105 protein-coding genes and 2 pseudogenes (1 of these 107 cut by a window edge) are annotated in these 113,467 nt (G+C 59.4%); 60 read left to right on the top strand and 47 right to left on the bottom strand.

Annotated features, from left to right (window positions below):
• The 7 genes from nusB to BFP92_RS01515 all read left to right on the top strand — a co-directional run.
• Nucleotides 1–487: the 3' portion of a transcription antitermination factor NusB gene (gene nusB / locus BFP92_RS01545; RefSeq protein WP_056861918.1), read on the top strand. Its footprint begins 14 nt before the window's first position; 487 of the gene's 501 nt are visible here — the last part of the coding sequence; the start codon falls outside the window, past its left edge; its stop codon occupies nucleotides 485–487.
• 16 nt (nucleotides 488–503) lie between these two features.
• On the top strand, nucleotides 504–1,469 hold the full coding sequence (gene thiL / locus BFP92_RS01540) for a thiamine-phosphate kinase (RefSeq protein ID WP_065911296.1): 966 nt from the start codon (nucleotides 504–506) through the stop codon (nucleotides 1,467–1,469).
• A 55-nt stretch (nucleotides 1,470–1,524) separates the two neighbouring features.
• The gene (locus BFP92_RS01535) at nucleotides 1,525–2,250 is read left to right on the top strand and encodes a substrate-binding periplasmic protein (protein ID WP_065911294.1); all 726 of its coding nucleotides are present in this window, start codon (nucleotides 1,525–1,527) and stop codon (nucleotides 2,248–2,250) included.
• Between the two features lie 129 nt (nucleotides 2,251–2,379).
• Nucleotides 2,380–2,997, top strand: coding sequence for a GTP cyclohydrolase II (gene ribA, locus BFP92_RS01530; protein WP_056861921.1), 618 nt, complete (start codon nucleotides 2,380–2,382; stop codon nucleotides 2,995–2,997).
• Nucleotides 2,994–3,413 (top strand): nuclear FMR1 interacting 1 family protein, encoded by a 420-nt coding sequence (locus BFP92_RS01525; RefSeq protein WP_056861922.1) that lies wholly within the window; start codon nucleotides 2,994–2,996, stop codon nucleotides 3,411–3,413. Before ribA ends, BFP92_RS01525 begins: the two co-directional genes overlap by 4 nt.
• Complete coding sequence (locus BFP92_RS01520; protein WP_065911293.1) at nucleotides 3,410–4,210, top strand: cobalamin-binding protein; 801 nt, start codon at nucleotides 3,410–3,412, stop codon at nucleotides 4,208–4,210. The genes BFP92_RS01525 and BFP92_RS01520 overlap by 4 nt, the downstream gene beginning before the upstream one ends.
• Before the next feature lie 120 nt (nucleotides 4,211–4,330).
• A complete protein-coding gene (locus BFP92_RS01515) occupies nucleotides 4,331–4,678 on the top strand; it encodes a transcriptional regulator (protein WP_065911292.1) in 348 nt (115 codons plus the stop codon).
• 19 nt (nucleotides 4,679–4,697) lie between these two features.
• Here BFP92_RS01515 and BFP92_RS01510 read toward each other — a convergent pair whose 3' ends face one another.
• The 7 genes from BFP92_RS01510 to BFP92_RS01480 all read right to left on the bottom strand — a co-directional run bounded on the left by BFP92_RS01510 (nucleotide 4,698) and on the right by BFP92_RS01480 (nucleotide 12,196).
• Nucleotides 4,698–6,593: a TonB-dependent receptor domain-containing protein gene (locus tag BFP92_RS01510; protein ID WP_065911290.1), complete on the bottom strand. Its 1,896-nt coding sequence runs from the start codon at nucleotides 6,591–6,593 to the stop codon at nucleotides 4,698–4,700.
• 157 nt (nucleotides 6,594–6,750) lie between these two features.
• Nucleotides 6,751–8,649, bottom strand: coding sequence for a 1-deoxy-D-xylulose-5-phosphate synthase (gene dxs, locus BFP92_RS01505; protein WP_065911288.1), 1,899 nt, complete (start codon nucleotides 8,647–8,649; stop codon nucleotides 6,751–6,753).
• Between the two features lie 112 nt (nucleotides 8,650–8,761).
• The gene (locus BFP92_RS01500) at nucleotides 8,762–9,649 is read right to left on the bottom strand and encodes a polyprenyl synthetase family protein (RefSeq protein WP_065911286.1); all 888 of its coding nucleotides are present in this window, start codon (nucleotides 9,647–9,649) and stop codon (nucleotides 8,762–8,764) included.
• Nucleotides 9,646–9,888 carry an exodeoxyribonuclease VII small subunit gene (locus BFP92_RS01495; protein WP_003176346.1) on the bottom strand — a complete coding sequence of 81 codons (243 nt, stop codon included), beginning with the start codon at nucleotides 9,886–9,888 and terminating at the stop codon, nucleotides 9,646–9,648. The genes BFP92_RS01500 and BFP92_RS01495 overlap by 4 nt, the downstream gene beginning before the upstream one ends.
• 76 nt (nucleotides 9,889–9,964) lie before the next feature.
• Nucleotides 9,965–11,104 (bottom strand): Fic family protein, encoded by a 1,140-nt coding sequence (locus tag BFP92_RS01490; protein ID WP_065911283.1) that lies wholly within the window; start codon nucleotides 11,102–11,104, stop codon nucleotides 9,965–9,967.
• Between the two features lie 137 nt (nucleotides 11,105–11,241).
• Complete coding sequence (locus BFP92_RS01485) at nucleotides 11,242–11,613, bottom strand: MerR family transcriptional regulator (protein WP_065911281.1); 372 nt, start codon at nucleotides 11,611–11,613, stop codon at nucleotides 11,242–11,244.
• The gene (locus tag BFP92_RS01480) at nucleotides 11,552–12,196 is read right to left on the bottom strand and encodes an NAD(P)H-dependent oxidoreductase (protein WP_065911280.1); all 645 of its coding nucleotides are present in this window, start codon (nucleotides 12,194–12,196) and stop codon (nucleotides 11,552–11,554) included. The genes BFP92_RS01485 and BFP92_RS01480 overlap by 62 nt, the downstream gene beginning before the upstream one ends.
• Before the next feature lie 207 nt (nucleotides 12,197–12,403).
• Here BFP92_RS01480 and BFP92_RS01475 point away from each other — a divergent pair, with 207 nt between their 5' ends.
• The 9 genes from BFP92_RS01475 (at nucleotide 12,404) to BFP92_RS01435 (ending at nucleotide 19,848) form a co-directional block, all read left to right on the top strand.
• Entirely contained in the window at nucleotides 12,404–13,363 is a 960-nt protein-coding gene (locus tag BFP92_RS01475) for a PDDEXK nuclease domain-containing protein (RefSeq protein WP_065911279.1), read from the top strand.
• Between the two features lie 285 nt (nucleotides 13,364–13,648).
• Nucleotides 13,649–14,230: a YjfI family protein gene (locus BFP92_RS01470; RefSeq protein WP_032865490.1), complete on the top strand. Its 582-nt coding sequence runs from the start codon at nucleotides 13,649–13,651 to the stop codon at nucleotides 14,228–14,230.
• Between the two features lie 17 nt (nucleotides 14,231–14,247).
• Nucleotides 14,248–14,946, top strand: coding sequence for a PspA/IM30 family protein (locus BFP92_RS01465; protein WP_056861932.1), 699 nt, complete (start codon nucleotides 14,248–14,250; stop codon nucleotides 14,944–14,946).
• 226 nt (nucleotides 14,947–15,172) lie between these two features.
• Nucleotides 15,173–15,733, top strand: coding sequence for a rhomboid family intramembrane serine protease (locus BFP92_RS01460; RefSeq protein ID WP_065911278.1), 561 nt, complete (start codon nucleotides 15,173–15,175; stop codon nucleotides 15,731–15,733).
• A gap of 72 nt (nucleotides 15,734–15,805) precedes the next feature.
• Complete coding sequence (locus BFP92_RS01455) at nucleotides 15,806–16,840, top strand: ion channel (RefSeq protein WP_065911277.1); 1,035 nt, start codon at nucleotides 15,806–15,808, stop codon at nucleotides 16,838–16,840.
• Nucleotides 16,827–17,501: a DUF2491 family protein gene (locus BFP92_RS01450; RefSeq protein ID WP_065911276.1), complete on the top strand. Its 675-nt coding sequence runs from the start codon at nucleotides 16,827–16,829 to the stop codon at nucleotides 17,499–17,501. The genes BFP92_RS01455 and BFP92_RS01450 overlap by 14 nt, the downstream gene beginning before the upstream one ends.
• A 16-nt stretch (nucleotides 17,502–17,517) precedes the next feature.
• Nucleotides 17,518–17,946 (top strand): DUF350 domain-containing protein, encoded by a 429-nt coding sequence (locus tag BFP92_RS01445; RefSeq protein ID WP_056861936.1) that lies wholly within the window; start codon nucleotides 17,518–17,520, stop codon nucleotides 17,944–17,946.
• 18 nt (nucleotides 17,947–17,964) lie between these two features.
• On the top strand, nucleotides 17,965–18,678 hold the full coding sequence (locus tag BFP92_RS01440) for a DUF1190 domain-containing protein (RefSeq protein ID WP_056861937.1): 714 nt from the start codon (nucleotides 17,965–17,967) through the stop codon (nucleotides 18,676–18,678).
• Nucleotides 18,679–18,690: 12 nt separating this feature from the next.
• Nucleotides 18,691–19,848: a glutathionylspermidine synthase family protein gene (locus BFP92_RS01435; protein ID WP_065911275.1), complete on the top strand. Its 1,158-nt coding sequence runs from the start codon at nucleotides 18,691–18,693 to the stop codon at nucleotides 19,846–19,848.
• 88 nt (nucleotides 19,849–19,936) lie between these two features.
• Here the strand turns inward: BFP92_RS01435 and ycaC are convergent, their stop codons facing one another.
• On the bottom strand, nucleotides 19,937–20,569 hold the full coding sequence (gene ycaC / locus BFP92_RS01430) for an isochorismate family cysteine hydrolase YcaC (protein WP_065911274.1): 633 nt from the start codon (nucleotides 20,567–20,569) through the stop codon (nucleotides 19,937–19,939).
• Nucleotides 20,570–21,018: 449 nt separating this feature from the next.
• On the opposite strand from ycaC, the gene BFP92_RS01425 reads away from it, so the two are divergent.
• The gene (locus tag BFP92_RS01425; RefSeq protein WP_065911273.1) at nucleotides 21,019–21,255 is read left to right on the top strand and encodes a DUF6124 family protein; all 237 of its coding nucleotides are present in this window, start codon (nucleotides 21,019–21,021) and stop codon (nucleotides 21,253–21,255) included.
• Nucleotides 21,256–21,320: 65 nt separating this feature from the next.
• Here the strand turns inward: BFP92_RS01425 and BFP92_RS01420 are convergent, their stop codons facing one another.
• Both BFP92_RS01420 and BFP92_RS01415 read right to left on the bottom strand, forming a co-directional pair.
• Nucleotides 21,321–22,442 carry a protein adenylyltransferase Fic gene (locus BFP92_RS01420; protein WP_065911319.1) on the bottom strand — a complete coding sequence of 374 codons (1,122 nt, stop codon included), beginning with the start codon at nucleotides 22,440–22,442 and terminating at the stop codon, nucleotides 21,321–21,323.
• A gap of 782 nt (nucleotides 22,443–23,224) precedes the next feature.
• Nucleotides 23,225–24,874: a DNA cytosine methyltransferase gene (locus BFP92_RS01415; RefSeq protein WP_239694226.1), complete on the bottom strand. Its 1,650-nt coding sequence runs from the start codon at nucleotides 24,872–24,874 to the stop codon at nucleotides 23,225–23,227.
• 13 nt (nucleotides 24,875–24,887) lie between these two features.
• Here BFP92_RS01415 and BFP92_RS30075 point away from each other — a divergent pair, with 13 nt between their 5' ends.
• From BFP92_RS30075 to BFP92_RS01380, 7 genes are all read left to right on the top strand, one after another.
• A complete protein-coding gene (locus tag BFP92_RS30075) occupies nucleotides 24,888–25,457 on the top strand; it encodes a DNA mismatch endonuclease Vsr (protein WP_083221680.1) in 570 nt (189 codons plus the stop codon).
• 90 nt (nucleotides 25,458–25,547) lie between these two features.
• Nucleotides 25,548–28,181: a Z1 domain-containing protein gene (locus BFP92_RS01405; protein ID WP_065911271.1), complete on the top strand. Its 2,634-nt coding sequence runs from the start codon at nucleotides 25,548–25,550 to the stop codon at nucleotides 28,179–28,181.
• Nucleotides 28,102–29,169, top strand: a complete 1,068-nt coding sequence (locus BFP92_RS01400) for a PD-(D/E)XK motif protein (RefSeq protein WP_083221679.1) — start codon at nucleotides 28,102–28,104, stop codon at nucleotides 29,167–29,169. Before BFP92_RS01405 ends, BFP92_RS01400 begins: the two co-directional genes overlap by 80 nt.
• A complete protein-coding gene (locus tag BFP92_RS01395) occupies nucleotides 29,166–31,016 on the top strand; it encodes a hypothetical protein (RefSeq protein ID WP_065911269.1) in 1,851 nt (616 codons plus the stop codon). The genes BFP92_RS01400 and BFP92_RS01395 overlap by 4 nt, the downstream gene beginning before the upstream one ends.
• Complete coding sequence (locus BFP92_RS01390; protein ID WP_065911268.1) at nucleotides 31,013–31,918, top strand: hypothetical protein; 906 nt, start codon at nucleotides 31,013–31,015, stop codon at nucleotides 31,916–31,918. The genes BFP92_RS01395 and BFP92_RS01390 overlap by 4 nt, the downstream gene beginning before the upstream one ends.
• Nucleotides 31,918–32,703, top strand: a complete 786-nt coding sequence (locus BFP92_RS01385; RefSeq protein ID WP_065911267.1) for a DUF6339 family protein — start codon at nucleotides 31,918–31,920, stop codon at nucleotides 32,701–32,703. The genes BFP92_RS01390 and BFP92_RS01385 overlap by 1 nt, the downstream gene beginning before the upstream one ends.
• Nucleotides 32,703–34,283 carry a GmrSD restriction endonuclease domain-containing protein gene (locus BFP92_RS01380; protein ID WP_065911266.1) on the top strand — a complete coding sequence of 527 codons (1,581 nt, stop codon included), beginning with the start codon at nucleotides 32,703–32,705 and terminating at the stop codon, nucleotides 34,281–34,283. The genes BFP92_RS01385 and BFP92_RS01380 overlap by 1 nt, the downstream gene beginning before the upstream one ends.
• Before the next feature lie 130 nt (nucleotides 34,284–34,413).
• On the opposite strand, the pseudogene BFP92_RS30985 reads toward BFP92_RS01380, so the two are convergent.
• The 14 genes and pseudogenes from BFP92_RS30985 to BFP92_RS01300 form a co-directional block, all read right to left on the bottom strand.
• Nucleotides 34,414–34,581: pseudogene (locus BFP92_RS30985) on the bottom strand (Tn3 family transposase); the annotation flags it as partial.
• 494 nt (nucleotides 34,582–35,075) lie between these two features.
• Complete coding sequence (locus BFP92_RS01370) at nucleotides 35,076–35,876, bottom strand: hypothetical protein (protein WP_065911264.1); 801 nt, start codon at nucleotides 35,874–35,876, stop codon at nucleotides 35,076–35,078.
• Between the two features lie 190 nt (nucleotides 35,877–36,066).
• Nucleotides 36,067–36,375 (bottom strand): hypothetical protein, encoded by a 309-nt coding sequence (locus BFP92_RS01365; protein ID WP_065911263.1) that lies wholly within the window; start codon nucleotides 36,373–36,375, stop codon nucleotides 36,067–36,069.
• Nucleotides 36,372–37,351 (bottom strand): annotated as a pseudogene (locus tag BFP92_RS01360) (integrase domain-containing protein). The gene BFP92_RS01365 and the pseudogene BFP92_RS01360 overlap by 4 nt, the downstream one beginning before the upstream one ends.
• 937 nt (nucleotides 37,352–38,288) lie before the next feature.
• Nucleotides 38,289–39,530 carry a tyrosine-type recombinase/integrase gene (locus tag BFP92_RS01350; protein WP_065911261.1) on the bottom strand — a complete coding sequence of 414 codons (1,242 nt, stop codon included), beginning with the start codon at nucleotides 39,528–39,530 and terminating at the stop codon, nucleotides 38,289–38,291.
• 358 nt (nucleotides 39,531–39,888) lie between these two features.
• A complete protein-coding gene (locus BFP92_RS01340) occupies nucleotides 39,889–40,659 on the bottom strand; it encodes a LexA family transcriptional regulator (protein ID WP_056861941.1) in 771 nt (256 codons plus the stop codon).
• Between the two features lie 215 nt (nucleotides 40,660–40,874).
• Nucleotides 40,875–41,402, bottom strand: a complete 528-nt coding sequence (gene ppa, locus BFP92_RS01335; RefSeq protein ID WP_003176323.1) for an inorganic diphosphatase — start codon at nucleotides 41,400–41,402, stop codon at nucleotides 40,875–40,877.
• A 93-nt stretch (nucleotides 41,403–41,495) separates the two neighbouring features.
• Nucleotides 41,496–42,326, bottom strand: a complete 831-nt coding sequence (locus tag BFP92_RS01330; protein WP_065911259.1) for a M90 family metallopeptidase — start codon at nucleotides 42,324–42,326, stop codon at nucleotides 41,496–41,498.
• Between the two features lie 6 nt (nucleotides 42,327–42,332).
• Nucleotides 42,333–42,986, bottom strand: a complete 654-nt coding sequence (locus BFP92_RS01325; RefSeq protein ID WP_065911258.1) for a DedA family protein — start codon at nucleotides 42,984–42,986, stop codon at nucleotides 42,333–42,335.
• Between the two features lie 323 nt (nucleotides 42,987–43,309).
• Entirely contained in the window at nucleotides 43,310–43,768 is a 459-nt protein-coding gene (locus BFP92_RS01320; RefSeq protein WP_065911257.1) for a GNAT family N-acetyltransferase, read from the bottom strand.
• A gap of 92 nt (nucleotides 43,769–43,860) precedes the next feature.
• Nucleotides 43,861–44,694 carry an ethanolamine ammonia-lyase subunit EutC gene (gene eutC / locus BFP92_RS01315; RefSeq protein ID WP_065911256.1) on the bottom strand — a complete coding sequence of 278 codons (834 nt, stop codon included), beginning with the start codon at nucleotides 44,692–44,694 and terminating at the stop codon, nucleotides 43,861–43,863.
• Nucleotides 44,691–46,085, bottom strand: a complete 1,395-nt coding sequence (locus tag BFP92_RS01310; protein WP_056861946.1) for an ethanolamine ammonia-lyase subunit EutB — start codon at nucleotides 46,083–46,085, stop codon at nucleotides 44,691–44,693. The genes eutC and BFP92_RS01310 overlap by 4 nt, the downstream gene beginning before the upstream one ends.
• Nucleotides 46,086–46,137: 52 nt before the next feature.
• The gene (gene eat, locus BFP92_RS01305; protein WP_065911255.1) at nucleotides 46,138–47,571 is read right to left on the bottom strand and encodes an ethanolamine permease; all 1,434 of its coding nucleotides are present in this window, start codon (nucleotides 47,569–47,571) and stop codon (nucleotides 46,138–46,140) included.
• A 182-nt stretch (nucleotides 47,572–47,753) separates the two neighbouring features.
• The gene (locus BFP92_RS01300) at nucleotides 47,754–49,274 is read right to left on the bottom strand and encodes an acetaldehyde dehydrogenase ExaC (protein WP_056861948.1); all 1,521 of its coding nucleotides are present in this window, start codon (nucleotides 49,272–49,274) and stop codon (nucleotides 47,754–47,756) included.
• Nucleotides 49,275–49,545: 271 nt separating this feature from the next.
• On the opposite strand from BFP92_RS01300, the gene BFP92_RS01295 reads away from it, so the two are divergent.
• The 5 genes from BFP92_RS01295 to BFP92_RS01275 all read left to right on the top strand — a co-directional run bounded on the left by BFP92_RS01295 (nucleotide 49,546) and on the right by BFP92_RS01275 (nucleotide 57,752).
• Entirely contained in the window at nucleotides 49,546–51,456 is a 1,911-nt protein-coding gene (locus BFP92_RS01295) for a sigma-54-dependent Fis family transcriptional regulator (protein WP_065911254.1), read from the top strand.
• Nucleotides 51,457–51,846: 390 nt separating this feature from the next.
• Entirely contained in the window at nucleotides 51,847–55,071 is a 3,225-nt protein-coding gene (locus BFP92_RS01290) for a hypothetical protein (RefSeq protein WP_065911253.1), read from the top strand.
• Nucleotides 55,072–55,499: 428 nt separating this feature from the next.
• The gene (mpl, locus tag BFP92_RS01285) at nucleotides 55,500–56,849 is read left to right on the top strand and encodes a UDP-N-acetylmuramate:L-alanyl-gamma-D-glutamyl-meso-diaminopimelate ligase (protein WP_065911252.1); all 1,350 of its coding nucleotides are present in this window, start codon (nucleotides 55,500–55,502) and stop codon (nucleotides 56,847–56,849) included.
• Nucleotides 56,846–57,475: a flavin prenyltransferase UbiX gene (gene ubiX, locus BFP92_RS01280; RefSeq protein WP_017136038.1), complete on the top strand. Its 630-nt coding sequence runs from the start codon at nucleotides 56,846–56,848 to the stop codon at nucleotides 57,473–57,475. The genes mpl and ubiX overlap by 4 nt, the downstream gene beginning before the upstream one ends.
• Nucleotides 57,468–57,752 (top strand): YceK/YidQ family lipoprotein, encoded by a 285-nt coding sequence (locus BFP92_RS01275; RefSeq protein WP_065911251.1) that lies wholly within the window; start codon nucleotides 57,468–57,470, stop codon nucleotides 57,750–57,752. The genes ubiX and BFP92_RS01275 overlap by 8 nt, the downstream gene beginning before the upstream one ends.
• Before the next feature lie 132 nt (nucleotides 57,753–57,884).
• On the opposite strand, the gene BFP92_RS01270 is transcribed toward BFP92_RS01275, so the two are convergent.
• From BFP92_RS01270 to BFP92_RS01260, 3 genes are all read right to left on the bottom strand, one after another.
• Nucleotides 57,885–58,526 (bottom strand): oxidoreductase, encoded by a 642-nt coding sequence (locus BFP92_RS01270; RefSeq protein ID WP_065911250.1) that lies wholly within the window; start codon nucleotides 58,524–58,526, stop codon nucleotides 57,885–57,887.
• A gap of 29 nt (nucleotides 58,527–58,555) precedes the next feature.
• A complete protein-coding gene (locus tag BFP92_RS01265; RefSeq protein ID WP_065911249.1) occupies nucleotides 58,556–60,274 on the bottom strand; it encodes a C13 family peptidase in 1,719 nt (572 codons plus the stop codon).
• Nucleotides 60,275–60,379: 105 nt separating this feature from the next.
• Entirely contained in the window at nucleotides 60,380–60,835 is a 456-nt protein-coding gene (locus tag BFP92_RS01260; RefSeq protein ID WP_065911248.1) for a MaoC family dehydratase, read from the bottom strand.
• A gap of 163 nt (nucleotides 60,836–60,998) precedes the next feature.
• Here BFP92_RS01260 and BFP92_RS01255 point away from each other — a divergent pair, with 163 nt between their 5' ends.
• The 3 genes from BFP92_RS01255 to BFP92_RS01245 are packed head-to-tail and all read left to right on the top strand — an operon-like array spanning nucleotide 60,999 to nucleotide 62,680.
• Nucleotides 60,999–61,352 (top strand): CidA/LrgA family protein, encoded by a 354-nt coding sequence (locus tag BFP92_RS01255; protein ID WP_065911247.1) that lies wholly within the window; start codon nucleotides 60,999–61,001, stop codon nucleotides 61,350–61,352.
• Nucleotides 61,349–62,065, top strand: coding sequence for an LrgB family protein (locus BFP92_RS01250; RefSeq protein ID WP_065911246.1), 717 nt, complete (start codon nucleotides 61,349–61,351; stop codon nucleotides 62,063–62,065). The genes BFP92_RS01255 and BFP92_RS01250 overlap by 4 nt, the downstream gene beginning before the upstream one ends.
• Before the next feature lie 21 nt (nucleotides 62,066–62,086).
• The gene (locus BFP92_RS01245; RefSeq protein ID WP_065911245.1) at nucleotides 62,087–62,680 is read left to right on the top strand and encodes an LON peptidase substrate-binding domain-containing protein; all 594 of its coding nucleotides are present in this window, start codon (nucleotides 62,087–62,089) and stop codon (nucleotides 62,678–62,680) included.
• On the opposite strand, the gene BFP92_RS01240 is transcribed toward BFP92_RS01245, so the two are convergent.
• A complete protein-coding gene (locus tag BFP92_RS01240) occupies nucleotides 62,674–63,990 on the bottom strand; it encodes a bifunctional DedA family/phosphatase PAP2 family protein (RefSeq protein WP_065911244.1) in 1,317 nt (438 codons plus the stop codon). The two genes, BFP92_RS01245 and BFP92_RS01240, sit on opposite strands and share 7 nt — an antisense overlap.
• A gap of 167 nt (nucleotides 63,991–64,157) precedes the next feature.
• Nucleotides 64,158–64,841, bottom strand: coding sequence for a DNA-3-methyladenine glycosylase (locus BFP92_RS01235; RefSeq protein WP_065911243.1), 684 nt, complete (start codon nucleotides 64,839–64,841; stop codon nucleotides 64,158–64,160).
• A 174-nt stretch (nucleotides 64,842–65,015) separates the two neighbouring features.
• On the opposite strand from BFP92_RS01235, the gene BFP92_RS01230 reads away from it, so the two are divergent.
• The 13 genes from BFP92_RS01230 (at nucleotide 65,016) to BFP92_RS01170 (ending at nucleotide 77,467) form a co-directional block, all read left to right on the top strand.
• The gene (locus BFP92_RS01230) at nucleotides 65,016–66,281 is read left to right on the top strand and encodes a glutamate-5-semialdehyde dehydrogenase (RefSeq protein ID WP_065911242.1); all 1,266 of its coding nucleotides are present in this window, start codon (nucleotides 65,016–65,018) and stop codon (nucleotides 66,279–66,281) included.
• Nucleotides 66,278–66,925, top strand: coding sequence for a nicotinate-nucleotide adenylyltransferase (nadD, locus tag BFP92_RS01225; RefSeq protein ID WP_065911241.1), 648 nt, complete (start codon nucleotides 66,278–66,280; stop codon nucleotides 66,923–66,925). The genes BFP92_RS01230 and nadD overlap by 4 nt, the downstream gene beginning before the upstream one ends.
• 68 nt (nucleotides 66,926–66,993) lie before the next feature.
• Nucleotides 66,994–67,488 carry a ribosome silencing factor gene (gene rsfS, locus BFP92_RS01220; RefSeq protein ID WP_010206793.1) on the top strand — a complete coding sequence of 165 codons (495 nt, stop codon included), beginning with the start codon at nucleotides 66,994–66,996 and terminating at the stop codon, nucleotides 67,486–67,488.
• A 9-nt stretch (nucleotides 67,489–67,497) separates the two neighbouring features.
• Nucleotides 67,498–67,965, top strand: a complete 468-nt coding sequence (rlmH, locus tag BFP92_RS01215) for a 23S rRNA (pseudouridine(1915)-N(3))-methyltransferase RlmH (protein WP_003176297.1) — start codon at nucleotides 67,498–67,500, stop codon at nucleotides 67,963–67,965.
• Between the two features lie 15 nt (nucleotides 67,966–67,980).
• Entirely contained in the window at nucleotides 67,981–69,879 is a 1,899-nt protein-coding gene (mrdA, locus tag BFP92_RS01210) for a penicillin-binding protein 2 (protein WP_065911240.1), read from the top strand.
• A gap of 31 nt (nucleotides 69,880–69,910) precedes the next feature.
• Nucleotides 69,911–71,014, top strand: coding sequence for a rod shape-determining protein RodA (gene rodA / locus BFP92_RS01205; RefSeq protein ID WP_065911239.1), 1,104 nt, complete (start codon nucleotides 69,911–69,913; stop codon nucleotides 71,012–71,014).
• Nucleotides 71,015–71,031: 17 nt separating this feature from the next.
• Entirely contained in the window at nucleotides 71,032–72,042 is a 1,011-nt protein-coding gene (gene mltB / locus BFP92_RS01200; RefSeq protein WP_017136051.1) for a lytic murein transglycosylase B, read from the top strand.
• Nucleotides 72,042–73,043, top strand: coding sequence for a septal ring lytic transglycosylase RlpA family protein (locus BFP92_RS01195; protein WP_065911238.1), 1,002 nt, complete (start codon nucleotides 72,042–72,044; stop codon nucleotides 73,041–73,043). Before mltB ends, BFP92_RS01195 begins: the two co-directional genes overlap by 1 nt.
• A 172-nt stretch (nucleotides 73,044–73,215) precedes the next feature.
• Nucleotides 73,216–74,373, top strand: a complete 1,158-nt coding sequence (locus BFP92_RS01190) for a D-alanyl-D-alanine carboxypeptidase family protein (protein ID WP_065911237.1) — start codon at nucleotides 73,216–73,218, stop codon at nucleotides 74,371–74,373.
• Nucleotides 74,374–74,458: 85 nt separating this feature from the next.
• Nucleotides 74,459–74,740, top strand: coding sequence for a DUF493 domain-containing protein (locus BFP92_RS01185; protein ID WP_017136054.1), 282 nt, complete (start codon nucleotides 74,459–74,461; stop codon nucleotides 74,738–74,740).
• Entirely contained in the window at nucleotides 74,740–75,387 is a 648-nt protein-coding gene (gene lipB, locus BFP92_RS01180) for a lipoyl(octanoyl) transferase LipB (RefSeq protein ID WP_065911236.1), read from the top strand. Before BFP92_RS01185 ends, lipB begins: the two co-directional genes overlap by 1 nt.
• A gap of 26 nt (nucleotides 75,388–75,413) precedes the next feature.
• The gene (gene lipA, locus BFP92_RS01175; RefSeq protein WP_057444888.1) at nucleotides 75,414–76,415 is read left to right on the top strand and encodes a lipoyl synthase; all 1,002 of its coding nucleotides are present in this window, start codon (nucleotides 75,414–75,416) and stop codon (nucleotides 76,413–76,415) included.
• A gap of 119 nt (nucleotides 76,416–76,534) precedes the next feature.
• Nucleotides 76,535–77,467, top strand: coding sequence for a S66 peptidase family protein (locus tag BFP92_RS01170; RefSeq protein WP_065911235.1), 933 nt, complete (start codon nucleotides 76,535–76,537; stop codon nucleotides 77,465–77,467).
• Nucleotides 77,468–77,591: 124 nt separating this feature from the next.
• Here the strand turns inward: BFP92_RS01170 and BFP92_RS01165 are convergent, their stop codons facing one another.
• The 5 genes from BFP92_RS01165 to leuS all read right to left on the bottom strand — a co-directional run bounded on the left by BFP92_RS01165 (nucleotide 77,592) and on the right by leuS (nucleotide 83,744).
• Nucleotides 77,592–78,917: a lytic murein transglycosylase gene (locus BFP92_RS01165; protein WP_065911234.1), complete on the bottom strand. Its 1,326-nt coding sequence runs from the start codon at nucleotides 78,915–78,917 to the stop codon at nucleotides 77,592–77,594.
• A 61-nt stretch (nucleotides 78,918–78,978) separates the two neighbouring features.
• Complete coding sequence (gene arfA, locus BFP92_RS01160) at nucleotides 78,979–79,143, bottom strand: alternative ribosome rescue factor ArfA (protein ID WP_003176285.1); 165 nt, start codon at nucleotides 79,141–79,143, stop codon at nucleotides 78,979–78,981.
• A gap of 223 nt (nucleotides 79,144–79,366) precedes the next feature.
• A complete protein-coding gene (holA, locus tag BFP92_RS01155) occupies nucleotides 79,367–80,404 on the bottom strand; it encodes a DNA polymerase III subunit delta (protein WP_065911233.1) in 1,038 nt (345 codons plus the stop codon).
• A gap of 39 nt (nucleotides 80,405–80,443) precedes the next feature.
• Nucleotides 80,444–81,049 carry an LPS-assembly lipoprotein LptE gene (gene lptE / locus BFP92_RS01150; protein WP_065911232.1) on the bottom strand — a complete coding sequence of 202 codons (606 nt, stop codon included), beginning with the start codon at nucleotides 81,047–81,049 and terminating at the stop codon, nucleotides 80,444–80,446.
• A gap of 88 nt (nucleotides 81,050–81,137) precedes the next feature.
• On the bottom strand, nucleotides 81,138–83,744 hold the full coding sequence (gene leuS / locus BFP92_RS01145; protein ID WP_065911231.1) for a leucine--tRNA ligase: 2,607 nt from the start codon (nucleotides 83,742–83,744) through the stop codon (nucleotides 81,138–81,140).
• Nucleotides 83,745–84,006: 262 nt separating this feature from the next.
• On the opposite strand from leuS, the gene BFP92_RS01140 reads away from it, so the two are divergent.
• Together BFP92_RS01140 and BFP92_RS01135 are read left to right on the top strand one after the other, a co-directional pair.
• On the top strand, nucleotides 84,007–84,318 hold the full coding sequence (locus BFP92_RS01140) for a hypothetical protein (protein ID WP_065911230.1): 312 nt from the start codon (nucleotides 84,007–84,009) through the stop codon (nucleotides 84,316–84,318).
• Between the two features lie 104 nt (nucleotides 84,319–84,422).
• On the top strand, nucleotides 84,423–85,184 hold the full coding sequence (locus BFP92_RS01135) for a YdcF family protein (protein WP_065911229.1): 762 nt from the start codon (nucleotides 84,423–84,425) through the stop codon (nucleotides 85,182–85,184).
• Between the two features lie 155 nt (nucleotides 85,185–85,339).
• Here the strand turns inward: BFP92_RS01135 and lnt are convergent, their stop codons facing one another.
• The 5 genes from lnt to miaB all read right to left on the bottom strand — a co-directional run bounded on the left by lnt (nucleotide 85,340) and on the right by miaB (nucleotide 90,767).
• The gene (lnt, locus tag BFP92_RS01130) at nucleotides 85,340–86,863 is read right to left on the bottom strand and encodes an apolipoprotein N-acyltransferase (protein ID WP_065911228.1); all 1,524 of its coding nucleotides are present in this window, start codon (nucleotides 86,861–86,863) and stop codon (nucleotides 85,340–85,342) included.
• Between the two features lie 8 nt (nucleotides 86,864–86,871).
• Complete coding sequence (locus BFP92_RS01125; RefSeq protein WP_010206772.1) at nucleotides 86,872–87,711, bottom strand: HlyC/CorC family transporter; 840 nt, start codon at nucleotides 87,709–87,711, stop codon at nucleotides 86,872–86,874.
• Between the two features lie 43 nt (nucleotides 87,712–87,754).
• On the bottom strand, nucleotides 87,755–88,213 hold the full coding sequence (ybeY, locus tag BFP92_RS01120; RefSeq protein ID WP_056861975.1) for an rRNA maturation RNase YbeY: 459 nt from the start codon (nucleotides 88,211–88,213) through the stop codon (nucleotides 87,755–87,757).
• The gene (locus tag BFP92_RS01115; RefSeq protein WP_058420190.1) at nucleotides 88,206–89,210 is read right to left on the bottom strand and encodes a PhoH family protein; all 1,005 of its coding nucleotides are present in this window, start codon (nucleotides 89,208–89,210) and stop codon (nucleotides 88,206–88,208) included. The genes ybeY and BFP92_RS01115 overlap by 8 nt, the downstream gene beginning before the upstream one ends.
• A gap of 228 nt (nucleotides 89,211–89,438) precedes the next feature.
• Nucleotides 89,439–90,767 carry a tRNA (N6-isopentenyl adenosine(37)-C2)-methylthiotransferase MiaB gene (gene miaB / locus BFP92_RS01110; RefSeq protein WP_065911227.1) on the bottom strand — a complete coding sequence of 443 codons (1,329 nt, stop codon included), beginning with the start codon at nucleotides 90,765–90,767 and terminating at the stop codon, nucleotides 89,439–89,441.
• A gap of 131 nt (nucleotides 90,768–90,898) precedes the next feature.
• Here miaB and BFP92_RS01105 point away from each other — a divergent pair, with 131 nt between their 5' ends.
• From BFP92_RS01105 to BFP92_RS01075, 7 genes are all read left to right on the top strand, one after another.
• On the top strand, nucleotides 90,899–91,225 hold the full coding sequence (locus BFP92_RS01105; RefSeq protein WP_003194436.1) for a DUF1820 family protein: 327 nt from the start codon (nucleotides 90,899–90,901) through the stop codon (nucleotides 91,223–91,225).
• A 105-nt stretch (nucleotides 91,226–91,330) separates the two neighbouring features.
• Nucleotides 91,331–92,185 (top strand): MurR/RpiR family transcriptional regulator, encoded by an 855-nt coding sequence (locus BFP92_RS01100; RefSeq protein ID WP_065911226.1) that lies wholly within the window; start codon nucleotides 91,331–91,333, stop codon nucleotides 92,183–92,185.
• Between the two features lie 74 nt (nucleotides 92,186–92,259).
• Nucleotides 92,260–94,317 (top strand): oxidoreductase, encoded by a 2,058-nt coding sequence (locus BFP92_RS01095; RefSeq protein WP_065911225.1) that lies wholly within the window; start codon nucleotides 92,260–92,262, stop codon nucleotides 94,315–94,317.
• A gap of 36 nt (nucleotides 94,318–94,353) precedes the next feature.
• Nucleotides 94,354–95,124, top strand: coding sequence for a transporter substrate-binding domain-containing protein (locus BFP92_RS01090; RefSeq protein WP_065911224.1), 771 nt, complete (start codon nucleotides 94,354–94,356; stop codon nucleotides 95,122–95,124).
• Between the two features lie 31 nt (nucleotides 95,125–95,155).
• Entirely contained in the window at nucleotides 95,156–95,872 is a 717-nt protein-coding gene (locus tag BFP92_RS01085) for an ABC transporter permease (RefSeq protein WP_065911223.1), read from the top strand.
• A complete protein-coding gene (locus tag BFP92_RS01080; RefSeq protein WP_065911222.1) occupies nucleotides 95,869–96,579 on the top strand; it encodes an ABC transporter permease in 711 nt (236 codons plus the stop codon). Before BFP92_RS01085 ends, BFP92_RS01080 begins: the two co-directional genes overlap by 4 nt.
• A 9-nt stretch (nucleotides 96,580–96,588) precedes the next feature.
• Nucleotides 96,589–97,701, top strand: coding sequence for a succinylglutamate desuccinylase/aspartoacylase family protein (locus BFP92_RS01075; protein ID WP_065911221.1), 1,113 nt, complete (start codon nucleotides 96,589–96,591; stop codon nucleotides 97,699–97,701).
• Here BFP92_RS01075 and BFP92_RS01070 read toward each other — a convergent pair.
• The 4 genes from BFP92_RS01070 to BFP92_RS01055 all read right to left on the bottom strand — a co-directional run bounded on the left by BFP92_RS01070 (nucleotide 97,683) and on the right by BFP92_RS01055 (nucleotide 101,248).
• A complete protein-coding gene (locus tag BFP92_RS01070) occupies nucleotides 97,683–98,267 on the bottom strand; it encodes a tetratricopeptide repeat protein (protein WP_056861983.1) in 585 nt (194 codons plus the stop codon). The genes BFP92_RS01075 and BFP92_RS01070 overlap by 19 nt on opposite strands.
• 238 nt (nucleotides 98,268–98,505) lie before the next feature.
• Nucleotides 98,506–99,789 carry a glutamate-1-semialdehyde 2,1-aminomutase gene (gene hemL, locus BFP92_RS01065; protein ID WP_065911220.1) on the bottom strand — a complete coding sequence of 428 codons (1,284 nt, stop codon included), beginning with the start codon at nucleotides 99,787–99,789 and terminating at the stop codon, nucleotides 98,506–98,508.
• 17 nt (nucleotides 99,790–99,806) lie between these two features.
• Entirely contained in the window at nucleotides 99,807–100,430 is a 624-nt protein-coding gene (thiE, locus tag BFP92_RS01060; protein WP_065911219.1) for a thiamine phosphate synthase, read from the bottom strand.
• A 20-nt stretch (nucleotides 100,431–100,450) separates the two neighbouring features.
• Nucleotides 100,451–101,248 carry a hydroxymethylpyrimidine/phosphomethylpyrimidine kinase gene (locus tag BFP92_RS01055; RefSeq protein WP_065911218.1) on the bottom strand — a complete coding sequence of 266 codons (798 nt, stop codon included), beginning with the start codon at nucleotides 101,246–101,248 and terminating at the stop codon, nucleotides 100,451–100,453.
• Between the two features lie 275 nt (nucleotides 101,249–101,523).
• Here BFP92_RS01055 and BFP92_RS01050 point away from each other — a divergent pair, with 275 nt between their 5' ends.
• From BFP92_RS01050 to BFP92_RS01035, 4 genes are all read left to right on the top strand, one after another.
• Nucleotides 101,524–103,923: a hybrid sensor histidine kinase/response regulator gene (locus BFP92_RS01050; protein WP_065911217.1), complete on the top strand. Its 2,400-nt coding sequence runs from the start codon at nucleotides 101,524–101,526 to the stop codon at nucleotides 103,921–103,923.
• Between the two features lie 69 nt (nucleotides 103,924–103,992).
• A complete protein-coding gene (locus BFP92_RS01045) occupies nucleotides 103,993–105,645 on the top strand; it encodes an acyl-CoA dehydrogenase family protein (RefSeq protein ID WP_065911216.1) in 1,653 nt (550 codons plus the stop codon).
• 186 nt (nucleotides 105,646–105,831) lie between these two features.
• Entirely contained in the window at nucleotides 105,832–107,304 is a 1,473-nt protein-coding gene (gene amn, locus BFP92_RS01040) for an AMP nucleosidase (protein ID WP_162232034.1), read from the top strand.
• Nucleotides 107,305–107,375: 71 nt separating this feature from the next.
• Nucleotides 107,376–108,011 carry a pseudouridine synthase gene (locus BFP92_RS01035; RefSeq protein WP_065911215.1) on the top strand — a complete coding sequence of 212 codons (636 nt, stop codon included), beginning with the start codon at nucleotides 107,376–107,378 and terminating at the stop codon, nucleotides 108,009–108,011.
• Here the strand turns inward: BFP92_RS01035 and BFP92_RS01030 are convergent.
• Together BFP92_RS01030 and BFP92_RS01025 are read right to left on the bottom strand one after the other, a co-directional pair.
• Nucleotides 108,006–108,215, bottom strand: a complete 210-nt coding sequence (locus BFP92_RS01030) for a DUF2788 domain-containing protein (RefSeq protein ID WP_025999909.1) — start codon at nucleotides 108,213–108,215, stop codon at nucleotides 108,006–108,008. The genes BFP92_RS01035 and BFP92_RS01030 overlap by 6 nt on opposite strands.
• A gap of 204 nt (nucleotides 108,216–108,419) precedes the next feature.
• Nucleotides 108,420–108,899, bottom strand: coding sequence for an Lrp/AsnC family transcriptional regulator (locus BFP92_RS01025; protein WP_003194418.1), 480 nt, complete (start codon nucleotides 108,897–108,899; stop codon nucleotides 108,420–108,422).
• Nucleotides 108,900–109,342: 443 nt separating this feature from the next.
• On the opposite strand from BFP92_RS01025, the gene BFP92_RS01020 reads away from it, so the two are divergent.
• Nucleotides 109,343–110,401 carry a DUF6515 family protein gene (locus BFP92_RS01020; protein WP_065911214.1) on the top strand — a complete coding sequence of 353 codons (1,059 nt, stop codon included), beginning with the start codon at nucleotides 109,343–109,345 and terminating at the stop codon, nucleotides 110,399–110,401.
• Here BFP92_RS01020 and BFP92_RS01015 read toward each other — a convergent pair.
• On the bottom strand, nucleotides 110,398–111,291 hold the full coding sequence (locus tag BFP92_RS01015) for a cation diffusion facilitator family transporter (RefSeq protein ID WP_065911213.1): 894 nt from the start codon (nucleotides 111,289–111,291) through the stop codon (nucleotides 110,398–110,400). The two genes, BFP92_RS01020 and BFP92_RS01015, sit on opposite strands and share 4 nt — an antisense overlap.
• Nucleotides 111,292–111,299: 8 nt before the next feature.
• Complete coding sequence (locus BFP92_RS01010; protein ID WP_065911212.1) at nucleotides 111,300–111,719, bottom strand: polyribonucleotide nucleotidyltransferase; 420 nt, start codon at nucleotides 111,717–111,719, stop codon at nucleotides 111,300–111,302.
• 254 nt (nucleotides 111,720–111,973) lie between these two features.
• On the opposite strand from BFP92_RS01010, the gene hrpB reads away from it, so the two are divergent.
• A partial coding sequence (hrpB, locus tag BFP92_RS01005) for an ATP-dependent helicase HrpB (protein ID WP_065911211.1) occupies nucleotides 111,974–113,467 on the top strand: 1,494 nt, incomplete at its 3' end.

Here is a 113,467-nt window from a genome sequence, read left to right as displayed (position 1 = left end):
GAGCGATCGTTTCAACCCTCGCGACGAACGTCCAGCCGACGCCGGCAAGCCTTCGAAAAGCGAAAAACGCCGTGCTGCCCGTCAGCTCGCCACCCAGGCGCTGTACCAGCGCCACATGGCGGGTACTTCGCTGAACGAAATCGAAGCGCAATTTCGCGTTGATAACGACTTTACCTTCGCCGATCAGAGCTATTTCCACGACATCCTGCACGGTGTTCCGGCCAACCTGACCGAGATCGACACCGCGCTGGCCCCGTGCCTTGACCTGACCATCGAAGAGCTCGACCCGGTTGAACTGGCTGTATTGCGCCTGTCCACCTGGGAACTGCTCAAGCGCGTCGACGTACCGTACCGCGTGGTGATCAACGAAGGTATCGAACTGGCGAAAGTCTACGGTTCGACCGACGGCCACAAGTTCGTCAACGGCGTGCTCGACAAGCTGGCCCCGCGCCTGCGTGAAGCCGAAGTGAAGGAACACAAGCGCTAAGTCGCTTGAGTCCCGAATGGGTGAGTTCGAGCTGATCCGCAACTACTTCGCCGCCGCGCCCTGTGCGCAGGGCGGTGAAGGTATTGCCCTGGGGATCGGCGACGACTGCGCCCTGCTGGCGCTCCCCGCCGGGGAGCAACTGGCAATCTCCACCGATACGCTGGTGGCCGGCGTGCACTTTGCCGACCCCTGCGACCCGTTCCTGCTCGGCCAGCGCTCGTTGGCCGTGGCAGTCAGCGACTTGGCCGCCATGGGCGCCCGCCCTCTGGCCTTCACCCTTGCACTCACCACGCCAACCGTCGATGCCGATTGGCTGCAACGCTATGCCCAGGGTTTGAACACCATGGCGCAAAGCTGCGGCGTGGGCCTGGTGGGCGGCGATACCACGCGCGGGCCGCTGAGCCTGACCCTGACCGTGTTTGGCCGTGTACCGGCCGGGCAGGCGTTGGTTCGCAGCGGTGCGCAGCCGGGTGACTTACTCTGTGTGGGCGGGGAGTTGGGTAACGCTGCCGGTGCTTTGCCGCTGGTATTGGGGCAACGCACGGCGGACGCGGCCATCGCTGATCCGCTGCTCGCCCATTACTGGTCACCGCAACCGCAGTTGGCGCTGGGCCTCGCGCTTCGGGGTAAGGCCACGTCTGCGATGGACATCTCCGACGGCCTGCTGGCCGATTGTGGGCATATCGCCAAGGCATCGGCTGTCAGCCTGGTCATTGAGCGTGAGACGCTGCCGTTATCCCAGGCGTTGCTGGCGTTTGTCGGCGATGACGAGGCTCGCGTGGCGGCATTGAGCGGGGGCGACGACTATGTGTTGGCATTCACCCTGCCACCGGCCGAGCTGGCGCCGTTGTTGGCGGGCGGCTGGCCCGTCCACGTAATCGGCCGGGTCGAGGCCGGGCACGGCGTGACGCTGCTCGACGCCGCCGGGCAAGACATCACGCCAGCGGTGCGCGGCTATCAGCATTTTCGCGACACGCCGTAAGCGGCAGACCTGCGCTACCCTCTATACGGTTCCCCCCGTGCAGGAGGTTGTCACCATGGGTGTGCGCCGTTGGCTGCTGATCGTGTTGTGCGCTCTTGCACCGCAGGTTCTGGCGGATGAAGCCCCTGTACCTGGCAAGATCATGCTGGCCAGTGAGCAATGGAACGACTTCACCAACAAAGATGGCAGCGGCCTGGCTTGGGATGTGTTGCGGCAGGTCTTCGAGCCGGTGGGCATTACCGTGCAAACCCGCAGCGTGCCCTATACCCGTTCGGTCGGCCTGGCCCAGCGTGGCGAGGTGGATGGCTGGGTCGGTTCCTATCGCGATGAGGCCGGCGGCGTGCTCTACCCGCACTGGAATTTCGATTCCGACCACATCTACGCCCTCGGGCTGGCCGCCACACCGGCACCGAGCATCGCGACGCTGGGCAATTATCGCTTGGCCTGGGTGCGCGGCTACAAGTACGAGGAATACCTGCCGAATGTGCGCCGCTTCAACCCGATAGAACGTCGCAGTGGCATCCTGCCGATGCTGCAACACCGCCGCGCCGACTTCTATATTGATGCCCTCACTGAAGCCAAATACGTGCTCAGCCAGTCGGATGACCCGGCGCAATTCAAGCTCACTCATATAGCCGAACTGCCGCTCTACATCGGCTTTGCCGACACCGACCGGGGCCGGGCGCTGATGGGCGTGTATGACCATCGCATGGCTGTACTGGTAAAGAGCGGCGAGCTGAAACCGATTTTCGCGCACTGGAAGCAGCCGTACCCGTTCTGACCTGCATAGAACCAGGACGAAGGCCAATCGAACCTATTGATCTTTATCAGCGATAATTCAGCTTAAGCGTCTGTAGGAACCTGCTGTTACAATGACGCCCTCTGTGAAATCTGAAATCAGGAGCACACGGTGCCCGTCGTTTTCGTCGCCGCTTCCAAGCTGCCTACCCCCTTTGCCACGTTCACCATGAACGGCTTTCTCGAAGAAGCCACCGGCCGCGAGCACGTTGTGCTCAGCCTGGGGGCTATCGACGACGGCGCGCCGGTGCTGGGCCGCGTACATTCCGAGTGCCTGACCGGCGATGCCCTGTTCAGCCAGCGTTGCGACTGTGGTTCACAACTGGAAGCGGCCATGCGCGCCATCGCCCGTGAAGGCCGCGGTGTGCTGCTGTACTTGCGTCAGGAAGGCCGCGGCATTGGCCTGATGAACAAGATCCGCGCCTACGAGCTGCAAGACGGAGGCGCCGACACCGTCGAAGCCAACGAACGCCTGGGCTTTGCCGCCGACCAGCGTGACTACGCAATCTGCCTGCCGATGCTCGAGCATTTGGGCGTCAAATCCCTGCGTTTGATGACCAATAACCCGCGCAAGGTCAAAGCCTTGACCGAGATGGGCATCACCGTGGCCGAGCGCGTGCCGCTGCACACCGGGCAAAACCCGCACAACAAACTCTACCTGGCCACCAAAGCCAGCAAGCTCGACCACATGATGGGCAACGAGCATCAGGGCGAGGTCGACCGCGCGTGACCCGCGGCCAGGTAAAACGGCGACTGTCCTTCAACTGGTGGCAGTACCTGGCCCTGGCATTGCTCCCGCTGTTCGTGCTCAACCTGGTGTTTGGCCAGGCCCAGTCCCTGCTTCCCGTGTTGGCCATGCCGTTCTTTATTGCCGGCGTGGCCTCGATGTTTCTGAGCCTGCGTTATTTTCATGGCTATAAACACGCACTGATCGCCACTTCCAAAGCGCTCGATACACCCGAAGAACCGGCTGCCTGGATTACCCTCGCGGCTCGTCGGCGTGCGGCTTTGTTGGTAGCCGCGCTGCCGGCCTGGATCGGCGCATTGGCCGTATTTGTCGGCCTGGAAGCAGTGCCACTGTGCCTCCTGGCGTTATCGACGCTGGTGCTGTTCTATCTCTACCGCATTCCGCGTCAGTTGGGATGATGCGTTTTTGGCTGTCGCTTCTGGTGCTGGCATTCAGTACCCAGGCGATTGCGGTCGAGCGGGTCGTCAGCCTGGCGCCATCCCTGTCTGAAATCGTGGTCGAACTGGGCGCCGCCGACTTGCTGGTGGGCGTGCTCGACGGTGGCGAACGCCCGGAGGCATTGGCGCAAGTGCCATCGGTTGGGCAATACGGCCAACTCAATATGGAGCGCCTGCTCAGCCTCAAGCCCGACCTTATTCTGCTCTGGCCCGGCAGTGTCGGCCCGGCCCAGCGCGAACAGTTGCAACGCCTGGGCATCCCGGTCTATGTGGCCGAACCCCATAGCCTGGAACAGCTGACGGCCCAGGTACAAGCCATCGCGCAACAATTGGGCCGCGAAGCGGCGGGGCGCACGCTGGCCGCGCAGTTACGCCAACGCCTGGCCGAACTGCGCCAGCGCTATCAGCGTGCCGAGCCGTTGCGCGTGTTTTACCAGGTGTGGAACCAACCGCTGTACACCGTGGGCGGTGGGCAGATCATCAGTGATGCCTTGCAGGTTTGCGGCGCACGCAACGTGTTTGCCGACCTCAAGCTGCCCGCGCCGCAGGTCAGCGTTGAGTCAGTGCTGCAACGCAACCCCCAACTGATCCTGGCGGGTGATCAGGCTCAGGCGGACGCCTGGAAAGCGTGGCCGCAAATAGCCGCCGTGGCGCAGGGGCGTTTGTTGGTGGTTCCCGACAAAGGCTTGGAGCGCCCAAGCGGGCAGATGGTCGAGGCGGTGGCGAAACTGTGCGAGTTGATTGCGCCGCAACGTTAACGGTACGGGTTCTCCTACTGGTTATTCGGATTTGTCGGTCGGGTGATTTCGGCGCCATGGCGGTACGCTACGGCTCGCGATGCTTGCTGCATGGCGATTGCTCACATACAGGAGGCGACCGTGCGACGTTTGATCATTGGTATCTCAACCGCCATTCTGTTGGCGGGTTGCAACACATTCGAAGGTATCTCGACGTTGATGAATTTCAGCGATCACCCCATTGCTGCCAAGGCACACGAAGGTGGGGCCACGAAGCAGGATATGCTTGCGATCCAGGCGCCCAAGCGTGTCATTCCCGCACGTGATGGCCGCACAGAGTGCCTTGACTATGAGCTGGAAAACAAAGGTAAGAAAAAGGAATTTTACGTGGGTGTTACCGATACAGGCCGTGTTGGCGCGTTTGGGTTCATAACCTGTGACGAGGCGATCAAGGCCGGTTACTTGGACGCCAAAACGGCTCTGCGTTAGCGTTTATGGAGTGACTTAGCTACAGCTGCGGCGTCCAGGTCACGCCGAACAACAGCGCCCGGCCTTCTTCCCGATAGCCATATTGCTGGCCTTGATACTGATACAACGCCCGGCTGTAGTCTTTGTTCAGCAGGTTATCGACCTTCATATTCAGCGTCACTTCACGGTTCACGGCCCAGCTGGCGCGAAGCCCCAGCAGCCCGTAACCGCCGAGTCGCTGCTGGTTGTTCGGGTCATCGTAGCTGCTGCTCACCGCTTGCCAACTGGCGCCGACGCCAAACTGATCGAACTGGCGATCCAGGTCCAGGCTCACCGTGCGTCTGGCGCGGCGCGCCAATGTGCGGCCGGAGTCGCGGTCGCGTGGGTCAATCATCGCCAGCCCAAGGCTGCCCTGCCAACCGAACAGCTCTTGCTTGAGCGCGGCTTCAAAACCATTGATACGTGCGGAGCTGACGTTCTGCGGGCCGTCGCTGCCGAACACAATGGCGTCCTGAATATCGGTGCGGTACAGCGAGGCTTCCAGGCGGCTGGTGTCGCTGAGCTGGCTGCGCCACTGCAGTTCATAGCTTTTGGAAGTTTCGGGTTTCAGATTCGGGTTGGCGTTTTTAAAGCCGTATTCGTCCGGGTAGTAAAGATCGTTGAAGGTCGGTGCGCGGAAGCCTTCGCTGTAGCTGAACAACAGGTCGTTATCCGGGTTCACCGGCAGGGTCAGAGTGCCGCTCCAGCTGGTGTGACCGCCGAACTGTTGGTTCTGGTCGCGGCGCAGGCCCAGCTCGGTGGAAAAATACTGCGCTTCAAAGCGGTGCTGGATAAACGCGGCGCGGTTCCAGCGGCTGTCTTCGGCGAGCACCGTGCTGCTGTTGACCCGGTCTTCGTACCAGTCGCCGCCCAGGATCAGGCTGTTCTGGTCATTGAGGGTCAAGTCGTTCTGCCAGGTCAGCGAGTCGCGGTAGGTGTTGAACACACTGCGGTCGTCGCTGAGTTTATCCAGGGTCTTTTCGCGGTTTTCGCTGTGACCCAGCTCCAGGCGAGACTTCCACGCATCGTTGAGGCGCGCGTCGACATAGCTGCTGACGCTGCTGACGGTGAAGTCCGTATAGGGTTGTTGCTGGAAGCTCTGGTAGGTGAGCGAGTCATAGCGACCAAAAGGGTTATCGAATTCGCTTTTGCCACGGTTATCCAGCACGTTCACGCCTGCGTCGATGTCATCGGTAAAGGCATGGCTCAGGCTGAAGCTGATGGCCTGGTTGCGATAGGTATCGTGGTCGCCATCGCTCGGGTAGGACGTGTGTGTGCGGTTGATCCCGGCGGTGTCATCCAGGCTGGCGCCGAGGCTGAAGCGGGTTTGCTGGTCGCCACCGGACAGTCCCAGGCTGCGCTCCCACGTCTGGTTACTGCCAAAGCCCACATGCAGTCGCGGTTGCAGGCCCGACTCGGTGTTGCGCCGGGTGAAGATCTGAATCACCCCACCAATCGCATCGCTGCCGTAGATCGCCGAGCGCGAACCGCGCAGCACTTCTACGCGCTCGATCTGGTCGATGTTGAGGTATTGCAGGTTGCTGGTGCCGGTGGTGGAGCTGCTGATGCGCTGGCCATCCACCAGAACCAGGCTCTGGGCGGTAGAGGTGCCACGCACATACACGTTGGTCACGCTGCCACGGCCGCCACTTTGCGCCACCTGCACGCCAGGTACACGGCTGAGCAAGTCGCTCACGCTGGTGGGCTGCAAGCGGTCGATGTCGTCGCGGGTAAACACGCTGTTGGCGGCGCTGCTGTCGTTACGCGCCTGCACCTGGCGGTTGGCGCTGATCACCACCTCGGAGAGTTTGAGCGCGTCGTCGCGCTCGAAGCTGTCGGCCAGCACGTCAGTGGCGGGGAGCAGCAGCAGGGGCAGGGCAAAGCGAAGGCGATTCATGGGCTGTCCATAGCGTTTGAAAATGGCATAAAGCCAATGTGGGAGCGGGCTTGCTCGCGAAAGCGGTGGCACATTCAACATTTTGGTTGACTGACACTCTGCATTCGCGAGCAAGCCCGCTCCCACATTTAGTCCAGGTTTCTACCGGGAGACGGGGTTACAGGCCCAGCAGCGCCATGCGCGTGCGCACCGAAGCCTCGATCCCGGCCTCGTCCAAGCCACACTCGGCCAGCATCTGCGCCGGTTTGGCGTGTTCCACATACACATCCGGCAGGCCCAGGTGCAGCACCGACTTGAGGATGTTCTCCCGCGCCAGGAACTCACTGACTGCCGCGCCAGCACCGCCCATGATGGCGTTTTCTTCGATGGTCACCAGCAGTTCATGGCTGGCGGCGATTTCACGCACCAGGGCCTCATCCAGCGGTTTGACGAAGCGCATGTCGACCACGGTGGCGTCGATTTTCTCGGCGACCTTCAGGGCTTCGGCCAATTGCACGCCAAACACCAGAAACGCGGTCTTGCTGCCTTGGCGGCGCACGATACCTTTGCCAATCTCGATCGGCTCCAGGTCTTTTTCGATCACCGCATTCGGGCCATTGCCGCGCGGGTAGCGCACGGCAGCCGGGCCGTTATACAGGTGGCCGGTGCTGAGCATCTTGCGCAGTTCGTTTTCATCGCTCGGGGTCATCACCAGCATGCCGGGGATGCAACGCAGGTAAGACAAGTCGAAGCTGCCTGCGTGAGTCGGGCCGTCTTCACCTACCAAGCCTGCGCGGTCGATGGCGAACAGCACGTCGAGGTTCTGCACTGCCACATCGTGAACAAGCTGGTCATAGCCGCGTTGCAGGAAGGTGGAGTAGATCGCCACCACCGGCTTGGCGCCTTCACAAGCCATGCCGGCGGCGAAGGTCACCGCGTGTTGTTCGGCAATGGCCACGTCGAAGTAGCGCAGCGGGAAACGCTCGCTGAATGCCACCAGGTCCGAACCTTCCTTCATCGCCGGGGTAATACCCACCAGGCGCGGGTCGGCGGCAGCCATGTCGCACAGCCATTCGCCAAACACACCGGAATACTTCGGCCCGCTGGCTTTTTTCGGCGCAGCGGCGGGCGCATCCACAGGTTCGAGCTTGGTGATGGCGTGGTAACCAATCGGGTCGACTTCTGCAGGAGCGAAACCTTTGCCTTTTTTGGTGACGATATGCAGGAACTGCGGGCCCTTGAGGTCACGCATGTTGCGCAGCGTGGCGATCAGGGTCGGCAGGTCATGGCCGTCGATTGGGCCGATGTAGTTCCAGCCCAGCTCTTCAAACAGGGTGCCGGGTACCAGCATGCCCTTGGCATATTCTTCGGTACGCCGGGCAATTTCCCACGCGCCGGGCAGACGCGAGAGCACCTTCTTGCTGCCTTCGCGCATGCTGGCGTAGGTGCGACTCGAAAGAATTTTTGCCAGGTAATTGGACAGGCCACCCACATTGCGCGAAATCGACATGTCGTTGTCGTTGAGGATCACCAACATGTTGGCGTCCACTTCCGGCGCGTGGTTGAGTGCTTCAAAGGCCATGCCGGCGGTCAGCGCACCATCACCGATCACCGCGATCGCCTTGCGGTCGCTGCCTTGCAGGCGGGCGGCAATTGCCATGCCCAGCGCAGCGCTGATGGAGGTGCTGGAGTGGCCGACGCCAAAAGTGTCGTACTCGCTTTCGGAGCGGCGCGGGAAGGCGGCCAGGCCGTCCTTCTGGCGCAGGCTGCCCATGCGCTCGCGGCGGCCCGTGAGGATTTTATGCGGATACGCCTGATGGCCCACGTCCCACACCAGCCGGTCGTCCGGGGTGTCGAACACGTAGTGCAAGGCGATGGTCAGCTCGATGACGCCCAGCCCGGCACCGAAATGCCCACCGGTCTGGCCGACCGTGTAGAGCAATTCCAGGCGCAACTCATCGGCCAGGGTTTCCAGCTCGGCTTCACCCAGTCGACGCAGGCCGACCGGCGTGACGGCACGGTCGAGTAGGGGCGTGGACGGGCGCTTGCGGGGAATCTCTTGAAACGTCGTGGGCATCAGGCGAATCGTTATAGGTATAAGAAGAGGCGGCAGTTTACCTCAAGCGGTGCAAACTGCCCACGCAGGGCGCCGAACTTGGCCGATATGCGGCGCGAAAAGGCCGCGCTTATCAGTGGCGGCGTTCGACGATATACCGCGCCAGGTCGCGCAGTGGCTCGGCCGCCGCGTCGAAAGGTCGCAGGGCGGCCAGGGCCTGATCGCGCAGTTCCAGGGCGTAAGCCTTGGCGGCTTCAAGACCCAGCAACGCCGGATACGTCGGTTTGTCCCGGGCGATATCCGCGCCTTGGCGTTTGCCCAGGGTCGCGGTGTCACTTTCCACGTCGAGGATGTCGTCCTGCACCTGAAACGCCAGGCCGATGGCCCGGGAATAGGTCTGCAGGGCTGCCAACTGCGCAGCTTCGGCGCGGCCACTGGCCAGGGCGCCCAAGTGCACGGCGGCTTCTATCAGCGCACCGGTCTTGTGGCGGTGCATATGTTCGAGGGCTTTTTGGTCGAGCTTGAGGCTGACCGAACCCATGTCGATGGCCTGCCCGCCGACCATGCCGGCCGGGCCTGCGGCCAGGGCCAGGGCCGTGACCATGCGCAGGCTGATCTCGGCATTCACGCTGTTCAGGCGCGGGTCCAGCAGGGCGCTGAACGCCAGGCTCTGCAGGCCGTCACCGGCGAGAATCGCGTAGGCTTCGTCAAAGGCTTTATGGGTGGTGGGTTGGCCGCGACGCAGATCGTCGTCGTCCATGGCCGGCAAATCGTCATGCACCAGGGAATAGGCGTGAATCAGCTCAACCGCACACGCCGCACCATTGGCCTGCTCGGCCGGCGCGCCCAGGGCTTCACAGGCCGCATACGCCAGCAACGGGCGCACACGCTTGCCGCCATTCATCACGCTGTAGCGCATGGCTTCATACAAACGCTGCATTTGCGGGCCTGGTGCCACGAACAAGGGTTCGAGCGCCGCGTTGACCCGGGCCTGGCTGCTGGCCTGATACGCGTCGATCATTCGGGCTGTTCCGCATCGAAAGGTTCTTCGGCCAACTCCCCGTCACGCTCCAGCAACACTTGCACCTTCTGCTCTGCCTGCGCCAACGCGCTCTGGCAGTCACGCGTCAGGCCGATGCCTTGCTCAAACGCCGTCAACGAGTCTTCCAGCGACAACTCGCCGTTCTCCAGACGCTCAACCAGGGTTTGCAGGTCGGCGAGGGATTGTTCGAAATCGAGTGCAACTTTTTTGCGGGCCATGGCGGCTAATCCGGTAGACGGTAAACCGGCGCGACACTAGCAGACATGGGGATTCTGGGCAAATGAGCGGGGTGGTTCAGTTGCCCGTTTCAGGGATTTGATAGCGCGTACTGCGGCCTGCGCCGGGCAAACGTGCCAGGCAGCCTTTTTCCAGCAGATAAGCCAGATGCCGTGTCGCCGTTGCCTTGGACACCTTCGCTACGGCCTGGTATTGCGCGGCACTGATGCCCTGCTCAAAACCGTTCTCACCACCATCGAGCAAGCGGTTGAGTACTTTGATCTGTTCAACGGAAAAAGAAAGGTCATGGTGCTGTTGCCAGAACCGGGTCTTGTCCAGCACCCGATCAATCCGCGCCATGGCTTGCTGCAGGCTGCGCAGCAGGGTCTTGAGGAACCATTGCAACCAGTCGGTAATGTCCAGCGTGGCCTTTTGGCTGGTCTCTAACGCGTGGTAGTACCCAGCGCGGTCCTCAAGAATGCTGGCTGACAGGGCATAAAAGCGAATGGCCTGATGCTCACCCTGGGCCAGCGCCAAGTCAGTAATTGCGCGGGTCAGGCGGCCATTACCGTCATCAAACGGGTGCAGCGTCACAAACCAGAAGTGCGCAACGCCTGCGCGTACCAGCGGGTCCAGTTCAGGCTGATCGCGGCTGGATTCAAACCATTCGAGGAAGTCATCCACTGCCTGATCCAGGCCCAGGCGTGGTGGGGCTTCGAAGTGCACGGTCGGCCGATCAAGTCGCCCTGACACCACCTGCATAGGCTCATCGCCCCGCAAACCCCCGATATTGAGCATGCGTGCAGTGATGCCGGCATCCGGCTCAGGGAAAAGCCATTGATGCCAATTCAATAAACGAGCGAGGGTGAACGGCTGCGCGAATTGCGCGGTGGCATCCATCATCAATTCGGCAAGCCCTTCGCTGCGGCGGCTGACTTGGCCACCTTCCTGCGCCTCCATGCCCAGGCGGCGCGCCAATGAAGAGCGCACAGAGCCAACATTCAGGTGCTCGCCCTCAATGGCCGAGGACGTCAGGATGTTTTGCAGCAGTGCATCCAGTTCATTCTGCGCGCTCGTCGCCTGGCTGACGGAGCCGAGCATGCCCAGCAACTTGCCTTGGGCCTGCCCGCACTCACGCAGCAGGGCCGCAAGGTGCCCAGGCTGCCAGTGGAAGTGCGGCCAGTCGGTGTGTTGCCAGATCCAGTTCGGTTGGTCCATGGAAGTGTGCCTGGGTATGTGAGCCGAATAAGGAGATTATTCGGCTCATGGAATGAGCCGATTGTGCATTCTATTCGGCTCGTCGTCCACTTGCGCTGACTACCTATGTCCGGTTGGCGACGAGCTTGGTTGGCTGTTCATCGCAATGCTTTGCCTAGCAGGGATTCGGTGCATTGAGTCATTGCCTCCAGTTCAAACAACCCTGCTTGCATCTTTTGCAGCTCCGCGATTTGCGCAGCGAGTTCCTGCTGTTTGATGGCGATGGCCTGGGCTGCCCGCTCCCAAAGCCGAGCATCGCCTTGGCTGCCGTGCAAAATCCCCTGCAACTCCTTGAGCTTGAACCCCAACTGCTGGGCGCATTTGATCAGCGTCAGCAGCTCGACACTCTGCGCCGAGTACACCCGATAACGCCCTACACGCTGCGGCGCTGGTAACAGGCCAATCGCTTCATAGTGGCGAATCGCCTTGATGGTCGTGCCCGACAACTGCGCGGCTTTGCCGATGTACATGAAAACTCCCTTTTTCAAAGAGTGCGCCGACCTGTTTCAGCCACGTGTCGCGCTGCGTCGCTGTGGATCCCAGTACCGGTCCGAACATCAAGGTCTTGGTCGGCTTGATGCCGCAAAAGGCCAGAGTCGTGTTGCGCATCTGATGAATGCCCGGCATGTGATAGAACCAGCGGTAATACCACGCTGGCGTGTCCAGGGTCACCAACAAATGGGCGGTGCGGCCCTGCAGCAGCTTATCCGGGAATGCCTTGCCCTTGCGGTACTTAAAGGCAAAGCCGGGTAGGAAAATGCGGTCGATGAAGCCTTTCATCAACGCCGGGATACCGCCCCACCAGATCGGGAAAACCCACGCCAGGTGAGTCGCCCAGAGGATATCGGCTTGGGCGCTGAGCAAATCGGGTTCCAAGGCTTGGGGCAGGGCGAAGCCGTTACGCAGGACCGGGTCGAAATCCAGTTCGCCCAGGCGCAGGGCGCGGACTTCGTGGCCGGCGAGTGTAGCCGCGTGAATGTAGGTGTCAGCGACGGCTGAGCAGAAACTGGTATTGGAAGGGTGGCCGAGAATGAGCAGGATGCGCTGAGTCATGGTGCCGAAGCCTGAAAAGTGGGTCTTTCAGGGTAGGGTGTGCTGTATAGGGGAGAGTCAAGGCGTGGCGCTGCAATGTGCCGATTTGCAAAGGCCAGCAGGACGTTTCTGTAATCTGTGCAAGGCCCTTCTTTAACCGTTCGCGGCCCCTTGTGACGGTAAAACCACTGACTAGCCTGAGCCCTTCCAGTCAAGAGTGAAACGGGCATGAGCGAAACCTCTATCGGCTTGATCACGCCTCCTGTGGGCTACAGCGACTGGCTGAGCGACCTTAAACTGCGCATCCACACGGCCCAGCAGCGAGCGACGCTGGCGGTGAACCGCGAACTGGTGCTGCTTTACTGGCAGATCGGCCACGATATTCTGACCCGCCAGGCTGCGCAGGGTTGGGGCAGCAAGGTGGTTGATCGCCTTGCCCAAGACTTGCGCGCGGCCTTTCCGAAAATGAAGGGTTTTTCGCCGCGCAACCTCAAATATATGCGCGCCTTTGCCGAGGCGTGGCCGAATGCCGAATTTGTGCAACAGGCTGCTGCACAATTGCCGTGGGGCCACAATGTGGTGCTTCTGGACAAACTCCCCGGCCCCGAAACGCGCCGGTGGTACATCGCCCAGGCAATCGAACACAACTGGTCACGTAACACCCTCGTGATGCACATCGAGCATCGCCTGCTGGAGCGCAGTGGCAAGGCCGTCAGCAATTTTGAACACCATTTGCCCAAACCCCAATCCGACCTGGCGCGCGAATCGCTCAAGGATCCATATCGTTTCGACTTCCTCAGCCTGGCTTTGGATGCACAGGAGCGCGATATAGAAAACGCGTTAATCAAGCACGTCACCGACTTCCTGCTTGAACTGGGCGCCGGTTTCGCCTTTGTCGGGCAGCAGGTGTTGCTGGATGTATTCAAGCCTGAACACCTCGGCAAGCTGAGTTTTTACCTGTCGGCAGTGGATGCCCAGCTTAAACACCCGCAGGACGGGGCCACCATCGGCCTGTTGTTGTGCAAGAGCAAAAATGAAGTGGTGGCTGAATACGCATTGCGCGACAACAACCGACCGATCGGCGTGGCGGAATATCAGTTGGTGGAATCTTTACCGGCAGAGCTACGAACAAGTTTGCCAAGCATTGAGCAGATTGAGCGGGCGCTGGCGGGGTGCATTCAACCGTGACAGCTTGCCGTTCAGGACAGGCTGCAATGGTTGGCTGGATAAAGCAGGCGCTTTTCTTCTTTCCCGTATCCATGTCCGAACCAGTGAGACAAAAAACTCACGCGTGAGCTATTGAGCATTGCAAAAATTGCCTGTAGATTTTCTCACGCGTGAGATTTTCACAACGAGGCCAGTACCATGAAAAGCAGCTCTCCATCGAGCCCGCCAGCAGAGCCCGATACCGATTCAGCAAGCCGCAAGGGAGAGCGCTTGAAACCGCCGGTTAAAAAGCCGTCGAGCTTTTACATGAAGCAGATGCGCGCGGGGCTGGCGGCCGCCGGTTATGTGAAACACGAGACTTGGGTGCTTCCCGAAAACCGAAGCCTGCTCAAGCAAATGGAGAAACAGCTTCGCCAACCGATTCTGGCTGGCTCATTCATGTCGGAGAATTTCATGAGCGCAGGTACCAACTGGAACATCGACCGCCTCTTCAGCGCGCTGCAAGCCCTGGACGAAGTGGTCGCCAAAGACATTACGCTTTCTCTGGTTCAAGGCTCCGAGTCCAGCATCAAGCTGGAAATGAACGACTTCGGGGGCTTGCCGATTTACATCGCGGTGGTGGGCGAGCAGATCATCGTCGACACCGTGCTGGTCGACGTCGAGTCGATCAACGACGTAACGGCCTTCAATGACGCCGTGCTGCGCAGCCGGGAAATGTTCCCGTTGTCGTCGATCGGCATCGAGTCCATGCCGAACGGCCAGGTTGTTTACAACATGTTTGGTGCGCTGAGTTCCGACTCCAGCCTGACCAACATCGTGACCGAGGTGAAAACCCTGGTCGATAACGTGCAGCGCGCCAGCGAAGCCTTCGAACGTTTCTTCAATTAAGTATTCGGGAGTATCCAATGACTCAGTCCATCTGGAGCAAATTGTTCACCGCGCTGCGTGGCGGTGCCAGCGAAGTCGGCGAATCGATCGTCGACCAACAGGCCCTGCGCATCCTTGATCAAGAAATTCGCGACGCCGACACCGCCTTGGCCAACGCCAAGCGTGAGTTGGTGAGCATCATGGCCAAGCACAAGCTGGCAGCGGATCGCGTAGGCGAGTACGACGCCAAGATCAAAGACCTGGAATCCAAGGCGATGGCCGCTATTCAGGCCAACCGTGAAGACCTGGCCCTGGAAGTGGCCGAAGCCATTTCGACCCTGACCAACGAACGTGACGCCGAGCAAAAGCAGACCGCCGAGTTCGGTGGTTACGCCGACAGCATGCGCAAGGACATCACCAAGGCCGAAAGCCGGATCAAAAGCCTGCGCCAGCAAGTGGACATGGCCAAGGCCCGCGAAAGCGTGCAAAAGGCCCAGGTCAGCGCTTCCATCGCCAGCGGCGGCGCCAACGGCAAGCTGGAAACTGCGGTGGGTACGCTTAACCGCCTGCAAGCCAAACAGCAGCAACGTGCCGCTGAACTGCAAGCCCAGGATGAATTGGCCGAGGCATCGACCGGTACTGACCTGGAACGCAAACTGCGCGACGCCGGCATCACGCCGGACACTGGCAGCGCCAATGCGATTCTGGAGCGTCTGAAGCAAAAGTCGGCCGAGTAAACGACGCCGAAGCAGGTCTGCCCTAAAGCCGGACAGTTAAGTGAGCGAAATGCTCAAGGCAGCGAAGATCAAATGTGGGAGCGGGCTTGCTCGCGAAGGCGCCGGCTCGGCAAACATAGGCGTTGGCTGACCCACCGCTTTCGCGAGCAACCCCCGCTCCCACAGGGGGCTTGCGCTTAACCGACCGGCATTAAGGTCTGCCCATCTTTTTTACGTCGAGGTCTGGATGGACGCCCTGAAGGGTTTCAAGACAATCGCAAGCCTGGCCGTGTTCATGGTCGCGCTGCAACTGCTCAATGTCGCCACCGGTTACAGCCTCATGGCGTTCGGGCTGGTCCCGAGGACCGTGTCGGGCCTGTTCGGCATCCTCACCTCGCCATTTCTGCACGCCTCCTTTGCCCACCTGAGCGCAAACCTGATTGCCTTTGTAGTGCTGGGCACCCTGGTCATGGTCGAAGGGCTCAACCGGTTCATAACCGTCAGCGCGATTATTATCCTGCTGGGCGGTTCGTTGGTCTGGCTGTTCGGGTTCAGCGGCGTACACGTCGGTGCCAGCGGCTGGGTCTTTGGGCTATGGGCCTACCTCTTGTCGCGCGCCTGGTTCCACAGGAGCTGGATCAACCTGATAGTCGCCGCTGTCGTGGCGGTGTTTTATGGCGGATTGATCATGGGGTTTGTGCCGCGCCAGGGTATTTCCTTCGAAGGGCATCTGTTTGGTGCGCTCGCCGGATTTATTGCTGCCAAGGTACTTCTCTCAACACCGCGCAGCAGGTTTAATGCCGGGTGAACGCACTTGAGCATCCAGACGCCGAGGCGATGACGTCATCAGGATTCAAGCACCCAGGGAGCCAGGGGCGAAATGTCGATTTTCCTTTTGTTGCGCATGTACGCTTCCTCCCTCTTTCACCGCTTCGGCTGGGCAGGCTTGATCATTGCCCTGGGCGTACACCTGAGCACGGCTTACCTGGGCCTGGTGCTTCTGGGCGAACAACACCTCACCGCCCTCGCCACGTTTATCTACTTCTATCTCACCACCACGCTCACCGTCGGCTACGGCGACCTCGCCCCGCAGACCTCGGCAGGGCGCATTTTCGTGGCGACCTGGGTGATGCTCGGGGGTATTGCGCTGCTAACGGCGGCCATCGGCAAAACCACCAGCAGTGTTATCGATGCATGGAGAAAAGGCATGAAGGGCAAAGGTGATTTCACCGGCAAGGTCGGCCATACGGTACTCATCGGCTGGGAAGGTGCGTCCAGTGAGCGGGTCATCGAGTTGTTGCTGCAAGATGAAACCTCGAACGACAACCTGATCGTGATTTGCGATTGCACCCTCGAAGAAAACCCGATGCCGGGCAAAGCCGCGTTTATCCGTGGTGAAAGCCTGTCCTCCACCGCGTTGTTGCTGCGCGCCGGTGTGCCCGGTGCCGAGCGTGTGCTGGTGCGAACCCCGTCTGACGACCTGACGCTGGCCACGGTGCTGGCGGTGAATCAACTGAGCCCCGTCGGGCATGTGGTCGCCCACTTCAATGAAAGTGAAATTGCCGCACTGGCCAGCTCCTATGCCCCGCGCCTGGAATGCACGTCCAGCATGGCCATCGAAATGCTGGTGCGTGCCTCCCAGGATCCGGGCTCGTCAGTGGTCATCAATGAGCTGCTGTGCGTGGGGCAGGGCGCCACTCAATACCTGATGCGATTGCCCGAGGCCTTTGAAGCCACCTTCGGCGATCTGTACACGCGGATGAAAGAACACCACAACGCCACCCTTATCGGCTATCGCGCCAAAGGTGCGCAGCAACCGTCGATCAACCCGCCCAGTGCCACGCGCGTTGAAGGCGGCGAGCTCTTCTACATTGCCTCCACCCGCCTCAAGGAAATCTCCAATGGGATGGTTTAAACAGTTGATGGGGCTCGAGGCCCCGAACGCCAATCCACAATCGAACCGGCCTGCCGCCGAACCCGTGCCGACCACCGGGCCGCTGGGCCTGGCGCCTGGCAAAGGCGTGATGTTCGACACTACCCTTAAATTGTTGCTCGATGGGAAAACCTCGGTGGTGATCCCAGGCTCCCAGGAAATCTGGAGTAACGGCACCGTCGACCTCGGGCAGTCGACCTGGCTGTCACGCTATTACATGAACGACGAAGATTACTGGCTGCAGGTGCACACCACCGGCGACATCGCCGGGCAGGTCGAGTCGGTGATCCTGTTCAACTACTTGAGCTACGTCACCATCAGCAGCGAAGCGGAACTGCGCAGGCTGGCAGGCCCACAGAGTTTGATCGGGCTGCCGACTTACACCCACAACGGCGTCGAGTACACCCGTGTATGGGGCAGCGAAGCCGGGCAGACCGAATTGGTGGCGATGAGCGAGCGCGTGATAAACCCGGAAGACGCCTACAACGTCGAGCACCGTTCGATGCTGTACGCCCGCGACACCGGCCTGACCGATCGCCGCGAGTTCCTGCTGTTTTCCGTCGAAGAAGATGCCGAGGGTGGCATCAGCCTGAGCACGTCGCTGGGCATTTCGCTGTACACAACCGACCTGACCGCGCTCTAAAAAAAGGAAGCCGTCCATGCTAGAAGCTCTCTCCATCTCCCTGAACAAAGCCGCTGTGCTCGGCTTTGTCATCTACATCCTGGGGGCTGCGGTGTTGTTCGCGCTGTTCCAGTTCATCTACACCCGCATCACCCCGCACAAGGAGTTCGAATTGATCCGCGCCGGCAACGTTTCGGCGGCGGTGGCCCTGGGTGGCGCGATCATTGGCTTCGCCATTCCGGCCAGCAACGTGATCGCCTACTCCATCAGCCTGCTGGATTTTGTTGTCTGGTCGGTGATCGCGGCCGTCGTTCAGTTGCTGGCGTTTCTGCTGACCAGCCTGGTGCTCAAAGGCACGTCCGAGCGCATCAAGAACGGCGAAGTCGCGGCCGGCATCTACGTGGCCGCCGTCGCCATCAGCGTCGGCATGCTGAACGCCGCGTGCATGACGCCCACCCAGTACTGATTGCGCACGGAGCTCTCGATGAAACGAAGCAAGTACGTCCAGCTTTCGCTGGCAGCGTCGGTCGCCATGGCGATATCCGGCTGCGGGCCGACAGAAAAAACCTACGATTTGCAGAAGAAGTACAACTTCCAGTCGGTCCAGCAATGCGCCGATGAAAAGTTGCCGGTAGACGTCTGCTCGGACGCCTACATGACCGCCATGGCCGAGCACCGCCGCATCGCGCCGGTGTACGACAGTCAGACCGATTGCGATGCCGACTTTGTCGCCGACTGGTGCCAGCAAGACTCCACCGGCAAGTTCATCCCAAGGCTGGGCGGTTTCGAACTGACCGCCGAAGGCCAGGTGACCCAATCCCAGGTCGACGCGGCCAATGCCCAGGTGGCCGGCTCGCAAGCCAACAGCGGTGGCTCAGGTTTCTCCACCAGCAGCCTGCTCACCGGCCTGTTGATCGGCAACATGCTCAGCAACAATCGCAACAGCTACCGCTCCGAGCCGGTGTACCGCTACCGCGATGATCGCGGCAATTACGGCAACTCGACGCTCAACCAGCGTGTCTCCAACGGGGCGACCTTTGGCCGTTCCAACCAGGCCCGATATGGCAGCAGCAATTACTCCAACACGCTGCGCTCCTCCAGCAAGCCGGTGAACGTTGCGTCGTCCACCTCCCGTGGCGGCTTCGGCAGCAAAGCCAGCGCCCGTAGCGGCTGGGGCGGCGGCGGGTCGAGCAGTTAAGGAAGCCAGTTCATGAAGAAGATCCACTGCGCAGAACGTCATGACTGGAAGCAGACCGCCGACAGCCTCGGCTTCCTGTTCCATACCATCGACGGTGAACCTTACTGGGACGAAAGCGCGTACTACCAGTTCACGCTCGAGCAAATCGAGCGCGACCTCGAAGACCCGACCACCGAGATCCATGACATGTGCATGGACCTCGTGGCCCACGTGGTGCAAAACGAGGAGCTGCTGGAACGCCTGAGCATTCCTGCGCCGTTCTTCGACATGATCCGCACCTCATGGCTCGAAGGCCACCCGCACCTGTACGGGCGCATGGACTTCTCCTACAACGGCAACGGGCCAGCCAAACTGCTTGAGCTCAACTACGACACACCCACCAGCCTCTATGAAGCGGCCGCGTTTCAATGGGGCTGGCTGGAGCAATGCATCGAACGCGGCCTGTTGCCCAAGCACGCCGACCAGTTCAACAGTATCGACACCAAGCTGCATCAAGCCTTCGCGCAATTGCAGCTCAACCAGCCGTTCTACTTCGCCTCGATGAAAGACTCGATCGAAGACAAAGGCACCACCGACTACCTGCGCCTGGTCGCCGAAAAAGTCGGTATCGAATCCCGCCACATCGACATCGAAGACATCGGCCTCACCAGCGAAGGCCGCTTTGTCGACCTTGAGGATCGCTGGATTCCCCACCTGTTCAAATTGCACGCCTGGGAATTCATCTTCCACGAACCCTTCGGCGCCGCGATTGCCCAGAGCGACACGCAGTTTTTCGAGCCCGCGTGGAAAGCCATCCTCTCCAACAAAGGCATCCTGCCGCTGCTGTGGGAATTCAATAAGGGCCACCCGAACCTGCTCGCCTCCCACCTGGATACCGACCCCGACAAAGCCGTGCCCAAAGGCTGGGTGCGCAAGCCCTTCTTCTCCCGCGAAGGCGCCAACATCGAACTGCAAACGGCCGACGGCCTGATCGTAAAAGAAGACGGCCCCTACACGGACGCGCCGTTTATCCTTCAGGAATTCGCGCCGCTGCCACGCTTTGGCGACAGCTACACACTGATCGGCTCCTGGGTCATCGCTGACCAAGCCGCAGGCATCGGCGTGCGCGAAGACAACAGCCTGATCACCAAGGACTCAAGCCGGTTTCTACCGCACCTGATCCTTGACTGAACCACCCTCAATCGCAACGCAGCAAAGACCAAATGTGGGAGCGGGCAAGCCCGCTCCCACAATTTTTAGGGGGGAGAAACGCTCAATCTCAACCCTGACGCGCCGCCAGCACCGAATAGCTGTTCATCAAATTGCGATAGTTAGGAATCCGCTGCGACAACAAATTCCCCAGCCCCTCGATATCGTTGCGCCAGTCACCCTGCAACTCACACGCCACCGAAAACCAATTCATCATCTGCGCCCCCGCCTGCACCATCCGGCTCCATGCCGCCTGCTGCACCGTCGTATTAAACGTGCCCGACGCATCCGTCACCACAAACACCTCAAACCCCTCCGCCAGCGCCGACAGCGTCGGGAACGTCACACACACATCCGTCACCACACCCGCAATGACAATCTGCTTACGCCCGGTCGCCTTGACCGCCTTGACGAAATCCTCGTTGTCCCACGCATTGATCTGACCAGGGCGAGCAATATACGGCGCATCCGGGAACATCTCCTTCAACTCCGGCACCAATGGGCCGTTAGGGCCTTGCTCGAAACTGGTGGTGAGTATGGTCGGCAAGTTGAAGAACTTGGCCACGTCCGCCAGGGCCAGCACGTTGTTCTTGAACTCGTTGGGGGAGAAGTCCTGCACCAGCGAGATCAGGCCGGTTTGGTGGTCGATCAGCAGAACAATGGCGTCGTCTTTGTTCAAGCGGCTAAGGGTTGGAGTGCTCATGGTTGAAATCCTTTTTTGTTTAGGTTGGTTTGGCGTTGCGTTCAACATGGGCACAGATTAATGGGTGGGTGGTGGGGGATAAATCGGGCGGGGTAGGTAATACTGTCAACTAAAAGGTGACAATGGTTGGATGGCCAGCAGTACGGATCCCTTTCATTTGCAGGACGTTTCCTAGAGAATCCCGGCCGCTTGCGTCAGCAAAATCTCGCGACTAGGCTGCGTTCCGTCACTGCTTTTTCAGTGATCGGGTTTAGTCGCCCGGATTCGATTGGCGCATAAGCAATTCATGAGTCAGGCACCCCTTCGCCTGCATCTTATGGTGGCTGTGCGCAGGGCACCTCCGGGTGCGCCGGGTTCCCAATCGACCGGTCGACTAACCTGCGTACAGCTGCCGCCTTTCGTTTAGTCGCGGATCTTGGCAGCTCCAAATTATCGATTGGAGTTTTGCTATGAATAACGTTGTCTCGGATTCGCCAGCGTCGGCTGCGACTAAACCATTTACTGTTAATGAAGAATTGAGCTTCGAAGATGCCTGGGTGCGAGTGGCCGAGTTGCTGCAGTGTGCGGTGGCTACATCGCAGGCACTGGGTGAACCGCTGGGCGCGCCGCATCGGGCGGTGATGCATTTGGTGGAGATGGCGAAGATGGTGGCGGATCGGGCTGTGGAGTGTATGCAGCCGAAGTGAGAAAACGTCGCCTGTTCAGTCTTCACCGTTCAGGCGACTCAATACTCAATGTCCTTCAGTACGGCTCAGGCGTACGTCTTGAAGTCGTTGCTGTCGCGAATCAGTAGCTGCATCAGCTTGGGATGAATGAAGAGCTTTTCCTTGCCAACCTGAACCTCCTGTAGAACGCCAATGGACACTAACTCTTTGAGGTAGCGAGAGGCGGCCTGGCGTTGAGCGATCTGCTTATCGACGACGTTGCTAATGCGGCAGTAGGGTTGCTCGAAAATCACATCCACTAATTCGCGGGTATAGGTTTTTGGCAGACGTTCGCGAACAAACTGGCTTGTGTGCTCGGATAAGCTGCGAATGGCGGCAATTTTGGCACTGGTCCAGCGGGCGGTTTCTTCTACGGCGGTGAGCATATAAAGCAGCCAGGGCTCCCAGGCTTGCTCGCGGGTCACGTCAAGCAGCAGTCGGTAGTAATCGGCTCTATGCGCAATGATGAAATGGCTAAGGTAGAGAATCGGTAGATTCAGCAGACCTTCCTGAATCAGATACAGAGTATTGAGTACCCGGCCGGTACGGCCATTGCCGTCGGTGAACGGGTGGATGGCCTCGAATTGATAGTGCCCAACGGCCATTCGTACCAAAGGATCGAGGTCTGTCTCGTTGTGTAAAAAACGTTCCCAATTGGCTAGCAAGTCGCGTAATCGATCTTCGCCCTCTGGTGGCGTGTAGATGATCTCGCCGGTGCGGTCATTGGCTAGCTGGACGCCTGGTACACGGCGAATGTCCATGTTCACGCCCTTGAGCGTGCGACAGATTTCTACTGCCGTGCCTGTGGAGAGTGGGCGCTCAGCCAACGATTGGTAACCGTTATGAAGAGCCTTGCGGTACCGCAGGGCTTCTTTGGTCGCGGGATCTGCATGGTTGGCCCCATCCTGGGCATGCTGGAAGAGCAGGTCCGTGGTGGTGACGATACTTTCAATCTCGGAGCTGTCCTTGGCTTCCAGCAAGGGGATGGTATTGATCAGCATCGTTTGATTAGGGATCAGCTCGGCAGCTTGTTTCAATTCGGCCAAGGCTGCGCGGGCTTCAATGCAGCGTTTGAGTACTGCCCGGGTTTCCAGCTGTGCTGACGGCGGTAGTGGCGGAAGCTGGTTGTAAGGCTTATCGGCTTGCCATGGGAAATGAGGTGTTGTCATGGATGAGAGTGTGTCCACGAGGTCCATTTATAGGCGAGGTCGCTGTCATAAACGTCCTCTCATGGCATCAGTGTAATCATGTGGGCGTCATGTGTCGCTATTTTGTGATTTTTGCGACATGTCTTGTTCTTGTGTCGCTGGCGACGACACTTTAGCTAAGAGCCAACCGGCCAGGCGACTATTCATTTAGGCGTGCGCTTTAGAACAGAGTTTTTGCGGAGTAGAGGTGATAGTACGCAGCGGACCTACTCGCCCAGCAGGTACCAACGCGTTTTTGAGGTTTAAATGGCATTAAAAAGCCGGCTTGTGGTTAGCTTTTTATTAATGCAGGTATTTGAAAGCAAACAGCTTATCGCTTTCTAGAAGTCAATGGTTCCCCCATTCAGTCCCCCACTTTCTGCGATTTTTGTTGTTTTTTTTTCCGGTAAAAAACCGGCTTTTTCGTGGGTTTTGCTCAGTATATTCTTCCTGCTCTGGTATTGAGCTGCCATCGGGAAAGCACCGCATAGTCAGTTGTGATGGGAGTGGAGGGGCGAATGTGCCACAAATGCTGGTATTGGTATGTTAGAAACGGAGGGCACTTGGGGCGAGGTATTCAAATGCAATAGTTCTGACTAATCACTTTCAGGCACTTAAAACAGGGATTGATATCTCGTTCGCAAAAGGCCAGTTACTCGCCATCTTGGTTCCTTAACCTCTGATTAAGTCTTTGTAAACTCAATCTTATCCAAGAGCCACGATGGTCCCTCTTTTTTTGAAAGGAGTCTCTGGCCTTTTTCCAGTTATACCGCCTCTTGGGGCAGGATCTTTTTGCTCAAGGTCTTCTTGCAAATGACGTCGAAGACCACAGAAGCGATTTTACGTGCCAGTAGGGGAGGAACGGCATTCCCTACTTGGTGAAATTGCTGGGTTCTGTTCCCTTGGAAGAAGTAGTTGTCCGGGAATGTCTGAAGTCGAGCAGCTTCACGTACGGTCAGGCTACGGCACTGTTTGGGATCGTAGTGAATGAAATAATGCCCGTCCTTGGAGATATGGCTAGTGATAGTTCTGGAAGGATGGTTTTCCATTTGGACTCTAAACCGATCACTGAACTTCCCGCTCTCCCAGTTCTTATGTGCTGGTGCCAGTCCAGAAAGAGAGAATTGCTGATGTCCTTTGGGGGATATTCCATGGGCGCGGGCAAACACGCTTGCAAACATATATCTGCGTAGGTCGGAAGGCATGTGACCGCGCGCATCATGGTTCAGCCAGTAATCCAATCGGCTATCGAGGTACCATTCATCCAGTGGGGGGATGCCCGTTTTTCCGTCGCCCTTGGTTCGAGCGATCCGAAGTGCGCCGACATCGACAGGCGCGTTCAACAGGCCACTCCTGACAATGTCCATTTCGGCCGCTAATTTTGGATCAGCTCTGTTGTCGAGCTCTGCTCGCATCTCGTCCAGCTGATTCGCTACTTCTTGGTACCAGGCTTCGTTTCCGTCACGCTGCTTGGTCAACCGGCTGCGCAGCGTGGGTAGATTCCCCAAAACCTGCTTGACGGTTATCTGCGCATCTATTTCCGGCAACCCAGAATGAGAGGGGATATTCCCCTCTTCATCCAGCGCTATGCCCAGGAGAATGACGCGGTGCCTCGCCTGAGGAATACCATGGTCCTCGGCCCTGATGATGAAACCACGGGGATCCAGTTTTTCAATATCCTCGTCAGGCCCATAGGACTGTCCCGTCACCAACGAGCAGATGCGGTATCGGGTGCCGGACTTCGATTCTCCGAGCGCCTTGTGGGGGTCCGACAGATCCTTGAGGATCTGAGAGAAGATTTTCTCGCCACCAACCTTGGAGGAAAGGATGCCCTTGACGTTTTCCATTACAAAGACAGTCGGTTGCCGCTCCTTGATGATCCGCAGATACTCTTTGTAGAGGAAATGACGGTGATCATTCTCGGCACTGTAGTTTGCCTTCGCCTGGTTACGAGCGCGGCCCACAATGGAGTAGGCCTGACAGGGCGGTCCGCCGATCAGCACCCAAGGCCTGCTTCTATCGAGGCGTGCATCTAGGATCTTGTCCAGTTCTTCGTCGCCGGCTTCGCTGCCCAAGGTGATGCGTCGAGCTTCGCCATCAGCCTCTTTCCACTGGACCTCGCTTTCATCCGAGAAAGGCTTGTCTGTGATGCCGTTGCAGAAGTTGTAATAGTCATCTAGTCGCGCCGGATTCTTCAGCTTGAGCAGTCTGTAGAAAGCTCTCAGTTTCAGTGTCTCGCGTGCAATGGGATCCATCTCGGCGGAAACCACGGTCTCAAACCGGTTCCCCCCCCCCGACGAGGCAAAGCCTTCTCCCAGCCCTCCCGGGCCAGCAAAGAGATCGACGATCTGGATAGGCTCAGGGAGCATCGCATTGGTTTCGAAGGCTGTATCTTGCTTCAGTGGCAAGGTCATTTGGGTTTCAGTCATGGACATAGTTAGCAAAGAAGTCAGGTCTCGCATGATGGCTGGCATCCGCGGCAGCAATACGTCCCCGGAAATGAAGATTCGGAGTCTGCTGCATCGGCATGGCTTCAGGTATCGCTTGCACCGAAAAGATCTTCCAGGGAAACCCGATGTGGTGCTGCCTCGCCATCGGGTCTGCATTTTCGTTCATGGCTGCTTTTGGCACAGGCATCCCCGCTGCAGATACGCCACTATCCCCAAGACGCGTGAGGAGTTCTGGCGCCTGAAATTCGACCAGAACGTGAAACGAGATATCAGAAACCGCGATGAACTGCTGCAGCAAGGGTGGCGCGTCTTCGAACTGTGGGAGTGCGGAATACGCGGACCGGAAGCGGACATGAACTGGCTGCTGGAAGCGATTCAGGATTGTAATCAAAAATATATCTCCTGGCCCGACTTTCCTTATCTGAACACATTCTCCCCCGAGTCGTCGCTGCCTTCGACCAAGGTGCCGGCAGGTTTCTACCCAGATGGCGATGCACAAACTAGTGCAGCACAGACTAGGCCGTCAAAACAAAAAATGTCAAAGTGACACTATGGAAAGAGGTGGTCAGAGAGTTCATGTGTAAACCCTCTGATCAGGCTAGGTGAAATTCTGGATGCAAGTAAGGATGGCTTCGACATGAACCCGCAGATTGAGACCTTCGCAAGGTTGATCCAAGACAAACTCCCAAGCCATGACGGCCCGGAGCAGGCCGCACAGGCGGTGCAGCGCGATTTTTCGGCTATCGGCATGCCTTTCTCTGACGAGATGGTGCGAAATTTTGGACTCGCACTCGAGCACGTCATAGCCTCGCGGGAGGACGTCGAGATCCTGCGGCGGAACTCACTGATCAAGCCTATGGCGGAGTGGTACAAGGGGCCTGGCTCGAAGGACGCTCACTGGCCAGCGTTGAAGGGATATCTCGCCAACTCGAAAGGGTGGGATAAAGATGCAATCATATCGATCGATGAAAGCTCGTCCGAGGTTGTCTCATTGCTGGCAAACCCCTCAAACGATAGCTTCCGTCATCGTGGGCTGGTGGTCGGTTATGTTCAATCCGGCAAAACGGCGAACATGACTGCGGTGATCGCTAAGGCAGTGGATGCTGGATACAACTTGATCGTCCTGCTCGCAGGTGTCACCAACAAGTTACGCGCGCAGACCCAGCGCCGCATCGAGAACGATATTGTCAATCGTCACCGTCATCTCTGGCAGCTTTACACGACAGAGCACGATGATGGAGATTACACCTATCCGAAAAATGGACAGTTCACTTTGCCAGCTCCGGGGGGCGCGCAGCTGGTAGTGATGAAAAAAATCACCTCACGGTTAGAGACATTCCGCAAAACGATCCTAGATGCAAAAGGAAAGCCGAAGACACCTTTGGCTACACTCCGACGTCTGAAAGTTCTCTTGATTGATGACGAATGTGATCAGGCATCTGTCAATTCCTCCAACAACGACTACGATATGACTCGGATTAACGCTGAGATTCGTAAGATCATCCGAGCGTTGCCTGCCGTTTCCTATGTGGGTTACACGGCGACGCCATTCGCTAACGTGTTCATCGACCCCTACCCCCACAACCAGAATGAACTGGACGATCTATATCCAGAAGATTTCATTACCGCACTGCCTCGAACGGAAGGCTATTTTGGTGCGCGGGAGGTATTTGGCTTCGATCCTGCTGATGCAGATGACGAGACACCTGCAGAAGCAGGTAGGGATATGATCCGAACGATTCCAGATGAAAAGCTTAATCTTCTACGTCCCGCACGCCTTAGTGACAAGGACACCTTCCATCCTCATATGACCGAGGAACTCGAGAGCGCCATATTATGGTTTCTGATTTCCTGTGGTATTCGAAGAGCTCGGGGGCATGCGGACAAGCATATGACAATGCTTATCCATACATCGCCCAATATAATCCAACACACAAGGATGGCGGAACTCATCGGTAGGTGGATCGAGAAGTACCGAGATGATCTGATCGACGGCTCCGGAGATATCTTCGAGCGAATGGAGCAGCTCTTTAGGGATGAGACGGAAAAGGTCCCTCTCGAGGGCCAAGGCGCGAGTTCCTTGGCTGAATTGTTGCCCTATTTTGGTAGCGTCCTAGAAGCCCTAGAGATTGCTATTGAAAACGGCGAAAGTTTCGAGAGGCTTGATTACACCTTGGAGCCCAAGACTTACATCGTTGTTGGTGGCACGGTTTTGGCTAGGGGCCTTACGCTCGAAGGACTTTCGGTATCCTTTTTCCTGCGTACCTCCATGCAATATGACACGCTGCTGCAGATGGGTCGCTGGTTCGGCTACAGACACGGATATGAGGATCTACCCCGCCTCTGGACCACCGCCAATCTCGCAGCGAACTTCCGCGCCTTGGCGCGCATCGAGGAAGAAATCCGCGAAGACATCCAAAATTATCGCAAGCACAAAGTAACACCTAAGGAGTTTGCGGTAAGAGTGCGCGCTATTCCAGGCATGGCGATCACTGCTGCGTCCAAGATGCGGCACGCCTATCGCAGCAACATCAGCTTCGAAGGTCGTCATGTACAGACCATTCGCTTCGACCACCAAAGTCAAAGCATTGTGTCCGGTAACTGGACAGCAGCCGCCCAGTTCGTGAACGAGGCTGTGGGAAGGCGTCAGGTGGAAAAGCAGGGAGGGGGCAAACGGCACCTCGTACGAGGGGTCTCACTTCAGGAAGTACGGAAGTTCTTAGTAGCTTACGAGATCTGCGATCAGCACATGGACCTGAAGAAGGATCTACTGCTTGGCTACATAGACGAAGCGGCTGATCGTCTTCAAGAGTGGAATGTGGGCATCATCACTCCTACTTCCCCTAGGTCATCTGTCAAACCCCTAGGCTCACTCGGATATGTCTCTACCGCTCGACGTTCTCAGTTGGCTGCCAACGAGAAGGGCTATGCCGATATCAAGGCATTGATGTCCAAGAATGACATCCTGATCGACGTAACGACCCCAGGCTCGAAAACCAGCGACAGCTGGTCCGAACTCAAAAGCAGTCGACCTCAAGCCCCCTTGCTCCTGATTTACGTCATCGATGGGAAGTCTGAAGCTCAGTCCAAATCGCGTATCGATCTCGATGCTGTAGGTGATCTGATTGGCGTCGGTATCGTGTTCCCGGGTACACCCGATCAATCAGGTGACTATTTTTCGGTGGAGCTGGATGCCCCTGTTCCCGAACAGATCGAGGAAGAGGAGGAGCTGTTCGGCCAGGCAGATGAAGAGGCCGTTGATGAGAAATAGGCCTGTCGAGCGGTGGAAACGGTTGAGAGCAACTGGTACAGGGGACGGGGTTATTGAGGTCCCCAGTATCGACTCGGGTGTTGCAACAGGTTTCGGGACTGCCCGGTATGCAATCGGTGGGCAGGGTCAGCCGCGTCTCCTTGTCCCTATCAGTAGCATGAGTTCGACAAAGGGCCTGACCTCTACGACAAAGCTTTCTGTGACAACATCCAGCTTCAAGGTCTCGGGGAAAGGTACCTTGTTCATCGACATCATGAGCTTGGATCGGGCGCTGGACCCTGTCTTCGCAGAACTGGCAGAGGATATTCTTCGCCGTATTGAAGACGGGAATGTGCCGATCGTTTCTGTGACCACGGCCATCGAGGACTTCAGGGAACTGCTCAAAGAACCCTCTCGCGCCGAAGTCTCCGATAGCAAGATTCTCGGGCTTGTTGGAGAGCTTTACATCTTGCGAATGCTGACAGGCTACAGCCTTACAGCGGTTGAGGCCTGGACTGGGCCTTATGAGTTGCGTCATGACTTTCGGCGTCATGCTCATGCGCTGGAGGTGAAAACTTCCGGCCGATCCGATGCAAAAATAGTGTCGATCCATGGAATCGACCAGCTCGGGGCTCCAACTGGCGGTACCCTGTTGCTTACCCATGTCCGTATGGAGCGGGCAGACCATGGAATACTTTCCGTGGGCGAGCTTTTCGACAGTCTGGTGAAGTTGGGTGTCGACAGAGGGTCGCTATGCCACGGTTTGGCTGCCCTGGATTGCTGGGATCCACATGCCGAGGAGTGGAATCGCCTTTCATTTACCTATGAAGGGCTACAGGTGTATTCCGTTGACGACGGTTTTCCGAGGATCATCGGGTCCAGTTTCACTGGGGGATCCCTCCCGCAAGGTGTCTCCGCAATAGGGTATGAAGTTGATCTCGGTCATGCACTACCCTTTGAACTGTCCGCCACAGATTACGACTTTGCCTTTAGGAGGATTGCAGGATGATGCGACTGGACCGTTTCAGCGAGCCTTTTTCCAAAACGGGAAACATAGCGGCTGATGGATTCAGAAGACTATTGGGCTGTCCAGTTCAGGGGCTACTTCAAACCGTTTTGCGCGAGTCGATCCAGAACAGTATCGATGCAGCACGACTCGGGTACGGTCCTAGCCTACTTATTCGATATCGCACGCTCACCTCTTCTCAGTGCGAATTACTTCGAGAGAACGTTCTTGTAGATCTTCCCCTGGGAGACCAGACACGCAACGAGATGGCAGTATCGCTTGGCAAGGGCGGTCTGAAAGTTCTGGAGATATGTGACTTTAATTCGACAGGACTCGGTGGGCCCACGTCGGGTGATGTGGCGTCAACCGGTGAACATACACTCGATTTCGTCAATTTTATGCGAAACGTAGGCGTTGCGCGTGACACGTATCATGGTGGCGGCACTTATGGCTACGGTAAGGCGTCGCTGTATGCGATGAGCGCCTGCTCGACAATTCTTGTGGATACTCAGACAACCCATGAAGGGATGCCCATACGCAGGTTCATGGGTTGCCATCTCGGTACGGCTTTTGATGCTGATGTCGCCGGTCAGAAGCGCAAGAGATTCACTGGACGGCATTGGTGGGGGAGGAGCGACGGAGACGATGGCATTGATCCGTTGAATGGCGATAACGCGTCGGCGACTGCGATATCACTGGGGCTGCCTGATCGTGATCCGGAAACGACAGGTACATCGATCCTAATTCTCGACCCTCAGATCGATGATGAAAATGAAGACAGGCCGGTTGCACACGATATTTTGGAAACGATCCTATGGAATTTCTGGCCAAGGCTGACGGCATCGACTCCTGAGCAAAAGAAGCTCAGTATCAGAGTTGAAATCGAAGGTATAGACTTTCCCGTCCCTCCACCGGAAGCTTTTCCTCCTCTCGACCTGTTCGCCTCCGCCATGGACGCGTATCGCGAAGGACGTATAACCGAGACCATACGATGCGAGCGCCCCAAGCAGAATTTGGGCGCTCTCGTCATCACCAAGGGAGTGTGCGCAAGTCGGGTGGGTCCTGCGTTGGACGAAAGCTCAATCATTCCTACTCAAGCATGCCATATCGCACTTATGCGACCGGTAGAGCTAGTGGTGAAGTACATACAGGGGGAACCCTTCCACGACGCAAGATTTGAGTGGGGTGGGGTCTTCGTCTGTTCAAGTGAAAATGAGGTGGAAGAAGCTTTCGCGATGGCTGAGCCTCCTGCACATGATGACTGGATTCCGAGCATGCTCCCCGGTCGAAATTCCAAGACGTTCGTTCGGGTTGCCCTGAGGCGTCTTGAGGCTTTGGCCAACAACTATGCGATCCCGGTGACAGCACCTACGGCCGGGGGGGGCGAGCGCGGTCCCTCGCTCGCCAGTACTGCAGCGCGACTGGGGCGACTGCTTGATTCAGCATCAGGGAAAGGTCCGGGAAGGCCTAAAGCCTTGTCCCGAACTCCATCAAGGAAGAAGAGCCTCTCTATCTCCCCCGCGCGATTCGTTCGTCTTGAGCTCGATAGTGAGAGTCGCCGTTGCGCAATTTTTGAAGCGGATCTTCATAACGACGAAGCGGACAGCTCGCTCGAACTATATGCCGAATCTCACTTGGTCGCCGATGGTGCAGCTGCCGATGGAAATGACCTCCCTGCCAGCTTCGAGACGAAAGTGATCGGAATGTCCCTAGACTCCACGGGGGACTCTGCACAAGGTGCAACACTTCAGGTCGGCATCGGAAGCGGAACCCTCAAAATAAAGGTTCTGAGCCCTCCCGACGCGGCCATTGGGCTTCGCCTCCATTTTCTGAGCAGAGGTAGAGAATGAGCCGCATAGCTCTTCCGTTCCTAGTGCTCCCAAGTGAAGTCGTCAGCTTCACGGGGTGGATGATCGGCCCTCCGGGCGAGCCTCTCTATCTTGCGTCAGACATATTGGAAGATTGGGACTACGAACAGGATATTCAGGTCAATGTTCAAGTTGAGGTTGATTTTGCCGAGGCAGCAGCACACCTCGGGATCGATGCATCAGATCTGAAGCTGGCTGTAACTCTAGTAGCAGGGACAGGAGTCGGCAGCTTGCCACGTCGTCTGGACAGGCTATCAACTGAAGTCATTGATGAGAACAACCCTGTCATCACGCTTGAAGGATTGATACTTGGGAGGAAACTTTCAGGGCAACTGCAGCTCAGCCTCAGAATCCTTCTCGACTCTCCTCTCGGCTCTGGTAATGCATTGTCCCCTAAACAGCGAGGGGCGCGCTTGTGGCAAAGCCAGAAAAACATTCTCATCGAGGATGGGGGGGACTCAAGGTTCCCCATTGAACTGGCAAGCTTTTCCGAAAGTTTTCAGGGCAATTCAGAACGTTATACCCCTTGGCTTGTGGATTGGAATCCCGACGCTTTCGAGGCTGATTTCGGGGGTAATGTAAGGCTTTATGTCAACGCGGATATCGAGAATGTTGTGGGCAGATTTGTTGAAGGAGATGCTTTGACCCTTCAAGCAATGGTCGCAGACGTCATGACGCAGATGATCGATGTGGCACTTGACCTTGGTGGCGAAGGGGATCTCACTCACTTTGAAGAGGGATCGATTGGTCATCAGACAAGAGTTTGGATGGATATTGCTTTCCCTGGACAAAGTCTCGACAGCATCAGGCAGCTACGTGCCTATAAACCCGGCAGGTTCAGGGCCTCGATTCTTGCGTCGGCCGATTTGGGGGAGTACGAGTAATGCGTGTTTCACTTTTACCTCGTTTGAGGGCTCACGGCGTCACGACCATTCTTGAAAAATTCAATAGCACTGCGTCTTCCACCAAGGGCAGCCTTGATGCGCTTAGGGATTATTCGGCCCTCAAGTCCAACGCCCCTAGCGGAGGATCAAGAGCGGATGGCGTCGCAGTTGCTGTAGCCGCGGAGCTGAGACGAATTGCACAAAAGCAAGGCTTTCCCACTGTAAACACGCAGTCTGCCCGAGCGCAGTTCGACCAAGATGCAGCAATCTACCTTGGTCAGAAAGAAGAGCTGAAAACAGGGGAGGCACTTCGCGATGATGTCTGGGCGTTCATGAGTGCTGTGCTGGCGCCAGATGTTGTGGTCTGGCGTTTTACAGATCAATCACGTGAGCGCTTTGCTGGTGGCGTTCGTAACTCGTTTCAGAGGCTCTGGGTACGCGGAACGGTTCTTGACCGAGGTGAAAGTCATCCAGAGCGATGGGCGCTTATACACGAGTTGTCCGAAGATGCCATGGTTCAGATTTTTGAGCGGCCATCTATCGGCGGTAATCCTGTTCTGGCTCTCGCGATAGCGGAAGGGTGGCTGAAAACAGCAAAAAAAATGGGTCGAGGCACCATGGAATATACAATGCGTGGTGCAACAAAATTACTTCGCCTAAAAAATCAAATTATTGATCTAGCCTTCTTGGAAGTTGAGGAGCTGGAACTCATAGTTTCCAGTGCTTTTGCATTGGCTGCATCTGTAAAAGATACAATAAGCTCTGTCGAGAGCCAGGAGGCCTAATGGCTCAGCGTGTAAATCTAGATGCGATGATTCCGCGAGAAGACTTCGCGATTATTAATGAGGATATAATTGAGCTCGAGCTAATTAGAGATTTTCCAATCGCGCATCTTGAGTCCGACTCTGCAGTTCTCAAGCTACTGAGGAAGCCAGATTTTCAGCGAGAAACGAATCACTGGAGTCCAGAGCAGATAGCAACATTCATTACAAGCTTTCTTGATAATGAAGTCATACCTTCGCTTATACTTTGGAAGTCTCCGAACTCTATTTTTGTAATCGATGGCGGGCACCGGCTGAGCGCCTTGCGCGCTTGGATGGTAGACGACTATGGGGATGGTTCGATTACTCGTGAATTCTACAGTGGAGATATATCAAATGAACAAAAAAAGATAGCCGCCCGCACTAGGCGCTTGGTAGAGGAAAATGTTGGAAGATATTCTACTCTAAGAAGTCATGTAGGGAAGAAAGTTAATGGCGATGTGGCTATAGCAAACAGAGCATCCAGACTTTTTACGCGGCCTCTAAACCTCCAGTGGATTCAAGGGAATGCAAGTGTAGCAGAGACTTCATTTTTCAAAATCAACTCACAGGGTACTCCTCTGGATGACATAGAGGAAATGCTTATAAAAAACAGGAGGAAGCCCTTTGCCGTTGCAGCTAGAGCGATATTGCGCTCTGGCAATGGGCATGAGTACTGGTCGCAGTTTAGTAACACCAACAAGTCAAAAATGCGATCGTTGGCAAATGAGCTGCACGGCTTGTTATTTAATCCAGAATCCCAGATGCCTCTCAAGACTCTTGATGTTCCATTAGGAGGTTCGGTATCGCCCGTTGAGGCTCTAGCTTTGCTTATCGATTTTTTGACCATTGCCTCCTCTAGGTCGCAAGAGCCGATATCGATTGAAAAATATGAAGACGATAATACAGGCCTGCAAACAATAAATAGTATGAAACGCTCTTTAGAGGTTTTAAAGCGGATAACTGGAAATTCTCCGGGAAGCCTTGGGTTGCACCCCGCAGTATACTTTTACAATGAGCGAGGAAAATACAATAGGTTCTTGTTTTTAGGGATGATTTTGCTGGTAGCCAAAAAAATCACGTGTAATGATGATGATTTTTTTAAAAAATTTATTGTTGCGCGAGTGCATGTTGAAAACTTTTTGATAGCCAACAAATCCATTGTTACTCTGCTTCTTCAAAATATGAGCAAAAAGCAAAGAATTCCTAGAATGGCTGATATGTTCGAATATTTAACTCAGGTTGCTTCCTCTCTTTTAAGTGCTTCTGAGCTTGGAAGGAAGCTGGCTTTTTCGAACGTGGCGTCTAAAATTGGACTGTCGGGACGCGTCTTGGATATCGGCGAGTCACAAGCCTCTGCAAATTTCAATGACGACACAAAGTCAACAATATTTATTAACACCTTTCTGCCAAATTTACCCAAGTGCTCGGTGTGTCAAGGGTACTTGGATCCGTCGAAGTCTGTCTCCTACGACCATAAAGTTCGTAGGCGCGAAGGTGGTCTAGGAACAGTCAGCAATGGTCAAATTGTGCACCCTTATTGTAATACAGGAGTCAAGTCCTAGATTCTATACGAAATCCCTACCGGTAGATCGCGTCATCAAAGGCCGTAGCTGTTGCCGCTGACCGAAACCTGACCTAGTAAAGGCTGGTCTCACAAGATCCGCGAACTGGATTCCCCGAAATAATGATCGGCTACTGATCAGCGCGAAGTGCCGACATGATTTCATGATATTGTTCATTTAGTTCGTTATGTACACGGCGGTGTAGCGCGACGCTTTGGAGCCAGCCCAAGATGAACGGTGTACGCTCGATTCGGCCAAGCACGCGCATAGCCAAGGTCAGGCCGTTCTGGCATGGGTATTCGGCCTCCGGGTGACTCACCCAGGAATCAGGCGCGTTTAACGCTTCGCTTTTTCGCAGCATATGCAGCCAGCTGCTCAAGCGCGTACTGGATTGCATAGGGCGCTGGTCGGTAGGTGGTCGACTCTTGGCTGCTCAAGTAATAGCGCATAACTCGGTCCGTGATGCCGAGTGCGGTCGCTGCTGCTTCTTGGGTAATGCCTGCCGTCTCCAGAAGTCCACGCAGGTAAGCCGGGGACGGTTCGTACAGTGAGGCGTCTGGCTTTCGAGGGTGCATGTCGTCAGTTCCGTATCCCGTATCCCGTATCCCGTATAATCGGACGTTTGTGCCGCTTGATGTTATGCGCCTACGGATTCATACGCAGCAGCCGTGTAATGCTCTAGCGCAACACCCTCTTTAGGGCATGTTTTCAAGGTTGTCGATGAGCTCCCCCATGCAATACCCCCCCAAATTCGTCACTGGCCCTTCTCTCTTCGAGCACGTTAACCGGTGATTATTCCACCGCTTCTGTGTTGGTTGGGTTAGCAGGGGTAATAGCAAAGTAATACTCATCATCGGCATGCGGATCGAACTTAGGGCGAGCGATACGACCTTGATCCAAAGCGTATTGAAGCACGTCGCGCACTTCTAGCCAGCCGTCTGGCTTGATCACGTTCAGCGCTTCAATGGCTTTGCTAATTTCTCTCCAGCCAGTGTTTTCTGACTTGATGGTGTTCAGCAACGTTGTCAGGATCAGTTGCTGGCGCTCGACTTGATTCATTTTGGTCACTGGCCTCACTTCCTCTTCGGTTGGTGTCACTATTTTTATGACGACATCGGTGCCGTAGTTGCGAATGAATTCGTAAGCTTCTTCGCGGCTCAGGTCGCCTTTGATGATCTCAACGCGGTCACGCATTGGCTTGTCAAAGTGAACGATGGTGACGTCGTATTTACCGCCGCCGACTTGGACAGAAAGCGGTACCCCTGTGCGCTCGTGGGTTTCCCGCACAATGCGAGTCTCTGCAAGCTGTTGCAGTTCTGCCTCGGTCACGACGTCCCACTCAGGGCGTTCAAATAGATCCGGATACACGCGGTGTTTGGTTGAGAAGTAGCGCTTGGAAAGCTCGATGCAGCTCTCACGGTTGCAGTCAGGCGTTTTGATCACATACAGGAACGGTGTCTCTAGGTTCTTTTGGCGCCAGTTATTGCACTTGCGGAGACTGGAAAACTCGACGGTTTGAAACAGCTCGCCATTATAAAACACCTCAAAGGTCAGAAGTGTTTCGGTAGGCTTGGCTTGTTTGTTGATGGTCATGTCGTCCTGCTCCGTCACTGTAGGGTGCCGCTTCGTTTGGCCAGGCGTCATACTGGGAACATTGTTCCTGTCTGGCAAGAGCTTTTTTCACGTCATAATTCGGATTGAATCAGAGTTTTAAGTAAGAGACGGAAGCCGATCTTATCTTGGTGAAGCAATCGCCCATATCCTATTTTGGCCATTCTAGACCTTACCCGATGTCCGCTGGATATCGACCTGCGTCGAGCGCTTTGAACTGCCAAGCCTTACCTAAGCGAATAGTGAGCAAATGCAGGGTCAGCAGATTGTAGTAGCGCGTCGACTCAGCGCGCTGGTGCAGGTACTGATGCATAAACCAGTCGAGGCGTTTTCGTTGCCACGTCCATGGATTATCTTTGTGCCAGCGATTAGAGATCGCCACTTGAATGGCCTTTGCTTGGCGAAGGTGACGCTGGCGCGTGATGTTTGAACCGGTCAACACGCCTATTAAGAACATCTCGATATCGAATGGGTTGCTCATGCTCCACCACCGATGTAAGCCGATACCACGTCGATTCGACCGTGTCCCAGCTCATAGCTAATTTGTAAACGTGCCTCTCGATCAAGACCTGGATCGAGGCGCCTGCACCTGCCACCATTGATGGGCGCTAGGTGATGGGTTATCTGCCATAGCGTTCGCACGCGTAAGTCGCACGCAGTTCGTGGAAGCCTTTGAGGTTGTGGGTATGGAGGATGTCCCGGGCTGTGCGGACAATTTCCCGTTGAAAATCGAGGTAACTCTCGTTCGGTGCCAGCAGGTTGCGACTACCGTCGGGCGAGACCTGTTCGGCGTACCTGATCGCTTCGCGAATATGGTCACCCACCGTGATCCAACGAGGCGCGGTTGCGCCGCCGCGGCCACCTTTGGTGCCATCCTAGATGTTGATCTTGTCGTAGTGTTTGGCTTCTCTTTGCGGGCGCGGAAGGTCGGCCAAGATGGCCTCACGCAAGCGCATGCCGGTGGCTCGCGCCAACTGGGCGATGGCGGCAGCACGTGGCTGCTGATGTCCGTAAAGGGCGTCGACGATCCGCTTCACGTGTTCGCGGTCTTGGCCTTGTGGCACCGAGCAACGAACACTGGTACGCCGCATTCCCAACGCCTTGCTCGGACTCACGACTTTCACATACTGATCACCGCGAAGCGCAGCCATGGTCCGGTTCACGCTGGACAATCGGTTTTGCGCGGTGGCGATGCCAATAGCGCCTTGTTCAACCTGGTGGCGCAGATGTCCGGCATAGTTCCGCAACGTCTGCCGATCAATCTGCCGCGCATCGTTAAACCTCGGCCCATCCTCCGAGCGGCACCAACGTACAAATGCCTGCCATCGGTCACTGTGCGCTTTGACCGTGCCGTAATGACCTCCGCCAAACAGGTCTTTCAATGCCTGCGGTCCGGCATAACTCAGTTGCCGGCCATAGCCGAAATTGCTCCCGTCACGTTTACCTACCAGTGCCATGATAGAACTACTCTCGAAGCCAAACCTTTGAAACTTTCCCCACGTCATCCCGCCACGAATGTTGAGTGTTATCAGGGATCAAGGCCCCTGCGACCTGTGAGGGTGTCCACTAACGCGGGACTGGCGGCTCCTTACGACCGGGAGCTTGGGCATCTCATGATCTGACCTCCTGAACACTTCCAAAGAAGTGGGCGGGTGGAGGCTGCGTTGGCTGACGAGACCGGCGCCGCGAGATCCTGAGTCAGGTGAAGGCAGTGATGCGATGACCGGGGCGTGCCTGACTGTCAGTCAGGTGCAGTCCATTCCGTGGGCTGCGGCACCATCATCTGCATCGCTGTTGCTGGTGACTTCGGTGTTTGTCACGTCGATTGTCACGAGGGGGAATGCCGCAAAGCCTTGTACGAGTTGGGCTGCAGCAGCGGTAGGAGCGCCCGTCTCTTTCCGGGAGAAAGAGACGGGCGCAGGTTGGCGCACGGGAATGGCCAAGCGGATAAGTTGCTGCAGGGCAGCTATGAAAGGAGATGGGTTGCCGCAGTGGGCACACTGGTAAAAGTAGGCATCCATCACATCGCTGTGACCGTGCGAGCCGCCGGACGCTAATCGCACTTTGGGAGAACCACCACGGTGTGGCGTAGCCTTAAAGGTTCTGGCTACCTGGGTTGCTGTCAACGACAGCGCTTTGCCCGATCTTTTCTACGCCTGTGGATAATTCGGGTCAAGGCTCGAATTTTCGAGAGTTCTGCGGCTGTGGATGAAATTATCCACTGGTGGAAATCTGTGGTTTTCCACAGATAGTTGCATGGGCTTTAGATTTTTTAAATGAGGTCCATCCAAACAGGGCGGCTTTGCAGCCCTGTTTGGATGGACCCGGCTTGAAAGTCGATAACCAGAGACGTTGTGGCCTTACACCGATGTTGATTGCGTGGTTGCGGCCTCATCAATCTTCCGAGGTTTCGCGTTGAGCCCCACCAACGCATTCAGGTGTGGATGTAGCATAGATGGCCCATGCGTTCATCAGCTCCCGTCGCTTATCAAAAAAATCTGATCGAGAGTATGCGCTTTCCGTTTCTCCGCGCTCGTCATGGGCCAGTGCGAGCTCGCAAATATCTCTTGGGAAAGGCGTCATTTCACCTGCCCAGTCCCGGAAGGTTGAGCGGAAGCCGTGGCGAGTAATGTGCTCATAACCCAGTGCATGTAGCAGACTGCGAATGCCATTAGCGTGCATCACGCCGCTTCGGCCGTGACCGGGGAAAACGTAAGGGCTCTTGGTGTCGATTTTCGGAAGGCCTTTCAAAAGGGAGACCACTTCCGGCGCTAGGGGTATCGCGAAGGCTTGTCGCGTCTTCATGCGTTCGTCGGGCAAGGACCAGCGGCCTGAGTCCAGATCAAACTCATCCCAGCGCGCAAACCTCACCATTTGCGTTCTTGCTCCGGTCAGAATCAGCAACTGAGCCGCCACTGAGACGTGACTCGGATCCTTGCTCAAGGCCTGCATCAGCTTGGGAAGATCCTGCCATTGTAGTGCCGGATGGTGGATGCGTTTTCGTGCTTTCTTCTTCTCATGCCGGCTTAGCAGGTTTTCCAAGTGGCCGCGCCAGCGTGCTGGATTCTCTCCCGTCCTGAGGCCGTGGGCTTTGGCGGCATCGAGTATCTGCTCGATTTGCCCACGTACTTCGTCAGCCGTCCGCGTTTTGGTTGACCATAGTGGCTGGAGGACCTTGATCAGATGTTTGGTCTCGATCTGGTCAGCTGATAGCTTCCCTATTGTAGGGAAGGCATAGAGCTCGAGTTTTCTCAGCCAGCCCTTGCGCCATTTCTCCGACCAGCTCAAGCCATGGGCATCTCGGTAGTCGGCGGCCAGTTTCTCGAAGGTAATCAGCTGTGCCATTTCTCGGCGTTCAGCTTCACGCTGAGCGGCTTGTTCAGCCTGTCGTTTTGCTAGGGGATCTTTGCCGTTGAGAATCTGGACTTTATGTTCATACGCGGCTGCGCGGGCTTTTTTCAGGTCGAGTTGAGGATAGCCACCCAACCCCATCTCTCGCCGTTTGCCGTGTAGCTGGAAGCGCAGCACCCAAAATTTTCGACCTGAGTCCTTGATGACCATGCGTAATCCATCGCCGTCTTCATAGGTTCCTGGTTCGATCAAATTTTCGACTTGTTTCGCGGTCAGCTTGCCCATTTTTCTACCCTCAGTTCCCCCACCGGTTCCCCCACTTTGCCGTGGAAGAGGGTGGTTAAAAACGGAAGTCACAGGAACAAAAGTAGGCTGAAACCCCCGATCTAGCAAGGCTATCGCGGTTTTCAGTAGATGAGGCTGGCTTTCAAAAAGACATTAAAAAGCCGGCTTGTGGCCGGCTTCTCGGGGACTGCCTCAGCTTGTTTTTGACAAACCTCACCAGCCTTCAAATCGCTCAGCCCACGTCGAGTCGGGCTGAATAGTAGGGGCATCTGCGGGAACTCCTCCGCATCGCCAGGCAGGATAGGTAGCGCAAAGCCACCCCCTGCCAAATGTGGGCGGCATTCTACCCATATTCACCTCATATGCCTACCTCCGGGTCCGATTTAGAGCCTTCCCAGCCCAGCAGGTGTTCGTCCAGTGGGACCGGTCGGCGGTTGTTCAGGGTGGACCACCAGAACACCCAGCCGACGATCTCGAAGTTCTGTTCAAAGCGTTGTTCGTGGGTGAGGTATTCGTCAGGGTGTTCGCCGGCGTTGTGGCTGCGCATGCGCAGGCCGCCGCCGGGGCGGTTGTAGAGGTATTTGATGCGTAGCATGCCGTCGTGTTCGACGGCGTAGATTTCGCCGTCGGTGATTTGGCTGCGGCCTCGGTCGATGGCGAGGGTGGCGCCTTGCTGGATGATGTCGATCATGCTGTTGTCGACCATGTAGGCGCCTACCGCGCGGTCGGGGTTTACGTTGAGGGTTTCGAGGGTGTGCAGGGAGACGCGGATGCGCTCGGTCGAAGTGAACGTGGGGTGGAGGGGAATCTCCACGTCGATTTTTTCCGGGAGACGGACGGGGCCCGTGAGGTACTTGCCGCTTTCTTCGCGGGTGGCGATGCCTTTCCTTGGGTCCGGGCCTTCCAGCAGGAAGTTGGCCGGTGGGTGTTTGAGGCCTTCGCCGGTGCGCAGCCAACGGCTGGAGACGCAGAGCAGTTCTGCGATCTCGTTGAGTCGGCCCATGGGCACGCCGCGCTTGAACCAGTTGTTCACGTGTTGAGGCGTGACACCACGGTTCTTGGCGAAGTCGGAAGCGGAAAGATGAACTTCCCGCAGTAACGCTTTTAGTCGATCACCTGATGTATTCATAAACGCAGAGTTTACTGGCCTGAAAAACACATCAAATAAACTATGCGTTGAGTTTCGTGTGTAGGGATTTGCTTAGTTGTAGTCTGATATTTCAGTTATCTAATCTTATTAAACGCTCCGAATTAAACATTGAACTTGGCGTTTAATTTTTTCCCACAAAAAAAGCCCCGAATCGTCGGGGCTTTTTAGATTGCCGGGGCAATGAGGAGCGGGTATCAGCCTTTGTAGGCAGCGACCGACTTCATGATCTCGGCGCGGGCGGCGTCTGCGTTGCCCCAACCGTCGATCTTCACCCATTTGCCTTTTTCGAGGTCTTTGTAGTTCTCGAAGAAGTGCTTGATCTGTTCCAGCAGCAGTGGCGGCAGGTCGGTGTATTCCTTCACGTCCACATACAGCTGAGACAGCTTGTCGTGTGGCACCGCGATAACTTTGGCATCGCCGCCGCCGTCGTCGGTCATGTTCAGGATGCCGACTGGGCGCGCACGGATGACCGAGCCTGGGGTAACCGGGTAAGGGGTTACTACCAGCACGTCGAGGGGGTCACCGTCGTCAGCCAGGGTGTTAGGAATGAAACCGTAGTTGGCCGGGTAGAACATTGGGGTGGCCATGAAACGGTCAACGAACAGGCAGTCGCTGTCTTTGTCGATTTCGTATTTGATCGGCGCGTGGTTGGCCGGAATTTCGATGGCGACGTAGATGTCGTTCGGCAGGTCTTTGCCAGCCGGAATCTTGCTGTAGCTCATTGGGCGGTGCCCCCGTAGTTGGCCATGAAACATGGCCGGATTGGCCTAAAAGTGGCGGCGATTATAGGCATATTCTGACGCCGATGCCATGCGTCAGACGTCGTGTGGCGCCAGCGGTTCAGTCTGGTAGCGGGCATCGCCGGTTTGCAGTTGGTGCAGGCGGGCCAGCGGGTCCTGGCGATAAAAGCGGCTCAATTGCGCGTACACCTGGGGATAACTGCTGACCAGTAAATCCGGGGCACTGAAGAAATACTCACTGGTGACGGCAAAGAACTCCGCCGGGTTTTCGGCGGCGTAGGGGTCGATGTCGGTTTCGGCGTCCGGGTTGGCATCCAGTTGGCGGTTGAGGTCGTCAAAGGCGCTTTGCATCACGCTGGCCCATTCCTGCACGCGCATGTCGTGGTGCAGCGGCGGCAAGCCGTTGGCGTCGCCGTTGAGCATGTCCAGCTTGTGCGCCAGCTCGTGAATCACCAGGTTGTAGCCTTCCCACTGGCCGCTGGCCAGAACGCCGGGCCAGGCGAGGATCACCGGGCCTTGCTGCCAGGCTTCGCCGCTGTGTTCACCGTCCCACTCGTGCTCGACGCCGCTGGCATCGCGATGGCGCTGGGGGCTGAGGAAGTCGTCAGGGTACAGCACGATTTCGTGAAAGCCCTGGTACCAGTCGAGGTCGCCCAGGTTCATCAGTGGTAATTGCGCCTGGGCAGCGAGCAGCAGGCGCTGTTCCTGATGCAGCTCGACGCCGGGCAGGGCGGTGAGGTGCTTTTCACTCAGGAACACCACGCAGGCTTCGCGCAGCCACTGGTCCTGTTCGGCGCTGATGCCGTCGAGGAAGGTCAGGTGATGGCGCACCCGCTGCCAGGTGTCATCGGCAATCGGGTGCTTGGCCAGCAGGCGCCGGCGACGCCAGGCGCTGAGGGACCACATCGCGGGTTACTGCGGCTTGGCTTCGGAGCTGCGGCCAAACCGGCTGCGGAACACGCCGATGATCATCGGCACCAGCGACAGCAGGATAATAAACACCACCAGCAGCGAGAGGTTCTTCTTGATAAACGGCACGTTGCCGAAGAAGTAACCCAGGGTGACCAGGCCGCCGACCCACAGGACGGTGCCGAACACGCTGAAGCCGAAGAAGCGCGGGTAAGGCATTTTGGCGATACCGGCCACGAACGGCGCAAAGGTGCGCAGGATCGGCAGGAAGCGCGCCAGGGTCACGGTTTTGCCGCCGTGTTTGTCGTAGAAGTCATGGGTTTTTTGCAGGTAATCGCGGCGGAAAATTTTCGAATTCGGGTTGCTGAACAAGCGTTCCCCGGCCGTTCGTCCGATCACGTAGTTGGTACTGTCGCCGAGGATGGCTGCCAGCATTAACAGGCCGCCCAGCAGGACCGGGTCCATGCCGCCGCCTGCGGCAATGGCGCCGGCGATAAATAGCAAGGAATCACCGGGCAGGAAAGGCATTACCACCAAACCGGTTTCGCAAAAGATAACCAGGAACAGAATGGCGTAGATCCACACTCCGTAGTTTCTTACCAGCATGTCGAGGTACACGTCGAGATGCAGGATAAGGTCGAGCGGGTTGAAATCCATGAATGGCACCTGTGTGAATGGCCCGGCTCAGCGGGCCTGTGCGGAAGCTACGGGTAAGTTAGGCTACAAGCGTATGTCGCGATTCTTACAACTCTGAGAGGTCCGCATTATACGGATTGAGAGGTGAAAAGCGTGTTGGTTTTGTAGCGGGGAGTGTCGCTGGTAGCAAGGCTCTACACCGATTCAAATGTTGCTTAGATGTAAAGGTGGGAGCGGGCTTGCTCGCGAAAGCGGTGGGTCAGTCGAGTCTTTATTAACTGATACACCGCTTTCGCGAGCAAGCCCGTTCCCACAGGGGATCTATGGTGGTTGGGCTAACAGCGTCAGTCCTCACTGATCGGCAGCACGTAGTTCTTGAACTCCGTATCCTCTCGAAAGCCGATCGACTCATAGGTCTTCTGCGCCACCTCGTTGTCACTGCTGGTCGACACCCGCAGCCGCACCGCGTGCGTTTCCTTGGCCATCTTCTTCGCGGTGCGCATCAGGTTGTCGGCCACCAACTGCCGGCGGGCATCTTCGGCGACGTAGATATCGTTGAGGATCCACACGCGTTTAAGCGACAGCGACGAAAAGCTCGGGTACAGCTGGCAGAAACCCAGCAACCTTTTGTCGTCATCATCCGCCAGGGCCAGGTAGATCACCGACTCCTTGCGGCGCAGGCGCTTTTCCAGAAAGGCCCGCGACGAATCCGGGAAGGGCAGTGCGCCATAAAATTCACGGTACTTGACGAACAACGGGGTCAGCAGGTCCAGGTGTTCCAGGGTCGCTTGAGTAATCCGCATGCCAGGCCTCAACTTCCAAATGGGGTATGACCACACACGCGGCCGTGACTCGATGCTGCCTAATGACGCAAAAAAGCGCAATCGTGCAGCGATCAGTCATTGGGTGGGCTAAGCAGGAAATTGCCTTTCATCAGGTCAGGATCATCCGATTCGAGGGTTTGAACCTGCGCCTCATCCTTGAGGTTGACCCCCGACAGCTGCCGACGACAGGCTTCTTTCATCAAATAAAGCAGGCGATGGGCGGCCATGCCGTAGCTCAGGCCCTCCAGGCGCACGTTGGAAATGCAGTTGCGGTAGGCATCGGTGAGGCCGACCTTGGGGTTGTAGGTGAAATACAGCCCCAGGCTGTCCGGCGAGCTGAGCCCCGGCCGTTCGCCGATCAGAATCACCACCATCTTGGCCCCCAGCAACTGGCCGATTTCATCGGCCACGGCCACGCGGCCCTGTTCCACCAGGATCACCGGCGACAAGGACCAGCCTTCAGCCTGGGTCTGCTCCTCCATGCGTGTAAGAAACGGCAATGTATGTTTATGCACCGCCAGCGCCGACAGGCCATCGGCCACCACCACGGCCAAATCCACGCCGCCTGGGTTGGCGGCGGCGTAGTCCCGCAGGCTCTGGGCTGACTCATCACTTAAACGTCGACCCAGATCCGGGCGCTGCAGGTACATGTGCCGGTCCACCGCAGCGCTGTGCAGCAGCAGGCTGTCACGCCCGCGCTCGGCCATTTGGCTGCTCAGGCCCGCGTGGTCGAAGGGCAAGTGCACCGCGTCGCGCGCCTGGGCGTGGGCGAACTGGAAATCCAGTTGCGCGTTGGTGGGAATACTGGTGCCGGTGCGGCCCAGCGCAATGCGTGCAGGCGTGAGGCGGCGCAGTTCCAGCCACGGGTTGTCAGGCAGGTCGAGTTGCACGGGCGGCTCCTTCATCCTAATTGCTTCAAGGCGTGACGAAACGCCGGTGGCAGGCTGTTGCCAAAGTGCACCTTGCCGTCGGCCTGGGTGAAGATGCCCATTTTCGCCAGCCACTGTTCAAACTCCGGCGCCGGCTTTAAACCCAATGTTTGCCGGGCGTACAGGGCATCGTGAAACGAGGTGGTCTGGTAGTTGAGCATGATGTCGTCGGAGCCGGGGATGCCCATGATGAAGTTGATCCCGGCCACGCCCAGCAGGGTCAGCAGCGTGTCCATGTCATCCTGGTCGGCCTCGGCGTGGTTGGTGTAGCAGATATCACAGCCCATCGGCACGCCGAGCAGCTTGCCGCAAAAGTGGTCTTCAAGGCCGGCGCGGATGATCTGCTTGCCGTTGTACAGGTACTCCGGGCCGATAAAACCTACGACCGTATTGACCAAAAACGGCTTGAAATGCCGCGCCACGGCGTAGGCGCGGGTTTCACAGGTTTGCTGGTCGACGCCAAAGTGCGCATTGGCCGACAAGGCACTGCCCTGGCCGGTTTCGAAATACATCAGGTTCTGGCCCAAGGTGCCGCGATTCAGGCTCAAACCCGCTTCGTAGCCTTCCTGCAGCACGCTCAGGCTGATGCCGAAACTGGCATTGGCCGCTTCGGTGCCGGCAATCGACTGGAACACCAGGTCCAGCGGCACGCCACGGTTGATGGCCTCGATGGAGGTGGTCACGTGGGTCAGCACGCAGGCTTGGGTGGGGATTTCGTAGCGCTGGATGATCGCGTCGAGCATCTCCAGCATGGCGCAGATCGAAGCGATGCTGTCGGTGGCCGGGTTGATGCCGATCATCGCGTCGCCGTTGCCGTAGAGCAGGCCGTCGAGAATGCTGGCGGCGATGCCGGCCGGCTCATCGGTGGGGTGGTTGGGTTGCAGCCGGGTCGACAGCCGCCCGCGCAGGCCCATGGTGCCGCGAAACTGTGTCACCACGCGGATCTTCTGCGCCACCAGCACCAAATCCTGCACGCGCATGATCTTCGACACAGCGGCGGCCATTTCCGGTGTCAGTCCGGGCGCCAGGGCGCGCAGGCTTTGTTCATCGGCCGCATCACTGAGCAGCCAGTCGCGCAGGCCGCCGACGGTGAGGTGGCTGACTGCGCTAAACGCCTGTTTATCGTGGGTGTCGATGATCAGCCGGGTGACTTCGTCGCTTTCGTAGGGGATCAGCACTTCTTCGAGGAAGTGTTTCAACGGGATATTGGCCAGCGCCATTTGCGCCGCGACGCGCTCGCCGTCGTTTTGCGCCGCCACGCCTGCGAGGAAGTCGCCGGAGCGCGCCGGGCTGGCCTTGGCCATCACGTCCTTGAGGCTGTCGAAACGGTAAGTCTGTGTACCCACCGCGTGGGAAAAGCTTGCCATACAGTGTCTCCTGGGCGGCGCAAGCAGATGCTCGCGCCGAGGTTTACGGCTATCAGTGCAAGGCGGCCTCTGCGGCCTGGATCGCCGCGAATTCCTCTTCGGGCGTGCCCGCTACCAAGTGATGCCGGCTGTAGAAAGCAAAGTAAGCAATTAATACTCCATAGATGATCGCCGCGCCAATCACCACCCGTGGATCCACCAGAAAGCCCGCCACCACGGCCACGCAGGCCAGTAGCAGCGCGATACCTGACGTGAAAATGCCACCCGGCGTACGGTACGGACGCTCCATCTTGGGGCGACGGATGCGCAACGTGATATGCGCGGCCATCATCAGCACGTAGGAAATGGTCGCGCCGAACACCGCCACCAGAATCAGCAGGTCACCTTGACCGGTCAGCGACAGGCCAAAGCCGATGATGCCGGGAATGATCAAGGCCAGCACCGGCGCCTTGCTTTTGTTGGTCTGCGACAGCTTGCGTGGCAGGTAGCCGGCGCGGGACAGAGCAAAGATCTGCCGCGAATAGGCGTAGATAATCGAGAAAAAGCTCGCGATCAGCCCGGCCAGGCCCACCAGGTTGACGAAGCTGCCCATCCAGGTCGAACCGCCGTACGACAATGCCAGCGCTTCAACCAGCGGGTTGCCCGACTTGACCAGTGCGTAAGTGCCCGCACCGCCTGGCGCAATCACCAGAATCAACAGGGCAAAGCTGGTCAGCACCACAATGGCGCCGATCAAGCCACGCGGCAGGTCACGCTTGGGGTTCTTGGTTTCTTCGGCGGCCAGGGGCACGCCTTCGACGGCGAGGAAAAACCAGATCGCGTAGGGAATCGCCGCCCACACGCCGACATAGCCAAACGGCAGGAAGCTGCTGGCGCCCTTGGCCTCGGTCACCGGGATATCGAGCAAGTTGGCGACGTTGAAGTGCGGCACCATCGACACCAGGAACACAGCCAAGGCAATCGCTGCGATGGCGGTGATCACAAACATCAGCTTCAGGGCTTCACCCACGCCGAAGATGTGGATGCCGATAAAGATGATGTAGAACGCCAGGTAAATCATCCAGCCGCCGATGCCGAACAACGACTCGCAATAGGCGCCGATAAACACCGCAATGGCAGCGGGCGCGATCGCATATTCAATGAGGATGGCGGTGCCCGTGAGGAACCCGCCCCAAGGGCCGAAGGCACTGCGGGCAAAGCCGTAGCCACCGCCGGCGGTAGGAATCATGGAAGACAGTTCGGCCAGGGAGAAACACATGCACAGGTACATGGTGGCCATCAGCAAGGTGGCGAGGAACATACCGCCCCAGCCACCCTGGGCCAGGCCGAAGTTCCAACCGGCGTAGTCGCCGGAGATCACGTAGGCAACGCCAAGGCCGACCAGCAGCACCCAACCGGCAGCGCCTTTTTTCAGTTCGCGTTGTTGGAAATAGTCGGTGCCGACTTTTTCGAAGTCGACGGAAGAGCCAGTGGGTTCGCTAGGCATGGGGAAGTACCGTCCGTTGTTATTATTGTGTGTAGCAAGCGAGATCATTCCCACGCTCTGCGTGGGAATGCATCCCGTGACGCTCTGCGTCACCTTGCACCGGCTTGAGCCTTGTGCAGACATCGGGACGCGGAGCGTCCCAGGCGGCATTCCCACGCAGAGCGTGGGAACGATCGGGAGGGTTAGAAAAAGCCCAGCGGATTAATGTCGTAACTCACCAGCAGGTTTTTAGTCTGCTGGTAGTGGTCCAACATCATCTTGTGGGTCTCACGGCCCACGCCGGACTTCTTGTAGCCACCAAACGCGGCATGCGCCGGGTACAGGTGGTAGCAGTTGGTCCACACACGGCCCGCCTTGATCGCGCGGCCCATGCGGTAGGCGCGGTTGATGTCGCGGGTCCACACGCCGGCGCCGAGGCCGAACTCGGTGTCGTTGGCAATCGCCAGGGCTTCGGCTTCGTCCTTGAAGGTGGTGATGCTCACCACCGGGCCGAAGATTTCTTCCTGGAACACGCGCATCTCATTGGTGCCCTTGAGCAGCGTCGGCTGGATGTAATAACCACCGGCCATGTCGCCGGTCAGTTGCTCGACCTTGCCACCGGTGAGCAGTTGCGCGCCTTCGCCCTTGGCGATTTCCAGGTAGGACAGGATCTTGTCGAACTGCTGCTCGGACGCCTGGGCGCCGACCATGGTGTCGGTGTCCAGCGGGTCGCCGCGTTTGATCTGCTCGATCTTCTTCATCACCACTTTCATGAAGTCGTCGTAGATCGACTCTTCCACCAGTGCGCGGGATGGGCAGGTGCACACCTCGCCCTGGTTGAAGAACGCCAGGACCAGGCCTTCAGCGGCTTTTTCGATAAACGAAGGCTCGGCTTTCATGATGTCGGCAAAGAAGATGTTCGGCGACTTGCCGCCCAGCTCAACGGTCGACGGAATAATGTTCTCGGCCGCCGCGTGCATGATGTGCGAGCCCACCGGCGTGGAACCGGTGAAGGCGATCTTGGCGATGCGCTTGCTGGTGGCCAGGGCTTCACCGGCTTCTTTACCGAAGCCGTGCACCACGTTCAGCACGCCAGGCGGCAGCAGGTCGCCGATCAGCTCCATCAGCACGTTGATGCCCAGCGGGGTTTGCTCGGCGGGTTTAAGCACCACGCAGTTACCGGCGGCCAGGGCCGGTGCGAGTTTCCAGGCGGCCATCAGCAGCGGGAAGTTCCACGGGATGATCTGGCCGACCACGCCCAGTGGCTCGTGGAAGTGGTAGGAGGCGGTGAGTTCGTTGATCTCGGCGCTGGTGCCTTCCTGGGCGCGGATGCAACCGGCGAAGTAGCGGAAGTGGTCGGCGGCCAGCGGGATGTCGGCGTTGAGGGTTTCACGCACGGCCTTGCCGTTGTCCCAGGTTTCGGTGATGGCCAGCAGTTCGAGGTTCTGTTCGATACGGTCGGCGATTTTCAGCAGCACCAGCGAACGGTCCTGGGCCGAGGTCTTGCCCCAGGCGTCAGCGGCGGCGTGGGCCGCGTCCAGGGCCTTGTCGATGTCTTTGGCGGTGGAGCGCGGGAATTCGGCGATGGGCTTGCCGTTGACCGGCGAGGTGTTGGTGAAATAGTTGCCGTCCACCGGCGCAACGAATTCGCCGCCGATGAAGTTGCCGTACTTGGCCTTGAAGGAAACGATCGAGCCTTCGGTGCCGGGATGTGCGTAACGCATGGTGGGTATCTCCTGCTTTTATGTTTATTGGAGTACAGCGGTGTTGCGCGTGATAAAGCGTAGAGCAAAGGTCGGGCCACCGCCTTGCACGCCAGGTAAATCAAGGGTTTTGGCTTTGTTGCAAAGCGTCGCTGTGACACTTGCGGTACAGGTGGGGTGACAGTTTGTGCCATAAACGGTACAGCCTGTGACCAGTGGGTCGGCCCGGGATTGCAATGCCCGGATGGCTGGGGGATGCTGGCCGTTCTCACGCAGGGAGAATAATAAGAACATGCATAACGATCATTTCAGTCGCCATGCCCAGCAAGTCCTCACCGTCACCCGTGGGCAAGACCTCGGCCAGGGCCCCGGCAGCGACCCATCCATCGCCCGCTCCTGGCTGCGCTGCCTGGAGGACTATCACCTCGACCCGGCGCTGACCATGGCCCCCACCGTGCTTGAGCACGGGCGCCTGCTCGAAAGTCGCGAGCGCTTGCAGCAAGTGCTGCACATCGCCGGCAGCGAGATGAACAGCCTGCATCAACAACTCTCCGGCGCCGGGCATGCGGTGCTGCTCACCGACGCCCGCGGGGTGATCCTCAACTGCGTGACTGCGCCGGCCGAGCGCAAGGTGTTCGAGCGCGCAGGCCTGTGGCTGGGCGCCGATTGGAGCGAGGCGTGCGAAGGCACCAACGGTATCGGCACCTGCCTGGTGGAGCGCCAGTCCCTGACCATTCACCGCGACGAGCATTTTCGCGGCCGCCACACCGGCCTGACCTGCTCGGCAAGCCCGGTGTTCGACCCCCATGGCGAACTATTGGCCGTGCTGGACGTGTCATCGGCGCGTGAGGCCGTGTCGCGTCAAAGCCAGTTCCACACCATGGCGCTGGTGAACTTGTCGGCCAAGATGATCGAAAGTTGTTACTTCCTGCGCCATTTTGAACAGCACTGGCTGCTGCGCTTTCACCTGCAGGCGGAGTCCGTGGGGTTGTTCAGCGAAGGGTTGCTGGCGTTCGACGGTGAAGGGCGTATCTGTGCGGTCAACCAAGGTGCGTTGAACCTGCTGGGCCAGGCGCGCGGCGGTTTGCTCGGGCAGCCGGTAGAGGCGTTTTTCGAGTGTTCGCTGGATCAGCTGCTCGGCCGCGCCAGCACCCATGTGATCGCCAGTTGGCCGTTGTGCACCCGCGATGGCCGGCAGTTGTTCGCCGCATTGCGTGGGCAGCCACGCAGCGTACCGCCAGCAACGGTCAAGCCAGAGGCGCCACGGTTACCCGGGATCTGTTTGGGTGATCCGGCCCTGCAAAATGATTTTCGCAAGGCGCTCAAGGTGTTCGAGCGCGATGTGCCTTTGCTGATCCGCGGCGAAACCGGTTGCGGCAAAGAGGCCTTCGCCAAGGCGGTGCACCAGGCCAGCCTGCGCAGCAGCAAGCCCTTCGTCGCCCTCAACTGCGCCGCCATCCCTGAAAACCTGATTGAGAGCGAGTTGTTCGGCTATCGTGGCGGCAGTTTCACCGGGGCGCTTAAAGACGGCATGCGCGGCAAGCTGCAACAGGCCGATGGAGGAACGTTGTTTCTCGATGAAATCGGCGATATGCCCTTTGCTTTGCAAACCCGCCTTTTAAGGGTGTTGGAAGACCGCATCGTGGTGCCTATCGGTGGGGCTCCGCAGGCGGTGGATGTCCGAATTATCAGTGCTACCCATCGGGATTTGATCGAGCGGGTCCAGGCCGGCAGTTTTCGCGAGGACCTGTATTACCGGCTCAATGGTTTAGAGGTCGCGCTGCCGGCCCTGCGTAACCGTACCGACAAGGCTCAATTACTGGATTTCATACTGGGCCAGGAGTCTGCCGGGTGGACAGTCACTGTCGACATGGCGGCACGAGAGGCGCTGCTCGCCTACACCTGGCCGGGCAATGTGCGGCAATTACGTATGGTGTTGCGCACGCTGGTGGCGCTGGCTGAGAACGGGCGTGTCGTGGCGGCCGATTTACCTGTAAACGTGCGCACGCCAAGCCCTGCGCCATTTATGCCTGTGAATACTTCGCCCCTGGAGGCAGCCGAGCGAGAAACCTTGTTGGGCGCGCTTGAACAACAACGTTGGCATATTACCCGTACCGCTGAGCAGTTGGCAGTCAGCCGTAACACGCTATACCGCAAGTTGCGCAAACATGGAGTGGTGGCTTCTAAGCGTAATGATGAGTAGGTACATAGGACTATTCTCAAGTGTCGGCGTTTGGTTAATAGGTTTGCTCTATAGGGTTGTTAGTTATATTAAATCGATATGACTGATCGGCGGGTTATTTCTTCTGGAACTTATTGGCGAGTGGCGGCCACTTAATATATGAGAGCCGAGTGAGCCTCTCTTCAATGTCAAGCGCTGTCTGGTTAGTTTGCTGATCAGTTAGTCTGCACTCATGTTATAGGGATTTAAAAATGGCTCACCTGTTTGGGCCGTTTGAATGATTGACTCTGAAGGTTGGCGCTTGTGTGTGAGCGCTAAACTTGGCCGGTTTTATAAATGTGTTGGCGATTCGCACTGTTGATTCAGTTGCGTGTGCGAGCGGTTAATCGAAATCGTTAAAAGAGATGAACTATGACTGTGCATACTTTGAATGCGGCGACCTTTGGCGCGCCAAAAAATAACTTTTCCCAATCAAATCTTAGCGCGAACAGTGCCCCGTCAACAATGAGTGAGCCCACCGGGTCGGGTGGCACTGACGCCTCCCGAACGGCGGCTGATGCGCGTGTCGAGCAAGATTATTTGAAGCAGCCTTCAGCCGGATCGCGTGTGCCGGTTCCACCCGAGTCGACCCTGGGTCGTTGGGTTGAAGCACTGAGGTTTGCGGCCCATTCTTCTGCGTTCAGGCAATTGGAGAACCTGTTTGGTGGTCATGGCGCATTTACTCACCTTGATCACACCAAAGGTGAAATCTGGTTTGACTCCGGAAGAAAAAAAATAAATAGAGATTCGCCTGAAATCAAGGATATTCCAGGCGGCCAAGCGTTGTTTGACAACTTGATGGCCATTGCTAAAAAATTGGCGCCTTTTGGCACATTGCGCCGGGAAGACGTCTATGAACTTGCCGGATCAGGACGCTCACACACGGTCGATTCGAACCTTGTTCGTCAATTTATTTATGGCCCGGGTCCGAACATGTTGCCCGACCCTCAGGTGCCTGTTGATATTTTAAGTAAAACGGGTGAAGCCGAAACGTACCATACCCTGCTCGTCGCGTTAAAAAAACACATTGAGACGCCCGGCACGAAACCGGATCTGGAATCCATCGTCGTAGAGATCGCACCGCACTCCGTCTTTTGGCGCGAAGACCAACCGCAGCCTGTCACGATGAACCTCAAGCAATTGATGGCCGCTTACGGTTTGCAAGTGCCGACGACACAGGAAGCGCTCGTCAATCTGGAGAATGTGTTGTTCGCAGCGCCCTTAAGTGCGCCACCTGAGGGTGACTTTGGTGGGTTGCTGACTAAGGATGTACCACTGGGCGAGGACGCCCGGAAAAAGATAAGCGAAACCGTCAGTGCCTGGAAGGCTCTTCAAACGCAGGTTCCGCTGGGCGCAGAGGGGAAGGCTCCAAGCCTTTTCGAGTATCTCAAACGTGCGGTTCCAGCGTCTGGCAGGGCGCTGGCCGATACCGATCCCGAAGCGTTTCTGAAAGTCTTGATAAACACCCCCCAAGCCCGTGCACTGGGTAAGCAACTGCAGGAGGCTATTGGCGCATTACCCACCGCAACCGGTGCCCAGGAAGCACTGCTCACGGCGTTGGGGCTGGAAGTCAACCCATCGTCAGCGGGGGTGGAGCGTAATAATTTAGCCGGGTATAACTTGCGCCAATCAGACAACGTGGGGCGTACGCCAGCCGAGATCGTCAAGCGCTTTGAAATCCATATGGAAGGTATCGTCGGCCCCGAGATGGCGAAGGTGGCCGCTTACCAATTGCTGGCTATGTCGGCTCCGGAATTTTTGGTCAAAGATGTACCCGACTCAGTGGTTTTTGGCTCCCCGCAATGGGTAATGTTCAGCGCTGAAGTCTTTCGTCGTGAGCAAAACACCGCGGGGTCGTCGGCGGGCAAGCGCTATGATCAGATCCGGGAACAAGGGAGTCTGGAGCCTGTTACACGGGAGCAAGAGTATCAGGCGAAAGCTGCTGTTTTGCAGGCGGTGATCGATTGGGGTGTCGCTAAAAACATTATCAAGGAAAACAGTGAGGGCTACTCCGAGCAAGCCATTGCGAGCGTAACGGCGGCCATGGAACAACAGACCAAGCGCCTGGCAGCTACTCTGGAAGGTGTTCTGGCTCCGCTGCCGACTCGTCTGGATTTGGCGCTGGAGGCGTTAACCAAGGTATTCGGTGAAGAACACGCCCACTTGTTTGAGAAAAAAATATTCTCGCGTCGCAGTGGGCTGCATACGTCAAAAACCTCCCTGGTGGACCTTTATATGTCTGGAACACTTCACCCCTGGTATGGTTGGACTTCTAATAATAAAGAATTTTCCAGGGCGGTTATTCTTGCGAGTGTCAACCAGCTGCCGGACATAAAGAAAAAATTCGTTGAGGGTTTTGACGCGTACGCCGACAGCTTCAGCAAGGCGGCGGGTGAGATGTTCCTGCATCAAGTATCGCTGTTGCCGAGTGAAGATCGGCAACGACTTGAGTTCGGCAGGACGCAAATGCAGCATTTGAGCCAGGCACCGTTCTCAAAATTTCCTCAAGACAGTGAGAGTGATCCTTTATTTCAGATGTTCGGAGTGGGTGCGTTTTTCATCAAGACGCAATATAAAGGTGAAAGGGTCGATTATATTTACTCGCCACAGTTAGGGAAAATCATCAAAAACGGTGACCCTCTGCCTGGCGTTCCTGAAGGATGGAGTATAAAGAACGAAGGCCTTGGTAATACTGGTTTGATTGTTAAAGGGAAGGCGTACGCCCTAAAGCCGATCTGGAGTTATATAGGGGCTCCGGAACGACCAGAGCCACATACGTTGACGCAGGAGAATACCCCCTCGGAAAGGATGAGTACGTTTGCCAAACAGTTAAGTGATGATTATAAAACGGCTGTCGATAATCTGAAGTCCGCGGCGAATGGCCTATCCGACTCCGAAAAAAACCGCGCTCGATTGCACTTTGTCAAAAATTTTTTGTTGAGCCTCCTGCCTTTTCACGATCTTGTGAAAAATATAATAGAAGGCAATAAGCATGATGCAGTTGTCAATGGGGTCTATGACTTTATCGGCTTGTTTAATCCTGCTGCCAAAGGCGGTTTTAAGGCGGTTAACGTTGGTGCCAAAGGGGTAAGTTCAGTCCTGACATTTTTAAAAGGCGCTGCCAAGGCAGGACTTAAGGAAGGTATCCCGTTTAAGGGGTTCTATGACGTCGGGAGTTGTTTATTTAAGTTGGGCAATAGCGCTTTGAAGGCGGCGCCTTCTGTTGACTTGGCCTCGTTTAGGGATAAGTTTTATCTGCCTGGGCGTGGTTGGAATGTCCCGCACGGTAGTTACAAGCAGACCATCGCCGATGGCACGTACCGGCCGCTGGATAAAACGGGTAGCGACGTTCCCGTTGTTGCGGTTAAACAAGGCAGCAAGTGGTATGCCATTGATCCCCAAACACTGAAACCCTATGGCCCTGCATTGAACGACTTCACGCCAATTACGGTGAAAGAGTTGCGTGATCTTCGTTACGACACTTCTACTGCTATAAAGGACAGTGATGGACATGTTGAGACGGCAGGAGAATTCAAGGAGAACGGATCGGGTCCGACACCACCTCAGCAGTCTTCTGCGCTGCAGGCCACCCGGTAGGTGCTGGTGCGGCGATCCGTACGGCATGAGGGTGATGATCAATAAGGCGCGCGCCTTGATCGTCACCCTCGGCCCTGGTTTGGCAGCAAGCCTACTGCCGTCAAGCCCACTCGTTACGCTGCCGACGCCAGCTATTCACAGCCATCGCCCGACGTGAACGCGACCGAGCGACAAGTGGTGATCACCCGAGTTGACACTCCAGCGGTCTAGTTAGCGCCAGTGTCGTACACCTCGCAGTGAGTTGTTCCGACGCAACCACCCAACAGCAGTTGCCCACTCAATCAAGGCAACTACTTAAAGTGTTTCGCCGCGTGAACAAGGCGCCCTCGAGCGAAGTGCCTGGCGCAGTTCGCTCGCGCTGCAACCGTTTAAAAGGTGCGATTTCCTACTCCCTGCGCTAACCTGCCTCGATGTTTACGAGGTCAACTATGCACATTCATATTCTAGGTATCTGCGGCACATTCATGGGTTCGATGGCGGTTCTGGCCAAAGAGCTGGGCCATCACGTCACCGGCTCCGACGCCAACGTCTACCCGCCCATGAGCACCCAGTTGCAGGCCCAGGGTATTGAACTGACCCAAGGTTACGACCCCGCGCAATTTGACCCGGTGCCGGACCTGGTGGTGATCGGCAACGCCATGTCCCGTGGCAACCCGGCGGTCGAATATGTACTCAACAAAGGCTTGCCGTATGTGTCCGGCCCGCAGTGGCTGGCCGACCATGTGCTGCAAGGCCGTTGGGTACTGGCGGTCGCGGGTACCCACGGCAAGACCACCACCAGCAGCATGCTGGCCTGGGTGCTGGAGCACGCGGGCATGGCCCCGGGTTTCCTGATCGGCGGCGTGCCGCAGAACTTCTCGGTGTCGGCGCGCCTGGGCGACACGCCGTTTTTTGTGATTGAGGCCGATGAGTACGACAGCGCCTTCTTCGACAAACGCTCCAAATTCGTCCACTACCGCCCGCGCACCGCGATCCTCAACAACCTGGAGTTCGATCACGCGGACATTTTTCCCGATCTGGCCGCCATCGAGCGCCAGTTCCACCATTTGGTGCGCACCATCCCCAGCGAAGGCCTGGTGATCCACCCGACCACCGAAGCGGCCTTGCAGCGCGTGATCGACATGGGCTGCTGGACGCCGGTGCAAACCACCGGTGCGGGCGGGCAGTGGCAGGTCAAGTTGCTCAGCGAAGACGGCTCGCGCTTTGAAGTGCTGTTCGAAGGCGAGGCCCAAGGCGTCGTCGAATGGGGCATGACCGGTCAACATAACGTCGCCAATGCCTTGGTCACCCTGGCGGCCGCACGGCATGTGGGCGTGGTGCCGTCCATGGGCATCGCCGCCTTGAGCGCGTTCAAGAGCGTGAAACGCCGCATGGAAAAAGTCGCTGATGTGAACGGGATTACCATCTACGACGACTTTGCCCACCATCCAACAGCCATTGCGACCACGCTGGATGGCCTGCGCAAGCGCGTCGGTGATGCCAATATCATTGCCATTATCGAGCCGCGCTCCAATTCCATGAAGCTCGGCGCGCACCGCGATGGTTTGCCGCAAAGCGTCAACGACGCCGACCAAGTGGTCTGGTACGCCCCGGCCAGTCTCGGCTGGGACCTGCCGGCGATTGCGGCGCTGTGCACGGTGCCCTCCATCGTGTGTGACTCCATTGAGTCGATCATCGAGCACGTCAAACACCAGGCCAAGCCCGGCACCCATGTGGTGGTCATGAGTAACGGCGGCTTCGGCGGCCTGCACGGCAAGCTGGCCGAGGCGCTCAAATGAGTGGCCCGGAGCGCATTACCCTGGCGATGACCGGCGCATCCGGTGCGCCTTACGGCCTGCGCCTGCTGGACTGCCTGGTGCGCGAAGATCGCGAGGTGCACTTTCTGATTTCCAAGGCCGCGCAACTGGTGCTGGCCACCGAGACGGATGTGCAACTGCCGGCCAAGGTGCAGATGATGCAAGCCTTCCTCACCGAGTACACCGGCGCGGCGGCGGGGCAGATCAAGGTGTACGGTAAAGAAGACTGGATGTCGCCGGTGGCGTCCGGCTCCGGCGCGCCGGCGGCGATGGTGGTGGTGCCATGCTCCACCGGCACCTTGTCGGCGATTGCCACGGGCGCCTGCAACAACCTGATCGAGCGGGCGGCGGACGTGACCTTGAAGGAGCGCCGCCAGTTGATCCTGGTGCCCCGCGAGGCGCCGTATTCGAGCATTCACCTGGAGCACATGCTCAAGTTGTCGAACATGGGCGTGACCATCTTGCCGGCTTCGCCAGGGTTTTATCACCAGCCCCAAACCATCGATGACCTGGTGGACTTTGTGGTGGCGCGCATTCTCAACCTGCTGAACATTCCCCAGGACATGCTGCCACGTTGGGGCGAGCACCATTTGAGCAGCGATGAATAAGGCACTGTTGATGGTGTTGGCGCTGCAACTGACGGGCTGCGCCACGGCGCGCACCCTGGATGCCGCCCAACCTGGGGCGCCGGTGGTGTATGCCGGCACGCGGCTGGATTTGTATGCGATCAATGGCGGCTGTTGCGCCAAGGATCGCTTTGGCGCTGAGGCGCCGAGCTATCCGCATATCGACCTGCCGGCCAGTGCGCTGCTCGATACCTTGCTGTTGCCGCTGTCGTTATTGACGGTGTTGGGGGTGGGGTTCAACGCAACGGGCGGGCTTTAACCCCAGTCTAATAAGCGACCTGAATCTATTGTGGGAGCGGGCTTGCTCGCGAATGCGGTGTGTCAGTCGATGCATAATTTGACTGAAACACCGCATTCGCGAGCAAGCCCGCTCCCACATTTTTAGATCGTATTACTTGCCGAGCTTGCGCAACTCATCCGACTCCACCACCCGCACGCCATCCTGTTCTTCCAGCGCCAGGCGCCACATGGCGCGGGCCAGTTCGCAGACTTCGATGCCGTGGTATTTGCCCGGAATCAACCGCGACAACGGCCCGGCGATTTTCTCGGCCAGGCGCGACTCCAGGCGTTCCCCCAGCAGCAACGAAGGCCGCACGATGGTCAGTTGCGGCCAGTCCTGGGCCTTGAGCGCCTGTTCCATTTCGCCTTTGACGCGGTTGTAGAAGATCGAGGATTTCGGGTCGGCGCCAATTGCGCTGATCACGATCAAGTGCCGCGCGCCCATTTCCCGTGCGCGCTTGGCGAAGGCCACCACCATGTCCAGGTCGACCGCGCGGAAGGCTTCTTCTGAGCCGGCTTTTTTAATCGTGGTGCCCAGGCAGCAGAAGGCGATATCGACCTGGCCGCTCAGTTGCGGCAGCAACACCGTCGGGTTGCCCACCGGGTTTTCCAGGTGCGGGTGTTCGGCCAGTGGCTTGCGGCTAGGTGCCAGTACGCGGGTCACCGTGGGCTCGTTGAGCAGGCGGTCGAGCAGGTGTTCACCGGTCAGGCCGGAGGCGCCGGCGAGCAGGATATGCTGAGGTGTCAGGTACATGGTGTTTCCCCCTTGTTACACGTTACAGCTTAGTTGCCTTTGGCTTCCTTGCTATTCATTGAGACGCTTTCGAGCGCCTTTCGTGCCTGCTGTTTACGTAACAATTGCCAGTGTGCGATCACGCCTTTGGGTGCCCAGATCTGCGGTTCAGAGGCTTCGAAGTTGTCCGCTTGTTCACGCTCGGCCACGTGCAACTGCGCCAGTTTGAAGGCTTGTTGCAAATCGTCGGTCTGGTTGAAGGCCTGGGCGAACAGGGCGTCGCCGAAGTAGGTGAAGTCCGCTTCCTCGGAACAACCGAAGGACACGCGATCCGCGCGCGAAGCGGTCATGATCAGCGTGTGTTCGTCCTTCAGGGCCGGGATAAACCCGCCTGAATAACAGGCGGAAATCACGATGATCTTGTCACGGTCCTTGAGCGGCGCAAGCACGGCGGCCAGCTCATCGGCGGGCAGGTCGGCCAGTTCCATGCGCGGCTGGTCGAGCACCAGTTCGTGTTCGTGGGTACCGTGGCTGGTCATGTAGATAAACACCAGGTCTTGCGGCCCGGTGCGCTCGGCCAGGGTTTGCACGGCGCGGCGCAGGCTTTCGCGGGTGGCCAGCGGGCGGTCGGCGATGTGGTCGCGATGGTTGACCAGGCGGATCTGCCCGCGCGCGCCGAAGCGCGTGGCAAGCATGTTGCTGACGTAATCGGCTTCGCGCAGGAACACGCTTTGTTTGCCATCGCCGGCCAATACCAGGGTGTACAGCTCGACGGCAGGCGTGGAAGGTGGCACGGCGGCGAGGGCGGCATCGAGCAAGCGGCCTTGGGCCAGTATGCCGACCTCCAGTGGGTCGGGCAGCAACTTGCCATCGGCGTCGCGCACGCGCATGCCGTTGACCCAGGTGCCGGCCTGCACGGTGCCGTCGGTGAGCACCAGGGTGCCTTTGCCTTGATAGCTGTCGCTGTCGAAACCGCCGACATAGAAACTGCCGTCGGTGAGGTTCAGGCGGCCTTCGCCGCTGAAGCGCCATTCGCTGAACTGGCCCACGTAGTGGCTGCCGTCCACGCCGATCAGCTCGCCTTTGCCGCTGAGCGCGCCTTCCTTGAACTGGCCGATCCACACGTCGCCGTCGGCGTTTTCATAACGGCCCTTGCCGTTGAGCTGGTTCTGTTTGAACTGGCCGACATAGATATCGCCGTCGGCACTGTTGAAGGTGCCATTGCCTTCAAGCTGGCCGTCGACAAAACGGCCGCTGAACTGGTTGCCGCTGTCGTCGTTGCGCTGGCCTTCGCCGTTGGGTTTGCCGTGCACGAACTGGCCCTGGTACTGGCTGCCGTCGGCCAACTCCAGGCGGCCAAGGCCGGAATATTGATCGTTTTTGAATTCGCCGCGATAGGTCATCTGCCCCTCTTTGAGGGTGCCTTCGCCGTTGCGTCGCCCGTTCTTGAAACCGCCGACGTAGCTGCTGCCCGCCGTGGTCAGGCTGCCATGGCCGTCGAACAGGCCTTGCTGGAACTGGCCTTTGTAGACCTCGCCGTTGCTGCCATGCCATTCGCCCTGGCCGTGCCACTGGCCTTTGTCGAACTGGCCGGCGTACCAACTGCCGTTGGGGTAGTCCACGCGGCCCTGGCCTTGCAGCAAACCGTTGACCACATCACCCCGATAACGGCCGCCGTCGGGCAGGCGCGCATCGGGCGGCAACAGCGATTCGCCGTCTCCGCAAGCGGTGAGCAACAGGGCAAGGGCAAGGGGAGCGAGTGGGCGCATAGCGGGATCCGGATAATTAAGCGCCGAGTATGCCGCAGCTGCGAGATTCATACATAAATTTACATACACTGTGGCAAGGTTTATTGCCTCGCCACAGGCACGGCCTTACACGAAGCAGAGTGACAACGACTCGGCGATGTAAGCGGGTTTTTCCTGGCCTTCGATTTCCAGGGTGGCGGTGGCCTTAAATAGCCATTGGCCAGGTTTTTTCTCGGTCACGTCGGTGAGGGTCACGTTCAGGCGGACCTTGGAATCGACCTTTACCGGCTGGATAAAACGCACGCTGTCCAGGCCATAGTTGACGGCCATCTTCAGGCCTTCGGGCATGATCAGGATGTCTTCCATCAGCTTGGGCATCAACGACAGCGACAGGAAACCGTGGGCGATGGTGCTGCCAAACGGGGTCTTGGCGGCCTTGACCGGGTCGACGTGGATGAACTGATGATCGCCGGTGGCTTCTGCGAACAGGTTGATACGCGCCTGGTCGATGGTGAGCCAATCGGAACGTCCCAGTTCCTTGCCGACATAATCTTTGAGCTGCGCTACAGGTACATAGGGCATTGCGACTCTCCTTGGTTCATCGATTCTGTTTTTATGGGTGACAGAGAACCAATGTAGATCATCATGGGCAACCCACCCGGTCAACCCACCATGCTTTTGGCGAATGCCGAAGCATACGGTGGGCGTGCTTATAATGCGTCCCAGCTTTAGAGGGGAGAGAGCGATGCTGTTACGGGGCCTGACCTGGCTGGTGCTGTTTCAATTGATCGGCACCGCGATCAACCATTTGCTGTTGCCGGTGCTGCCGGGGCCGATTATCGGCTTGTTGCTGATGCTCGGCTTTTTGATCTGGCGCGGCGAAGTCGGCGAGCCCCTGAGCCTGGCCGCCAGCAGCCTGTTGCGTTACTTGCCGTTGCTGCTGGTGCCGCCGGCGGTGGGTGTGATGGTCTACGCCAAGGACATTGCCGCCGATTTCTGGGCCATCATCGGCGCGCTGGTGTTGTCGTTGGTGATCGCCATGGGCCTTGTCGGTGTACTGATGCAGCGCATGGTCAAGCGCAAGGAGCGCGATCAATGATCGGCGACTGGCAGGGCGCTTGGGCGGCCGTCATTCATCACCCCTTGTTCGGCATCGGCATCACCCTTGGCGCCTACCAACTGGTGCTGGCGGCATTCGAGAAAACCCGCTGGATTTTCCTGCAACCGGTGCTGGTGTCGATGCTGCTGGTGATCGGCGTGTTGCTCAGCTGCGGCCTGACCTACGTCGAATACCGCAAGAGCACCGAGATCATGGGCATCCTCCTCGGCCCGGCGACGGTGGCCCTGGCGGTGCCGCTGTTCTTGAACCTGCGACGGATTCGTCAATTGTTCTGGCCGATATTTACTACGCTGGTGATAGGCGGGGTGGTGGCCACCGGCTTGTGCGTGCTGCTGGGCTGGTGGTTCGGCGCTGAACATATGATGCTGATGACCATGGCGCCCAAATCGGTGACCTCGCCGATTGCCATGCTGGTGGCCGAGCAGATCGGTGGCGTGGCCGCGCTGGCGGCGGTGTTTGTGCTGATCACCGGGGTGATCGGCGCGATGATCGGCCCGGCGTACCTGTCGCGCCTCGGCGTGCACAGCCCCGAGGCGCGGGGCATGGCGCTGGGCATGACCGCCCACGCCGTCGGCACCTCGGTGGCCTTGCAGGAAAGTGAAGAGTGCGGCGCCTTTGCGGCGCTGGCCATGAGTCTGATGGGCGTGGGCACGGCGGTTTTCCTGCCGTTGGCCGTGTCGGTGATCGTTTAAACCAGGTTTAAGGAAACCTTTATGAGTCTGGCGCTGTTCCCGCTCAATACCGTGCTGTTCCCTGGCTGCACCCTCGACTTGCAACTGTTCGAGGCGCGCTACCTGGACATGATCAGCCGCTGCATGAAAAAGGGCGAAAGCTTTGGTGTGGTGTGCATCCTCGACGGCAAGGAAGTCGGCATGGCACCGGACGGCTACGCGCTGATCGGTTGTGAAGCGCTGATCCGCGATTTCAAGCAGCAGGACAACGGCCTGCTGGGGATTCGTGTCGAAGGTGGTCGCCGCTTCCGCGTACGCGACGCCGGCGTGCAGAAGGACCAGTTACTGGTAGCCGAGGTGCAATGGCTCGAAGAACAGCCCGACCAGCCTTTGGAAGAAGAGGACGCTGACCTGCTGGCGTTGCTCCAGGCCCTGGCCGAGCACCCGATGGTGGCCTCGCTGGACATGGACGCCCATGCCGAGGGCCAGCAAGCCTTGGGCAATCAGCTGGCGTATCTGCTGCCGTTCACCGAGGCCGACAAGATCGACCTGCTGCAACTCGATGACCCGCAGCAACGCCTGGATGCGATCCAGATGTTGCTCGACGAGTTGCAGGGCGAACTCTTCACTCAGTAGGCGTAGCGCAGCAACGCGTGGGGGGTGCCGGTGAAGGCGATAAAACCGAGCACCGCGACCACCACCGGCAACATCCACCACCAGACCTTTTGCGGCATCGCCGGCAGTGGGGTGCGGTACTGGCTGGCGCCCAGGCTGAAGGCGCACACCGTCATCGCCAGCAAGGTGCCGGCCAGGATGTCCGTGGGCCAATGCGCGCCCAGGTACACCCGCGACAAGGCAATGAAGGCGGCGGGAATACAGCCCAGCAACATCCAGGTCAGGCGCAGGCGCGTGGGTTGCCCGCGCCCGGCCAGCACCGCCAGTGCGAGAAAGAATGCAAAGGCGCCGGAGGCGTGGCCGCTGGGCATGCTGAAACTGGTCAGTGGCTCTGTGAGGATTTCCGGGCGGCCACGAGCGAAAAACAGCTTGGTGCCGGTGTTGATCACCGCCGCCCCCGCCAACGTGGCGCCGACGAACACGGCATGCCGCCATTGCCGCGCCACCAGCAGCAGGCCGGTGAAAATCGCGCTGGCGATAAACATTTTCCTGAATTCACCCAATTGGGTAATCCGCACCATCACCTCGTCCAGCCACGGGCTGCGGTGCTCCTGCACCAGCGCACTGAGGCCCTGGTCGAAGTGATTGAGGTGGGGGTAGCCGATAAACAGGGCGATCAACAAGGTCAGGCTGGCGGCACCGACCCACAAGGTGGCACGACGATGGCCGCGCAGGCTGCTGTTCAAGCTCAGCCCCAGCAACACCGCGATACACCCGGCGACAATCCCGGCTTCCAGCCAGAAACCTTCCGGCAGCGGCAGGCGAAAGGCCGCGCCGGTGGCCCAGCCCGGCAGCAGGTAGGCCACCGTCCAGCCGGCGGCGGCCACGATGCTCACGGCGGCAAAGCGTGGGAACGGCATGTCGCACATGCCCGCCACCATCGGCAACATAGGGCGCAGCGGGCCGATGAAGCGCCCGACCAGCAGGCTGGCGATGCCGTATTTATGGAAATAGGTTTCGGCGCCGTTCATCCATTCCGGGTGGTGGCGTAAACCGGGCAGGCGGCGGATGTTCTGATGGAAGTGTCGGCCCAGGTAGTAGGAAACCCCGTCGCCCAGCAAGCCGCCGAGAAAGCCCAGCAGCAAGGTTTCACTCAACGACAGCGCACCGCTGCCGGCGAGGGCCGCAATGGCAAACAGCAATACCGTGCCTGGCACGATCAGACCGGCGATGGCCAGGCACTCAACGCACGCGACGATAAATACCGCCACCGCCAGCCATTCGGGGTTCAGTGTGAGCCAGCCGGTAATGCTATCGAGCCATTGGCCCATAAAACTTCACTCCATTTATGCAAGACATAACCTGAGTCAGTGGAGATCAACTGTGGGGGCGGGCTTGCTCGCGAATGCGGTGTGTCAGCTACGGTTGCTTCACTGATACACCGCATTCGCGAGCAAGCCCGCTCCCACATTCGATCTGCTTGGCTGCTTCCGTCTGTTCAAATCAAAAAATAATCACGGCCTTCGACCTGGCCCCGGCGCAGCGGGTTCCGCGTGCAATAAGGCGCATAACCTGCGTCCACAAAGCGGTACATCAGGTGCTCATCACGCCCGCTGGGGATGCCCAGGCGGGTGGTCTGAATGATTTGTGTCGGGGTTTGGCCCACGTCTTCAACAAACAGCAGTTCCTGGTCAAAGCGCTTGGCGTCCCACATCGGCACTTTCAGGCCCAGGGCTTTGCACAGCAGCGTTTGGCCGGCGCAGAGCTTTTGCGATGGGCGTGGGAGGCCATTGGCGTCCGGGTTGTTGAGCAGCATCTGCGCCAGGCTCGCCGGGCCGGACACTTCATCAACCCACGGATAAGCCGATTTGATCAGCACCGCATTGCCGGGGCCGTGAGCGCTGAAGTTCAACGAATCGCCGCCACGGGCGTAGTACATGTAGATGTGCCCACCATCCAGAAACAAAGCCTTACGCTTTTCTGTGTAGCCGAGTGAGGCATGGCTGCCTTTTTCGGCCACGTAATAGGCTTCGGTTTCGATAATTCGCGCCGAAAGCCAGGTTTCACCGACGCGGTGGCGGATGACTTTGCCGAGCAATTGGCGCGCAAGTATTTGCGCGTCACGGTCGAAGAAGCTGTCGGGCAGGGCGCTGGCGGGCAGTTGGGGGGCAAAACTGGACATGGCGATAAGGGTTAATACGGCTAAATGTGACCGAATAATAACAACTCCCACCTTAATTACCGCTGAACCCCAAGTTTTTACAGTTCATTTCGACCATCCGCCCCTCACCGCTGTCAGTCGGGCGGCGTCACAGCTATAATCTGCCGCTTTCCTCTTTGCCAAGACTCCCTGACCATGACTGAGTCCGTTCTTGACTACATGACCCGCCTGGGTCGCGCTGCCCGGCAGGCCTCGCGGTTGATCGCCCGTGCGAGCACTGCGCAGAAGAACCGTGCCCTGCTGGCTGCCGCCGATGCTCTGGATGCTTCGCGCTCCGAGCTGGCCGCCGCCAACGAACTGGACCTGGCCAACGGCCGCGCCAATGGCCTGGAACCGGCCCTGCTGGACCGTCTGGCACTGACTCCGGCACGTATCGACGACATGATCGAAGGTCTGCGTCAGGTGGCCAAGCTGCCTGACCCCATCGGTGAAATCCGCGATATGCGTTACCTGCCGTCCGGCATTCAGGTGGGCAAGATGCGTGTGCCCCTGGGTGTGATCGGCATCATCTATGAGTCGCGCCCGAACGTGACCATCGACGCTGCGAGCCTGTGCCTCAAGTCGGGCAACGCGACCATCCTGCGTGGCGGTTCCGAGGCGATCCATTCCAACCGCGCCATTGCTGTGTGCATCCAGCAAGGCCTGGCCGTGGCCGAACTGCCGGCCGAAGTGGTGCAGGTGGTGGAAACCACTGATCGCGCCGCCGTGGGCGCGTTGATCACCATGCCGGAATTCGTCGACGTGATCGTGCCGCGTGGTGGCAAGAGCCTGATCGAACGCGTCAGCCGTGATGCCAAGGTGCCGGTCATCAAGCACCTGGACGGCGTGTGCCATGTGTACATCGACATTGCGGCCGACCTCGACAAGGCGATCCGTATCGCCGACAACGCCAAGACCCATCGCTACGCGCCTTGCAACACCATGGAAACCCTGCTGGTGCACGTCGGCATTGCCGAGCGCGTGCTGCCGCCGCTGGCTGCCATTTACCGTGACAAGGGCGTGGAACTGCGCGGCTGCGAACGCACCCGTGCACTGCTGGGCGCGGGCGTGATCGAAGCGACTGAAGACGACTGGTACACCGAGTACACGGCGCCGATCCTGTCGATTCGCATCGTCGACGACCTGGACGAAGCCATCGAACACATCAACAAATACGGCTCCAAGCACACCGACGCCATTGTTTCCGAGCATTTCAGCGATGCCCGGCGTTTCCTCACCGAAGTGGATTCCGCCTCGGTGATGATCAACGCCTCGACGCGTTTTGCCGACGGCTTCGAGTATGGCCTGGGGGCGGAGATCGGCATTTCCACCGACAAGCTCCACGCACGCGGCCCGGTCGGCCTGGAAGGCCTGACCAGCGAGAAGTACGTGGTGTTCGGCGACGGTCATGTGCGCACTTGACGGGTAAACGCATCGGGCTGCTCGGCGGCACCTTCGACCCCGTGCACATCGGCCATTTGCGCAGTGCCCTGGAAGTCGCGGATGCCCTCGCGCTGGATGAGTTGCGTGTGATGCCCAATGCGCGCCCGCCCCATCGCGATATGCCGCAGGTGTCTGCGCAGCAACGCCTGGAAATGGTGCGCCTGGCTGTAGACGGTATATCGCCGCTGGTGGTGGACGACCGCGAACTCAAACGCGATAAACCGTCCTACACTGTCGACACTCTGGAACTGATGCGCGCCGAGTTGGCCGCAGATGACCAGTTGTTTCTGCTTTTGGGCTGGGACGCATTTTGCGGCCTGCCCTCTTGGCATCGCTGGGAGGAACTCCTCCAGCATTGCCACATCCTGGTTTTGCAACGCCCGGATGCCGACAGCGAACCGCCGGATGCCTTGCGCAACCTGCTGGCCGCGCGGTCGGTAAGTGACCCCTTGGCCCTGACCGGGCCGAACGGGAATATTGCATTCGTCTGGCAGACCCCGCTTGCGGTGTCCGCCACCCAGATCCGTCAACTGCTGGCCAGCGGGAAGTCGGTACGTTTCCTGGTGCCTGACGCGGTCCTGGCCTACATCGATGCGCACGGGCTTTACCGTGCGTCGAACTAAAAGGCGCGCTTGATCGCACGAACATTCGTGCAGCGAGCGCCCGAACATACGAGCAAAACGAGTTTTATATGACGAACAAAGACGTAAGCAAAGTTAAGCGCAAAGGCACTTTCAAAAGCGCCCCGCTGCCGGTAGAAGCGCACACCGGCCCAGAGCTGGCTGGCGAAGAGCTGGTAAAAGTCGCCGTGGCGGCCCTGGAAGACGTTAAAGCCCAGGACATCCAGGTACTGGACGTGCGCGACAAGCAAAGCATCACCGACTACATGATCATTGCCACCGGTACGTCCAACCGCCAGATCGGCGCGATGCTCGACAAGGTTCGCGAAGCCGTCAAGGCCCAGGGCGTCAAGCCACTGGGTGAAGAAGGCAAGGGCGACAGCGACTGGGTACTGCTGGACATGGACGACGTGATCGTTCACATGATGACCAGCAACGCCCGTCAGTTCTACGACCTGGAGCGTCTGTGGAAAGGCGCCGAGCAGAGCCGTGCGGCGGATGGCAAGCACCACAGCCCGGAAGTGGGCCACGCGCACTTCGACAAGCTCAACAAAGACCAGGAATAAGGAACGGCTGTGCGCCTGCGTCTGATCGCTGTCGGTTCACGCATGCCCAAGTGGGTGGAAGAAGGCTGGCACGAGTATGCCAAGCGTCTGCCCGCTGAGCTGTCGCTGGAGCTGGTGGAAATACCGCTCAACACCCGGGGCAAGAATGCCGACGTGGCGCGCTTTATCCGTCAGGAAGGCGAAGCCATGCTGGCCAAGGTCGGCCCCAACGAGCGCATCGTCACCCTCGAGGTGCACGGCAAGCCCTGGAGCACCGAGCAGTTGGCGGTGGAGCTGGACCGCTGGCGCCTGGACTCGCGTACCGTCAACTTCATGGTCGGCGGCCCCGAAGGGCTGGCGCCGGAAGTCTGCGCGCGGGCGGACCAGCGCTGGTCGTTGTCGGCACTCACGTTGCCGCACCCGTTGGTAAGGATTCTGATCGGTGAACAGCTGTATCGCGCCTGGACAGTTCTGTCCGGGCACCCTTACCACAAATAATCTGCGCCATTGCCGATGACCCAGCCGATCCGCATCAAGGACCACGAGAAAGACGCACGTCTGGTACGCGCGCGCGTGGTGTTTGGCGCTTTTTTGGTGGTGGGTTTGATTGCGGTGCTGATTGCGCGCCTGTATTACCTGCAGGTGATCCAGTACGACTATCACTCCACGTTGTCGGAAAACAACCGGGTGCATGTGCAGCCGATCCCGCCGACCCGCGGGTTGATTTTCGACCGCAATGGCGTAGTGGTAGCAGACAACCGGCCCAGTTTCAGCCTGAGCATGACCCGCGAGCGTTCCGGCGATTGGCAGCAGGTCCTCGACGTGATCGTCGAGGTGCTGCAACTGACGCCGGAAGACCGCGTGATCTTCGAAAAACGCATGAAACAGGGGCGTCGGCCATTTGAGCCGGTGCCGATCCTGTTCGAGCTCAATGAAGAACAGATCGCGCGCATTGCGGTGAACCAGTTCCGTTTGCCGGGTGTGGAAGTGGTGGCGCAGTTGGTGCGGCATTACCCGCAAGGGGCACACTTCGCGCACTCGGTCGGCTACATGGGGCGCATCAACGAGAAAGAGCTGAAAAGCCTCGATCCGGTGAATTACAGCGGCACCCACCATATCGGCAAAACCGGCATCGAGCGTTTCTACGAGCCGGAGTTGCACGGCCAGGTGGGTTACGAAGAAGTTGAGACCAACGCCCGTGGCCGCGTGCTGCGTGTGCTCAAGCGCACCGACCCGATCCCCGGCAAAGACATTGTGCTGAGCCTGGATATCAAGTTGCAGGAAGCCGCGGAGATGGCGCTCGGCGGTCGTCGTGGCGCCGTGGTGGCGCTTGACCCGGCCACTGGCGAAGTACTGGCGATGGTCAGCCAGCCGAGTTTCGACCCGAACCTGTTTGTGACCGGTATCAGCTTCAAGGCCTATGCCGAGTTGCGTGATTCCATCGATCGGCCGCTGTTCAACCGCGTACTGCGCGGGCTGTACCCGCCGGGTTCGACCATCAAGCCGGCGGTGGCGATTGCCGGTCTGGATTCGGGTGTGGTCACGGCCTCGAGCCGCGTGTACGACCCCGGCTACTACATGCTGCCCAACTACGATCACAAATACCGTAACTGGAACCGCACCGGTGACGGCTATGTCGACCTGGACACCGCGATCATGCGTTCCAACGACACCTATTTTTATGACCTGGCCCACAAGCTGGGGATTGATCGGCTGTCTGCCTATATGGGCAAGTTCGGCCTCGGTCAGAAAGTCTCCCTGGATATGTTCGAAGAATCACCTGGCCTGATGCCATCGCGGGAGTGGAAGCGTGCGACCCGTCGCCAGGCGTGGTTCCCGGGTGAAACCCTGATCCTCGGCATCGGCCAGGGCTATATGCAGGCCACGCCATTGCAACTGGCCCAGGCCACCGCGCTGGTGGCCAACAAAGGCGTGTGGAACCGCCCGCACTTGGCCAAGACCATCGAAGGTCAGAAACCTGTGGATGAAAACCCGATTCCCGACATCGTGCTGCGCGACCCGTCCGACTGGGCCAAGGTCAACCACGGCATGCAGCAAGTGATGCACGGCGCCCGTGGTACGGCGCGCAAGGCCGCAGCCGGTGCGCAGTACCGTATTGCCGGCAAAAGCGGCACGGCCCAGGTGGTTGCGATCAAGCAGGGCGAGAAGTACGACCGCTCCAAGGTTCAGGAACGTCACCGCGACCACGCCTTGTTTGTCGGGTTTGCGCCGGCCGACGCGCCGAAAATCGTGGTGGCGGTGATGGTCGAGAACGGCGAGTCCGGCTCCGGCGTTGCGGCGCCTGTGGTGCGTCAGATCATGGACGCCTGGCTGTTGGCCGACGACGGCAGGCTCAAACCCGAATATGGCGGCCCCCCTTCAAGTACCGAGGTTACGGCCCGTGAAGAGTAATTTTGACCGCATCCTCTCCAGTGAGGATGTGATGCGTCGCCGTGCGACGTTGCTGCAGCGCATGCACATTGATGGCCCGTTGTTGATCCTGCTGCTGACCTTGGCGGCCGGCAGCCTGTTCGTGCTGTATTCGGCCAGCGGCAAGAACTGGGACTTGCTGATCAAGCAGGCGTCGTCGTTCGGCCTGGGTCTGTTGTCGATGGTGGTGATCGCCCAATTGGAGCCGCGGTTCATGGCGCGCTGGGTGCCCTTGGGGTATGTCGTCGGCGTATTGCTGCTGGTGGTGGTGGATGTCATGGGCCACAACGCGATGGGCGCGACGCGCTGGATCAACATACCTGGGGTGATTCGCTTCCAGCCCTCGGAATTCCTCAAGATCCTGATGCCGGCGACCATCGCCTGGTACCTGTCCAAGCGCACCTTGCCGCCGCAACTCAAGCACGTGGGGGTGAGCCTTATCCTGATCGGCGTGCCGTTTATCTTGATCGTGCGCCAGCCCGACCTCGGCACCTCGCTGCTGATCCTCGCGGGCGGCGCGTTCGTGCTGTTTATGGGGGGGCTGCGTTGGCGCTGGATCCTCAGCGTGCTGGCCGCCGCTATCCCAGTCGCCGTGGCGATGTGGTTCTTCTTTATGCACGACTACCAGAAGCAGCGGATCCTGACCTTCCTTGACCCGGAAAGCGACCCGCTGGGCACTGGCTGGAACATTATCCAGTCCAAGGCGGCCATCGGTTCCGGTGGCGTATTTGGTAAGGGCTGGTTGCTGGGCACGCAGTCGCATCTGGACTTTTTGCCCGAGAGCCACACCGACTTCATTATTGCGGTATTGGGCGAAGAGTTCGGCCTGGTGGGCATTTGCGCCCTGTTGCTGATCTATGTGTTGTTGATTGGTCGCGGCCTGGTGATTACCGCCCAGGCGCAGACGCTGTTCGGCAAGTTGCTCGCCGGCAGCCTGACCATGACTTTTTTTGTTTACGTTTTCGTCAACATCGGTATGGTCAGTGGCCTGTTGCCGGTGGTTGGGGTGCCGTTGCCGTTCATTAGCTACGGCGGAACTTCGCTGGTGACATTGATGTCAGCGTTTGGGGTTTTGATGTCGATTCACACGCATCGCAAGTGGATCGCGCAGGTTTGAATAAGGTGAAGATGTCAATGCAAGTAATGCGCGGCTGGGCGACTCGGCACGCGTCCTGGATGGGCCTGATTGGGCTCCTGGGCGCGACGCAAGAGGTGCAGGCCGGTGACTACGATGGTTCACCCCAGGTCGCCGAATTTGTCGGTGAAATGACCCGCGACTACGGTTTTGCCGGTGAACAGCTGATGGGCGTGTTCCGTGAAGCCCAGCGCAAGCAGGCGATCCTTGATGCGATCTCGCGTCCCGCCGAGCGCGTCAAACAGTGGAAAGACTACCGCCCGATGTTCCTCACCGACGCCCGCGTGGCGCGTGGCGTGGACTTCTGGCGCCAGCACGAAGCGGTACTGGCGCGCGCCGAGCAGGAATACGGCGTGCCCGCCCAGGTTATCGTCGCCATCATCGGTATCGAAACCTTCTACGGGCGCAACACCGGCAGTTACCGGGTGATCGACGCCTTGTCGACCCTGGGCTTCGATTACCCGCCGCGTGCCGAGTTTTTCCGCAAGGAGCTGCGTGAATTCCTGCTGCTGGCCCGGGAAGAACAGGTCGACCCGTTGACGCTCAAGGGCTCCTACGCCGGTGCGATGGGCCTGCCGCAGTTTATGCCGAGCAGTTTCCGTGCCTATGCGGTGGACTTCGACGGTGACGGTCACATCAATATCTGGAGCAACCCGGACGATGCCATCGGCAGCGTGGCCAGCTACTTCAAGCGCCATGGCTGGGTGGCTGGCGAACCGGTGGTGATCCGCGCCGATGTCACCGGCGAGCGCGCCGACGAAGGTTTGACCCAAGGTATTGAGCCGGTCAAGACCGTCGGGGAGTTGCGAGCGCTGGGCTGGTCGAGTCAGAATGCGCCACGCGATGATATGCCGGTGACGGCGTTCCGCCTCGAAGGCGCAAACGGCCCGGAATACTGGATGGGCCTGAAGAATTTTTACGCAATCACGCGTTATAACCGCAGTGTGATGTACGCCATGGCCGTGCATCAGCTGTCAGACATGCTGGTCCAAGCACGGGGCAACAAGTAATGCGGGTATCGCCGTTCCAAAAACCGCTCAAGCTGGTGGCGTTCGCCGCGTTGTCCTTGCTGGTTGTCAGTTGTTCCTCCACCACCAGCCGTGCTCCGGCGCCGAAGGGCGGGGCTATCGTGCGCGCCCAGCCGGGCCTGGACATCAACCGCGCGCACAAAGACGGCGCGCCGTGGTGGGATGTCGATGTATCGAAGATCCCGGATGCCACGCCGACCCTGCACACCGGGCCTTACAAGGCCAACCCGTATACCGTGCTGGGCAAGAATTACTTCCCGCTGCAGGAATCCAAGACCTACTCGCAAACGGGCACGGCGTCCTGGTATGGCACCAAATTCCATGGCCAGAACACCGCCAACGGCGAAGTGTATGACCTGTACGGCATGAGCGCGGCCCACAAGACTTTGCCGCTGCCCAGCTATGTACGCGTGACCAACCTGGACAACCACCGCACGGTGATCCTGCGGGTCAACGACCGTGGGCCGTTCTATTCGGACCGGATCATCGACTTGTCCTACGCCGCCGCGAAGAAACTCGGTTATGCCGAAACCGGCACCGCGCGTGTGAAAGTTGAAGGTATCGACCCGGCGCAGTACTGGGCTCAGCGTGGCAAACCGGCACCCTTGATGCTCAACGAGCCACAAACCCCGCAACCGCAAGTGACCGCCTCGACGGGCAAGATCGAGCAGTGGACACCGCCACCGGCGCAGCACGCACCGGACACAGTGGTGGTGCCGCATGCAGCGCCAGGGGCATCTACAGTGGGTGGCCAGTACCTGCAGGTCGGCGCTTTCGCCAACCCGGATGCGGCAGAACTGTTAAGGTCCAAGCTCAGCGGCATGGTCAGCGCGCCCGTATTTATCAGCTCCATCGTGCGTAACCAGCAAACCCTGCACCGTGTTCGCATGGGGCCGATTGGTTCGCCAAGCGAAGTGGCGCAAGTACAGAACAGTGTGCGCCTGGCCAACCTGGGGCAACCCAGCGTCGTCACTGCTGAATAAGTAAAGGATTGATGGTTCAGGTTCGCCTGAACCGAGGTTGTTGGCTCGTTGAACAATAAAAACCCAGGGGCAAGGGGTGAGCGGGCAACCGAACACGCGACAGTCTGGCAGCGGGCTGTCTGAATAGTTTTGCCCGCGAGGGCAAGTTTCCATAAGCAATTTCGAGAGACGGATGAACATCACCACCTTAGCCAAACGCACGTGCCTGCTTCTTTCGCTGATCATCACCCCGGCCGCCTGGGCGGTTGAAATGGTGCCAGCTTCCCCGCAATTGGCCGCCAAGGCCTGGGTCCTCATGGATGCCGCCAGCGGCAACGTGCTGGTCGAGAACAACGGTGACCAGCGCCTGCCCCCGGCCAGCCTGACCAAGCTGATGACGGCCTACATCGCGACCCTGGAAATCCGTCGCGGCCAGATCGGCGAGAATGACCCGGTTACCGTCAGCGAAAACGCCTGGCGCACCGGCGGTTCGCGGATGTTCATCAAGGTTGGTTCGCAAGTTACCGTGAGCGACCTGCTGCACGGCATCATCATCCAGTCCGGTAACGACGCCAGCGTGGCCCTGTCCGAGCACATCGCCGGCAGCGAAGACGCGTTCGCCGACTTGATGAACAAGACCGCCGGCGACCTGGGCATGACCAACAGCCACTTCATGAACCCGACCGGCCTGCCGAACCCGGAGCACTACTCGTCGGCTCATGACATGGCCCTGCTGGCTCGCGCGATCATCCGTGTCGACCCGGTGCACTACGCGATCTACTCCCAGAAGGAATTCTTCTGGAACAACATCAAGCAGCCTAACCGCAACCTGCTGCTGTGGCGTGACAAGACCGTCGACGGTCTGAAAACCGGCCACACCGAAGAAGCCGGCTACTGCATGGTGTCCTCGGCTGTACGTGACGGCCAGCGCCTGATCGCCGTGGTATTTGGCACCAACAGCGAGCAGGCCCGTGCGGCGGAGACGCAAAAACTGCTGACGTACGGCTTCCGCTTCTTCGAAACCCAGACCTTCTACCAGAAGGGCGCTGAGCTGGCTCAAGCCCCGGTATGGAAAGGCGCGACCCATCAAGTCAAGGCCGGCCTGGCCGATGACCTGACCCTGACCATGCCTAAGGGCCAGCTGAAAAAGCTTGCTGCCAGCATGACCATGAACCCGCAATTGGTAGCTCCAATCGCCAAGGGTGACGTGATCGGTAAAGTCGAAGTGAAGCTGGACGACAAGGTGGTGCACAGCGCCGACCTGATCGCACTGGACGCCGTTGACGAAGGTGGTATCTTCCGCCGCGTGTGGGATAGCATCCGTCTATTCTTCTACGGCTTGTTCAACTGATTGTGCGCACCTGCAAAGCCCCGCGTTGATCCAGCGCGGGGCTTTGCCCGTCGCCACGGCTTAGCGCTTACGAGGCTGTTCTGCCATGACCGATAAAGAAGTAGAAGTAAAGGCGCCAAAGATCGAATTCCCCAACGTGGACTATCCCGTCAAGGTGATCAGCGATACCGGTGTGGGCAACAAAGACAAGATTCTCGAGATCGTGCGTAAACACGCGACGATCAACGACAACCGGGTGGACGAGCGTTTGAGCTCCAACGGTAAGTACACCACGATCCAGTTGCACATCGTTGCGACCGGTCAAGACCAGCTCTACGACATCAACAGTGAACTGCGGGCCACCGGCTTCGTACACATGGTGTTGTGATGTCACAGGTTCTGGGCTTTCGCGAGCTCGGCCAGATGGCCTACGAGCCGGTCTGGCATGCCATGCAGCGCTTCACCAACGAGCGCGGCACCTCGGCCTCGGATGAAATCTGGCTGGTGGAACACCCGCCGGTCTTCACCCAGGGCCAGGCCGGCAAGGCTGAGCACTTGCTGCTGCCGGGTGATATTCCGGTGGTGCAGGTCGACCGAGGTGGCCAAGTGACTTACCATGGCCCTGGTCAGCTGGTGGCCTATTTGCTGCTGGACGTGCGCAAGCTGGGTTTTGGCGTACGTGACCTGGTAAGCCGCATGGAGGCTTGCCTGATCGAGCTGTTGGCCAGTTGCGGCGTCACCGCCGCGGCCAAGCCCGATGCACCCGGTGTATACGTGGACGGCGCGAAAATCGCCTCCCTCGGTTTGCGCATTCGCCATGGTTGCTCCTTTCATGGCCTGGCCCTGAATGTGGACATGGACCTGGCGCCGTTTCGGCGCATCAACCCGTGCGGTTACGCCGGGCTGGCGATGACGCAACTGAGCGACCACGCCACACCGATTAAATTTGCCGAGGTAAGTGCCCGGCTGCGTGCGCAGCTCGTCAAACACCTCGACTATGCTGAGCAGACGACCCTTACGGGCGGAATCGACTGATTATGACTACTGATGCAGTGCAAACCATGATCCCGACGCTGGACATCACCGAGCGTCCGGCCCCGGCCCCGCGTGCCAAGGTCGAAGCCGGCGTCAAGCTGCGCGGCGCCGAGAAGGTTGCACGCATCCCGGTGAAAATCATCCCGACCACCGAACTGCCGAAGAAGCCCGACTGGATCCGCGTGCGCATCCCGGTTTCGCCGGAAGTCGACCGTATCAAGGCCCTGCTGCGCAAACACAAGCTGCACAGTGTTTGCGAAGAAGCCTCCTGCCCGAACCTGGGCGAGTGCTTCTCCGGCGGCACCGCCACCTTCATGATCATGGGTGACATCTGCACCCGTCGTTGCCCGTTCTGCGACGTTGGCCACGGTCGGCCGAAGCCGCTGGACGTCAACGAGCCGGAAAGCCTGGCGATTGCCATTGCCGACCTGAAACTCAAATACGTGGTGATCACTTCCGTAGACCGCGACGACCTGCGTGACGGCGGTGCCCAGCACTTTGCCGACTGCATCCGCGAGATCCGCAAGCTGTCGCCGAACGTGATGCTCGAAACCCTGGTGCCGGACTACCGCGGCCGCATGGACGTCGCGCTGGAAATTACCGCGGCCGAGCCTCCGGATGTGTTCAACCACAACCTGGAAACCGTGCCACGCCTGTACAAGGCCGCGCGTCCGGGTTCGGACTACCAGTGGTCGCTGACCCTGCTGCAAAAATTCAAGCAGATGATGCCGCACATCCCGACCAAATCCGGCCTGATGCTGGGCTTGGGCGAGACCGACGAGGAAGTCATCGAAGTCATGAAGCGCATGCGCGAACACGACATCGACATGCTGACCCTGGGCCAGTACCTGCAACCGTCGCGCAGCCACTTGCCGGTGCAGCGTTTCGTGCACCCGGACACCTTCGCCTGGTTCGCCGAGGAAGGTTACAAGATGGGCTTCAAGAACGTGGCTTCGGGCCCGCTGGTACGTTCCTCGTACCACGCCGATGAGCAAGCCAAGCTGGTCAAGGCGAGCCTGGTTTCGTAAGCGCTTTCCCTCTGTAGGAGCAGCCGAACTGCTCCTACAGAGTTTCCCTCCTTTTCTCCCTTCTGTTTGCAACCATCACTGGCTAGAGTGCCTGGGTATCCAACCACGGAGAACCATGGATGACGACTCAACTCTCGGCTGCCGTGCCTGCCCTGCGCCCCGAAGGCGTCATTGGCCTGATCGCTCCCGCCGGCCCTGCCGCACTGGATGTTGTAAAAGCCGGCCAGTGGATGCGCGCCCGTGGCCATGAGCTGCGCATATTTCCCGGTGTGTATGAGCGCGATGGCTACCTGGCCGGCAGCGACGAGGTGCGCCTGCGCGATTTGCATGGGGCGTTTGCCGATCCCGAAATCGATGCCATCTTCTGCCTGCGGGGCGGTTATGGCACCCCGCGATTACTGGACACGCTCGATTTCGACCTGATTGGTGCCAACCCCAAGCCATTTGTGGGGTACAGCGACATCACCGCATTGCACCTGGCCATCAACCGCTACGCGGGTTTTGTGACCTTTCATGGGCCAATGCTCAACGCTGACCTGCTCGGTGACAAACAGCAGCCCACCGAGTCATCGTTGTTCAGCATGCTGCGCGGGCAACTGAGCGAGTGCAGCGTGCTGGCACACCCGGTTGCTTACCCGCTGACCACGATTGAGCCGGGTATCGCCTGCGGGCGTTTGCTCGGTGGCAACCTGTCGATGATTGCAGCGGTGATGGGCACGGCGTTTGAGATCGACGCGGAAGGCATCATTCTGTTTATCGAAGACGTCAACGAGCCGCTCTACCGAATAGACCGGCTGCTGACCCATTTGCGCCTGGCGGGCAAGCTGTGCCAGGTCGCCGGTGTGCTGGTCGGGGATGTATCGGGTGTGGACAAGGCGGCGTTGGAGCGGCTGCTCAAACAGACCTTCGAGCCGCTGTGTATTCCGGTGTTATCCGGCTGGCGCAGTGGGCACTGCGACCCGAACCTGACGCTGCCGCTGGGCGCGCTGGTGCGGTTGGATGCGGGGGAGCAGCAGTTGGTGTTGGAGCAGGATGTAGTGTTCAAGCCCTGAGAGTCGATCGTTCCCACGCTCTGCGTGGGAATGCATCCTGTGACGCTCCGCGTCACCCCCTCAAGAGCAGACGCAGAGCGTCCAAGGCGGCATTCCCACGCAGCGCGTGGGAACGATCGTGTCCTCAGCGGCTCTGCAACGACTCCAGCAGCTTCACCGTCGGATACCCATCCGCGGGCCAACCCAACGACTGCTGCGCCGCCCGAATCGCCTTGCGCGTGTTGGCGCCGATAATCCCGTCCGGGTTGCCCGCGTCATAACCCTTGGCGCTGAGCACCGTTTGTAAATCGATGCGCTGAGAGCGACTCAGCGGCAGCTCATCCTTGGGCCAATCGCCACGAATCACACCACCGCCAGCAAACCGCTCAGAGAGCAGGCCCACGGCCAGCGCGTAGGACGATGAGTTGTTGTACTTGAGGATCGCGCGGAAGTTATCCAGCACCAGGAATGCCGGGCCACGATAGCCGGCCGGCAGCAGCAGGGCGGCAGACAGTTGTTCGACGTTGGGTGGCATGCTCGCGCCAGGTGGCAGCTGAATGCCGAGTCTCATCCACTCGCCAACGCTCTTGCGGATGCCGCCGTCGGCCAGGGCGTAATCGAAGTTCGCCGGCAGTTGTTTCACCTCAAAGCCCCACGGCTGGCCACGCTGCCAGCCGGAGCTTTGCAGGTAGTGCGCAGTGGAGGCCAGGGCGTCGCCCGGGCTGTTCCAAATATCGCGGCGACCGTCGCCATCGAAATCCACGGCATGGGTGTTGTAGGTGGTCGGGATGAACTGGGTCTGGCCCATGGCCCCGGCCCACGAACCTTTCATCTGGTCGGCAGAGATATCGCCGTGCTGGATGATCTGCAGCGCCGCCAGCAGTTGCGCCTGGGCGAACGCCGGGCGGCGGCCTTCATAGGCCAGGGTCGCGAGCGATCGGATCACCGAATTATTGCCCTGGAACTGGCCAAAGTTGCTTTCCATGCCCCACACCGAAACCAGTGCCTGGCGGTCAACGCCATAACGCTCTTCGATGCGTTGCAGGATATCGGCGTACTTGATCAGCAAGGCTTGGCCATTACGCACGCGTACCGGCGACAGGGCACCGTCGAGGTATTCCCATACCGGGCGGGAAAATTCCGGTTGGCTGCGATCGGCGCGAATCACTGCCATGTCGGGCGTCACGCCGGCAAAGGCGTTATCGAAGACGGCGGGGGTGATCCCCGCGCTCAGGGCTTGCGCACGAAAGCCAGCCTGCCATTCGGCAAAGGTCTGGGTCGGCTGGATATCAAGATTGTCCACGGCCAAAGGGGGGACCACGGCAGGCGCGACGGCCGGCACGGTCTGGAGCTTTGGCAGGGGTTGCGCGTCCGCGGCGGTGGGTTTCTCGGCGCAGGCGACAAGCAGAATGAGGCTGGAGGCAGCGATCAGTTGGCGAAGGTGCCAACGACGGGAAAGGCTAGAGGGCATGCACAGGTCCAGGGATTACAAATCAAGTACCGACCTTATCATGCCGGAGGGGCACTTGCCTTCAGGCAGCCAGAAAGTAAGAAGCCTCCCAGCTATTAGACTGGAAGGCTTCGCGGCGGTAGCTGCCTTTGCCCTTGCCGGCGCGTTCCTGACGGCTGCGGAACAGTGGCTGGGCGATGATGGATTTGGCCTTGTTGGGGCCATGCTTGGATGGCTTTTTGCTCATGTTCATTGCTCTCTTGAGGTGGGGTGAAGCGGTGCAAATCATCTGCCGAAGTGGCGCGGCTGTAAAGCCCGGCGAGTTTCAAGAAGTGTAAACGGGATCTAAATGTGGGAGCGGGCTTGCTCGCGAATGGGTTGTGTCAGTCACTGAGTTTGTTGACTGATACACCGCATTCGCGAGCAAGCCCGCTCCCACATTGGGACTGTGGTGCTTACGAGAGAGGGGGTTATTCGGCAGGCAGTGTCAGACGTTGGCCAGACATCAACAGTGACAAACGGCTCAGGCTCATCCACGGCGAGCCCGCCGCCTGGCCTTTGATCTGCGCGTCGATGCGCTGCGCTTCCAGCAACAGCTGCGCCCAGCGTTGCGCCGAATGGCGTTGCAGGGCTTTGCTCATCAGGGGTTTGCGCTTGTCCCACACCGGCGGCCTGGCCTGGCTGAAGCACTTGTCCAGCGGCGTGCCTTGGCTGTATTGCAGGGCAATATTGGCCAACACTCGCAGCTCTCGAGCCAGCGCCCACAGAATCACCGGGGGTTCCACGCCTTCGCCGCGCAAGCCTTCGAGCATGCGCAGGGCGTGGGCGGGTTCGCCATTGAGAATCGCGTCCACCAACCCGAACACATCAAAGCGCGCGCTATCAGCGACTGCGCCCTGGACGGTTTCGACGGTGATCTGCCCGTCTTCGGCCATCAGCTTGAGCTTTTCGATCTCCTGGGCGGCGGCAAGCAGGTTGCCCTCGACCCTGGCGGCGATCAGCTCGACGGCATCTTGCGTTGCCGACAGCCCTGATTGCGACAGGCGCTGACGTATCCACTGCGGCAGCTGGTTGCTGTCCACTGGCCAGATCTGAATGAACTGGGTTTGCGGGCCTTCTACCAGCGCCTTGCCCCACTTGGTTTTCTGCGCGCTGCCATCGAGCTTGGGCAAGCTGATTAGCAGCACCGTGTCCTCAGCGGGGCGTGAGCAGTATTCCATCAACGCCGCCGCGCCCTTGTCGCCGGGCTTGCCCGAAGGCAGGCGCAGTTCCAGCAGGCGTTTCTCGGCGAACAACGACATGCTCGCACCGGCTTGCAGCAGCGTGCCCCAGTCGAAACTGGCGTCGGCGCTGAACACCTGGCGTTCATCGAAGCCTTGCCGGCGTGCGGCGCTGCGAATCGCGTCGGCCGCCTCCTGGCACAGCAACGGGTCATCACCGCTGACGATATACACAGGCGCAAGGCCACCTTGCAGGTGCTTGGCGAGTTGGGCGGGGGCAAGTTTCATAGGCGGGGCGAACGGGGCGCCAGGGGCGCCCCGTCTGGCTTACTCGACAGGGACTTCGGCAGGCGATTGTTTCGGCGTGTTGTCTTCGTATTCCTGCGCAGCTTTCAGGGCGTCGGCGTCAGCCTTGGCCTTGTTGTCGGCGGTCAGCTGCAAGGCGGCGAGTTTTTCCGGCGTCAGCTGTTGCAGGCGAATCATCAGGCGCTGGATCAGCTCGCGACGCATTTCCTTGCGAACCTGGATGATCTCCGAGTCCGAGCCCACCAGGTTGTTACCATCGTGGCTGACAACTTTCTGCACTTCAATCTTGTCACCCATCAATGGCAGGTGGTCGCGACCTTGCAGTTCATAGACGACCAGGGTGTTCAGCTCAATGTCCGACGCACGGCCGGCACTGGCGTAGCTGAGGTTACGCTGGGTTTCTTTCTCGTCCACCAGGTTCAGTTTGTAAGTGGCGCCGGAGCCCACGCGTACACCGCTGCTTTCCAGGGTCTGGCGCAGTTGGGTCAAGGTATCGCCGTAGGCGTTGCGCGCGCTGACGTCGAGTTCCTTGATGCTCAGTTCATTGGTGGCGGTGCCACGCAGCTGGAAGCCGCAAGCGCTCAGCAGCACAGCGAGGCCCATCACCAGCAAATTGCGTTTGATCATTTTGTTGCTCCCCTTGAAACCATGTTGGCCTTATCGAGGCCTTAAAGGTTTAGTTCGGCGCAGGGCTCAAGCCCTGCGCCCGATCCGATTAGCTGGCGACGATGTTGACCAGTTTGCCCGGCACTACGATCACTTTGCGGATCGTCAGGCCTTCGGTAAAGCGCAGCACGTTTTCGTTGATACGCGCTGCGGCTTCCACGTCTTCACGGCTGGCGCTGGCAGGCATGTCGATCTGGCCGCGCAGTTTACCGTTAACCTGGATAACCAGTTGCAATGTGTCCTGCACCAGCGCGCTTTCATCCTGCACCGGCCAGAGCGCATCGATGACCGCATCGCTATGGCCCAGGCGGCTCCACAGCTCATGGCTGATGTGCGGCGTGATTGGCGCCAGCAGCAACACCACAGCTTCCAGGCCTTCCTGTACCAGCGCGCGGTCCTGTTCGGTGGCTTGCGGGGCTTTTTCCAGCACGTTCATCAGCGTCATCACCTGGGCGATGGCGGTGTTGAACTTGTGGTTCTGGCCCACGTCCTGGCTGGCCTGGCGGATGGCCAGGTGGGTGCTGCGACGGATGGCTTTTTGCTCATCGCTCAGCGACGCCACGTCCAGTTTGCCCGGCAAACCCTGGCTGACATGGGCGTGCGCCAGGCGCCAGACGCGCTTGAGGAAGCGGTGCGAACCTTCAACCCCGGAGTCGGACCATTCGGCGCTCATGTCGGGCGGCGAGGCGAACATCATGAACAGGCGGCAGGTATCGGCGCCGAACTGATCGATCATCGACTGTGGGTCAACGCCGTTGTTCTTGGACTTGGCCATCTTCTCGGTGCCACCGATTTCAACCGGCAGGCCGTCGGATTTCAGCTTGGCGCTGATTACCTTGGCTTTGCTGTCACGCTCAAGTTCGACGTCCGCCGGGTTGAACCAGGTGTAGGCGCCATTGGCTTCGCGGCGATAGTAAGTCTCGGCGATTACCATGCCTTGGGTCAGCAGGTTCTTGAACGGCTCGTCGGAACTCACCAGGCCTTCGTCGCGCATCAGCTTGTGGAAGAAGCGCGCGTAGAGCAGGTGAAGAATCGCGTGTTCGATGCCGCCGATGTATTGATCCACCGGCAACCAGTGGTCGGCTGCGGATTTTTCTACCAGGCCGCCTTCATAGTGTGGCGAGGCGTAGCGGGCGTAATACCACGAGGACTCGACGAAGGTGTCCATGGTGTCGGTTTCACGCTTGGCAGGTGCGCCGCATTTAGGGCACGTGCACGCGTAGAACTCGGGCATGCGCGCCAATGGCGAACCGGCGCCATCGGGCACCACATCTTCAGGCAAGACCACCGGCAACTGGTCTTGCGGCACCGGCACGTCACCGCAGGTTTCGCAGTGGATGATCGGGATCGGGCAGCCCCAGTAGCGCTGGCGGCTGATGCCCCAGTCGCGCAGGCGGAACTGGGTGCGCGAGGCACCGAGGTTCTTCTTGATCAAGGCAACTTCGATGGCGTCGAACGCACCCTGGAAGTCCAGGCCGTCGAATTCACCGGAGTTGATCAGCGTGCCGTGCTCGCCGTAGGCGTCTTGCCACGGGGCCGGGTTGGTCTCGCCGGAACTGGTACGCACCACGGATTTGATCGGCAGGCTGTACTTGGTGGCGAACTCGAAATCACGCTCGTCATGAGCCGGCACAGCCATGACTGCGCCATCGCCGTAGTGCATCAGCACGTAGTTGGCGACCCACACCGGCAGTTTTTCGCCCGTCAGTGGGTGCTCGACGAACAGGCCGGTCGGCAGGCCTTTTTTCTCTTGGGTGGCAACGTCGGCTTCGGCCACGCTGCCGCCTTTGCATTCGGCGATGAACGCTTGCAGCTCAGGATTGTTCTGTGCGGCCTGGGTGGCCAGCGGGTGCTCGGCGGCCACGGCGACGTAAGTCGCGCCCATCAGGGTATCAGGGCGGGTGGTGAAGACTTTGAGTGCGCCGGCTTCGCCGATCGAATCGACGTTGTACGGGAACTGCACTTCCATGCCTTTGGATTTGCCGATCCAGTTACGCTGCATGGTCTTGACCTGTTCAGGCCAGCCCGGCATGTCATCGAGGCTCGACAAGAGTTCATCGGCGTAGGCCGTGATCTTGAAGTAGTACATGGGGATCTGGCGCTTTTCGATCACCGCGCCGGAACGCCAGCCGCGACCGTCGATGACTTGCTCGTTGGCCAGTACGGTCTGGTCGATCGGGTCCCAGTTCACGGTACCGTTTTTACGGTAGATCACGCCTTTTTCGAACAGGCGCGTGAACAGCCACTGTTCCCAGCGGTAGTAGTCCGGCTTGCAGGTGGTCACTTCGCGGGACCAGTCCACCGCCAGGCCCAGGCTGCGCAGCTGGGTTTTCATGTAGGCGATGTTTTCGTAGGTCCACTTGGCGGGCGCCACGTTGTTTTTCATCGCGGCGTTTTCCGCCGGCATGCCGAAGGCGTCCCAACCCATAGGTTGCAGGACATTTTTGCCGAGCATGCGCTGGTAGCGGGAAATTACGTCGCCGATGGTGTAGTTACGCACGTGCCCCATGTGTAGCTTGCCGCTGGGGTAAGGGAACATCGATAGGCAGTAGTAAGTCTCCTTGCCTGGCTGTTCACTGACTTCAAAGGACTTTTGCTCGTCCCAGAAGGTTTGGGCGGCATTTTCTATTTCACGGGGCTGATATTGTTCGTGCATGGCTACTTTTGAACTGAATAGGGGTGGCCTAATCCTCTTCGGTACAACATTCAGGTTGATCGACACCAAAAAGCGGCGCGTCCGTGCCCAAACCCTGCGGGAAGTGGAGTTACAGGAAGCGCCGTAGCATACATGACCCCACTCTATCGAGGGAAACCCTGATTGCGCGGCGAGGGCCGTCTGTCGCGGCGCGAGGCAGGCGCAGCCACGGGGACTACGCTGTTTATTGGGGAGTGAGTCTTATCTTCAATGAGGTGAGGGGATGGTTGAATCGCAGCGAACTTTAATGAAACCGCAATTGTATGAAGGACTGATCGACCGTTTGGGTCGGGCATTGGATGCCGCAAGAACCGCAGGCCGATTGCTTGATGAGCGGCCTCTGGAGCTGGAGTTGCGAGGCTTGAGCCAGGCTGAACTTGAATTGATCAAGGGCTACCTGGAATTGAATCACCACCGTGCCTCCGAGGAACGGGCTGCCCCGCCCGCCCAAGAGCCTTTGCGTTCGGCCAAGGTGATCTGGCTGAAAGATGTGTCTGCGGCTCGCGGTCCCGACAAACGTCGGGCCGCAAGGTAAACGTGGAGCACCACGTTAACCTTTGAGTCATCTCGAAACAGGTTGGTAAAGATTGTCGCTGAACCCCGTTGCATCTAGGCTTCGGGCATCTTTGGAGATGCCCGATGCCTTTTCGTTATTTCATTAAACAATTGCTCTTGCCGCCCGGACTTTTTTTGCTGCTGCTGGCGCTTGCCTGGTGGTTGCGTAAAAGTCGCCCGCGCCTGGCCGGCTGCTGCTTTGCCGTAGGGTTCGGCGGGCTGTGGTTGATCAGCCTGCCGGTGATGGTGCAATGGGGCGCGCATGCCTTGGAGACCGAGCCACCGTTGGCCCGTGAAGAATGGGCGACGCTGGCCCAGCGCGCCGATGCAATTGTGGTGTTGGGTTCTGGGCGTGAGCGCGGCGACCCTGCGTGGGGCACCGATCAACCCACCGGTACAGGGCTTGAGCGCCAGCGTTATGCCGCGCGTCTGGCCAAGGCCTCTGGCTTGCCGGTGCTGACCAGCGGCGGCTTGCACTACGGCACGCCTCCCAGCGAGGCCGAGCTGATGGCGGTGTCGATGCAGGATGACTTCGGCGTCACCGTGCGCTGGAAAGAAGAGCGCAGCCGCACCACTTGGGAAAACGCGCAGATGAGCGCCGACATCCTGTTGCCGCAAGGCATCAAGCGCGTGGTGGTAGTGACCCAGGCCTGGCATATGCCGCGTGCGGTGTGGAGCTTCGAGAAGGCCGGCTTTGCCGTAGTGCCGGGGCCGGTGGGCTTTTTGGGCGTGGACAATGCGCGGCCACTGGGCGGCTGGATGCCGGAGTTCGTGTCGGTGTGGCGCAGCGGGCAGTTGATCAATGAGGCGGTGGGGCAGGTGGGGTATCGGGTGTTTTACCGATAACGCCGCAATTCCAAATGTGGAAAGCGGTTCATGTGGGAGCGGGCTTGCTCGCGAAAGCGGTGTGTCAGTCAGCTTATTCGTTAACTGATACACCGTATTCGCGAGCAAGCCCGCTCCCACACAAGCCAGCTCCCACATTGGTCTTATGCCGTTCGTTAGACCGTTTTCGACATCCGCCCCGCCAGCAGCGCCCAGCCGAACAAGCCCAGGCACACAATGATCAACGGCCACGAGCGCCATTGCAGGTACGGCGTCAGGTTGTGCATCGGCACCACTTCGCCGTAGAGAATCCCGCGTTCAAACTGCGGGATCTGCGCGGTGATCTGCCCGAACGGGTTGATCAGGCCGGTCACGCCATTGTTGGTGGCGCGGATCATCCAGCGACCAGCCTCCAACGCACGCATCTGCGCCATTTGCAGGTGTTGCAGCGGGCCAATGGAGCGGCCGAACCAGGTGTCGTTGCTGATGGTCAGCAGTAAATCGCTCTGGGCCGACAGGCCTGCGGCGAATTCCGGGTACACCACTTCATAGCAAATGAACGGCGCAATCTGATAACCCTTGGCCTGCAGCATCGCCTGATCGGACGGGCCGCGGGCGAAGTCCGACATCGGCAGGTCAAAGAAAGCGATCAGCCCGCGCAGCATGTCTTGCAACGGCACGTACTCACCAAAAGGCACCAGTTTTTGCTTGAGGTAAGTGCCTTCGCCTTCGCCCACCACGGTGATGCCGTTGAAGTAGCGCTTCTGGTGGTGCACTTCCTGGCGGATCGGTACGCCGGTGATCAGCGCGGTGTGCCGGTCGGCGGCAAACTTGCCCATCATGCCCAGGTAACCTTCGACGGATTCCTTGAGCACCGGCACCGCGGTTTCCGGCCATACCAGCAGGTCTACCGGCTTGGAGCTGAAGCTCATGTCGCGGTACAGCGCCAACTGCGCGTCGATCTGCGCGGGGTCCCACTTCATGCTTTGTTCGACATTGCCCTGAATCGCCGCCACGGTCAGCGGTGCGCCGGAGGGCGAGGTCCAGGCATGATGCTTGAGCGCCAGGCCGATGGCCCAGGGTGCAACCAACAACACCAAGCCTGCGCCGATGAAGCCGTTGCGCTTGCTTGCCAGCAGGCGTGGCAAGTTGCACAGCACGGCAGCCGTCAGCGCCAGGGCAAAGGAGATCAGCCACATGCCGCCCAGTGGCGCCAGGCCGGTGAGCGGGCCATCGAGTTGGCTGTAACCGGAGTACAGCCAAGGGAAACCCGTCAGGAACCAACCACGAAACGCTTCCTGGCCAACCCACAGCGCCGCAAAGGTCAGCGCATCGGCCACCGGCGCCTCATTACGACGCAGCCAGCGTGCCCACAGCCAAGCGGGCAGGGCGAAGAACCAGGCAATGGCGGCGGTAAACAGCAGCATCAAAAAGCCAGCCAGCAACACCGAAGCACCGCCGAAATGGTGGATGCTGTAGTAGATCCAGCTGGTACCGGCGCCAAACAGGCCGAAACCGAAGCACCAACCACGGCCCAGGGCCTGGCGTGGCGTCAGCTCGCGCAGGCCGACGTAGAACAGCCCGACGGCCAGCAGCGCAAATGGCCACAGATCGAAGGGCGCCAGCGCCAGGGTAGTGACGGCGCCAGCCACCGCGGCCAGCAGGTTACCGGGCCAGCCGGGTGCAATCAGACGGCGCATATCAGTCCTTAGCGGGCAATAGGTGTCAGGCGGATCAAGTGAATGCGGCGACTGTCGGCATTCAAGATGCGAAAGCGATAAGCGCCAATCTCGGTGGTTTCGTTACGTTTTGGCAGGTGCCCGAACGCACTCATCACCAAACCGCCCACGGTATCGAACTCATCGTCGGAGAATTCGCTGTCGAAGAACTCGTTGAAGTTCTCGATCGGCGTCAGCGCCTTGATCAGGAAATCACCGCTGGGCAGCGGCTTGATGTAGCTGTCTTCTTCGACGTCGTGTTCGTCTTCGATGTCGCCGACGATTTGCTCAAGCACGTCTTCGATGGTCACAAGACCGGCCACGCCGCCGTATTCGTCGATCACAATGGCCATGTGATTGTGGTTGGCGCGGAACTCGCGCAGCAGCACATTCAGGCGCTTGGATTCAGGCACGAAGGTGGCCGGGCGCAGCAAGTCCTTGATGTTGAAGCTGTCGCCGTTCTCCTTGAGGATCAGTGGCAGCAGGTCCTTGGCCAGCAGGACGCCCATGACGTCGTCATGGCTTTCACCGATCACCGGGTAGCGCGAGTGCGCCGAGTCGATCACGGCCGGGAGGAATTCCCGTGGGGTCTGGGTCGCCTTGATGCTGATCATCTGCGAGCGCGGGACCATGATGTCCCGTACCTGCAGGTCAGCCACCTGGATGGCGCCTTCGACGATGGCCAGCGCTTCGCTGTCCAGCAACTTGTTCTGATGGGCCTCGCGCAGCAGCTCCAGCAGCTCCTGGCGGTTTTTCGGCTCGTGGGCAAAAGCCTGGGTCAGTTTACCCAGCCATGACTTCTGCCCGTTGCTCGATCGGTCTTCGCTCATAGCGATTACTCTAAATCCTTTGTTGTGTCAGTTATGTGTAGTTTCAGTTTTCGTCGTCTGCATACGGATCAGGGTGACCCAGTTCAGCAAGCAACGTTTGTTCCAGTGTTTCCATTTCGCAGGCTTCGTCATCGTCTATATGGTCGTAACCCAAGAGATGCAAGCAGCCGTGGATGACTAGATGGGCCCAGTGGGCTTCAAGTTCCTTGCCTTGTTCCTTCGCCTCACGCTCGACCACTTCGACGCAGATCACCAGGTCGCCCAGTAACGGGATATCCAGTAACTCATCCGGCACGTCGGCGGGAAAGGACAGCACGTTGGTCGCGTAGTCCTTTTGGCGCCAGGTGTGATTCAGTTCACGGCCTTCGGGCTCGTCCACCAGGCGGATGGTCAGCTCCGAGTCGGCGGTGCGCTGGCGCAGGGCCAGGGCGCACCACTGACGGAACTGCGCTTCGCTGGGGGCGGGCGCTTCGGTGGCCAGCTGCAGGTCTAGCTCAAGCATCGCGGCGCACGTCCTTGGCGGGTGCGTCATCACGGTGCTCGAAGCGCTCGTAGGCTTCGACAATGCGCTGCACCAACGGGTGGCGAACCACGTCTTTAGGCATGAAATGCGTGAAGCTGATGCCTGGCACGTCCTTGAGCACATCGATCACCTGGGCCAGGCCGGACTTGGTGCCCTTGGGCAGGTCGACCTGGGTGACGTCGCCGGTGATCACGGCGGTGGAGCCGAAACCGATACGGGTCAGGAACATTTTCATCTGTTCGACGGTGGTGTTCTGGCTTTCATCGAGGATGATGAAGCTGTTGTTCAAGGTGCGACCACGCATGTAGGCCAGCGGGGCGATTTCGATCACTTGGCGCTCGATCAACTTGGCCACGTATTCAAAGCCGAGCATCTCGTACAGCGCGTCGTAGAGCGGGCGCAGGTACGGGTCGATCTTCTGGGCCAGATCGCCGGGCAGGAAGCCAAGCTTCTCGCCAGCCTCGACTGCCGGGCGTACCAGCAGGATGCGGCGCACTTGCTCGCGCTCCAGGGCGTCGACCGCACAGGCCACGGCCAGGTAGGTCTTGCCGGTACCGGCGGGGCCGATGCCGAAGTTGATGTCGTTACCGAGGATTTCCTTGACGTAGCGCTGCTGATTCAAGCCGCGTGGGCGAATCATGCCTTTTTTGGTGCGCAGGGCCACGCTGGCTTCGGCCACCGGGTTGTTGGCCAAGTCTTCCACGGCAGATTCCTGCAGGTACAGGTGCACGGTCTCCGGCGACAGCTCACTCCCCTTGGTTTCGCGGTAGAGGCGGCGCAGCAGGTTTTCTGCAGACGTGGTGTGCTGGGGTTCACCAATAAGCTCGAACTGATTGCCGCGGTTGCGGATCTCGATGCTCAGGCGTTGTTCGATCAGGCGCAGGTGCTCGTCGAACTGTCCGCACAGGTTGGCGAAACGGCGAGCCTCAAACGGCTCGAGGATAAAACGATGGGGTTCTGCTATGGGTGCGTTCAAGGTTGCTTTTAGCCGCCCTTTGGCTGTTTAGGTGAAGGAGAGGATAACGCCAGTGCTCGGCGTGCGAAAGCACTTATATAGTGCTGGCTCAATCTCAAGAACCATGAAAATCCACTGTGGGAGCTGGCTTGCCTGCGATGGCGGTGTGTCAGTGCCAGATGTGTCGGCTGACCCACCGCTATCGCAGACAAGCCAGCTCCCACATTTTGATCTTCATCCGGTCAGAGGTCAGTTGATTAGCGACCCCCGCAGCGAGTGCGGTTGCGCCGCATCGATGTGCACATCGGCAAACTGGCCGATCAGGGTGGGCGTGTCGCAGCGGAAGTTGACGATCCGGTTGTTCTCGGTACGCCCTTGCAACTCGCCCGGGTCTTTTTTCGAGTAGTCGGTGACCAGGATGCGCTGGATCGAACCGACCATTTGTCGGCTGATCTCGAAACCTTGCTGGTTCAGGCGATGCTGCAGTGCGTTCAAACGCTCTTTTTTCAGCGCTTCCGGGGTGTCATCTGCCAGATCGGCAGCCGGGGTGCCCGGACGCTGGCTGTAGACGAACGAATAGGAGAAGTCGAAGCCGACGTCTTCGATCAGCTTCATGGTCTGCTCGAAATCTTTCTCGGTCTCGCCGGGGAACCCGACGATAAAGTCCGAGCTGATGCAGATACCCGGCACCGCCGCGCGCAATTTACGCAGCTTGGATTTGTATTCCAGGGCCGTGTGGTTGCGTTTCATGGCCGCCAGAATGCGGTCAGAACCCGACTGCACCGGCAAATGCAGGTGCTTGACCAGCTCCGGTACTTCGGCGTGCGCCTGGATCAGGCTGTCGGAGAACTCCAGCGGGTGCGAGGTGGTGTAGCGAATACGCTCGATGCCGTCCACCGCAGCCACCACGCGGATCAACTCCGCGAGGTCGGCCAGGCGCCCGTCGTGAGTCTGGCCGCGATAGCCGTTGACGTTCTGGCCCAGCAAGGTCACTTCGCGCACGCCGTTTTCGGCCAGGTGGATAATTTCGGCCAGCACGTCGTCAAACGGCCGGCTGACTTCTTCGCCACGGGTGTAGGGCACCACGCAGAAGGTGCAGTACTTGCTGCAGCCTTCCATCACCGACACATAGGCACTCGGCCCGTCGATGCGCGGTTCGGGCAAATGGTCGAATTTTTCGATTTCCGGGAATGACACGTCCACCTGCGGCAGCTTGGTGATGCGTGCGGCGTCGATCATTTCCGGCAGGCGGTGCAGGGTCTGCGGGCCGAAAACCACGTCGACATAGGGCGCGCGGTCGCGGATCGCGGCGCCTTCCTGGCTGGCCACGCAGCCGCCGACGGCGATCACCATGTCCGGGTTGGCCAGTTTCAATTCACGCCAGCGGCCCAGCTGGGAGTACACACGGTCCTGGGCACGCTCGCGGATCGAGCAGGTATTGAGCAGGATGACGTCGGCATCTTCGGCGCGGGCAGTGACTTCCAGGGCCTGGTGTTCGCCCAGCAGGTCGACCATGCGCGAGCTGTCGTACTCGTTCATCTGGCAACCGTGGGTTTCGATGTAAAGCTTCTTGGCCATGGGAATCATCAACTGGAGGTAAAGAACCGCGCATTATAGGGGGCATGCCCATTGGTTCCTAGCGCTGTGCATCGGGTGCCATGCTATAGTTCGCGCCCTCTTTTATATCCCCCATGTGTTATTCGCCCACCATGACCAAACGTGAAGCTCCAATCTACAAGGTGATTTTCCTCAACCAGGGCCAGGTGTTCGAAATGTACGCCAAGCAGATCTATCAAAGTGATCTGTGGGGCTTCCTGGAGGTGGAAGAGTTCGTCTTTGGCGAGCGCACCCAATTGGTCGTCGACCCGGGCGAAGAAAAACTCAAGGCGCAGTTTGAAGGCGTGGTGCGCAGCTTTGTGCCGATGCATTCGATTGTGCGCATCGATGAAGTCGAGCGCCTCGGCACGCCGAAGATCAGCGAGGCGCGCGGCACCAGTAATGTGATGCCGTTTCCGATGCCGATGCCGGAAAAGTGACACCGCGCTGGTGACAGGGTGTTGTAAGACACTTCTGAAACTTTTCAGTCGCCGTTGACGGTTTGACAGAAAAATAGCAGTTTGTGCCCATGCAGAGAGGACGCCATGAGCACATCCATAAAAAAATCCCTCGAACACCAGTTGTCATCCAAGTCCCAGGCTTATCGGGCGCTGGCGGCCTATATCCTGGCGAACCTCAAAGACCTGCCGTTCGAGAATTCGGCGCAGGTGGCGTACAAGCTCCAGATCAGCGAGTCCACGGTCGGCCGATTCTGCCGGGCGTTGGGCTACAAGCATTTCAAAGACCTTAAACACGAACTCAAAGACGACCTGGGTGACAGCCCATGGCTGATCGGCGACCGGCTGCGGGCGTTCCAGGCAGAAGGCGACGCAAACCCGCTGGCCAACAGCCTGCAACTGGAGATCGCGGCGTTGGTGCGGGTCTACGAGTACACCCGCACCGAGCCTTGGCGCGTGGTGACCTCAAGGCTGGCGCAAAGCCCGCAGGTTTTTGTCGCCGGTTTCGGCACCGAGCGGGGCATCGCCTGCTCCATGGTCCACATGCTGCAATACCTGCGCACAGGCGTGCATCTGGTGGACGGTGCATCAGGGCATTTCGGCGAGGTGTTGCTGGCGCCGTCTGCCGATTCAATGCTGATTGTCTATGAGGCGCGGCGCCATTCCCGCCAGTCTTTACTGCTGTGCCAGGCGGCACGCAAACGCGGCATTGCGGTCACGCTGATAACCGACAACTTTTGTGAGTGGGCCGAGCAAAACGCCAACGAAGTGTTTCGGGTGTCGACCGAATTTGATTTGTTATGGGACTCGACGGCCACCATGTTATCGCTGACTCACTTGTTGATTAACGCTATGTCCAAACAACTGGGACCGGAAATGGAAGAGCACTTGAATGCGATCGCCCAGTTGCATCAGGCGTTTGTGGGTTACACCCAGAGTTGACCGCTTAAGCGTTATTTAACTAACGCTTTTTATTTAACTGTCATTAGCGAACTTATTGGTTCGGGAGTAGCCCTGTGCGCGATCCTCGGTATGACATTCTTTTTGAGCCGGTACACATTGGGCCGGTTCGCACGCGTAATCGCTTTTACCAAGTGCCGCACTGTAATGGCATGGGCCATGTGCATCCCTCGGCCATGGCCGCCATGCGCGGGGTCAAAGCCGAGGGGGGTTGGGGGGTGGTGTGTACGGAGGAGTGCGAGATCAGCCCGCTGAGCGAGTTTTCGCCTTATATAGAAGCGCGCTTATGGGATGAGCGCGACATCCCCGCGCTGGCGAAAATGTGTGAGGCCGTCCATCTGCATGGCTCATTGGCCGGCGTCGAACTGGCGTTCAATGGCTATTCGGCGCCCAATCGCTATAGCCGCGAAATCCCCTGGGCGCCTTCCAATACACCGGTGCGTGGTTACGATCCGGTGCAAGCCCGGGCCATGAGCCGCGCCGATATCAAGCAACTGCGCCAGATGCATCGCGCTGCTGCGTTACGGGCACGCCAGGCGGGTTTCGATATTATTTACGTGTATGCCGGCCACGACCTTGGCCTGCCGTTTCACTTTTTGACCCCACGCAATAACCGGCGCACCGATGAGTACGGTGGGGTGTTGGAGAATCGTGTACGGCTGTTGCGTGAGTTGATTGAAGATACCCGCGATGCGGTGGGTGATCGTTGCGCTGTCGCCGTGCGGCTGGCCGTGGATGAACAGGTCGCTGGCGGGCTGGCCTGCGAGGGCGAAGGCCGCGAGATTTTTTCGCTGTTGGCGCAGCTGCCGGACCTGTGGGATGTCAACGTTGCCGACTGGTCCAACGACAGCGTGACCTCACGGTTTGCCCCTGAAGGTTTTCAAGAGGCGTTCCTGCTCGGGCTCAAAGCGCTGACCACCAAGCCGGTGGTGGGCGTGGGTCGGTTTACCTCACCGGACACCATGGTCTCATTGGTGCGTCGAGGCGTCTTGGACCTGATCGGCGCGGCCCGTCCCTCGATTGCCGACCCCTTCTTGCCAAAGAAGATAGAGCAAGGGCGTCTGGAGGAGATTCGCGAATGCATCGGCTGCAACGTCTGTGTCAGTGGTGACCACACCAGCACCCCGCTGCGCTGCACGCAAAACCCCACCCTGGGTGAAGAATGGCGGCGCGGCTGGCACCCCGAGTCGACGCCCCGTGCGCCTAACCCCGCACGCGCGCTGGTGGTCGGGGCAGGGCCTGCCGGCCTTGAATGCGCGCGGATACTGGGCGCGCGGGGCATGGAGGTGGCGCTGGTCGAAGGCACGCGCACGCTGGGCGGGCGTGTGTTCCTTGAAGCCAGGCTGCCAGGGTTGGCGAGTTGGTCACGGGTGCTCGACTACCGGCTGGACGCGCTCAGCCGATTGCCTTCAGTAGAGATCTATCGAGAAAGTCAGCTACAAGCCCAGGACGTGTTGGACTTCGCCGCCGCCCACGTGTTTATCGCCACCGGTTCGCGCTGGCGCACCGATGGTCTGGGGCGTGTATTGCGCCAGGCCTTGCCGGGGTTGGAACACCTGCCGGTACTGACCCCGGATGATCTGCTGGCCGGAACAGTCCCTGCTTCACCGGTGCTGCTGTTCGATGATGACCACTACTACATGGGCAGTGTGTTGGCAGAGCAGTTGGTAGCGCAGGGCGTGGAGGTGATCTTTGTCACCCCTGCGCCGGATGTGGCGACCTGGACCCATAACACGCTTGAACAACAGCGCATCCAGCGTCGCCTGCTGGAACTCAATGTCACGATCATCGCCTCTCACTCGTTGGCGGCGGTGACGCCTGAAGGTGCGGTTGCCAGTTGTATGTACACCGGCCGGCCAAGGTTCATTACCGTGGCGTCCTTGTTGCTGGTGACAGCCCGTGAGCCTGAGCAAGGCCTGTACCAGGCACTCAACGAGGCAACGGAGCAACGCTTTGAGGCGGGTATTGAGTCGGTCGCATTGGTGGGGGACTGCCTGGCGCCTGGAACCATTGCGGCTGCCGTGTTTTCAGGGCATCGGCTGGCGCGTGAGTTTGATGCGCCCGCCGGCTCGTTGGTCATGCGTCGCGAAATTCCTCATTTAGAGGTGTTGTAACGTCCTGCTGTGCAAACAATAACAAGGAATAAAATAATGAAAAAATTAGTTCTGATGTTATCGGTGTTGGCTTCCCTGGTGGTCAGCAACTGGGTGTCCGCCAACAACTATGAGGTCATACGCTTCGGTGCTGACCCTAACTACGCGCCTTTTGCCTATAAAGACAATACCGGTACTTTGGTCGGTTTCGAGATTGATATCGGCAACGCCATCTGCGCGCATTTGAAGGTGCGCTGCCAATGGGTCGAAAGCGACTTTGACGGCCTGGTTCCCAGCCTCAGGGCCGGCAAGATCGACGCCATACTGGCGTCGGTAACCGTGACCGAAGCGCGGCGCAAGATCATCGACTTCTCTTCGCAAGTGTTCTCCAGCCCCTCCGCCATGGTGTTCAAGGCCGGCACCGACCTTGGCGACGCCAAGGGCAAGTCCGTGGGCTATTTGCAGGGCAGTACTCAGGAAACCTACGCCAAGCGCGTGTTGGCCCCTAAGGGCATGAAAGTGGTGGCCTACGCCGATCAGGAACAGGTTTACGCCGACCTCGTGGCGGGTCGGCTTAACGCTTCGTTGCAGGACGCCCAACAGGCCCAAAGTGGCTTTTTGCGCTCGCCTCAAGGTGCCGGTTTCGAATTGGGCAAGGTCATAGAAAGCGAGCTGATGCCTTCCATGAGTGCCATTGGCATCGCCAAGGGCAATCAGGCGCTGAAGACTCTGCTGGATCAGGGCCTGGCAGCGCTGCATGCCGATGGCACCTATGCTCGCCTGCAAGAACAGTATTTCCCAGGCGTCGACATGTTCAGCGGCAATTGACCGCCCGTCATCATAACTGGAGGGCGTGGTCATGCTGGAGAACGTTGCGCGCTTTGTCGCGACCCTGGAGGGTTTTGCGCCGTTACTGCTGCAAGGCGTATGGGTGACCCTGAAGCTGGCGCTGCTATCGCTGTTGCTGGGGCTGATCTTCGGTCTGCTCGGGGCGCGTGCCAAGCTGTCACGCGTCAGGGCCTGGCGTGTTTCAGCACAGGTCTACACCACCCTGATCCGCGGGGTGCCGGACCTGGTGTTGATGCTGCTGATCTTTTACGGCGTACAAACCGGTGTGAGCCGCCTGACGGCTGTGATGGGCTGGGCCTACCTCGAAATTGACCCTTTGACTGCGGGCGTACTGACCCTGGGGTATATCTACGGTGCTTATTTTACCGAGACCTTTCGTGGCGCATTGTTGGCGGTGCCACGTGGGCAGGCACAGGCGGCCAAAGCGCTGGGTATGAAGCCCAGCCAAAGTTTCATCTACATAACCTTTCCACAGATGATGCGCTTCGCCTTGCCGGGGCTGGGCAATAACTGGATGGTCTTGCTCAAGGCTACCGCGTTGGTGTCGATTATCGGTTTGGCAGACTTGATCAAGGTGGCTCAGGTGGCTGGCAAAAGCAGCCAGCAGCTATTGAGCTTTCTATTGCTGGCGGGCTTTATTTATCTGCTCCTCAGCAGCGCCTCCAATGCGGTGCTGCGCTGGCTTGAGCGTCGTTATGGCGGTGCAGGGCAGGAGGCGCCGCGATGATTGAACTGATACAGGAATATTGGCGGCCGTTTCTCTATTCCGACGGTCAGCAAATCACCGGCCTGGCCATGACGCTGTGGCTCACCAGTGCTTCGTTATGCCTTGGGCTGCTGGTGGCATTGCCGTTGTCCATTGCCCGGGTTTCAACCCGCTCGTGGGTGCGTTGGCCGGTGCAGAGCTTCACTTATCTGTTTCGCGGAACGCCGCTCTATGTCCAGTTGCTGGTTTGTTATACCGGCCTATACAGCCTGGCAGCTGTACGCGAACAGCCACTTCTGGACGCTTTTTTCCGTGATGCCTTGAACTGCACACTGCTGGCCTTTGCCCTTAACACGGGCGCCTACACCACCGAAATCCTCGCCGGTGCCATCCGCTCCATGCCGCGCGGTGAAGTGGAGGCCGCCAGGGCGTTAGGGTTCGATGGCTGGAAGCTCTACACCTATCTGATCATGCCGTCGGCCCTGCGCCGCGCATTGCCGTACTACAGCAATGAGGTGATTTTCATGCTGCACTCCACCACGCTGGCGTTCACCGCCACGGTCCCCGATGTGCTGAAAGTGGCCAGGGATGCCAATGCCGCGACCTTTCTGACGTTCGAGTCCTTCGGCATCGCCGCGGCTATTTATCTATGCATCACCTTCGCTCTGGTCGGCCTTTTTCACCTGGCCGAGAAGCGTTGGCTGAGATTTCTAGACCCAAGCCGATAGGAGGTCGCCATGTATGAACGCGTGCATCAACTGCCAGTAACCGTGCCGGGTACGACGCGGCAGATCCATAGTTTTCACTACGGCCCGGCCGATGGCGTGGGCAAAGTCTATATCCAGTCTTCCCTGCATGCCGATGAACTGCCGGGGATGTTGGTGGTGTGGCATCTCAAGCGGAGGTTGTTGCGATTGGAGGCTGCGGGCCTGTTACGTGGTGCGGTGGTGCTGGTGCCGGTGGCCAACCCCATGGGCCTGGAGCAAGTGTTGATGGACGTGCCTCAAGGCCGTTTCGATTACGACAGCCGGGAGAACTTCAATCGGCACTTCCTTGATGTCAGCCGGCAGGTGGGTGATGCCGTCGAGGCACTGCTGACCGATGACCCTGAGGAAAACTTGCGGTTGATTCGTTCGGTGCTGGTTCGCGTGCTCACCAGCCAAGTGCCTGCCAACCAGGTACAGGCCATGCGCCTGACGCTTCAGCGCCTGGCCTGCGATGCCGATATCGTGCTCGACTTGCATTGTGATTTCGAGGCCGTGCAGCATCTGTATGCGTCGCCGGTTTGCTGGCCACAAGTGGAACCCCTGGCCCGTTACCTGGGGGCACAGGCGTGCTTTATGGCGACAGACGCCGGTGGGCAGTCCTTCGATGAGTGCTTCAGCTTGTTTTGGCAGCAGATAGAGGCGCGCTTCCCGCAACGTGTGGCGCCGCCCGGTTTTGCCGTGACGCTGGAACTGCGAGGTGTGGCCGACGTGAGTTATGAGCTGGCCGAACAGGATTGCCAGGCTTTGATTGACTACCTTACGCACGCGGGCGTCATCGAGGGCCAGGCACCTGAGTTGCCGCCTTTATTGAACCCGCCCACGCCGCTGGCCGGCGTTGAGCCCGTCGTCAGCCCGGTGGGCGGCTTGATCGTATTTTGTGCCAAGGTCGGGGATTATTTGAGCGCGGGTCAAGTCGTGGCGCACATCATTGACCCGATCAGCGACAGCGTGACGGCCATTGCCTGTACTCGGGAAGGTTTGCTGTATGTGCGATCACTAAGACGCATGGCCATCAGCGGCATGACGATTGCGCATGTTGCAGGTGCAACGGCCTACCGACAGGGCTACCTGTTGTCGCCCTGAGGCGCGATGGGGTCGGGCAAGGGCGAGAAGGGCGAACGCCCATCGGCACTCTGCAATTCCTGCAGGTAATTGCGGAAGATCTGGCCCAGTACCTGGGTGGCCACTTCCAATTCATCGCGCTGCATGTGCTCGGCGACTTCGTCGGCCGTGTCCAGTGCGTCCTCGGCGCCGTTGACCGCCGCCATTTTCAGCACGATGTACGCCTGAACGTTATTGGCCGGCACGCCTTCGCCTTTGAAGAACATGTTGCCCAGCTGGAATTGCGCCTGGGCATGGCCCTGCAACGAAGCCTTCTCGAAGTAGCTCAGGGCTTTGTTGAGGTCGCGGGCAGGGTTTTTGTCGTCGTGGAAGTACTCGCCCAACTCGTATTGCGCCTGCGCATCCCCACCGTCGGCCTGTTTCTGGCACGCGCTCAGCGCTTCGGCCTGGCTGTCTGGCTGGGTATTGAGGGTGCAACGACCCATCGCTGGGATTAACAACGAGTTGCCGCCTGCCTGGGCATGTGCCAGCAGCGGCTGAAGGAGCAACAGGCAGCCCAGAACCAGGGTGCGGCCGGTGCGTTTCATGGGAATCGACTTACCTCTGACGGGGCACGCGGACCCTCGGGGGAGTCCAATAAGCGCGCATTATGAAATAAGCAGGCCCCTGCTTACAAAGTCTTTACTCGTTTTTCTGCTGCGTAGGCAAGTTATCTGCCGGATTGCAGGTAATTTCTCGAAAAAAGCAGGAAATCTCTGTAGGCAAAGTAGCAAATCTGACGCTGCGAGGGGCAACGTCAGATGTGTGTGTCCCTTAATTCGGGGCTTACTTCAAGGCTGCGAAAGCGCGCTCGGCAGCATCCAGGGTCAGTTTCAACTCGGCTTCGCCATGGGCGATCGAGGTGAAACCCGCTTCAAAAGCGCTCGGTGCCAGGTAAACGCCGCCTTCGAGCATCAAATGGAAGAAGCGCTTGAACAAGTCGGCATCGCTGCCCATCACGTCATCAAAGGTGACGATATCGTCGGCGCCGCTGAAGTACAGGCCGAACATGCCACCCGCTTGCGTGGTCACGAACGGGATGCCAGCGGCATCGGCGCGCTGTTGCAGGCCATCGAGCAGGCGCGTGGTGTAGCCGGTCAGCTCGGCGTGGAAACCCGGGCGGCTGATCAGGCGCAGGGTGGTCAGGCCGGCAGCCATGGCCAACGGGTTACCCGACAAGGTGCCCGCCTGGTACACCGGGCCCAGCGGCGCGATGTGCTGCATGATGTCGCGTTTGCCGCCGAAGCAGCCCACGGGCATGCCGCCGCCGATGATCTTGCCGAAGGTGCTCAGGTCCGGCGTGACGCCGTAATAAGCCTGGGCGCCGCCGAGGGCCACGCGGAAACCGGTCATCACTTCGTCGAAAATCAGCACCACGCCGTGCTTGTCGCACTGCTCGCGCAAACCTTCCAGAAAGCCCGGTGCCGGTGGCACGCAGTTCATGTTGCCGGCTACCGGCTCGACGATGATGCACGCCACGTCCTGGCCGACTTCGCTGAGCATCTGCTCAACGGCCGCAATGTCGTTGAACGGCAGGGTCAGGGTGTGTTTGGCAAACGCGGCCGGCACACCGGCCGAGCTTGGCACGCCTTGGGTCAGCAGGCCGGAACCGGCTTTTACCAGCAGGCTGTCGGAGTGGCCGTGGTAGCAGCCTTCAAATTTGATGATGCTGTCGCGGCCGGTGAAACCACGGGCCAGGCGGATTGCGCTCATGGTGGCTTCGGTGCCGGAGCTGACCATGCGCACCATTTCCATCGACGGCACGATTGAGCACACCAGGTCCGCCATCTCGGTTTCCATGGCGGTTGGCGCGCCGTAGGAGAGGCCGTGTTGCAGCTGCTGGCGCACGGCGTCGAGCACGTCCGGGTGGCTGTGGCCGAGGATCATCGGCCCCCAGGAACCGACGTAGTCAACGTAGCGCTTGTCATCTTCGTCGGTGACGTAGGCGCCTTCGGCATGCTTGAAGAACAACGGTGTGCCGCCGACGCTCTTGAACGCACGCACGGGGGAGTTCACACCGCCGGGGATGTGTTTTTGGGCATTGGCAAACAGGGTTTCGGAACGGGACATGATCGGGCTCTCTACACTTAAACTTTAAGAAGGGCGTTGAAGGCGCGGGCGCGGCGCGTGACTTCCTGGGTGCTGTCGGCACCGAACAGGCCGTGCACCACGGCGAGCAGGTCGGCACCGTGGGCCACCAGGGGGTCGGCGTTCTCCAGGGTGACGCCGCCGATCACGCAGATCGGCAGGTGAAGGCGCGTGCGGGCCTGGGCCAGCATGTCGAGCGTGGCGGCCGGCGCGCCGGGCTTGGTGTTGGAATTGAAAAAACGACCGAAGGCGACGTAGCTCGCGCCTTCCTTGGCGGCCTGCTCGGCCAGTTCGATCTGGCTGTGGCAGGTGGCGCCGATGATGGCTTTGGAACCGAGCAATGCACGGGCCGGGGTCAGTGGGCCGTCGGTTTGGCCCAGGTGCACGCCGACGCCCAGGCGCGCGGCCAACTCGGCGTCATCATTGATGATCAACTGGGTCTTGTAGCGTGAGCACAGCTCGCGCAGTTTCTCGGCCTCACGCAGGCGCCGGGCTTCGTCGCTGCTTTTGTCGCGGTACTGCAACAGGGTCACGCCACCGTCCAGCGCCGCTTCGACGTAGGCAAGGAATTTGCCGGCCAACAGTTGGCTGTCGGTAATGGCGTAAAGGCCACGTAGTTTCATCGAGCAGGCCTCTTGTGCGGTTAAGAGCAGAAATCCAGCGGCAAACGGCGCGGCACGAACTGGCCCTGGCCGAGTTGTTCGGCATCACGCAGGGTGCGCCAAGTGTAGTTGAGCGAAGATTGCACCGCGCTGGCCAGGCTTTCGCCCTGGGCGATCCTGCCGGCCAAGGCGCTGGCCAGCGTGCAGCCCGAACCGTGATAGCTGCCGGGCAGGCGCTGGCAGGTAAAGGTCTGGCGCGTGCCGTCGCGGCTGTACAGGCGGTTGTGCACTTCATGCTCGTCGCCGTGGCCGCCGGTGATCAGCAGATGCTTTACAAACGGCAGCAGCTTCTCGGCGCATTCGTCCGCCGTACCCTCGGGCAATTCGGCGAGGATGCGCGCTTCCGGCAGGTTCGGCGTGGCGATCAGCGACAGCGGCAACAGCCGCTCACGCATGGCGTAGCCGACTTCGTCCTTGCCCAGGCTGCCGCCGCCACCGGCACGCAGCACCGGGTCGCAGACCACCGGCAGGTGCGGGTGCGCCTGCAGCAGCTCGACCACGGTGTCGACCATCGCGGTGGAACCGAGCATGCCCAGCTTCACCGCCGCGACTTCGGAGTCGCTGAGCACGGCATTGGCCTGGGCCAGCACCCACTCGCGGTCGAGCACGCGGAAATCGCTGACATTGACGGTGTTCTGCACGGTCAGGGCGGTGACGGCGGGGGCCGCATGACAGCCTTGGGCGAGCAGGGCTTCGATATCTGCCTGCAAGCCGGCGCCACCACTGGGGTCGTGGCCGGAGAGACAGAGGACAACAGGGCGAGAGCTGTAGATATTCATGGTGCGCGAGCTTACCACCAATCGCTTTTTGCGTGGCTGTCGGGCGAGCGGGGAATTTCACCCTGTGTTTATGGCTGTTGGTTCGCCATTTTTATTCAATAAACTCTCTGAAAGCGCCGTTCTAGAGCCTTTCAAAAAATTATTTCAATGGTGTCCAATGGCCTCTAGCGGCTATGCTAAAGTGGATCCAAACAACTTAATGTATCGCCGGTATACGTCTACTCAAAAGGAATGGGGGGCTTTTGACATAACCGGACAGGCCACGCTGGGGCTCTATGCGCTATTTGCTGATCTTTTTATTGTGCGGGCTGCCGATGCTCGCCGGCGCCATCGAGTTCAACCCGGACACTCGAAGCCTGCCGCTGGGCCGCGTCATGCAAGTACTCGAAGACCCAACCGACGCCCTCACCATCGCCGATGTCAGTGCTCCCGCCTACGCCGCCCAATTCAAAACCCATGACAAAACCACTCTCAACGCCGGCTATTCACGCTCGGTGTTCTGGCTCAAGGTCGACCTGCATTACACCGCCACTGACCCCCGAGCCCCGCGCACCTGGTTTCTGGAGTTGGCGTACCCGCCGCTTAACGAACTCGATCTTTACCAGCGCGACAGCACCGGCAATTACCGCCTGACCAGCCGCACGGGCAGCAGCCTGGCGTTTTCCAGCCGTGAAGTGCGCCAGGCCAACTACCTGTTCAAGCTCAATTTCGTGCCCGACCAGCAGCAAACCGTGTACCTGCGCCTGCAAAGCCAAGGCTCGATCCAGGCACCGCTGACGCTCTGGTCCGCCACCGCGTACATGGAGCAGCAGCCTCTGCGCCTGTATGTGTTGGGGGCGATCTATGGTGTGTTGCTCGGGATGCTGGTCTACAACCTGTTCATCTATTTGAGCGTGCGCGACACCAGCTACCTGTATTACATCCTTTATATCGCCTCGTTTGGCCTGTACCAACTGTCGGTCAACGGCGTAGCGGTAGAGTATTTCTGGCCGAACAACCCATGGTGGGCGAACGCGGCGGTGCCGTTCCTGATCGGCTCGGCGGCGTTGTTCGGCAGCTTGTTCGCGCGCAGTTTCCTGCACACCGCGCAGCACAGCCGCTGGCTTGATCGGGTTTTACTGGCGCTGGCAGCGGCCGGCGCGTTGGTCATGGTGCTGGCACTGCTGACCAGCTACGCCGTGGCCCTGCGGCTGGCCACGGGGTTGGCGCTGGTGTTTACCGTGACCATCTTTGTGGCCGCCATCAAGGCCTGGTATTGCGGCCAGCGCATGGCGCGTTACTTCATCATCGCCTGGTCGGCATTCCTGCTGGGCGGGGTAGTCAATACCCTGATGGTGTTGGGCTACCTGCCAAATATGTTCCTCACCATGTACGCCAGCCAGCTCGGCTCGGCCATCGAAGTGGCGCTGTTGTCCCTGGCCCTGGCGGACCGCATCAACGGCATGCGTGAGCAACAGGCGCAGATCCTGTTTGACGCCAGCCAGAAGCTTGAAGTGCTCAATCAGCAATTGGCACGCAGTAACCGCCTTAAAGATGAGTTCCTCGCCACGCTGACCCACGAGTTGCGCACCCCAATGAACGGTGTGATCGGCTCGTTAGAGCTGATGCAAACCGTGCCGCTGGACGACGACCTTACCCAATACCAGCAAACCGCCGCCGGTTCGGCGCGGGACATGATGCGCATGGTCAACGGCATTCTCACCCTGACCGAATTGCAAGCCGGGCGCCTCACCGCCCAGCCCCAGGTCTTCAGCCTGCGCGGCACCCTCGACACCTTGCGCCAGCAATTCACCGCCAGCGCCAAGAGCAAAGGCCTGGCGTTTTCCATCGACGTGGCCGATGAACTGCCGGACCGGATGATCGGCGATGCCGGCAAACTTACCCAGTGCCTGGACTGCCTGCTCGACAATGCCTTCAAGTTCACCCACGAAGGCGCGGTGCGCGTGCGTGTGGTAGGTGTGCCCCACAGTGACGGCGAGCTGCGCCTGAGCTTTATTGTGACCGACAGCGGCATCGGCTTCGCTTTCCTCGACGAGGCTACGCTGTATCAGCGCTTCTTCCAGGTCGACGGTTCGATGACCCGCGAATACGGCGGCCTGGGCATCGGCCTGGCGATTTGCCGGCAGCTGATAGAACTGCTCGGTGGGCGTTTGACCCATCATTCCGAACTTAGCAAGGGCAGCCGCTTTCAGCTGGACATCAGCGTCGACGCGGTGCCGCCCGAGCCCAAACCGGCAACGCACAAACCCCATGCGCAACGAGCGCCCCAGGAGTGCACCGTGCTGTTGGTGGACGACAACAGCGTCGGCCAATTGGCGGTACGCGGCATGCTGCTCAAACTGGGTTACCGGGTGAAAACCGTGGATAACGGCCCGGCCGCCTTGGCGCTCTTGCAGGACGATACGTTTGAAGCGGTGCTGCTGGATGTGTCTGAAGGCGGCTTCTCGTTGTGCTGTCAGATTCGTGCGCTACCCGGCTGCGGCGAACTGCCGGTGATTGCCCTGAGCACCTCGCTGCACGCCCCGGATCGCGAACGCTGCCATGGGGTCGGCATCACTGATCGCCTCAGTAAACCCGTGCGTTTCGAGGCGCTGCAAACGGTGCTGGAGCGGCGCCTGCTGTGCCCGTTAGAGGGCGAAAGCGCCGAGCAATCGGCGGGTATGCCACTTTTTTAAGCCCGATGACGGTGCTTAACTGAAATTCAGGCCTCAACTGCACGTGGCCTATTTTCCAGGAGGCCCGTCATGAACCTGCACCCGTTTGCCGAAACCCACGACGTCACCAACCAGCCGCCGTCCCTGGACGGTACCAACCTCTATCGTATCGACCTGCCCTTGCAAGAATGGTCGCGCCGCTTTGGCGCCGGCTGGGCGCAGGCTCGAATCGATGCATATGGTGCGCTGGCGGGCGGGCCATTGATGGCGGCGGGGTTTTTGGCGAACCAGAACAAGCCGGTGTTCAACAGCCATGACCGCTACGGCCATCGCATCGACCTGGTGGAGTTTCATCCGGCTTATCACGAGCTGATGCGCACCGCCATCGAGCATGGCCTGCCATCGCTGCCGTGGGCGCATCCGCAGCCCGGCGCCCATGTGGCCCGCGCCGCCATGACCTACCTGCACAGCCAGGCCGAAGCCGGCAGCGGTTGCCCGCTGACCATGACCTTCGCCTGCGTCCCGGCCCTGCACCTGCAACCGGACCTGGCGCAGACCTGGCTGCCGAAAATCCTCAACACCGAATACGACCCGCGCAACGTCGGCATCGCCCACAAAGCCGGCGCCACCATCGGCATGGCCATGACCGAGAAACAGGGCGGCACCGACGTGCGCGCCAACACCACCCGCGCCTACCCGGTGGGCGCCGGCGGCCCTGGCCAGGCCTATGAGCTGGTCGGGCACAAGTGGTTCTGCTCGGCGCCGATGTGCGATGCGTTCCTCACCCTGGCGCAGACCGACAAGGGGCTGACGTGTTTCCTGCTGCCAAGGCATCGCCCGGATGACACCCGCAACCAGTTCTACATCCAGCGCCTGAAAAACAAACTCGGCAACTGCTCCAACGCCTCCAGCGAAGTGGAGTTCCGTGGCGCCCTGGCCTGGATGGTTGGCGAAGAAGGCCGGGGCGTGCCGACCATTATCGAGATGGTCGCCATGACTCGTTTCGACTGCATGGTCGGCTCCAGCGCCTTGATGCGTCAGGCGTTGACCCAGGCCAGCCATCATTGCGCCCATCGCTCGGTCGGCGGTCGCGTGCTCAGTGAACAACCATTGATGCAAAACGTGCTGGCCGACCTGGCGCTGGAGAGCGAAGCCTCCCTGGCCTTGAGCATGCGCATGGGCCGGGCGCTGGACCATCTGGATAACGAACAGGAAGCCAAATTCGCCCGGCTGGTGACGGCGGTAGGCAAGTATTGGATCTGCAAGCGCGCGCCCGCCATGATCAATGAGGCCGCCGAGTGCATGGGCGGCGCCGGTTATGTCGAGGACAGCATCTTGCCGCGTCTGTACCGTGAGGCGCCGGTGAATTCGACGTGGGAAGGTTCCGGCAATGTGCAGTGCCTGGATGTGCTGCGCGCCTTGTCCAAAGAGCCGGGCGTGCTGGAGGCGTTGTTTGTCGAACTGGGCGATGGGCATGGCGACACGCAACTGGCGGGGCATATCGAGCAATTGAAGTCGGCGTTTATGGATACCCAGGACATCCAGTACCGCGCCCGGCAGTTGACCGAGGACATTGCCGTAGCGTTGCAGGCCAAGCTGTTGCTGGAGGCCGGGAATGCGGTGGTCAGCGATGGGTTTATCGCCAGCCGCCTGGGGGCGTCGTCCGGCCGGGTGTACGGCACCTTGCCGCGCGGGGTGGATGTGGCGGCGATCGTTACCCGTTCAACTCCACAATCCCTCTGATTGAACACGGTCAAAATGTGGGAGCTGGCTTGCCTGCGATGGCGGTGTATCAGTCACTGAGTACTTGGCTGATACACCGCCATCGCAGGCAAGCCAGCTCCCACCTTTAAAAGCAGCATTCCAATTCCGGTGTTTCAGTGAGCCTGGGATACAGGCAAGATAAAGGCCTGCAAGTCAGAACACAGGATGCTTACCGTGACCGAAGCTTTTGTTGTCGTTCAAACCGCCGAAGAAGCCGTGGACCGGCTGGCCGCTCTGCATGAGCGCGCTACCGGTGCGCTTAATCAAGCCCTCAAGCAATACCTTAAGGACCGCGTCGAGCCGGACGCCGAACAACGCGCGCTGTTTCGCTACCCGGAACTGCGCCTGACCTACCACTGCCACGGCGAAGTCCCACAGACCACCCGCGCATACGCCAAGGTGCAATTGCCGGGAACCTACAGTGTCACCGTCACTCATCCGGCGGCGTTCCGTAAGTACCTGCTGGAGCAACTGGTGCCGTTGATGCATGACTTCACCGTGACGGTGGAAGTCGGCGTGAGCCAGCAGAATATTCCGTACCCGTATGTGGTGGAGCAGGGTGATGAACTGGCTGGCTCCGGCGTTACCGCTGCGACCCTCGCCCGTGTATTCCCCAGCACCGACTTGTCCGCCGCCACCGACGGCATTGCCGATGGCCTCTACGACTGGGAAAACACCGACCCGCTGCCACTGGCGCTGTTCGATGCGGCGCGCGTGGACTTTTCCCTGCGCCGGCTGGTGCACTACACCGGCAGCGACTGGCGTCATGTGCAGCCGTGGATCCTGCTGACCAACTACCACCGCTATGTGGACCAGTTCATCCTGCATGGCCTGGAGCAACTGCGCAGCGACCCGCGGTTTATCCGCATGGTGCTGCCGGGCAACGTGATCATCGACAAGAGCATGGACCACGGCGAAGCCTCGGCCATTGCCGCAGGCGTGGTGTGGCACCGTTACCAGATGCCGGCCTACCACCTGCAGGCCACTGATGGCCACGGCGTGACTCTGGTGAACATCGGCGTTGGCCCGTCGAACGCCAAGAACATCACCGACCACCTGGCCGTGTTGCGCCCGCACTGCTGGCTGATGATCGGCCATTGCGGCGGCCTGCGCCAATCCCAGACCATCGGCGACTACGTATTGGCTCACGCGTATATGCGTCGCGACGGGATTCTCGACCGCGTCGTGCCGCCGAACATCCCGATCCCGGCGCTGGCCGAAGTGCAGATGGCCCTGCAGCAAGCCGCTGCCAATGTCACCGGCGAAAAAGGCGAAGAGCTTAAAAAGCGCCTGCGCACCGGCACTGTGCTGACCTACGACGACCGCAACTGGGAACTGCGCTGGGCGCAAGAACGGCCGCTGATCAACCTGTCCCGCGCGGTGGCGGTGGACATGGAAAGCGGCACCATCGCGGCCCAAGGTTATCGCCTGCGTGTGCCATACGGCACCTTGCTGTGTGTTTCGGACAAACCGCTGCACAGCGAGATCAAGCTGCCGGGTTCGGCCAACGCGTTTTATGAGCGTGCGGTCAGCCAGCACTTGAAAATCGGCATCGAGGCGGTGGATCTGTTGCGCACCGAACTCAACTCGCTGCACTCGCGCAAACTGCGCAGCTTCGACGAACCGCCGTTCCGCTAAGCGGTTGGGATGGTCATTTAGCGGTCAGGCCACTAGCATTGTCGGTCCTGACCGTTAGATGTTCCTTTGCCATGTCCCGTCCTACCCGCCCCGATGCGCGCCGCCCTGGCGTGAAACCCCCGAACTCCGCAGCACGGCGTGTCGCCAAGGCGCCACCGGCCGAGCCGAAGTTGATCCTGTTCAATAAACCCTTCGACGTGCTGACCCAATTCAGCGACGAAGGCGGGCGCGCGACCCTCAAGGACTTTATCGATATCCCCGGCATCTACCCGGCCGGGCGGCTGGACCGTGACAGCGAAGGCCTGCTGCTGCTGACCAACGATGGCCAGCTACAGGCGCGCATTGCCGACCCCAAGCACAAGCTGGCGAAAACCTACTGGGTGCAAGTTGAAGGCGAGCCCACCGAAGAACAGCTGCAACGCCTGCGTGACGGCGTAGAGCTGAATGACGGCATGACCTTGCCTGCCCAAGCGCGGCAGTTGGACGAACCCGAACTGTGGCCACGCAACCCGCCGGTGCGCTTTCGCAAAAGCGTGCCGACGCACTGGCTGGAGCTGGTCATCCGTGAGGGGCGTAACCGCCAGGTGCGGCGCATGACTGCGGCGGTGGGCTTGCCGACCTTGCGCCTGGTGCGTGTGCGTATTGGTGACTGGTCGATCGATGGCCTGGACCAAGGCCAGTGGAAGGCAGTGCCGGCGCGTTTATAAAGCGCCGGACTCGATCAGCCCGATCACCACGCTTTTGATGATGAACGCGGCCACGCCCAGGCCCAGCACGAAAAACAGGATAAACGACCCAAAGCGCCCGGCCTTGGATTTTTTCGCCAGGTCCCAGACGATAAAGCCCATGAAGATGATCAGGATCGTGACCAGGCCGGTCATCATCCATTCTTCAAAGAGGGCGGGGTCGATGTTGTTCATGGGGATTTTTCCGACAGGGCAGGCGGCAAGTATAAGGCAGCGTCAAAGGTACAACATTGATCTGGATCGAAGTGCAATCCAAATGTGGGAGCGGGCTTGCTCGCGAATGCAGTTTATCAGTCACATCTTCAATAACTGACAGACCGCATTCGCGAGCAAGCCCGCTCCCACAGGGTTTATGCATCGCTCCTGAGGTCAAGTACGCAGATGCGTCAAAGGTAACTCGGTGCTGTTGAGCACCTGGTTCAGCACAAAGCTCGACCTTACGCTGGTCACGCCTTCAATCCGGGTCAGATGCCCCAGCAGCAATTTCTGGTAGTGGTCCATGTCCGGCACCACCACTTTCAACTGATAGTCCGCATCCATCCCGGTGACCAAACTGCACTCCAGCACTTGCGGCAGGGTGCGGATCGCCGCTTCGAAATTCTCGAAACGCTCAGGCGTGTGACGGTCCATGCCGATCAGTACATAGGCCGTAAGGCTCAAGCCCAGCATCTTGCGGTCGAGCAGAGCGACCTGACGCGCAATATAACCGTCGTCTTCCAACTGCTTGACCCGGCGTGAGCACGGCGACGGCGACAGGCCGATGCGTTCGGCCAACTCCTGGTTGGAGATCCTCGCGTCGCGCTGCAATTCCGCCAAAATACTCAGGTCGTATCGGTCAAGCTTGCTCATTGGGTTGGCCTTTGTCGTAACTATTGCGGTGAATTATCCATGAAGGGTTAAAAATTGCGCAAGCACTGTTTATTGACGCAATCTTCGCAATCATCTGTCGGGCGTTGGCCTGTATCTTTATCAACAGAATCACCGCCTGGACAACAGTCCATTGCAGCTCGCCCAATCAGGCCTGCTGCGGCCGCCGCCCCAGCAGGGTTGAGCCGGCCTCCAGGCTGCACACTGTCCACAAGACGGCGTGAGGTGAGCCAACGTCAAAAGCGTTGAGCCAGGACGAAATTCTCAAGGGGTGGCCGACGGGTCGCCCCTTTTTCTTTGTCTGCGCGTTTACCTCAAAAAATACTTCTCGTGACTGATAACCTGTCTCAGAACCGGGTGAGGCTTTTCCAGTCTCATGCAGTAAGGCCGGACACTCCAGGCCCTAATCCGCAGTGAGGAATAGCATGAAGCGCATCTGGCGTATGGCAGGTGTAGGTTTGCTGATGGTCAGCGTCGGCACACAGGTAATGGCCGACGACCCGCGCTATGAAGGCGGTGGTCAGCATGAAAGAGGCCCGGAAGGCGGGCGTGGCAATGAACAGGCGCGCCCGCAAAATAACCCACCGCGCCCACAGAACACTCAACCGCGTCCGGAAAACAACCCACCGCGCCCGCAGAACCCGCATTTTGATCGCGCCGAGCAACAGCAGCACGGCGGTGGGCAGTGGCAAGGTCGGCCGCAAAATAACGAGCAACCGCGGCCGGCACCGCAACCTGCGAACAACCTGCCGATCCAGGGCCGCCCGGACACGGTGCGGCAAACCCAGGAACCGCGCCAGGGCTACTATCAGGACATCCCGCGCCGTAACGATGGCAACCAGCACTGGCAGGCCGGCAATGGCCCAGGCCCGCGTCCGGGCGGCGGCTTTAATAACGGGCACCCCAATGACAACCGCTGGCCGGGCCGCCCTTCAGGGCACGGCAATGGCTGGGGGCCAGGTCCGCAGTATCGCCCGGGTTACATGGTCGACCGTTTCCCCGACCGCAATTACCGCGTGCCTTACCGTGGCCAGGATTACTTCTTCTCCGGCGGCTACTGGTATCGCCCGCAGGGCCCGCGCTATGTGGTGGTGACGCCGCCCTACGGGATCCGCGTGCAATACCTGCCGGACTACGCACGGGAAGTGTGGGTGGGCAGCGCGTTGTTCTTCCTCGCGGCGGGTTCCTACTACACCTATGAAAACGCTACCCAGCAATACGTCGTGGTGCAACCGCCGACCGAAGTGCCGGCGCCACAACCCGCGCCGCAGGGCAACGGCTATGACGTGGTGGCCTACCCGGCCAACGGCCAGTCACCGGCCCAGGTGCAGCAGGACGGCTACGACTGTTATCGCTGGGCGGTGCAGCAAAGCGGTTTCGACCCACGCACCGTCACCTACGCACCGGACCCGGCGGTGGTGCAAACCTACCGCCAGGCCCAGGGCAACTGCCTGACCAGTCGCGGCTATCAGGTGCAGTACTAGGTTTTGTTGCCCGTCACCACTTCCCGCGGGTCGGCGTGCACCAGCACTTCGGCACGCGGGTAAGCCTTGTGAATGGCATCGGCGGCCTGGTCGCTGATGCCGTGGGCCACTGACAGGGTCAATTCCCCCGGCAACTCCAAATGCAACTGCACAAACCAGTGGCTGCCGGAAATACGCGTGCGCAAATCATGCGCACCCAGCACGCCCGGTACATTGCGCGCCAACTCCAGCATGTGCTGGCTGACATCCGGCGGCAGTTCCTCATCCATCAGCACGGCAAAGCTCTCGCGGGCGATCTGGATCGCGCTCCACAGGATATACGCGGCAATACCGAGGCCGAACCACGCATCCACCTGATGAAAGCCAAAACCTGCCAACACCAGTGCCACCAAAATACTGCCGTTGAGCATCAAGTCGGAGCGGTAGTGCAGGGAGTCGGCGCGCACGGCGTTGGAGCCGGTTTCGCGTATCACCCGGTGTTGCAGCATCAGCAGCGCCACGGTCATCACCAGTGAAAACACGATGACGCCAATGCTCAGCCACGGCGCGCCAACCGGTTCCGGGTGCTGCAAACGCTGGTACGCCTGGAAGGCGATCAACACCGCACTGCCGGCGATAAACAACGCCTGGGCCATGCCCGACAGCGATTCGGCCTTGCCATGCCCATAACGGTGATCGTCATCGGCCGGGCGCAGCGCGTAATGCACCGCGAGCAGGTTCAACAGCGACGTCACGCCGTCGAGCAGCGAATCGGTCAACCCGGCGAGCATGCTCACCGAGCCGCTGAACCACCAGGCGATGGCCTTGGTGATAATCAGCGCACAGGCCACGCCCACCGAGGCGCGGGTGGCCAGGCGCAGGAGCCTGGCGTGTTCGGGGCTGCTGGTCATACGGATCCTTAAGCGGCGGGCTGCAGGCCCAGGGACGCGAGTTGTTGCACGCTACCCTTGAACTGGAGCATGCGCGGATCGTCCAGCGGCAGCTTGCGGCCGGTTTCTTTCTCAATGATGGATTGCAGCTTGGCGTTGTCGACCTTGCCGTCGGCGCCGATGGCTTCGTGCAGTTTTTCCGGCGCGACTTGGGCGGTCTTGCCTGGTTCGTAGTAGATGGCGCCGGTGGCGAAGTCCACGCCAAAGGCGATCAGGCCCGGAATCACATAAAACAGCAGGCCCACGGCGTCGAGCACGGCAATGGCCGGGTCGATTTTGCCGTCGATCTGGCCACGGCGGTCCGGGTAGAAAATCGAGCCGCAGGCCGTCAGTTGGCTCAGCAGGGTGACGGCGAGAACACCGCCGATAACACGGGAAGCGATACGCATAAAATGCTCCTGAACACTTGTGAAAGGTGACTATAAGCCAGATCTACCAGGCGACGATGCTCAAATGTGGGAGCGGGCTTGCTCGCGAATTGCGGTGGGTCAATCAACATATATATCAACTGACAGACTGCATTCGCGAGCAAGCCCGCTCCCCCATTTAACCGTGTTCCCAAGGGGACCGGAGGGTGTTTATGAGACCATCACCGGCATCCGTCAGTTCGCCGTTATACTCGCCGCTCTGCTTTGGAGCCAGTATGAATTCGTTGCCGATTGATGATGTTTTACCCGCCCTGCGTGACGCCTTGGCGAATCGCCATGAGGCCGTGCTGGAAGCGCCGCCCGGTGCCGGTAAAACCACCCGCGTGCCGTTGGCTTTATTAAATGAGCCTTGGCTGGCCGGGCAAACCATCCTGATGCTCGAACCTAGGCGCCTCGCCGCGCGAGCGGCTGCCGAACGCCTGGCCAGTGAGCTGGGTGAAAAAGTCGGTGAAACCGTCGGCTACCGCATCCGCCTGGACAGCAAAGTCGGGCCCAACACCCGCATCGAAGTGGTCACCGAAGGCATTCTCACGCGCCGGCTGCAAGACGACCCGGCACTGGACGGCGTGGGGTTGCTGATTTTTGACGAGTTCCACGAACGCAGCCTCGACGCCGACCTGGCACTGGCCCTGAGCCTCAACGGCCGCGAGCTGTTTCGCGACGAGCAACCGCTGAAAATCCTGCTGATGTCCGCCACCCTCGAAGGCGAGCGCCTGGCGAGTCTGCTGAACGACGCGCCGATCCTGCGCAGCGAAGGGCGCATGTTCCCGGTGCAGATGCGCTGGGGGCGGCCGTACCAGGCCGGTGAGTTTATCGAGCCGCGCGTGGTGCAGACCGTCCTCGACGCGGTGCAGGACCAAACGGGCAGCATTCTGGTGTTTCTGCCCGGGCAGGCCGAGATTCGCCGGGTCAATCAACAACTGGCCGACGCCTTGGGTGATCGCCCTGATGTGCTGCTGTGCCCGTTGCATGGCGAACTCGACCTCAACGCCCAGCGCGCCGCCATCGACCCGGCGCCCGCCGGCAAGCGCAAAGTGGTGCTGGCCACCAACATTGCCGAGACCAGCCTGACCATCAATGGCGTGCGCGTGGTGATCGACGCCGGGCTGGCGCGGGTGCCGCGTTTCGACCCCGGCAGCGGCATGACCCGCCTCGACACCCAACGCATTTCCCGCGCCAGCGCCACCCAGCGAGCCGGCCGGGCAGGGCGCCTGGAACCGGGCGTGTGTTATCGCCTGTGGTCCGAAGACCAGCACGAAGGTTTGGCCGCCTACGGCAGCGCGGAAATCCTCGCCGCCGACCTGGCGGGCCTGGCCTTGCAACTGGCGCGCTGGGGCGTGACGCCCACGCAACTGGTGTGGCTGGACGTGCCGCCGACTGCCGCGTATGCCCAGGCCCAGGATTTGCTGGTGCGCCTTGGCGCGCTGAACGACGACACGCTCACCGCCCATGGCCAGAAAATGGCGGAGTTGCCCGCGCACCCGCGTATCGCCCACTTGTTGCTGCGCGGGCAGGACCTGGGGCTGGCCGCGACCGCTTGTGAGGTGGCGGCCTTATTGGGTGAGCGCGATATCTTGCGCGGCGGCGGTGCGGATTTGCACACTCGCCTGGCATTGATGTCGGGAGAAGAACGCGCGCGTGGCACCCAGGGCGGCGTGCAGCGCGCCAAGCAACTGGCCCGTCAGTACCGGGGCTACTTGCGCGGCCAG

The organism is Pseudomonas sp. 58 R 3, from assembly GCF_900006605.1.
Classification (GTDB): domain Bacteria; phylum Pseudomonadota; class Gammaproteobacteria; order Pseudomonadales; family Pseudomonadaceae; genus Aquipseudomonas; species Aquipseudomonas salomonii.
This window is presented reverse-complemented; position numbering and strand designations above follow the sequence as displayed.

Bases quoted from the DNA above. Each gene is read 5' to 3' on its own strand.
- thiL (WP_065911296.1), top strand. From the start codon at position 504: ATGGGTGAGTTCGAGCTGATCCGCAACTACTTCGCCGCCGCGCCCTGT.
- BFP92_RS01535 (WP_065911294.1), top strand. From the start codon at position 1,525: ATGGGTGTGCGCCGTTGGCTGCTGATCGTGTTGTGCGCTCTTGCACCG.
- BFP92_RS01520 (WP_065911293.1), top strand. From the start codon at position 3,410: ATGATGCGTTTTTGGCTGTCGCTTCTGGTGCTGGCATTCAGTACCCAG.
- BFP92_RS01510 (WP_065911290.1), bottom strand. From the start codon at position 6,593: ATGAATCGCCTTCGCTTTGCCCTGCCCCTGCTGCTGCTCCCCGCCACT.
- dxs (WP_065911288.1), bottom strand. From the start codon at position 8,649: ATGCCCACGACGTTTCAAGAGATTCCCCGCAAGCGCCCGTCCACGCCC.
- BFP92_RS01500 (WP_065911286.1), bottom strand. From the start codon at position 9,649: ATGATCGACGCGTATCAGGCCAGCAGCCAGGCCCGGGTCAACGCGGCG.
- BFP92_RS01495 (WP_003176346.1), bottom strand. From the start codon at position 9,888: ATGGCCCGCAAAAAAGTTGCACTCGATTTCGAACAATCCCTCGCCGAC.
- BFP92_RS01490 (WP_065911283.1), bottom strand. From the start codon at position 11,104: ATGGACCAACCGAACTGGATCTGGCAACACACCGACTGGCCGCACTTC.
- BFP92_RS01485 (WP_065911281.1), bottom strand. From the start codon at position 11,613: ATGTACATCGGCAAAGCCGCGCAGTTGTCGGGCACGACCATCAAGGCG.
- BFP92_RS01480 (WP_065911280.1), bottom strand. From the start codon at position 12,196: ATGACTCAGCGCATCCTGCTCATTCTCGGCCACCCTTCCAATACCAGT.
- BFP92_RS01475 (WP_065911279.1), top strand. From the start codon at position 12,404: ATGAGCGAAACCTCTATCGGCTTGATCACGCCTCCTGTGGGCTACAGC.
- BFP92_RS01470 (WP_032865490.1), top strand. From the start codon at position 13,649: ATGAAGCAGATGCGCGCGGGGCTGGCGGCCGCCGGTTATGTGAAACAC.
- BFP92_RS01465 (WP_056861932.1), top strand. From the start codon at position 14,248: ATGACTCAGTCCATCTGGAGCAAATTGTTCACCGCGCTGCGTGGCGGT.
- BFP92_RS01460 (WP_065911278.1), top strand. From the start codon at position 15,173: ATGGACGCCCTGAAGGGTTTCAAGACAATCGCAAGCCTGGCCGTGTTC.
- BFP92_RS01455 (WP_065911277.1), top strand. From the start codon at position 15,806: ATGTCGATTTTCCTTTTGTTGCGCATGTACGCTTCCTCCCTCTTTCAC.
- BFP92_RS01450 (WP_065911276.1), top strand. From the start codon at position 16,827: ATGGGATGGTTTAAACAGTTGATGGGGCTCGAGGCCCCGAACGCCAAT.
- BFP92_RS01445 (WP_056861936.1), top strand. From the start codon at position 17,518: ATGCTAGAAGCTCTCTCCATCTCCCTGAACAAAGCCGCTGTGCTCGGC.
- BFP92_RS01440 (WP_056861937.1), top strand. From the start codon at position 17,965: ATGAAACGAAGCAAGTACGTCCAGCTTTCGCTGGCAGCGTCGGTCGCC.
- BFP92_RS01435 (WP_065911275.1), top strand. From the start codon at position 18,691: ATGAAGAAGATCCACTGCGCAGAACGTCATGACTGGAAGCAGACCGCC.
- ycaC (WP_065911274.1), bottom strand. From the start codon at position 20,569: ATGAGCACTCCAACCCTTAGCCGCTTGAACAAAGACGACGCCATTGTT.
- BFP92_RS01425 (WP_065911273.1), top strand. From the start codon at position 21,019: ATGAATAACGTTGTCTCGGATTCGCCAGCGTCGGCTGCGACTAAACCA.
- BFP92_RS01420 (WP_065911319.1), bottom strand. From the start codon at position 22,442: ATGACAACACCTCATTTCCCATGGCAAGCCGATAAGCCTTACAACCAG.
- BFP92_RS01415 (WP_239694226.1), bottom strand. From the start codon at position 24,874: ATGACCTTGCCACTGAAGCAAGATACAGCCTTCGAAACCAATGCGATG.
- BFP92_RS30075 (WP_083221680.1), top strand. From the start codon at position 24,888: ATGGACATAGTTAGCAAAGAAGTCAGGTCTCGCATGATGGCTGGCATC.
- BFP92_RS01405 (WP_065911271.1), top strand. From the start codon at position 25,548: ATGAACCCGCAGATTGAGACCTTCGCAAGGTTGATCCAAGACAAACTC.
- BFP92_RS01400 (WP_083221679.1), top strand. From the start codon at position 28,102: ATGCCCCTGTTCCCGAACAGATCGAGGAAGAGGAGGAGCTGTTCGGCC.
- BFP92_RS01395 (WP_065911269.1), top strand. From the start codon at position 29,166: ATGATGCGACTGGACCGTTTCAGCGAGCCTTTTTCCAAAACGGGAAAC.
- BFP92_RS01390 (WP_065911268.1), top strand. From the start codon at position 31,013: ATGAGCCGCATAGCTCTTCCGTTCCTAGTGCTCCCAAGTGAAGTCGTC.
- BFP92_RS01385 (WP_065911267.1), top strand. From the start codon at position 31,918: ATGCGTGTTTCACTTTTACCTCGTTTGAGGGCTCACGGCGTCACGACC.
- BFP92_RS01380 (WP_065911266.1), top strand. From the start codon at position 32,703: ATGGCTCAGCGTGTAAATCTAGATGCGATGATTCCGCGAGAAGACTTC.
- BFP92_RS01370 (WP_065911264.1), bottom strand. From the start codon at position 35,876: ATGACCATCAACAAACAAGCCAAGCCTACCGAAACACTTCTGACCTTT.
- BFP92_RS01365 (WP_065911263.1), bottom strand. From the start codon at position 36,375: ATGAGCAACCCATTCGATATCGAGATGTTCTTAATAGGCGTGTTGACC.
- BFP92_RS01350 (WP_065911261.1), bottom strand. From the start codon at position 39,530: ATGGGCAAGCTGACCGCGAAACAAGTCGAAAATTTGATCGAACCAGGA.
- BFP92_RS01340 (WP_056861941.1), bottom strand. From the start codon at position 40,659: ATGAATACATCAGGTGATCGACTAAAAGCGTTACTGCGGGAAGTTCAT.
- ppa (WP_003176323.1), bottom strand. From the start codon at position 41,402: ATGAGCTACAGCAAGATTCCGGCTGGCAAAGACCTGCCGAACGACATC.
- BFP92_RS01330 (WP_065911259.1), bottom strand. From the start codon at position 42,326: ATGTGGTCCCTCAGCGCCTGGCGTCGCCGGCGCCTGCTGGCCAAGCAC.
- BFP92_RS01325 (WP_065911258.1), bottom strand. From the start codon at position 42,986: ATGGATTTCAACCCGCTCGACCTTATCCTGCATCTCGACGTGTACCTC.
- BFP92_RS01320 (WP_065911257.1), bottom strand. From the start codon at position 43,768: ATGCGGATTACTCAAGCGACCCTGGAACACCTGGACCTGCTGACCCCG.
- eutC (WP_065911256.1), bottom strand. From the start codon at position 44,694: ATGAAGGAGCCGCCCGTGCAACTCGACCTGCCTGACAACCCGTGGCTG.
- BFP92_RS01310 (WP_056861946.1), bottom strand. From the start codon at position 46,085: ATGGCAAGCTTTTCCCACGCGGTGGGTACACAGACTTACCGTTTCGAC.
- eat (WP_065911255.1), bottom strand. From the start codon at position 47,571: ATGCCTAGCGAACCCACTGGCTCTTCCGTCGACTTCGAAAAAGTCGGC.
- BFP92_RS01300 (WP_056861948.1), bottom strand. From the start codon at position 49,274: ATGCGTTACGCACATCCCGGCACCGAAGGCTCGATCGTTTCCTTCAAG.
- BFP92_RS01295 (WP_065911254.1), top strand. From the start codon at position 49,546: ATGCATAACGATCATTTCAGTCGCCATGCCCAGCAAGTCCTCACCGTC.
- BFP92_RS01290 (WP_065911253.1), top strand. From the start codon at position 51,847: ATGACTGTGCATACTTTGAATGCGGCGACCTTTGGCGCGCCAAAAAAT.
- mpl (WP_065911252.1), top strand. From the start codon at position 55,500: ATGCACATTCATATTCTAGGTATCTGCGGCACATTCATGGGTTCGATG.
- ubiX (WP_017136038.1), top strand. From the start codon at position 56,846: ATGAGTGGCCCGGAGCGCATTACCCTGGCGATGACCGGCGCATCCGGT.
- BFP92_RS01275 (WP_065911251.1), top strand. From the start codon at position 57,468: ATGAATAAGGCACTGTTGATGGTGTTGGCGCTGCAACTGACGGGCTGC.
- BFP92_RS01270 (WP_065911250.1), bottom strand. From the start codon at position 58,526: ATGTACCTGACACCTCAGCATATCCTGCTCGCCGGCGCCTCCGGCCTG.
- BFP92_RS01265 (WP_065911249.1), bottom strand. From the start codon at position 60,274: ATGCGCCCACTCGCTCCCCTTGCCCTTGCCCTGTTGCTCACCGCTTGC.
- BFP92_RS01260 (WP_065911248.1), bottom strand. From the start codon at position 60,835: ATGCCCTATGTACCTGTAGCGCAGCTCAAAGATTATGTCGGCAAGGAA.
- BFP92_RS01255 (WP_065911247.1), top strand. From the start codon at position 60,999: ATGCTGTTACGGGGCCTGACCTGGCTGGTGCTGTTTCAATTGATCGGC.
- BFP92_RS01250 (WP_065911246.1), top strand. From the start codon at position 61,349: ATGATCGGCGACTGGCAGGGCGCTTGGGCGGCCGTCATTCATCACCCC.
- BFP92_RS01245 (WP_065911245.1), top strand. From the start codon at position 62,087: ATGAGTCTGGCGCTGTTCCCGCTCAATACCGTGCTGTTCCCTGGCTGC.
- BFP92_RS01240 (WP_065911244.1), bottom strand. From the start codon at position 63,990: ATGGGCCAATGGCTCGATAGCATTACCGGCTGGCTCACACTGAACCCC.
- BFP92_RS01235 (WP_065911243.1), bottom strand. From the start codon at position 64,841: ATGTCCAGTTTTGCCCCCCAACTGCCCGCCAGCGCCCTGCCCGACAGC.
- BFP92_RS01230 (WP_065911242.1), top strand. From the start codon at position 65,016: ATGACTGAGTCCGTTCTTGACTACATGACCCGCCTGGGTCGCGCTGCC.
- rsfS (WP_010206793.1), top strand. From the start codon at position 66,994: ATGACGAACAAAGACGTAAGCAAAGTTAAGCGCAAAGGCACTTTCAAA.
- mrdA (WP_065911240.1), top strand. From the start codon at position 67,981: ATGACCCAGCCGATCCGCATCAAGGACCACGAGAAAGACGCACGTCTG.
- rodA (WP_065911239.1), top strand. From the start codon at position 69,911: ATGCGTCGCCGTGCGACGTTGCTGCAGCGCATGCACATTGATGGCCCG.
- mltB (WP_017136051.1), top strand. From the start codon at position 71,032: ATGCAAGTAATGCGCGGCTGGGCGACTCGGCACGCGTCCTGGATGGGC.
- BFP92_RS01195 (WP_065911238.1), top strand. From the start codon at position 72,042: ATGCGGGTATCGCCGTTCCAAAAACCGCTCAAGCTGGTGGCGTTCGCC.
- BFP92_RS01190 (WP_065911237.1), top strand. From the start codon at position 73,216: ATGAACATCACCACCTTAGCCAAACGCACGTGCCTGCTTCTTTCGCTG.
- BFP92_RS01185 (WP_017136054.1), top strand. From the start codon at position 74,459: ATGACCGATAAAGAAGTAGAAGTAAAGGCGCCAAAGATCGAATTCCCC.
- lipB (WP_065911236.1), top strand. From the start codon at position 74,740: ATGTCACAGGTTCTGGGCTTTCGCGAGCTCGGCCAGATGGCCTACGAG.
- lipA (WP_057444888.1), top strand. From the start codon at position 75,414: ATGATCCCGACGCTGGACATCACCGAGCGTCCGGCCCCGGCCCCGCGT.
- BFP92_RS01170 (WP_065911235.1), top strand. From the start codon at position 76,535: ATGACGACTCAACTCTCGGCTGCCGTGCCTGCCCTGCGCCCCGAAGGC.
- BFP92_RS01165 (WP_065911234.1), bottom strand. From the start codon at position 78,917: ATGCCCTCTAGCCTTTCCCGTCGTTGGCACCTTCGCCAACTGATCGCT.
- arfA (WP_003176285.1), bottom strand. From the start codon at position 79,143: ATGAGCAAAAAGCCATCCAAGCATGGCCCCAACAAGGCCAAATCCATC.
- holA (WP_065911233.1), bottom strand. From the start codon at position 80,404: ATGAAACTTGCCCCCGCCCAACTCGCCAAGCACCTGCAAGGTGGCCTT.
- lptE (WP_065911232.1), bottom strand. From the start codon at position 81,049: ATGATCAAACGCAATTTGCTGGTGATGGGCCTCGCTGTGCTGCTGAGC.
- leuS (WP_065911231.1), bottom strand. From the start codon at position 83,744: ATGCACGAACAATATCAGCCCCGTGAAATAGAAAATGCCGCCCAAACC.
- BFP92_RS01140 (WP_065911230.1), top strand. From the start codon at position 84,007: ATGGTTGAATCGCAGCGAACTTTAATGAAACCGCAATTGTATGAAGGA.
- BFP92_RS01135 (WP_065911229.1), top strand. From the start codon at position 84,423: ATGCCTTTTCGTTATTTCATTAAACAATTGCTCTTGCCGCCCGGACTT.
- lnt (WP_065911228.1), bottom strand. From the start codon at position 86,863: ATGCGCCGTCTGATTGCACCCGGCTGGCCCGGTAACCTGCTGGCCGCG.
- BFP92_RS01125 (WP_010206772.1), bottom strand. From the start codon at position 87,711: ATGAGCGAAGACCGATCGAGCAACGGGCAGAAGTCATGGCTGGGTAAA.
- ybeY (WP_056861975.1), bottom strand. From the start codon at position 88,213: ATGCTTGAGCTAGACCTGCAGCTGGCCACCGAAGCGCCCGCCCCCAGC.
- miaB (WP_065911227.1), bottom strand. From the start codon at position 90,767: ATGGCCAAGAAGCTTTACATCGAAACCCACGGTTGCCAGATGAACGAG.
- BFP92_RS01105 (WP_003194436.1), top strand. From the start codon at position 90,899: ATGACCAAACGTGAAGCTCCAATCTACAAGGTGATTTTCCTCAACCAG.
- BFP92_RS01100 (WP_065911226.1), top strand. From the start codon at position 91,331: ATGAGCACATCCATAAAAAAATCCCTCGAACACCAGTTGTCATCCAAG.
- BFP92_RS01090 (WP_065911224.1), top strand. From the start codon at position 94,354: ATGAAAAAATTAGTTCTGATGTTATCGGTGTTGGCTTCCCTGGTGGTC.
- BFP92_RS01085 (WP_065911223.1), top strand. From the start codon at position 95,156: ATGCTGGAGAACGTTGCGCGCTTTGTCGCGACCCTGGAGGGTTTTGCG.
- BFP92_RS01080 (WP_065911222.1), top strand. From the start codon at position 95,869: ATGATTGAACTGATACAGGAATATTGGCGGCCGTTTCTCTATTCCGAC.
- BFP92_RS01075 (WP_065911221.1), top strand. From the start codon at position 96,589: ATGTATGAACGCGTGCATCAACTGCCAGTAACCGTGCCGGGTACGACG.
- BFP92_RS01070 (WP_056861983.1), bottom strand. From the start codon at position 98,267: ATGAAACGCACCGGCCGCACCCTGGTTCTGGGCTGCCTGTTGCTCCTT.
- hemL (WP_065911220.1), bottom strand. From the start codon at position 99,789: ATGTCCCGTTCCGAAACCCTGTTTGCCAATGCCCAAAAACACATCCCC.
- thiE (WP_065911219.1), bottom strand. From the start codon at position 100,430: ATGAAACTACGTGGCCTTTACGCCATTACCGACAGCCAACTGTTGGCC.
- BFP92_RS01055 (WP_065911218.1), bottom strand. From the start codon at position 101,248: ATGAATATCTACAGCTCTCGCCCTGTTGTCCTCTGTCTCTCCGGCCAC.
- BFP92_RS01050 (WP_065911217.1), top strand. From the start codon at position 101,524: ATGCGCTATTTGCTGATCTTTTTATTGTGCGGGCTGCCGATGCTCGCC.
- BFP92_RS01045 (WP_065911216.1), top strand. From the start codon at position 103,993: ATGAACCTGCACCCGTTTGCCGAAACCCACGACGTCACCAACCAGCCG.
- amn (WP_162232034.1), top strand. From the start codon at position 105,832: ATGCTTACCGTGACCGAAGCTTTTGTTGTCGTTCAAACCGCCGAAGAA.
- BFP92_RS01035 (WP_065911215.1), top strand. From the start codon at position 107,376: ATGTCCCGTCCTACCCGCCCCGATGCGCGCCGCCCTGGCGTGAAACCC.
- BFP92_RS01025 (WP_003194418.1), bottom strand. From the start codon at position 108,899: ATGAGCAAGCTTGACCGATACGACCTGAGTATTTTGGCGGAATTGCAG.
- BFP92_RS01020 (WP_065911214.1), top strand. From the start codon at position 109,343: ATGAAGCGCATCTGGCGTATGGCAGGTGTAGGTTTGCTGATGGTCAGC.
- BFP92_RS01015 (WP_065911213.1), bottom strand. From the start codon at position 111,291: ATGACCAGCAGCCCCGAACACGCCAGGCTCCTGCGCCTGGCCACCCGC.
- BFP92_RS01010 (WP_065911212.1), bottom strand. From the start codon at position 111,719: ATGCGTATCGCTTCCCGTGTTATCGGCGGTGTTCTCGCCGTCACCCTG.